This is a genomic window from Pseudomonas sp. AKS31 (assembly GCF_023634765.1).
Classification (GTDB): domain Bacteria; phylum Pseudomonadota; class Gammaproteobacteria; order Pseudomonadales; family Pseudomonadaceae; genus Aquipseudomonas.
Genome location: NZ_JAMLFX010000002.1, coordinates 593,072 through 695,852, shown reverse-complemented (window position 1 = coordinate 695,852; position 102,781 = coordinate 593,072). Strand labels below are relative to the sequence as shown.

Annotated in this window: 86 protein-coding genes and 1 pseudogene; 40 read left to right on the top strand and 47 right to left on the bottom strand. The window is 59.5% G+C overall.

Annotated features, from left to right (window positions below):
- The 5 genes from M9827_RS09145 to M9827_RS09125 form a co-directional block, all read left to right on the top strand.
- Positions 1–1,465, top strand: a 1,465-nt coding sequence (locus M9827_RS09145) for a M20/M25/M40 family metallo-hydrolase (protein ID WP_250605165.1), incomplete at its 5' end; no start/stop codon positions are given.
- Positions 1,466–1,573: 108 nt separating this feature from the next.
- Positions 1,574–4,279: a DEAD/DEAH box helicase gene (locus tag M9827_RS09140; RefSeq protein WP_250605164.1), complete on the top strand. Its 2,706-nt coding sequence runs from the start codon at positions 1,574–1,576 to the stop codon at positions 4,277–4,279.
- A gap of 139 nt (positions 4,280–4,418) precedes the next feature.
- Positions 4,419–4,985: a hypothetical protein gene (locus M9827_RS09135; protein ID WP_250605163.1), complete on the top strand. Its 567-nt coding sequence runs from the start codon at positions 4,419–4,421 to the stop codon at positions 4,983–4,985.
- A gap of 122 nt (positions 4,986–5,107) precedes the next feature.
- The gene (locus tag M9827_RS09130; RefSeq protein WP_250605162.1) at positions 5,108–5,767 is read left to right on the top strand and encodes a carbonic anhydrase; all 660 of its coding nucleotides are present in this window, start codon (positions 5,108–5,110) and stop codon (positions 5,765–5,767) included.
- 287 nt (positions 5,768–6,054) lie between these two features.
- Positions 6,055–6,300 carry a hypothetical protein gene (locus M9827_RS09125; RefSeq protein ID WP_095049097.1) on the top strand — a complete coding sequence of 82 codons (246 nt, stop codon included), beginning with the start codon at positions 6,055–6,057 and terminating at the stop codon, positions 6,298–6,300.
- A 64-nt stretch (positions 6,301–6,364) separates the two neighbouring features.
- Here M9827_RS09125 and M9827_RS09120 read toward each other — a convergent pair whose 3' ends face one another.
- The 3 genes from M9827_RS09120 to M9827_RS09110 all read right to left on the bottom strand — a co-directional run bounded on the left by M9827_RS09120 (position 6,365) and on the right by M9827_RS09110 (position 11,304).
- Positions 6,365–7,663, bottom strand: a complete 1,299-nt coding sequence (locus tag M9827_RS09120; RefSeq protein WP_250605161.1) for a carbohydrate porin — start codon at positions 7,661–7,663, stop codon at positions 6,365–6,367.
- Positions 7,664–7,747: 84 nt separating this feature from the next.
- On the bottom strand, positions 7,748–10,153 hold the full coding sequence (locus tag M9827_RS09115; protein ID WP_250605160.1) for a glucose/quinate/shikimate family membrane-bound PQQ-dependent dehydrogenase: 2,406 nt from the start codon (positions 10,151–10,153) through the stop codon (positions 7,748–7,750).
- 263 nt (positions 10,154–10,416) lie between these two features.
- A complete protein-coding gene (locus M9827_RS09110; RefSeq protein WP_250605159.1) occupies positions 10,417–11,304 on the bottom strand; it encodes a LysR family transcriptional regulator in 888 nt (295 codons plus the stop codon).
- Positions 11,305–11,396: 92 nt separating this feature from the next.
- On the opposite strand from M9827_RS09110, the gene M9827_RS09105 reads away from it, so the two are divergent.
- The gene (locus M9827_RS09105) at positions 11,397–12,365 is read left to right on the top strand and encodes an NAD-dependent epimerase/dehydratase family protein (RefSeq protein ID WP_250605158.1); all 969 of its coding nucleotides are present in this window, start codon (positions 11,397–11,399) and stop codon (positions 12,363–12,365) included.
- Positions 12,366–12,387: 22 nt separating this feature from the next.
- Here M9827_RS09105 and M9827_RS09100 read toward each other — a convergent pair whose 3' ends face one another.
- The 11 genes from M9827_RS09100 to M9827_RS09050 all read right to left on the bottom strand — a co-directional run bounded on the left by M9827_RS09100 (position 12,388) and on the right by M9827_RS09050 (position 22,990).
- The gene (locus M9827_RS09100; protein ID WP_250605157.1) at positions 12,388–12,693 is read right to left on the bottom strand and encodes a DUF6482 family protein; all 306 of its coding nucleotides are present in this window, start codon (positions 12,691–12,693) and stop codon (positions 12,388–12,390) included.
- 14 nt (positions 12,694–12,707) lie between these two features.
- A complete protein-coding gene (locus M9827_RS09095; RefSeq protein WP_250605156.1) occupies positions 12,708–13,418 on the bottom strand; it encodes an SDR family NAD(P)-dependent oxidoreductase in 711 nt (236 codons plus the stop codon).
- Complete coding sequence (locus M9827_RS09090) at positions 13,415–13,957, bottom strand: DUF3833 domain-containing protein (RefSeq protein WP_250605155.1); 543 nt, start codon at positions 13,955–13,957, stop codon at positions 13,415–13,417. The genes M9827_RS09095 and M9827_RS09090 overlap by 4 nt, the downstream gene beginning before the upstream one ends.
- A 78-nt stretch (positions 13,958–14,035) precedes the next feature.
- The gene (gene folE / locus M9827_RS09085) at positions 14,036–14,593 is read right to left on the bottom strand and encodes a GTP cyclohydrolase I FolE (protein ID WP_123468712.1); all 558 of its coding nucleotides are present in this window, start codon (positions 14,591–14,593) and stop codon (positions 14,036–14,038) included.
- A 307-nt stretch (positions 14,594–14,900) separates the two neighbouring features.
- Positions 14,901–15,803: a bestrophin family protein gene (locus M9827_RS09080; RefSeq protein ID WP_250605154.1), complete on the bottom strand. Its 903-nt coding sequence runs from the start codon at positions 15,801–15,803 to the stop codon at positions 14,901–14,903.
- Positions 15,804–15,905: 102 nt separating this feature from the next.
- Positions 15,906–16,718 carry a DUF1206 domain-containing protein gene (locus M9827_RS09075; RefSeq protein WP_250605153.1) on the bottom strand — a complete coding sequence of 271 codons (813 nt, stop codon included), beginning with the start codon at positions 16,716–16,718 and terminating at the stop codon, positions 15,906–15,908.
- A gap of 167 nt (positions 16,719–16,885) precedes the next feature.
- Positions 16,886–17,890, bottom strand: coding sequence for an XdhC family protein (locus M9827_RS09070; protein WP_250605152.1), 1,005 nt, complete (start codon positions 17,888–17,890; stop codon positions 16,886–16,888).
- Positions 17,891–17,902: 12 nt separating this feature from the next.
- Positions 17,903–19,255: a c-type cytochrome gene (locus M9827_RS09065; protein WP_250605151.1), complete on the bottom strand. Its 1,353-nt coding sequence runs from the start codon at positions 19,253–19,255 to the stop codon at positions 17,903–17,905.
- Between the two features lie 17 nt (positions 19,256–19,272).
- Entirely contained in the window at positions 19,273–21,525 is a 2,253-nt protein-coding gene (locus M9827_RS09060) for a xanthine dehydrogenase family protein molybdopterin-binding subunit (protein WP_250605150.1), read from the bottom strand.
- Positions 21,525–21,980, bottom strand: a complete 456-nt coding sequence (locus tag M9827_RS09055) for a (2Fe-2S)-binding protein (protein WP_250605149.1) — start codon at positions 21,978–21,980, stop codon at positions 21,525–21,527. Before M9827_RS09055 ends, M9827_RS09060 begins: the two co-directional genes overlap by 1 nt.
- 77 nt (positions 21,981–22,057) lie before the next feature.
- A complete protein-coding gene (locus M9827_RS09050; protein WP_250605148.1) occupies positions 22,058–22,990 on the bottom strand; it encodes an AraC family transcriptional regulator in 933 nt (310 codons plus the stop codon).
- Between the two features lie 229 nt (positions 22,991–23,219).
- Between M9827_RS09050 and M9827_RS09045 the strand changes: the two genes are divergently transcribed.
- Positions 23,220–24,494, top strand: coding sequence for an MFS transporter (locus M9827_RS09045; RefSeq protein WP_250605147.1), 1,275 nt, complete (start codon positions 23,220–23,222; stop codon positions 24,492–24,494).
- Here M9827_RS09045 and M9827_RS09040 read toward each other — a convergent pair.
- Positions 24,480–24,941, bottom strand: a complete 462-nt coding sequence (locus M9827_RS09040) for a hypothetical protein (protein WP_250605146.1) — start codon at positions 24,939–24,941, stop codon at positions 24,480–24,482. The two genes, M9827_RS09045 and M9827_RS09040, sit on opposite strands and share 15 nt — an antisense overlap.
- A 218-nt stretch (positions 24,942–25,159) precedes the next feature.
- Entirely contained in the window at positions 25,160–26,065 is a 906-nt protein-coding gene (locus tag M9827_RS09035; protein ID WP_250605145.1) for a LysR family transcriptional regulator, read from the bottom strand.
- Between the two features lie 94 nt (positions 26,066–26,159).
- Here M9827_RS09035 and M9827_RS09030 point away from each other — a divergent pair, with 94 nt between their 5' ends.
- Positions 26,160–27,326 (top strand): MFS transporter, encoded by a 1,167-nt coding sequence (locus M9827_RS09030; RefSeq protein WP_250605144.1) that lies wholly within the window; start codon positions 26,160–26,162, stop codon positions 27,324–27,326.
- Positions 27,327–27,429: 103 nt separating this feature from the next.
- Here the strand turns inward: M9827_RS09030 and M9827_RS09025 are convergent, their stop codons facing one another.
- On the bottom strand, positions 27,430–28,344 hold the full coding sequence (locus M9827_RS09025) for a LysR family transcriptional regulator (protein WP_250605143.1): 915 nt from the start codon (positions 28,342–28,344) through the stop codon (positions 27,430–27,432).
- A gap of 214 nt (positions 28,345–28,558) precedes the next feature.
- On the opposite strand from M9827_RS09025, the gene M9827_RS09020 reads away from it, so the two are divergent.
- Both M9827_RS09020 and M9827_RS09015 read left to right on the top strand, forming a co-directional pair.
- A complete protein-coding gene (locus tag M9827_RS09020; RefSeq protein ID WP_250605142.1) occupies positions 28,559–29,890 on the top strand; it encodes a nucleobase:cation symporter-2 family protein in 1,332 nt (443 codons plus the stop codon).
- Positions 29,891–29,921: 31 nt separating this feature from the next.
- A complete protein-coding gene (locus M9827_RS09015; protein WP_250605141.1) occupies positions 29,922–30,431 on the top strand; it encodes a nucleoside deaminase in 510 nt (169 codons plus the stop codon).
- 129 nt (positions 30,432–30,560) lie between these two features.
- Here the strand turns inward: M9827_RS09015 and M9827_RS09010 are convergent, their stop codons facing one another.
- Both M9827_RS09010 and M9827_RS09005 read right to left on the bottom strand, forming a co-directional pair.
- Positions 30,561–30,920, bottom strand: a complete 360-nt coding sequence (locus M9827_RS09010) for a response regulator (RefSeq protein ID WP_250605140.1) — start codon at positions 30,918–30,920, stop codon at positions 30,561–30,563.
- A 23-nt stretch (positions 30,921–30,943) separates the two neighbouring features.
- Positions 30,944–32,383, bottom strand: coding sequence for an ATPase domain-containing protein (locus tag M9827_RS09005; protein ID WP_250605139.1), 1,440 nt, complete (start codon positions 32,381–32,383; stop codon positions 30,944–30,946).
- A gap of 376 nt (positions 32,384–32,759) precedes the next feature.
- Between M9827_RS09005 and M9827_RS09000 the strand changes: the two genes are divergently transcribed.
- On the top strand, positions 32,760–34,214 hold the full coding sequence (locus M9827_RS09000; protein ID WP_250605468.1) for a TrkH family potassium uptake protein: 1,455 nt from the start codon (positions 32,760–32,762) through the stop codon (positions 34,212–34,214).
- Between the two features lie 101 nt (positions 34,215–34,315).
- Here the strand turns inward: M9827_RS09000 and M9827_RS08995 are convergent, their stop codons facing one another.
- From M9827_RS08995 to M9827_RS08955, 9 genes are all read right to left on the bottom strand, one after another.
- The gene (locus tag M9827_RS08995; RefSeq protein ID WP_095125982.1) at positions 34,316–35,560 is read right to left on the bottom strand and encodes a saccharopine dehydrogenase family protein; all 1,245 of its coding nucleotides are present in this window, start codon (positions 35,558–35,560) and stop codon (positions 34,316–34,318) included.
- A gap of 29 nt (positions 35,561–35,589) precedes the next feature.
- Entirely contained in the window at positions 35,590–36,687 is a 1,098-nt protein-coding gene (locus M9827_RS08990) for a carboxynorspermidine decarboxylase (protein ID WP_095125981.1), read from the bottom strand.
- 200 nt (positions 36,688–36,887) lie between these two features.
- Entirely contained in the window at positions 36,888–38,015 is a 1,128-nt protein-coding gene (locus M9827_RS08985; protein ID WP_250605138.1) for an aminotransferase class V-fold PLP-dependent enzyme, read from the bottom strand.
- An 88-nt stretch (positions 38,016–38,103) separates the two neighbouring features.
- A complete protein-coding gene (locus tag M9827_RS08980; RefSeq protein WP_250605137.1) occupies positions 38,104–39,402 on the bottom strand; it encodes an MFS transporter in 1,299 nt (432 codons plus the stop codon).
- A gap of 358 nt (positions 39,403–39,760) precedes the next feature.
- Positions 39,761–40,720: an EamA family transporter gene (locus M9827_RS08975; RefSeq protein ID WP_250605136.1), complete on the bottom strand. Its 960-nt coding sequence runs from the start codon at positions 40,718–40,720 to the stop codon at positions 39,761–39,763.
- A 257-nt stretch (positions 40,721–40,977) separates the two neighbouring features.
- Complete coding sequence (locus M9827_RS08970) at positions 40,978–42,090, bottom strand: alkene reductase (RefSeq protein ID WP_250605135.1); 1,113 nt, start codon at positions 42,088–42,090, stop codon at positions 40,978–40,980.
- Between the two features lie 170 nt (positions 42,091–42,260).
- Complete coding sequence (locus M9827_RS08965; protein ID WP_250605134.1) at positions 42,261–44,495, bottom strand: xanthine dehydrogenase family protein molybdopterin-binding subunit; 2,235 nt, start codon at positions 44,493–44,495, stop codon at positions 42,261–42,263.
- A complete protein-coding gene (locus M9827_RS08960) occupies positions 44,492–44,965 on the bottom strand; it encodes a (2Fe-2S)-binding protein (RefSeq protein WP_250605133.1) in 474 nt (157 codons plus the stop codon). The genes M9827_RS08965 and M9827_RS08960 overlap by 4 nt, the downstream gene beginning before the upstream one ends.
- Positions 44,962–46,242 (bottom strand): c-type cytochrome, encoded by a 1,281-nt coding sequence (locus M9827_RS08955; RefSeq protein ID WP_250605132.1) that lies wholly within the window; start codon positions 46,240–46,242, stop codon positions 44,962–44,964. The genes M9827_RS08960 and M9827_RS08955 overlap by 4 nt, the downstream gene beginning before the upstream one ends.
- Positions 46,243–46,536: 294 nt before the next feature.
- Here M9827_RS08955 and M9827_RS08950 point away from each other — a divergent pair, with 294 nt between their 5' ends.
- Positions 46,537–47,736 carry an MFS transporter gene (locus M9827_RS08950; RefSeq protein ID WP_250605131.1) on the top strand — a complete coding sequence of 400 codons (1,200 nt, stop codon included), beginning with the start codon at positions 46,537–46,539 and terminating at the stop codon, positions 47,734–47,736.
- A gap of 94 nt (positions 47,737–47,830) precedes the next feature.
- A complete protein-coding gene (locus M9827_RS08945; protein WP_250605130.1) occupies positions 47,831–48,754 on the top strand; it encodes a LysR family transcriptional regulator in 924 nt (307 codons plus the stop codon).
- A gap of 10 nt (positions 48,755–48,764) precedes the next feature.
- Here M9827_RS08945 and M9827_RS08940 read toward each other — a convergent pair whose 3' ends face one another.
- From M9827_RS08940 to xylA, 4 genes are all read right to left on the bottom strand, one after another.
- Positions 48,765–49,901, bottom strand: a complete 1,137-nt coding sequence (locus tag M9827_RS08940; protein ID WP_250605129.1) for a sugar ABC transporter permease — start codon at positions 49,899–49,901, stop codon at positions 48,765–48,767.
- Positions 49,902–51,458: a D-xylose ABC transporter ATP-binding protein gene (xylG, locus tag M9827_RS08935; protein ID WP_250605128.1), complete on the bottom strand. Its 1,557-nt coding sequence runs from the start codon at positions 51,456–51,458 to the stop codon at positions 49,902–49,904.
- 159 nt (positions 51,459–51,617) lie between these two features.
- Complete coding sequence (gene xylF / locus M9827_RS08930) at positions 51,618–52,619, bottom strand: D-xylose ABC transporter substrate-binding protein (RefSeq protein WP_250605127.1); 1,002 nt, start codon at positions 52,617–52,619, stop codon at positions 51,618–51,620.
- A gap of 147 nt (positions 52,620–52,766) precedes the next feature.
- Complete coding sequence (gene xylA, locus M9827_RS08925) at positions 52,767–54,083, bottom strand: xylose isomerase (protein ID WP_250605126.1); 1,317 nt, start codon at positions 54,081–54,083, stop codon at positions 52,767–52,769.
- Between the two features lie 175 nt (positions 54,084–54,258).
- On the opposite strand from xylA, the gene M9827_RS08920 reads away from it, so the two are divergent.
- Positions 54,259–55,440, top strand: coding sequence for a XylR family transcriptional regulator (locus M9827_RS08920; RefSeq protein ID WP_093431655.1), 1,182 nt, complete (start codon positions 54,259–54,261; stop codon positions 55,438–55,440).
- A 57-nt stretch (positions 55,441–55,497) separates the two neighbouring features.
- Positions 55,498–56,142, top strand: a complete 645-nt coding sequence (locus M9827_RS08915; RefSeq protein ID WP_250605125.1) for a dTMP kinase — start codon at positions 55,498–55,500, stop codon at positions 56,140–56,142.
- On the opposite strand, the gene M9827_RS08910 is transcribed toward M9827_RS08915, so the two are convergent.
- From M9827_RS08910 to M9827_RS08870, 9 genes are all read right to left on the bottom strand, one after another.
- A complete protein-coding gene (locus M9827_RS08910) occupies positions 56,139–57,044 on the bottom strand; it encodes an amino acid ABC transporter substrate-binding protein (protein ID WP_250605124.1) in 906 nt (301 codons plus the stop codon). The genes M9827_RS08915 and M9827_RS08910 overlap by 4 nt on opposite strands.
- 49 nt (positions 57,045–57,093) lie before the next feature.
- The gene (potE, locus tag M9827_RS08905; protein WP_250605123.1) at positions 57,094–58,434 is read right to left on the bottom strand and encodes a putrescine-ornithine antiporter; all 1,341 of its coding nucleotides are present in this window, start codon (positions 58,432–58,434) and stop codon (positions 57,094–57,096) included.
- A gap of 61 nt (positions 58,435–58,495) precedes the next feature.
- Positions 58,496–59,698 carry a cation:proton antiporter gene (locus M9827_RS08900; protein ID WP_250605122.1) on the bottom strand — a complete coding sequence of 401 codons (1,203 nt, stop codon included), beginning with the start codon at positions 59,696–59,698 and terminating at the stop codon, positions 58,496–58,498.
- Between the two features lie 147 nt (positions 59,699–59,845).
- On the bottom strand, positions 59,846–60,265 hold the full coding sequence (locus M9827_RS08895; RefSeq protein WP_250605467.1) for a DUF6691 family protein: 420 nt from the start codon (positions 60,263–60,265) through the stop codon (positions 59,846–59,848).
- Positions 60,266–60,267: 2 nt separating this feature from the next.
- Positions 60,268–60,702, bottom strand: a complete 435-nt coding sequence (locus M9827_RS08890) for a YeeE/YedE family protein (RefSeq protein ID WP_250605121.1) — start codon at positions 60,700–60,702, stop codon at positions 60,268–60,270.
- 82 nt (positions 60,703–60,784) lie between these two features.
- Positions 60,785–61,843, bottom strand: coding sequence for an ArsO family NAD(P)H-dependent flavin-containing monooxygenase (locus tag M9827_RS08885; RefSeq protein ID WP_250605120.1), 1,059 nt, complete (start codon positions 61,841–61,843; stop codon positions 60,785–60,787).
- A 227-nt stretch (positions 61,844–62,070) separates the two neighbouring features.
- A complete protein-coding gene (locus M9827_RS08880) occupies positions 62,071–62,586 on the bottom strand; it encodes a cupin domain-containing protein (RefSeq protein WP_250605119.1) in 516 nt (171 codons plus the stop codon).
- Positions 62,587–62,755: 169 nt separating this feature from the next.
- Positions 62,756–63,505: a hydroxypyruvate isomerase family protein gene (locus M9827_RS08875; RefSeq protein ID WP_250605118.1), complete on the bottom strand. Its 750-nt coding sequence runs from the start codon at positions 63,503–63,505 to the stop codon at positions 62,756–62,758.
- Positions 63,506–63,512: 7 nt separating this feature from the next.
- Entirely contained in the window at positions 63,513–64,199 is a 687-nt protein-coding gene (locus M9827_RS08870; protein WP_250605117.1) for an aspartate/glutamate racemase family protein, read from the bottom strand.
- Between the two features lie 154 nt (positions 64,200–64,353).
- Here M9827_RS08870 and M9827_RS08865 point away from each other — a divergent pair, with 154 nt between their 5' ends.
- From M9827_RS08865 to M9827_RS08850, 4 genes are all read left to right on the top strand, one after another.
- Positions 64,354–65,256 (top strand): GntR family transcriptional regulator, encoded by a 903-nt coding sequence (locus tag M9827_RS08865; RefSeq protein ID WP_250605116.1) that lies wholly within the window; start codon positions 64,354–64,356, stop codon positions 65,254–65,256.
- A 228-nt stretch (positions 65,257–65,484) separates the two neighbouring features.
- Entirely contained in the window at positions 65,485–67,941 is a 2,457-nt protein-coding gene (locus M9827_RS08860; protein ID WP_250605115.1) for a membrane-bound PQQ-dependent dehydrogenase, glucose/quinate/shikimate family, read from the top strand.
- Positions 67,942–68,558: 617 nt separating this feature from the next.
- Positions 68,559–69,290 (top strand): TSUP family transporter, encoded by a 732-nt coding sequence (locus tag M9827_RS08855; protein WP_250605114.1) that lies wholly within the window; start codon positions 68,559–68,561, stop codon positions 69,288–69,290.
- Positions 69,291–69,327: 37 nt separating this feature from the next.
- A complete protein-coding gene (locus tag M9827_RS08850) occupies positions 69,328–70,287 on the top strand; it encodes a TauD/TfdA family dioxygenase (protein ID WP_250605113.1) in 960 nt (319 codons plus the stop codon).
- Positions 70,288–70,433: 146 nt separating this feature from the next.
- Here the strand turns inward: M9827_RS08850 and M9827_RS08845 are convergent, their stop codons facing one another.
- A complete protein-coding gene (locus M9827_RS08845; protein ID WP_250605112.1) occupies positions 70,434–71,999 on the bottom strand; it encodes a carbohydrate porin in 1,566 nt (521 codons plus the stop codon).
- A gap of 168 nt (positions 72,000–72,167) precedes the next feature.
- Here M9827_RS08845 and M9827_RS08840 point away from each other — a divergent pair, with 168 nt between their 5' ends.
- The 6 genes from M9827_RS08840 (at position 72,168) to M9827_RS08815 (ending at position 79,005) form a co-directional block, all read left to right on the top strand.
- The gene (locus M9827_RS08840; protein WP_250605111.1) at positions 72,168–73,442 is read left to right on the top strand and encodes an ABC transporter substrate-binding protein; all 1,275 of its coding nucleotides are present in this window, start codon (positions 72,168–72,170) and stop codon (positions 73,440–73,442) included.
- A gap of 21 nt (positions 73,443–73,463) precedes the next feature.
- Positions 73,464–74,426, top strand: a complete 963-nt coding sequence (locus M9827_RS08835) for a carbohydrate ABC transporter permease (RefSeq protein ID WP_250605110.1) — start codon at positions 73,464–73,466, stop codon at positions 74,424–74,426.
- A complete protein-coding gene (locus M9827_RS08830) occupies positions 74,423–75,265 on the top strand; it encodes a carbohydrate ABC transporter permease (RefSeq protein ID WP_250605109.1) in 843 nt (280 codons plus the stop codon). Before M9827_RS08835 ends, M9827_RS08830 begins: the two co-directional genes overlap by 4 nt.
- A gap of 27 nt (positions 75,266–75,292) precedes the next feature.
- On the top strand, positions 75,293–76,438 hold the full coding sequence (locus M9827_RS08825; RefSeq protein WP_250605108.1) for an ABC transporter ATP-binding protein: 1,146 nt from the start codon (positions 75,293–75,295) through the stop codon (positions 76,436–76,438).
- Positions 76,435–77,937, top strand: a complete 1,503-nt coding sequence (locus tag M9827_RS08820) for a glycoside hydrolase family 32 protein (RefSeq protein ID WP_250605107.1) — start codon at positions 76,435–76,437, stop codon at positions 77,935–77,937. The genes M9827_RS08825 and M9827_RS08820 overlap by 4 nt, the downstream gene beginning before the upstream one ends.
- Positions 77,938–78,012: 75 nt before the next feature.
- The gene (locus M9827_RS08815; protein ID WP_250605106.1) at positions 78,013–79,005 is read left to right on the top strand and encodes a LacI family DNA-binding transcriptional regulator; all 993 of its coding nucleotides are present in this window, start codon (positions 78,013–78,015) and stop codon (positions 79,003–79,005) included.
- A 56-nt stretch (positions 79,006–79,061) separates the two neighbouring features.
- Here the strand turns inward: M9827_RS08815 and M9827_RS08810 are convergent, their stop codons facing one another.
- The 4 genes from M9827_RS08810 to M9827_RS08795 all read right to left on the bottom strand — a co-directional run bounded on the left by M9827_RS08810 (position 79,062) and on the right by M9827_RS08795 (position 83,989).
- Positions 79,062–81,461: a TonB-dependent receptor gene (locus tag M9827_RS08810; RefSeq protein WP_250605105.1), complete on the bottom strand. Its 2,400-nt coding sequence runs from the start codon at positions 81,459–81,461 to the stop codon at positions 79,062–79,064.
- 66 nt (positions 81,462–81,527) lie between these two features.
- Positions 81,528–82,490 (bottom strand): FecR domain-containing protein, encoded by a 963-nt coding sequence (locus tag M9827_RS08805; RefSeq protein ID WP_250605104.1) that lies wholly within the window; start codon positions 82,488–82,490, stop codon positions 81,528–81,530.
- Positions 82,481–82,999, bottom strand: coding sequence for a sigma-70 family RNA polymerase sigma factor (locus M9827_RS08800; RefSeq protein ID WP_250605103.1), 519 nt, complete (start codon positions 82,997–82,999; stop codon positions 82,481–82,483). The genes M9827_RS08805 and M9827_RS08800 overlap by 10 nt, the downstream gene beginning before the upstream one ends.
- A 93-nt stretch (positions 83,000–83,092) precedes the next feature.
- Positions 83,093–83,989, bottom strand: a complete 897-nt coding sequence (locus tag M9827_RS08795) for a helix-turn-helix domain-containing protein (protein WP_250605102.1) — start codon at positions 83,987–83,989, stop codon at positions 83,093–83,095.
- A 162-nt stretch (positions 83,990–84,151) separates the two neighbouring features.
- Here M9827_RS08795 and M9827_RS08790 point away from each other — a divergent pair, with 162 nt between their 5' ends.
- From M9827_RS08790 to M9827_RS08770, 5 genes are all read left to right on the top strand, one after another.
- Positions 84,152–85,510, top strand: coding sequence for a glutamine synthetase family protein (locus M9827_RS08790; RefSeq protein WP_250605101.1), 1,359 nt, complete (start codon positions 84,152–84,154; stop codon positions 85,508–85,510).
- 159 nt (positions 85,511–85,669) lie between these two features.
- Positions 85,670–86,758, top strand: coding sequence for a polyamine ABC transporter substrate-binding protein (locus M9827_RS08785; RefSeq protein WP_250605100.1), 1,089 nt, complete (start codon positions 85,670–85,672; stop codon positions 86,756–86,758).
- Complete coding sequence (locus M9827_RS08780) at positions 86,755–88,056, top strand: NAD(P)/FAD-dependent oxidoreductase (RefSeq protein ID WP_250605099.1); 1,302 nt, start codon at positions 86,755–86,757, stop codon at positions 88,054–88,056. The genes M9827_RS08785 and M9827_RS08780 overlap by 4 nt, the downstream gene beginning before the upstream one ends.
- Positions 88,057–88,272: 216 nt before the next feature.
- On the top strand, positions 88,273–89,928 hold the full coding sequence (locus M9827_RS08775) for a PqiB family protein (protein ID WP_250605098.1): 1,656 nt from the start codon (positions 88,273–88,275) through the stop codon (positions 89,926–89,928).
- Positions 89,929–89,944: 16 nt separating this feature from the next.
- Entirely contained in the window at positions 89,945–90,499 is a 555-nt protein-coding gene (locus tag M9827_RS08770; protein WP_250605097.1) for a PqiC family protein, read from the top strand.
- 6 nt (positions 90,500–90,505) lie between these two features.
- On the opposite strand, the gene M9827_RS08765 is transcribed toward M9827_RS08770, so the two are convergent.
- Positions 90,506–91,444: a site-specific integrase gene (locus M9827_RS08765; protein ID WP_502943420.1), complete on the bottom strand. Its 939-nt coding sequence runs from the start codon at positions 91,442–91,444 to the stop codon at positions 90,506–90,508.
- Between the two features lie 354 nt (positions 91,445–91,798).
- Between M9827_RS08765 and arnB the strand changes: the two genes are divergently transcribed.
- The 10 genes and pseudogenes from arnB (at position 91,799) to M9827_RS08715 (ending at position 102,755) form a co-directional block, all read left to right on the top strand.
- Complete coding sequence (gene arnB, locus M9827_RS08760; protein WP_250605096.1) at positions 91,799–92,947, top strand: UDP-4-amino-4-deoxy-L-arabinose aminotransferase; 1,149 nt, start codon at positions 91,799–91,801, stop codon at positions 92,945–92,947.
- A complete protein-coding gene (arnC, locus tag M9827_RS08755) occupies positions 92,944–93,969 on the top strand; it encodes an undecaprenyl-phosphate 4-deoxy-4-formamido-L-arabinose transferase (RefSeq protein WP_250605095.1) in 1,026 nt (341 codons plus the stop codon). The genes arnB and arnC overlap by 4 nt, the downstream gene beginning before the upstream one ends.
- Complete coding sequence (gene arnA / locus M9827_RS08750; protein WP_250605094.1) at positions 93,966–95,957, top strand: bifunctional UDP-4-amino-4-deoxy-L-arabinose formyltransferase/UDP-glucuronic acid oxidase ArnA; 1,992 nt, start codon at positions 93,966–93,968, stop codon at positions 95,955–95,957. Before arnC ends, arnA begins: the two co-directional genes overlap by 4 nt.
- The gene (arnD, locus tag M9827_RS08745; protein WP_250605093.1) at positions 95,957–96,841 is read left to right on the top strand and encodes a 4-deoxy-4-formamido-L-arabinose-phosphoundecaprenol deformylase; all 885 of its coding nucleotides are present in this window, start codon (positions 95,957–95,959) and stop codon (positions 96,839–96,841) included. The genes arnA and arnD overlap by 1 nt, the downstream gene beginning before the upstream one ends.
- Entirely contained in the window at positions 96,838–98,490 is a 1,653-nt protein-coding gene (gene arnT / locus M9827_RS08740) for a lipid IV(A) 4-amino-4-deoxy-L-arabinosyltransferase (RefSeq protein ID WP_250605092.1), read from the top strand. Before arnD ends, arnT begins: the two co-directional genes overlap by 4 nt.
- Positions 98,487–98,831: a 4-amino-4-deoxy-L-arabinose-phosphoundecaprenol flippase subunit ArnE gene (gene arnE, locus M9827_RS08735; protein WP_250605091.1), complete on the top strand. Its 345-nt coding sequence runs from the start codon at positions 98,487–98,489 to the stop codon at positions 98,829–98,831. The genes arnT and arnE overlap by 4 nt, the downstream gene beginning before the upstream one ends.
- Positions 98,828–99,232 carry a 4-amino-4-deoxy-L-arabinose-phosphoundecaprenol flippase subunit ArnF gene (arnF, locus tag M9827_RS08730; RefSeq protein WP_250605090.1) on the top strand — a complete coding sequence of 135 codons (405 nt, stop codon included), beginning with the start codon at positions 98,828–98,830 and terminating at the stop codon, positions 99,230–99,232. The genes arnE and arnF overlap by 4 nt, the downstream gene beginning before the upstream one ends.
- Positions 99,229–100,619: pseudogene (locus M9827_RS08725) on the top strand (UDP-glucose dehydrogenase family protein); the annotation flags it as partial. The gene arnF and the pseudogene M9827_RS08725, both read left to right, overlap by 4 nt.
- Positions 100,605–102,200: an ArnT family glycosyltransferase gene (locus M9827_RS08720; protein WP_250605088.1), complete on the top strand. Its 1,596-nt coding sequence runs from the start codon at positions 100,605–100,607 to the stop codon at positions 102,198–102,200. The pseudogene M9827_RS08725 and the gene M9827_RS08720, both read left to right, overlap by 15 nt.
- 36 nt (positions 102,201–102,236) lie before the next feature.
- Positions 102,237–102,755: a GNAT family N-acetyltransferase gene (locus M9827_RS08715; RefSeq protein ID WP_250605087.1), complete on the top strand. Its 519-nt coding sequence runs from the start codon at positions 102,237–102,239 to the stop codon at positions 102,753–102,755.
- The last annotated feature ends 26 nt before the right edge of the window (positions 102,756–102,781 follow it).

The window sequence follows — 102,781 nt, the reverse complement described above, 5'->3', positions numbered from 1 at the left end:
CGGCGCCCGTTTTGCCGGGCGCGGGGCAGGGGAACCCGGTGCGTGGCGAGCCTCCCTGTGGATTGCGCGAAAAGTACGGGCACTGGGGTTGACGCCCTGGCAGGGCCGCCGGCGCCTGTTCCAGTCCGTACCCCTCGGTTGCGCCACGGCGCGATCCGGCGCCGAAAGCTGCCGGACGATCATCCAGGGTGATACCCGCTACGACCTCGAACAGGACGATGAACTGCTGATTCGCTCACAGCAATCCAGGGTTTGGCTCGAGCACGCGCCTTTGGTCTTTGTCGGTTATGGCATTGTCGCAACACAGTTCGACTGGGACGATTACGCCGGACTGGACGTCGTTGGCAAAGTGGTCGTGGTGTTACCCAACGATCCCGGACGCAACAGCCCGGGAGGCGAACTGTTCCTCGGCCAGCGCATGAGTTACTACGGGCGCTGGGAATACAAGTACGAGGAAGCGGCCCGCCAGGGTGCGGCGGGCGTCATTATCGTCCACACCGATGAACTGTTCGGCAGCGCGTTTCACCTTGTGCAGGACGAAATGCGCCGGCCGTTTCGCTTTCTTCCGCATGCTGTGCGCAGTCGGCTGGATTTCGAAGGGTTCTGCAGCGAACGGTTTGCCCGACGATTGTTAGCCGACGGCGGTGTTGACCTTGATGCATTCATCGCTGCCCCCAGGCCAATGGCAGGACGCCCGTACGGCCTCGATGCACACCTGCAACTGCGGCTTGATTGCGACATTGTCATTCGGCATTGCCGGAATGTGCTGGCGATGAAAAAGGGCCGACTGTTTCCCCGCCAGTGTGTCCTGTTCTGCGCGCACCTGGATCACCTCGGAAAAACCGCCGACGGCGGAGGCTATTACCCCGGCGCTGTCGATAACGCGATCGGTGTGGCGGTCTTGCTTGAGCTGGCCAGGCGTCTGGCCGACACGCCGCCGCTGCGGCGCACGGTGCTCTTTGCCTGGACGTCTGCCGAGGAGGTCGGCATGCATGGTTCCGCACGGGTCGCACAGTTGATCCGCGAGACGGGGCTGGATGTGGTGGCGGCGCTCAATATCGATGGTTTCGTACCGATCGGCAAAACCCGTGACCTGTTTCTGGTGGACGGCGATCAGTCCGATTTGTCCGAGGTGCTTGTCAGCGCTGCCCACACCCTCGGGCGCAAAATCAGCCTCGATGAAGAGCCTTCGGCGGGATATTTTTTTCGCTCAGATCAGGCGAGTTTCGCCAAGATTGATATCCCCGCGGTGCAGGTGAGCACTGGCGACGATTTGCTCAAAGGAGGGGTCGAGGAAGGCATGAAGCGGCATGAGTTCTATGACTCGAACACCTACCACCGCACATCCGATACGTTCAACCGCTACTGGGATTTCGCCAGCCTCATCGCCGACGTCGACGTCCTTGACGAAGCCCTGCATCTGCTCGGCGACTCGTCACTGCGTCCGGCGCTGCGTGGGCGTTAACGGCCGGGCTATCGACCTTGTACGCAATGATGGCAATATGGCTCCTCTTGGAGAGGTAGCATTCGGCGCGAGGCGAAGCCGGATGTCATGCGTTTAGGGATGAGGAATATGGCTTCGATTCAAATGGATGGTGAGGACAAGACCACAAAGATCAGCGACTGGGCGATTCGCTGGAGCGACAAGGACGAATTTCTGGAGCTGACCTGTCACTACCCCTCCAAAAAAAAATACACCCGCCCGCTCAGTAATTGCCTGGTTTCGCCCACCCGCGAGTTGACCAATGTCTTGCTGCACACATGCGGCAGCACCAAGCCCATTGCCAGCGCTACGATTTACGGTGAGCGCTATGCCGTTGTGCGCTACCCGGGCAGCAAAAAGCCCTATGTCTACAAGATGGACGGCATCGGCTTTACCGCTCCGACACCGATGAAGGGCACGCCGGTCTTCAGCTATTTCACTACCGTGGCGAAAGCCCGACAGAATCACGCCAAGTCGCAAACTGATCGTGAAATTGCCGACAATGTGGTGCGTCAGCTCGAAACACTGCCCGCCATCGCTGGCACTGCCTTGCAAGCCTACTGTACGGGGCGCAACGGCACGCTGGCGCCGGGGCAGGGGCTCATCTATCCGTTCGGGCTCAACGAGAGTCAGCTTCAGGCCGTCGAGCGGGCGTTCAGCGCGCAAGTCAGCGTGATCGAAGGCCCGCCAGGGACCGGCAAGACCCAGACGATTCTCAACATCCTCGCCAATATTCTGTTACGTGGGCAGACCGTAGCGGTGTTGTCCAACAACAATGCTGCCGTGGAAAATGTCTACGAAAAGCTGGAGAAATACGGCCTGGGCCATGTGGTCGCCAAACTTGGCAACCAGGACAAACGCAAGGCCTTCTTCGCCGACCTGCCTGCGTGGCCTTCAAGCCCACCCGAGCCGGCGCCATCACTCGATGAGATCCAGGCGTTGCTGGCCCGCTTGAAGCAGCACCTGCAAGACCATAACAGGGCGGCGCAACTGCAAATCGAGCTGGACGAGCTGGTCATCGAGCGGCGCTACCTGCAGCAGTGGCAGGCAGAAAGCGCTGTGCAGGCCACCGGCTCGCTCGACAAGTATGGCCTGACACCGCGCAAGACTGCGGACCTCTTGGCCTACCTGGCTTACCTCGGCGAGCAGCGCATTCATCTCAGAGACCGTATCGAGCTACTGTTCAAATTCAGGATCTTTCGCACCACGCCATTCGCCGAAGGCGAGGCGCGCATGGCCGTTTTCCATGCGCTGCAAATGCATTATTACGACCAGTCGATACGGGACAAGGAAGCGCAGCTGCGGGCGTGCCGCGATTCGTTGGCACGCGCGAATTTCACGGCCCTGCTCAAAGAACTGACAACTGCATCGATGCAGCATCTCAAGCGCCATCTGCAACTTCAGGTACCGCCGTCGGACAGCTTTGATGTCAAAACTTACTGCCGGCATTTCGATGCCTTCCTGCAGCGCTTCCCGATCCTGGGCAGCGGCACGCACTCTATCGTCAATTCGATCGCGCCGGGAGCGGTTCTCGACTACGTAATCATCGACGAAGCCTCTTTGCAGGACATCGTGCCGGGCATCCTGCCACTGGGCTGCGCCAAGAACCTGATCGTCGTGGGTGACAACCGCCAGTTGCCGCATATCCCCGTGGTTCTGGGGCTTCAAGCGCCGGCCGAGGCCTACGATTGCGAGCGCTACAGCTTGCTGGACTCGTGCATTGCCGTGTTTCAGGACGTGCTGCCCCGAACCCTGCTCAAAGAGCATTACCGCTGCCATCCCAGGATCATCCAGTTCTGCAACCAGCAGTTCTACGACAACGCACTGGTGCCGATGACCGAGGATAACGGCGAAGCCCCTCTGCGTCTGGTGGTGACCGCCAAGGGCAACCACGCCAGGAAGAACACCAACCTTCGGGAACTGGACTCCCTGCTGAAAGTGCTTGAGGAGGAGGGGCAACCCGTCGGAGTGGACGGCGAAGGCCGCGGTTACATTGCCCCGTTCAGAGCACAAGTCAACCTGTCCGGCACGCACTTGCCGACGGATTTCGTCAAGGACACCGTGCACAAGTTTCAGGGGCGCGAATGCGACGAGATCGTGTTCTCCACCGTGCTGGACAAGAAGCGCTACAACCAGGCGCGGACACGCCTGGATTTCGTCGACGACCCACGCATGATCAACGTGGCCGTTTCGCGGGCTAAACACCGTTTCACCCTGGTGACCGGCGACGAGGTGTTCACGGACAACAATGGCCACATCGCCGCGCTGATCCGCTACATCAGCTATTACGCGCAGGACGAGCAGATCATACGCGCGCCAGTGGTGTCGGCATTCGACTTGCTCTACCGCGAGTTCGACCAGTCTCTGGCGCGTCTGGATGCCCGGCTGCGGCCCGAGGATTCACGCTACAAGTCCGAACAGATCGTGGCCCAGTTGCTGCGCGAAGCGCTGTCTGCCCCGGCGTGCCAGGCATTGAAGTACCACACGCAGATCCAGCTGGATAAGCTTGCATCACCGACCGGCCTCGACTGGACGGAGCCGCAGCGGGCGTTCATGCGGCGCGCCAGTTGCGATTTCGTGATCTATTTCAAAGTGGGCAAGCAACCGATAGGGGTGATCGAGGTCGATGGCGGGTACCACGACCGACCCGAGCAGGCCGCTCGGGACGCCATGAAAAATGAGATTCTGGCTAAAAGTGGCATTCCCATTCTGCGGCTGCGGACAGTTGAGAGTGACATTGAGCGCAAAATTGGCAACTTTATCGGGCAGTGGGCCAGTCCTGCGCAGGACGCTTAAGCACAGGGGCAGAGGCCGTCAGCCGCTGAGGCGCTGTCCTCATGTGTTCGTGAGGTGGTCTGTCCCTGAAATACGTCTCTCACTCCAATGAAGTTTTGAAAAAAATATTCAAGCTATTTACATGGCAGAGCATACATAGATGAAACTCGGCGCACCTGAGGAAAAACCAAAAACAATAGTTGTCAGGGTGATCGTGCTTTTGCTTTTTGGTGCGTGGATTACTTATGCATTTTGGACTGTTGGAATTTCAGCGCGAACAGTTTTAATGCCTGGAGTCCCCGAGTGGCAGACGTATCTGCTGATCAGCGCTATTGCCGGGCTTGTTGCGGCGGGTCGAAAATTTTTCGGACATCCTGACGGTAAGACTGCCAGAAAAGTGTTAAACGCTTTTGTTGGTTGGTTTTGCGTAGGGATTATTTTTTCCATAAATAGTTATGATGCCGCCGCCTACCTTCTGCCAGGCGAGATCATTGAATATGAATCCGTTTATGAAATAACTTATCCTGGGCCTTCCTCTTCAAGGTTTGGTCATTGCGAGGCAGGTCTATGGATCGTAGATTCACACACGCACCGCAAGATTGAGCTTTGCACGAATAAAGCAGACTTGAATGAAAAGCTAAAGCAAGGCACGAATGCCGTGTGGGTGAGGGCCCGAGCAAGCAGAATCGGTAGCTACATCGTCGGCTATACATTTTTCCACAAGTAAAATCACTATCGTTGATTGAGTGAAGCCGATGTGCGCGACGTCTGAGATAATGGCGGCCACAAAGGCATGATTGCAGTTCGATTGCTCGTGCCGGCATTCGACATTCGGTTCTGGAGGATTCCATGCGTGACATCATTGACGGCTTTCTGCGCTTTCAGCGCGAGGTTTATCCGCAACGCGTCGAGCTTTTCAAGCAGCTCGCGACGGAACAAAATCCCAAGGCGTTGTTCGTCACCTGCTCGGACAGTCGTGTGGTGCCCGAACTCCTTACGCAGCGCGAACCGGGCGAATTATTCGTGATTCGCAACGCCGGCAACATTGTGCCGTCGTATGGTCCGGAACCGGGCGGAGTCTCGGCCACCGTTGAATACGCGGTCGCAGTGCTCGGGGTCCAGGACATCGTGATTTGCGGCCACTCGGACTGCGGAGCGATGGGCGCGATTTCGCGTTGCACGTGTCTGGATCATCTTCCGGCGGTCGCTAACTGGTTACGTCATGCCGACGCGGCGAAAGCGATTAACGCTGCACACGAGTTCGATACGCCACGGGACAAGCTCGATGGCCTCGTGCGCGAGAACGTGATCGCACAACTGGCGAACCTGCGGACGCACCCATCGGTAGCCCTTGCACTCGAGCAGGGTCGCATGAATCTACACGGCTGGGTCTACGACATCGAGGCAGGTTGCATCGATGCGCTCGATGGCGCAACGCGACGCTTCGTTTCACTTGCTGATTCGCCGACCACCGTGGCGATCGCTGCGCGTAACGGCAGACAGATGTGAGGACGTCACTCGGTCTGGCGTATGCGCGGGGCAGTGTTGCCCCCGGTTGGACCGACATTGAGATCAACTGAGCGGGCCAGACGATGCGGTTCGCCGCGATTGTCCTTTTGTCATCCTGACCTTGGCTGTTCTTGACCATCAATAACAGCCACTCAACCATTCTTTGGCCTGTTTCGACGCCTGAAAATAATCTGAACGGCCTCGGAACCTGCTCGCCTAATGATTAGCTTGTGGTCAATCGCACAGGCGATGTGTCAATAACGGCACACTCCCGAGAGGTGGTCAACGTGGCTAAAGACGAAAAGAAAAGCAAAGACAAAGGTGACGCTTCGAAAGCCAGCAAGGATTTGAAAGACAAAAAGTCATCCCCTGAGAAGAAATCAGCGGCAGCCTCGGCGCTTTCCAAGTCTTCCGACAAGAAAGACAAGAAAAAAGACGCCGAGCCGAAGAAATCTGCGAAAAAAGCCGATAGCAAGCCTGAGAAGGCCAAGGATTCAAAGAAGGCTGATAAGCCGGCTAAAAAGAAAAAGTGAGCTTGAAGGCAATAAAAAACCCGGCAATTGGAGCCGGGTTTTTTATTGCCTGCCATTCGGGGGCTCAGAGCGCCGCTTTCACCTGCAAACCAAACACCAGCGCATTGTCGATGTCCTGCCCGGAAAACGCGCCCGGCTCGATGATGTACTGCACATTCGGGCGCAGGCTCAGCCAAGGCGTGGCCTGATAACCGTAGCCAAGTTCGATCAATTGCTCGGCGCTGTCCAGGTTCGGGAACGCTGTGCCGTTGTTCAATGCGGCGTCCTGCAAAACGTCACGGCTACGCGGGTTCGGCACGGCACGGCCATAACCCAGCGCGATGGTGTCACGCGGGCGACCTTCGAACGGTTTGTACAACACCACACCGGTGCCATACCACTTGCTGAATGGCGAAGCTGCTTCGCTGGCCGCGGAGTATTGGCCGAAGGCATGCAGGCTGCGGCCTTCGGACGTCGGCGAGCGCCACACGGCCTGGTCGACCAGCAGGTAATGACCGCCACGACCGGAGACTTCGTCGTCGCTGCCGATGCGTTTTACGTCAGAGCTGTCGTAGTAGTAGCCGAGCTTATATTCGCCGGGCAGCTCACCCGCGTGCTTGTACACCAGCTCGATCGGTACCACGGTGCCGGTGGTGTGTTTAGGGCCAAGGTGCCAGGCACGGCTGGAGTTGCCGTTGCTTTCCGGATCGACGTTGAACGCGGCCACGCGCAGTTGCCACGAGGACGACAGGTCGTATTTCACCCGTACACCCAAATGGGCGTTGGGGTAGTTGGTCCAGCCGCTGCCGCCGGACATGTTCAGCGGATGGCCACAGAACCCGGCGTTCATGAAGTTGCACAGAATACCGCTGTCGAGGCCGCCGAGGTCGTTGCCCATGGCCATGTAGCCGAGTTTCACATTGAGCGCCGGAGTGAACAGGCTGCGCTCGTAACTCAGTTCGGTCAGGCGCGTGTACAGGCCGCCGTAGTTTTCCTGGATCGGCAGACGGTTGCCGACAAGGTCTTGCGAAGCGCTGTTGCCGCGGCGGTCGTTGATGGTCAACTGGACTTTGCCGGCATTGTCGACGCCATACAGTTTGCTCAGGTCGAACTGCACGCCGAGCTTGATGTTCTGCGAGTAGCGCGCCGAACGATGCAAACCACCATCGGCGTTGTATGCCATTTCACCGCTGTAGTCGCCGGTGAATTTGATGCCTTGTTCATCCATCTGGTGACGCAAGCCACCCCAGTCACCGGTGAGGGTGCTGCGGGTCAACAGATCGGAATCGTTGTCGGCCAGCGCGGGGAGGGCGGTGGTGCAGGTCAGGCCCAGCAACAGGCCTTTGAACAGGTCGGAACGGGAAAAACGAACAGCCGATAGCATGTAAATCTTCCTGCTGAAAACTTGAGCAATAGGGGAAAGCAGCGCGGCACCCGAAGGTGCCGCGCTTTACGTGAACAGCGTGGTTTACGGCAGGGCGTAAGCCATCACGTAGTCGCCGCGATCGGTCGACTGACGCGCGCCACCGGCGGTGATGACGATGTATTGCTTGCCGGTTTTCGGCGAAACATAGGTCATCGGGCCGCCCTGACTGCCGACTGGCAGACGTGCTTTCCAGACTTCTTCACCGTTGCCGCTGTTGAAGGCGCGCAGGTAGAAGTCCTGGGTGCCGGCGATGAAGATCAAACCACCTTGGGTCGACAGCGTGCCGCCGAGGGTTGGCAGACCGATCTTGATCGGCAGGTGCATGCGGATGCCCAGCGGACCGGTGTCTTCAACGGTGCCGACCGGAACCTGCCAGGCGACTTTCTGCGTCTTCATGTCGATTGCGGTCAGCGTGCCGAACGGTGGCGCCTGGCACGGAATGCCGGCCACCGACAGGAAGCGGTTTTTGTTTACGGCGTACGGCGTGCCTTTCAGCGGCACGGCGCCCATGCCGGTGTTCAACGCTTCGCCACCGCCAGCAGCCTGGCCTTTGTTCTGCGACGGGATCATCTGAATCCACAGGCCCAGGCGCATGTCGTTGACGAAGATGAAGCCGTGTACCGGGTCAGTGGAGATGCTGCCCCAGTTCATGCCGCCCAGCGAACCCGGGAAACTCAGCGATTTATCGGTGCCCGGTGCGGTGTACAGACCGTCGTAGCGCATGCCTTTGAAGTCGATGCGGCAGAGGAGCTGATCGTACGGAGTCGCGCCCCACATGTCCGATTCAGTCAGGTGCTGCGCGCCGATTTGCGGCATGCCCAGCGACTTTGGCTGAGTTGGCGAGTACGGTTCGTTCGGGATATTCGCCGCTTTGACCGGAACTTCTTTAACGTCGGTCAGCGGTTTGCCGGTGGCACGGTCGAGCACGTAGATCTGCCCGGCCTTGGTGCCGATAACCACGGCCGGTACGGTTTTGCCGTCCTTGGTGAAGTCGATCAGGCTTGGCTGCATCGGCAGGTCGAAGTCCCACAGATCGTTGTGCACGGTCTGGAACACCCAACGCTCTTCACCGCTGGTGGCGTCCAGCGCGAGGATCGAAGCGCCGTAGGTGTGATCGAGTTTGCTGCGCTCGACACCATAGATGTCGGTGGACGAGCTGCCCATCGGCAGGAACACGGTGTTGGTCGCCGGGTCGTAGGACATCGGTGCCCAGCTGTTCGGCGTGCTGCGCACATAGGTGCTGCCGTCTGCCGGTGCCTTTTTGTCCTGCGGGTTGCCCGGGTCGAAGGCCCAACGCATGGCGCCGGTGATCACGTCGAAACCACGGATGACGCCGCCGGGCATGTCGGTCTGCACGTTGTCAGCCACACGACCGCCAACCACCACAGTGGTGCCGGCCATCAGCGGCGCCGAGGACAACTGATAGTAGCTGTCCGGGACATCACCCAGACCGGCCTTCAGATCTACCTGGCCATTGTTGCCGAAACCCTGGCAGAACTCGCCGGTGTCCGCATCGACCGCGATCAGGCGGGCATCAATGGTGTTGGTGAGCAAGCGACGTTGGCAATTGGCGGCCGGCGCCGGTTTGGCTTCGATGATTGTCGAATTGGCCGGCTGAGCAATGGCAGCGCTGGCGTCAAAGTAGGCCATGCCACGGCAACGCTGCCAGACTTTCGACTGGGCGTTGATTGCGTTCTTCCACAGTTCCTTGCCGGTGTCGGCATCCAGCGCGATCAGGTTGTTGTGCGGGGTGCAGATGAACACCTTGTTGCCGATTTGCAGCGGGGTGAGCTGGTCTTCGGCGCCGTTGCCATCGCTCTCGGCGACGTCGCCGGTGTGATAGGTCCACGCCACTTTCAATTTGTCGACGTTGGTGCGATTGATCTGGTCCAGCGCGGCGAAGCGGCTGCCACCTTCGGTATTACCGTAGTGCGCCCAGTCTTTTTGCGCCTTGTCCGGCTCGACCGGGGTAAGGCCCGGGCCAGTGCCGGTTGCCGCCACGGTTGGATGGGCGACAAACATATTGCCAGCCGCCACAACAACGCCGACCGCCAGCACAGCAGCCACAGCGTAAGCGCCGCGACCCGCAACGCCACCGTTGGCACGCTTGAGTAGCGGATAAACCAGCGCCACGACCAGGCCGATCACACTGAACATGAACAGGCGCGAGAACACCGGCCAGAACACCAGTCCGGCATCGCTCACGGCCCAGATGGCGGTGCCGACCAGAAACGCCGCAAACAGCCAGGCACCGGCAGTTTTGAATCGGGCGATCAGCAGACCGGAGAGGGCCATCACCAGACCACCCACCAGGAAGTACCAAGACCCTCCCAGGCTGACCAACTTCACGCCGCCAGCAGCGAGCGCCAAGCCGAGCAGGGCGATGATCACCCCGAGCCCGACCAGAATGAATTTTGATATGCCCGAGAGGCGTTGACTCTGCTTCACGTTGAATGTCCCGTTGAAATGAGGAGGGCATTATATAGTTAGGTAACTACCTAGTTAAATCACTAATTCAGTAATAAAGCGTTGTTGGCTCTTTGATAACGCGCCTGAGCCCTAACAGGCACTCTCATGGGGTTCAGCGGAGCTTTTGAATGGCTGCAAAAAACGAGTTTGTGTCAGAAAAAATGCCGGTTATGACAGCTCTTCCGTTGTGCCGTGTTCAGCCTGGCCTTAAAGATCAGCCGACACACGGCAGTAAAACCAGCTTAGCCCACATATTGCTCAAGCCCTGCGAGCAGGGCTTCGAAGGTCACTCTGCAGCGCGGGCTGCTGCGTAAATCTTCGTGCATGGTCAGCCAGGTGGTCAGTCCGGGTTTGAAGGCTTGGGCGAGTACGCGCACCAGTTCGGGGTTACGTTGCGCCACTCGCACCTGGCACACGCCGATGCCCACACCAGCGCGGATCATCGCCAGTTGGGCCAGATCGCTGTCAGTGCGCAAGGTGAAGTGTTCGCGGCGCCATTGCGGCAACCAGTACCTGGCGCTGCGCAGAAAGGGCGTTTCCTGGTCGAACCCGATCAGTGCGTGATCGGTGAGTGCTTCCAGTGTCTGCGGTGTGCCGCACGCATCGAGGTAGCGGCGGTGGGCATGCAGGCCCAGTTCGATGTCGCCGATCCGTCGGGCAATGAGCGAACCCTGTTCGGGGGCGACCATGCGCACGGCGATATCGGCCTCACGATGCAACAGGTCTTGCACGCGATTGGTCAGCACCAGCTCCACCCTCAGTTCCGGGTAGCGGCTTTGCAGTCCGGCAATCATCGGGGGCAGCACTTCCGCGCCGACCACCTCGCTGGTGCTGATGCGCACCGTTCCTCTGACCGCGCTCCCTTGCGCCTCGGCGGCGCGCAACAGTGCAGCGGCATTGGCGCGCATGGCTTCGGCGAAAGGCTTGAGTGCCAGCGCGGCTTCTGTCGCCAACAGGCCTTGTTGTGAGCGAGTAAACAGGCTCACGCCCAGTTGCTGCTCAAGCGTATCGATGTGGCGCCCGACCGTGGGCTGGGCAACACCCAGTGCCCGCGCGGCGGCCGACAATGATCCTTCCTGCAGCACGCTCAGGTAGGAGCGGTACAGTTCCCAGCTAATGTTATTGTCCATGCATAAATGTATAGCGGGTCGCCGAAATTAGGCAATTTCATTGAGTGACGAGCGCCTTCAGACTTCTCTCATTCCATCGAGAGGGCGGTAACATGATCACAAATCGGCGCGTTTTGGTTCTGGGTGCAACCGGTGGCATTGGCGGTGAGGTGGCGCGCCAGTTGCGCGAATCCGGTTGGGAAGTATGTGCATTGCGTCGCGGTGGCCGCCCGCAAAACCAAGGGGCGGAAGGCATCACTTGGTTCGACGGTGACGCGATGAATCGTCAGCAGGTCATGGCCGCTGCGCAGGGATGCTCGGCCATCGTCCATGCGGTCAATCCGCCGGGGTATCGTGGCTGGGACCAGCAGGTGTTGCCCATGCTCGACAACACCATCGCCGCCGCCATTGCGCAAGGCGCGACGATTGTCCTGCCGGGCACTGTTTACAACTACGGGCCGGATGCCTTTCCACTGCTGCACGAGGATTCGCCCCAACAACCGTTAACCCGCAAAGGCGCCTTGCGAGTGGAACTTGAGCGACGACTGGGCGACGCCAGCACTCAAGGCTGCCGCGTGATCATTGTGCGCGCCGGCAATTTTTTCGGGCCGGTACCGGGCAATAACTGGTTTTCCCAAGGCTTGATCAAACCGGGCAGGGCGGTGGCCCGCGTGCTCCTGCCAAGCGCCAAGGGCATCGGCAACCAGTGGGCCTATTTGCCCGATGTCGCCAACACCATGGTGCAACTGCTGGAGCGTCGCCAGACCCTTGATCCCTTTGCGACCTTTCATATGGCGGGTCATTGGGATGCGGACGGTCGGCAAATGGCCGAAGCCATCCGCCGCGTTGTCGCAAAACGCAGCGGCAAGGCACCGAAGATCAAAGCCTTCCCGTGGTGGTTGATCAACATGCTGTCACCCGTTGTCGAAACCTTTCGCGAAATGCAGGAGATGCGCTACCTGTGGAACGAGCCGGTGCGTTTGAGCGGCGCACGCTTGCAGGCGACATTGGGAGGTGAGCCGCACACGCCGCTGGATGAGGCTGTCGAAGTAACGCTGGCAGGTCTGGGTTGCCTGGATTGAATGAAGCCGGGCCTGGTCCGACTCATGCAGGCGTGGTGAGCGAAAACGGAATGCGCAGCTCTTCGACCGGGCCTGTGTCGCGGCCGCACATTTCATCGTGAACGCATTGCTGCACCAGCACGCACGGAAACGCCGGTACGGTCTGCAGCAAGTCACGCAGGTGGGTGATCGAGCGCAGGTGCATCGGCTTGGCCGCATCATCCAGCAGGGTGAACTGGCCGTGATCCAGGCGGATCCGCGCCAGATAAAAACCACCTTCGAGCGACAGCAGTTCGAGTTCGCGTATTTCGCTGTTGGCCGCACGTTCGGTAAGGGTTTGCAGGTTCATGCTTCACTCCTTGCCTACCAGGGTAGGCGTTCTCCATCGTAGGCAAAGAAATGGCCGCTGTCGGCCGGCGTCAACTGGTCAATCAAGGTCAGTAACTGGTCGGCGGCAACGTCTGCCGGACGGGCGCTGGAGGCGCCGCGAAAAGGTTGCGACAAGCCCGACACCACCGTGCCCGGGTGCAGACTGAGCAAGCGGCTCTGCGGGCGCGTGCGTGCCAGTTCGATGGCGGCGGTCTTGATCAGCATGTTCAGCGCAGCCTTGGAGGCGCGATAGGTGTACCAGCCACCCAAACGGTTGTCGCCGATGCTCCCGACCTTGGCCGACAGCATTGCCATCGCCCCCCGAGGGTCGAGCAGCGGCAGAAAATGACGCAACACCAATGCCGGCCCCAGCGTGTTCACTTGAAACACGGCTTGCAGCGCTTCCGGTTCGATCGCGTTGAAGCTTTTTTCCGGCTTGATCCCCTCACGATGGAGCAGCCCGGCCGCGTGGATGATCAGTTGATACGGCGCTTCGCTTGCCAGTTCGGCGGCGGCGCTGGCTATGGTTTCTGGCCGCTCAAGATCCAGCGCGGGGAGGGTACGGCGCCCCAGCGCGCGCACCCCGGCACAGCGCGGATCCTGTTTCAACAGTTCGCAAAAGGCTGTGCCGAGGGCGCCACTGGCGCCGATCACCAGCGCGCGATAACCGTCGCCGAGCGAGGCCAGGGTCAATGCGCGGTTCATTCGTTGACTCCGGCAGCCTGGCGACGGAAGAACAACGTCACCTGGCCAACCTCTACCCCGAATTTGGACATGCTGGTGCGGTTGATCAGCGTGTCCTCGTCCATCAAGTACATCCAGTCGTCCATGCTCATTTCGTAGGTCGAGTCGTCGACCGGCAGGTTCAGGCGATAACGCCAGTGCAATGCGTTGCCAGCGACCTGACCCTCGGCGACACCCACCACGTCAGCCGCGCGACCGCTCCAGCGGCCTTGGCCTTCGGGCGTGAGGGTCCAGACGCGGCGCTGGCGGGTGCCATCGCTGTACAGGAAGCGCTCGTCGAGAATCAGATTGTTGCCCTCACGCCGGCTGACGATGTCGACCTCGAAACGCTTGACCACCTCACCGCTGCGCTTCTGAAACATCCCCCAGGCTTTGACGGGCTGGCTGAAAAAGCGCTGCAGGTCGAGGGCCGGTTGCTGATCGGCATAACGAGCGACATCGACACTGCCGCAGCTTGCGATGCTGAGTACCAGTGCCAGTAACAGCAGAAATCGGGTCATGGCCTTACTCCCTGAAGCACACAGGTGATGTGAAATGTCCAGTTATTGGCTTGTACAGTGAATAGGTGCTGTATAGCTTTATCGGCGTCCGATCAGTTGCAGAAACTCTTGCCGCGTCGTCGAGCTGTCACGGAAGGCGCCCAGCATCACGGAGGAGGTCATGACCGAATTCTGCTTCTCTACGCCGCGCATCATCATGCACATGTGCCTGGCTTCAATGACCACCGCCACTCCGGCGGCATCGGTGATCTGCTGGATGGCCTCGGCAATCTGCCGGGTGAGGTTTTCCTGGATCTGCAGGCGACGGGCGAACATGTCCACCACCCGCGCGACCTTCGACAGCCCCAGCACCCTGCCGGTGGGGATGTACGCCACATGCGCCTTGCCGATAAAGGGCAGCATGTGGTGCTCGCAGAGGGAATACAGCTCAATGTCGCTGACGATCACCATTTCATCGCTCTGCGATTCGAACAGGGCACCGTTGGTGACGTCTTCCAGGCTCATCGTGTAGCCATTGCACAGATACTGCATCGCTTTGGCGGCGCGCTTGGGCGTGTCCAACAGACCCTCGCGCTCGGGGTTTTCACCGACGCCGACGAGAATTTCACGGTAATGACTGGCTAATAATGGGTTCATTCAAGGTGCTCGCGGTGGTGCTGTGCGTGAAGCCAATCCATAGCGAAAGAGTTGTACGCAATGAAGTGCTTTGTATAGGTATTATTGAAGATAGGCTGAAAAAAATCACCTGACAATGAGTCGGCAATCTTTTTTATGCAGATGCGAAAACCTCACATCGCAAAAATGTGAGGTTGCGCAAATGGCGGAGGACAGAGAGGGGACCGCGAGCGCTCCGGGACAAGCGCAAGCGCGGTGGGAAACTACGACGATGGTGGGCAAGCGTCCTGATCGATTCCGGAGCCGTCAGATTGCCGATTCCGGCATCTCAAGCGTTCTCTTCAAGCCTGCGCACGTCACCCAAGGAATCACGCTGCATCGACTGCAGGTTCTTCTCGATGGTTTCGCACAGCGCTTCCATTTGAATCTGGTGTTCGCTGTGGCGAAACGGACTTTGCAGATCCGTGCCGATGCGTTCGATGGCCAGCAGCATAAAACCGACGACGGTCGAGGCCAGCGGCGTGAACCAGCCCAAGGACTCCACCAGACCGACCGGCACAATCAGGCAGAACAGCGAAATAAACAGCCGCGGAAAATACACATAAGGGTAAGGCAGCGGCGTATTTGCAATCCGCTCCATGCCGCCCTGGCTGTTGGACAGGTCCACCAGAGTCGATTCCAGCCGCGCCAGGCGAATGCTGTCCAGGCGCCCGGCCTTGTATTCCCGTGCGAGCAACGTCGCCGAGCCGGTGAGGATATCGTTGGCAAAGTTATTGGTGGTGCCACTGCGGGCGAACTCATCGGCGGGAATAAACGCTCGCACTTCCTCGGGACAAGGCTGGCCTTGCAGATGGGCCGCCAGACAGTTCACATAGGCGACGTGACGACGCAGAAGGGTCGACTTGACCGGATTGACCTCGCTGCCGGTGTCATCCAGCAGCGTCAGCACCTGCCGGGCGAAGCTGCGTGAGTTGTTGATCATCGAACCCCACAGCGTCCGCGCTTCCCACCAGCGGTTGTAAGCGCTGCTGTTGCGGAAACTGATCAGCACGATCAATGCCGAACCCAATAACGTCAGGGGCATCAATGGCAGATTCAGCTTAGCGTTGAGGAACAGCATGAAGTCGACGGTGACGGCGATGTCCCAGAGCAGCAGCCAGAACAACGCCCAGCCGACATAGCCCAGAGTCTTGATGATCAAACGGTATTTTCTGACGATGGCAGCTTTCAAACGGAAAACCTCGAGGTGAGCGGTAAGCGTTAACGCGTTAGCTCGGACGGTGTTTTCGGGGGAAAGGTTCGGGCCGTGGTACTTGACCACCTCATTTACACCCTACGTTCTCGCCACTCCCGGCACATCCATGTTGATCTTGCGCCAGAACGCTTCCGACAAACTGTAGGCCGAGAAGGCAATCAGTCCCAACGCCATCACCATCAAAATCAGCCAGCCGGCTGGCAGATTCTGCAGCGCATCGAGTGCTTCCTTCATACCCGGTGGATCCATGGCCTGATAGGTGGAACCGCTGATTGCCAGCAGCAATGCAATCTCGATAAACACCACGCCACGCGCGATCAGGCCAAACCGCGAGACCGGGCGGACGTAGCGCATGACCTCTTCGTCAGCCTCGAAATACTTCTCGAACGAGGCTTTCCAGCCCTTGATGATGTGTGCAATGCCCACGCCAAGTGGAACGAGGGCGATCAGGTACACCAGCCAGTTCGAGTGTTCCCAGGACAAAAGATGCGCCAGCCAGTCTTTGGTTTGTCCTGCGGAATTGCCCGAGCTTTTAATCCCGCTGATGAGCAGGCCCAATGCAAAGAACGCCAGAGCACCGTTGACCAGACCTCCCACAAACAACCCTGTGCGGATCACCAGACCTTTGAGTTTTGTGCCGTGATGATCGACATCACGCGTTGCCTGCAGGACACGCCAAGCGGCAAATGCGAGCAGTCCCGCCACGACAAGTCCAACCAGAAAATAGCCGAATGGCTGGCCTAACAAGGCTTCCAGACTCTTGTGGCTGTCCTTCGGTTTAGTCGAATCCTGGGCTGCCAGCAACGCAAAGATACCGATGATCAGATACAGCATTCCTCGGGCGGCATAGCCTCCCCGAGCGAGGAGGACGAGGTTGCGTTGCGCGGACATGGGGGTATTCCTGAGAGGTTATAAGAGAGCAGACCCTTCTTGCCGGGAGGGGTTCTATGACCTGTCGAAGAACGCCGTGTCTTCTCCAGGACATCGGCGCCGAGGCTGTTCAACACCACGTCGCTTCGTTGCCGGCCGATAACGCCGACGCAGAGTAGAAGCACAGCTCATTCCGCGAGCGCTTTGGCCCTCGCAATTGAAAACGCTTGCGGCAGGCTTGCGCCATTTTTGGCGGCAAGAATCTCGGCCATCACGCTAACGGCGATTTCCGCAGGCGTCTTGCTGCCAATGTACAGGCCGATCGGCCCGTGCAGGCGCTCAAGCGACGCCTCGGTCTCACCAAAATGCTCGATCAGGCGTTCGCGGCGCAACTGGCTGTTGCGTCGCGAGCCGATGGCGCCAATATAGAACGCCGGGCTGTGCAGCGCTTCGAGCAAGGCCAGATCGTCAAGTTTGGGGTCATGGCTCAAAGCGACGATGCAGGTGCGCAGATCCACCGCGAAGTCGCGGACCACGTCGTCCGGCATGCCGACGATGCGCTCCACGCCATTCACCGCCCAAGTCTCGATGTACTCGGGACGCGGATCGCACACCGCCACCCTGAAACCGTTGAACAAGGCCATGGTCGCCAGATACTCGGCCAGCGCACCGGCACCGATCATCAGCATTCGATAGCCCGGCCCCAAGGTGTTGAGCATCTGCGCGCCGTCGAAGTTGAACTGTTCCGGCGTCGCGGTCGGTTCAAGCATGACCCGACCGGACTCCAGCGTCAGGCGACGACGAACCAGTTGCCCGGCGTCCAGTTGCGTCAGCAGTTCATCAAGTGACTGCCACGCCGGGTTGAACTCAAGGATCAGCTCAAGCGTGCCACCGCACGGCAAGCCGAAGCGATGCGCCTCATCGGCGCTGACGCCATAGCGCACCACTTGCGGTGCGCCGTCGCTAAAAGCGGGGCCGCCATGGGCCGTGGTGTAGCGATGGATCAGATCGTCTTCGATGCAGCCGCCGGACACGCTGCCCACTCCGCGACCGTCGTCACGCAAAGCCATCATCGAACCCGTCGGCCGTGGTGAAGAACCCCAGGTGCGCGCCACCGTGGCGAGCAACACACGCTCGCCAGCGGCAAGCCAGTCCCGCGCCGTGCGCAGGACCAGCAAGTCGATGCTTTCCATCAAAATATCCTCTTAGCGCATCTGCAAAATGATCGGGCTGCTGCTGGCCGGATCAGTGTGTTCACGCAACTTGCCCACCGTCTGCGCATCCACCGCACCGCCCTGATTGCCCCAAGTGCTGCGCATGAAGGTCAGCACGTCGGCGATCTGCTGATCCGACAACTGCTCACGGAAGGCCGGCATGCGATAGGCATCCGGCACACCGGCCGCCACCACACGTTGCGAACCGTTGAGGGTGATGTTGATCGCCGAGGCGCTTTCCTTGGCCAATGCCGAGGTCGCGCCGGCCAGCGGCGGCATCCATTCGGACTGGCCCTTGCCGTCCAGACCGTGGCACGAAGCACAGCGCGTGACGTAAGTATGAGCACCGGGCGAGTCCAGACGTTCCGCTGCGGATACCGCTTGATACTGCCAAGGCGCGCCATCCCGTTCGCGATCCCCGGGAAGCGACTTCAGGTAGTGGGCAATCGCGGCCAGATCCTCATCGGTCATGAACTGCGTGGAGTTGTTGAACGCCTCGGTCATCGAGCCGTAGACCACCGCGTGTTGATTGCGCCCGGTCTTGAGGAACTGCACGATTTCCGGTTCGCTCCAGCGGCCCAGCCCGGTGTTGTGATCATCACGCAGGCTCGGTGCATACCAGCCATCGAGCAAGGCGCCGGCGAGGTACGGCTTACCGGCCTCATCCAGTGCCTTCTCGTTGAACGCCAGCCCGCGCGGCGTGTGGCAACTGCCGCAGTGCCCGGCGCCTTGAACGAGGTAAGCGCCACGGTTCCACTGTTCATCCTGCGAAGGTTTGGCCGCATAAGGCTCGGCGTCGACAAACACGCCGTTCCACAGCGCAATCGGCCAGCGCAGGTTCAGCGGAAACGGAATCGAACCCGGAATATTCGCCTGTTTGACCGGCGCCACGCCTTTCATGAAGAACGCATACAGCGCCCGCACATCGTCATCACTGAGCTTGGCGTAGGACGGGTAGGGCATCGCCGGATACAGACGGCGACTGTCCGGCGCCACGCCGTGGCGCACCGCTCGGTCGAAGTCCGCGAGGCTGTAGTGGCCGATGCCGGTTTCCGTGTCCGGGGTGATATTGGTCGCGTGGATCGCGCCCAGCGGCGTGGCCATTTCCAGGCCGCCGGCGAACGGCGCGCCGCCCGGCACACTGTGGCAGGCGACGCAATCGCTGAGCCGGGCGACGTATTCGCCACGGGTGACCAGCGCCGGGTTGATGTCGGCCACGGCGATCTGATGGTTTTCCAGGCGCGAGACGGGCTCGCGGGTGACATACCAGGCCAGCAGGCCTGCCGCGACCAGGCACGGCACTGCCAGCCAGCCAGCGGTTCTTGCGAATCGGCGGTTATTCATGGACGCTCCGGCGCTGATCAAGTGAAGGTGTGTCGGCTCATGGGCAGGCTGCGCACCCGCTGACCGGTTAGCGTCGCCACCGCGTTAGCGATGGCGGGCGCGACCGCAGGCAATGGCGGTTCACCGATGCCACCCATTTTTTCCCCGCTCTCGACCACACGCACATGCACCCGTGCCATCCGCGCAGGCGGCAGGATCGGGTACAAGTCGTAGTTGCGCGCCCGGGGTTTGCCATCCACCCACACGGCTTCTTCGACCAAGGTTTGCGACAGTCCCAGCGCCACGGCGCCGTTGACCTGCGCTTCGACAATCGCCGGGTTGACGATGCTGCCCGGGTCAATCGCTTGCCAGATGTCGTGCACCTTGACCTGACCGTTCTCGATGGACACTTCGGCGATCACCGCTGTCTCCGTACCGAACGGCGAAGCCATGGCCACGCCGCGCGCACGTTTGCTGCCGTCCTCGGCGGTAAACGGGCCGCGCTTCCAGCCACCCGACAGTTCACCTACCGCTTGCAGCAATGTCGTCAGCCGTTTGTTGTCACGCAGCAAATGCAGACGCAGGTCGAACGGGTCTTTGCCGCCCTTGTCGGCCAGCTCATCAAGGAACGATTCATAGAAGAAGTCGTTGAGCGAGTTGCCCACCGAACGCCAGTAACCGAGCATCGCCGGGCCTTTGACGTAGATCTGCGCGATGCGTTTGTTGGCGATTGCGTAGGACTTGCCCGACAACCCTTCAAGCGCCGTCGGATCGAGCTTCTCACCCTGCTTGCCGGCGAGGGCTTCGGTCGGGCCTTCGGTGGCACTGATCGCCTCGATTGCCAGCGGCCAGCCGTCGCTGTCCAGCGCAGCGCGGAAATTCACCGCAGCAACCGGACGGAGCACGTCACGCAGGAACTCTTCTTCGCGACTCCAGATCAGCTTGACCGGACGGCCCACCGCTTTCGCCAGCGCGATCGCCTGCGGATAGGGACTGGCCGAGTCGTAGAGAAAATGCCGGCCGAAGAAGCCACCCAGCAGCGGCGAATGCAAGGTGATGCGCGACGGATCCAGCCCAGTGCGCTTGGCGATGTCGGCGCGGAACATGTCCGGTGCCTGATTCGGCAGCCAGACTTCCAGCGAACCGTCCGGATTGAATCGGGCCAATGCTGACGGCGGCTCCAGTTGGCCGTGGTTCAGGTATTGGTTGTGGTAAGTGGCGTCGATCCGGGTCTTGGAATCCTTGAGGATCGAAGCCACATCACCTTCATGTTCATCATCCTTGGCCGGGCCTTTATCTTCAGCGAGGCGTTTGAACCAGGCATCGCTGGAAAAATCGGCGGGCATCGGCCGCACTTTGCTCTCGGCCGTGGGTTCTTGCCAGTCGACCTGGATCGCCTCGACCGCACGTTTGGCGTGCCACCAGCGCTCGGCGACCACCGCCACGGCGCCCGGCAGACGATGCACGGAGTGCACGCCTTTCATGGCCTTGACCTGGTCTTCGTTGCGCAGGTTGCCCACCGTCATGCCCAGGCGCGGCGCATGTTGCACGGCGGCATGGAGCATGTCGTCGACCTTCAGATCAATGCTGTACAGCGCTTTACCCGTGGACTTGTCGTAGGCATCGAGGCGTTTCACCGGTTTGCCGATCCAGCGGAACTGGCTCGGATCACGCAGCTTCACGGAGGCCGGATCGGGAACCGGCAGATCCATCGCACGCTCGGCCAGTTCACCGTAGGCCAGCGAGCGGCCCGACTTGGCATGCACGACTTTGCCAGGCTCAGTGCTCAACTCGCTCACCGGCACGCCAAGTTGCTGCGCGCCCGCCTGCAACAGCATGGCGCGGGCAAGGGCGCCGAGGCGGCGCATGACCGGGTAACTCAGGCGCACCGACATGCTGCCGCCGGTGATGCGCATGCCGTTTTCCAACACCACATAGGCTTCGCCGGGCGGGGCGGCCTCGACCAGAAAGGTCGACGGATCAGCATCTAGCTCTTCGCCGACAATCTGCGCCATCGCCGTAAACGTACCTTGTCCGCCCTCCATGAACGGGCAGAGCAGACGCACGCGGTTGTCCGGACGGATTTCGAGAAACGCCGGCACCTGTGTGCCGCGTTCGGCGGTCGCCGCTGCAACGGCAGCTTGCACGCGTGTCGCCCCCAGCGGCAGGCCGAAGCCGAGGACCAGTGCGCCGACGGCAGTGCCGGTCAGAAAACGTCTGCGCGAAACATTGATCGGTTCGTGCAGATCCAGTGCTGAGGCTTGCAGTGAAGGGTCGATACGAACGTTCATCACGCGTCTCCCTTGCCGGCCAGTTCATGCACGGCGGCATGAATGGCGTTGTAAGTCCCGCAGCGGCACAGGTTGACCATCGCCGCCTCGATTTGCGCATCACTCGGCCTGGGGTTCTGTTTGAGCAGCGCGGTGGCGGCCATCACTTGCCCGGACTGGCAGTAGCCACACTGAGCGACCTGCAGATCGACCCAGGTCGCGACCACCTGTTTGCCCACGTCATCGTTTTCGATGGCCTCAATCGTGGTCACCTCGCGGCCGACCACACCGGCCACCGGCGTGACGCACGAGCGCACGACATTGCCGTCCACCAGCACCGAACAGGCGCCGCATTGCGCCAGTCCGCAGCCGTACTTGGTCCCGGTCATGCCCAGATCATCGCGGATCACCCACAACAAGGGTGTATCGGCGTCGGCATCGACCTGATAGGTCTTCTGGTTGATTCGTAGTTCCATGATTCACCCGCTGATCATCGGTTGACGTGCATTGTTATCAGCGGTGACGCGCGGCGAGGCGCATCACCGGGTTTCGTTTAGTTCGCGACTGTGCCGAGCGCTTCTGCCTCGTATGGCTGCCCGCGCAGGAGGGCGATGTCACGACTCGGCGCAGTGCCGAACAGCCGGCCGTATTCGCGGCTGAACTGCGAAGGGCTTTCATAGCCGACCGCAAACGCCGCCCGCGAAACGTCCAGGCGTTCTACCAGCATCAGTCGGCGTGCCTCGTTGAGCCGCAGCCATTTCTGGTACTGCAGCGGGCTCATGCCAGTGAGTTGGCGGAAATGATGGTGAAAGGTTGGCGCGCTCATCTGTACCCGGGCGGCCAGATCGTCGATGCGCAGGGCATCGCTGTAGTTGACCTTGAGCCAGTCAATGGCCTTGGCGATGCGATAACCCTGACCATCGACGGCCGTGATCTGTCGCAGCCGTGCGCCTTGGTCGGTATGCAGCAACCGATAGTGGATTTCGCGCAAAATCAGCGGCGCCAGCACCGGGATTGCCTCGGGTTCATCGAGCAATGCCAGCAGGCGATCGAGCGCGCCCTCCAGCGCAGACGACAGGCTGCCAATCGCGGCGCCCGTGCCCGTTGCTGGCTGGCGCTTGGCCGGCAGGCCGCTCTTGGTGATGACTTCGGCGAGCATGCTCACATCCAGTTTCAGCACCAGCCCGACACAGGGCTGTTCGGGGCTGGCGAGCATCACTTCGGAGTTGGCGGGCAAGTCCAGCGACGTCACCAGAAACCGTGACGGGTCGTAGCTGTAGCCTTCACCACCGACCCACAAGCGCTTTTCGCCGCGGCCCACGAGAATCAGGCTCGGTTCGATCATGCACACCACGGGCGGCGCTGGTTGGTCGCGACGAAACAGCGACAAGCCGGGTATGGCCGTGGCGAAGTCGCCCGGTGCGCTCACGCGCGGGTCGATGTTCAACGCCAAAGGCGATGCCTGGGGCAGGGGGGTAGGGATCATGTCGGGTCACTCCTGTTGACCGAACTCTAATCCGCGCACGAGACGTTTCCTATCCATCACCCTGCATCGCCAGAGGATCAGGCAAGCATTCAAGAGGAATGCACTAGGGAAGGGCCGGATTGACCGGGAGAATGTGTCTATCTGTTACAGGGGCAGCGCCCGAATGGGCTTCAAGCTGCGTGCCCCTGCGCATCACATCCACAGGTTTTTCGCACCACAGGTAGTTCCCATGACGTTTCCTTCTACAGATCCTTCTACAAGAACAGGTGGCTGGAGCGCCGTGCTGGCGATGTCGCTGGCCGCATTCGCCCTGGTCGCTTCAGAATTCATGCCCGTCAGTCTGCTGACGCCGATTGCGGCCGACCTGCACATCACCGAAGGCCAGGCAGGCCAGGGGATTTCCGTGTCCGGTGCCTTTGCCTTGATCACCAGCCTGCTGATTGCCTCGGTCGCCGCGCGCATCGAACGCAAGACATTGCTACTGGGGCTGACCTTGCTGATGATCGTCTCCGGTACGGTTGTCGCGGTCGCGCCGGGTTATCCGTCGTTCATGTTTGGACGTGCCTTGATCGGAATTGCAATCGGCGGTTTCTGGTCACTCTCGGCGGCGACTGCGATGCGCATGGTCAAGCCGGAACAGGTTTCGCGAGCACTGGCCATCGTCAATGGTGGTAACGCTTTGGCGACGGTCATCGCTGCTCCGGCGGGAAGCTTTCTCGGCTCGCTGATCGGCTGGCGCGGCGCATTCTTCTGTGTGGTTCCGGTTGCGGTGCTTGCCGCTGTGTGGCTGCTGATCAGCCTGCCGTCGTTTAAGGCCGAGCGCCAGGCCGGTAGCGGCAACGTGCTGCGGCTGATGAAGCAATTGCCAGTGGCCTTGGGCATGGTCGCTGTCAGCGTGTTTTTCATGGGCCAGTTCATGCTGTTCACTTACCTGCGTCCCTTTCTTGAGGGCGTGACCGGCGTCAGCGTCTCAACGTTGTCCTTGATGCTGCTGGGGCTGGGACTGGCCGGTTTTATCGGCACCTTTCTGATCGAACGGTTTATGGGGCGCGGTCTCTATCGAACCTTGACCGTCATCCCGCTGATCATGGCGGCCATCGCGCTGGCGTTGGTCAGCTTCGGCCATTCACCGGTGCTGACCGCCGTGTTGCTCGGCCTCTGGGGACTGGTGGCCACCGCTGCGCCGGTCGGCTGGTGGACATGGCTGGCGCAAACGCTGCCGGATGATGCGGAAGCCGGAGGCGGCTTGCTCGTGGCCATTGTCCAACTGGCGATCGCCGGCGGCGCAATCGTTGGCGGTCTGGCTTTTGATCTGAGCGGTTACAAAGCTACGTTTGAGCTTAGTGCCGCAGTGTTGGTTGTCGCGTCAGTGCTGGCCTGGTTGGCGGGGCGCAACGCCACGGAGGTTCATCTTGTCGAACCTGCAGCTCATTCGAGCGCTGTTTCCGGCGAAGCTGGGTCCCAATTGTCTGATCAAGCAGGAAGCTGCTCAGTGCGCCAATGACGGTTGGCTCGCGACCGAGACAGTGAAGATCACAACAAACAGCACGACGACTGCCCAGAACATCACCATGACTGTCCGCATGACGACCTTGAGGCCTTGATAAAGCCTGCGCAGCCAATGGCCTTCGGGTTGTGCTTCAGAGCGGGTTCTGAGTAGGCCTTTCAAATAAAAACCCAGGAGCGCAAGCAGTGCGCCACCTATCGCCAGCGCTGGCAGGCCGGCTACGGGGAAAATGCTTTCCCAGCGATAGAAAGAAGACCGGCTCAGGAAGACCACATAACAAGTCAGGCTGCCGTAGGGCAGCGCTCTCCACCATTTGCCGGCCAGCGCTCCGACCATCAGGCACATGATCACCATGAACGGGCTGAGGAGAATATAGAGCATCCATTCCAGTACGTTGGGCAGGTAGTCCGGGGAATGGATGCTGCGCCAGAGGTGTTCCAACATTGATCGGGTTCCTGCCTTCTAGGGAGTCATGCTGCTGCGGTGCTTCCGTGCTGCTGGACGGTATCGGCGTGTTTTTGGGTTACATGAGGGCTGTTGTGTGAATCAGGGGCTTTATGGGGGGGGCTACGCCGGAGCATGTCCGGGCGGTGGAGGGATTCGGTAAAACGTCCAAAAAAGCCATGGCCACTTCAACATCACCAGTATCCGCAAATATCAGCTTACGTCTCAGCTGACATCCGATGATTCTCCACCAAGAAGTCGACGAACAACCGCACCCGCGCCGGCATTGCCGCGCCGCCGACGAACACCGCATGAATCGGTTCCTGGTCACCGGGGTTCCAGTCTTGCAAAAGCGCAATCAGATCGCCGCGCTGCAGATCCTCGCTCACGCTGAATTCGCCGATGCGTGCAATCCCGGCACCCACTCGCGCGAGTTGTGCCAGCGCTTCACCGCTGCTGCATTCGATGTTGCCGCTGACCTTCAGGGAAAACGCTTTGCCATCGCGAATGAATGGCCAGTTGGGTTCGGCACGCTTGAAATTGAAGCGCAGGCAGTTGTGTTGTAGCAGGTCTTCCGGTTCCTGCGGGATGCCGTGGCGCTGCAGAAACTCGGGCGATGCCACCACGACCTGGCCGGTGGTGCCGATCCTGCGTGCGGTCAGCGGGCTGTCGGGAAGATGGCCGAAGCGCACCGCGACGTCGGCTTGCCCGCCAAGAATGTCGACCACTTCGTCGCCGAGGGTGAGGTCGACGACGATGTTCGGGTAACGGGCGCTGAAGGCTGCGACCAACGGAACGATGGCCAGGCGTCCATGGACAAGGGCGGCACTGACCCGTAATCGCCCCTTGGGCACGCCTTGATCGGCGATGGCTTCTTCGACCTCGTCCATGTCGGCGAGGATCCGCCGGGCACCGCGCAAAAACGCTTCGCCCTCGGCTGTGAAGGTGATCGCTCGGGTGGTGCGCAACAGCAGGCGGGTGCCCAGCCGTTGCTCGGTGCGCGCGATGATCCGACTGACCGCCGAGGGCGTCAGGCCCAGTGCACGCGCGGCGGCCGACAGGCTGCCTTCCTGCGCCACGGTGGTGAACACGCTCATTTCACCTGACCTGCCGTTGAAATCCACTTGTGCCTCCTGCGCAAAGGTGATTGCCGAAAATGCTATCTACCGCCTGAAAAGACGGGATCGTAGCATTGGCGGCATAGATAAGGAGCTTTCCATGCGTATCAATCCACCACTTGTCGCACTCGCCATTGGTGCCTTCGGCATCGGCGTTACAGAATTTGCCCCCATGGGCATGTTGCCGGGTATCGCCGCGGATCTGGGCGTATCCATTCCCGCTGCCGGTTTGCTGGTCAGCGCTTATGCGCTGGGCGTTTTGCTCGGCGCACCGCTGATGACCCTGACCACGGGCAAGATTCCCCGGCGCTCTCTGCTGATCGGGCTCATGGCGATTTTTACCCTGGGTAATCTGATGTCAGCCTTGGCCACCGATTACTACAGCCTCATGGTCGCCAGGGTGGTGACCTCACTGAACCACGGTGCCTTTTTTGGCGTTGGCTCGATCGTCGCCGCCACCCTGGTCGCCCCGGAGAAACGTGCCGGGGCGGTTGCGGCAATGTTCATGGGCCTGACCCTGGCGACCATTGGCGGTGTGCCGCTGGCCGCCTGGTTTGGCGAACTGTTCGGCTGGCGCACGGCTTTCTGGGGGATTACCGGCCTGGGCGTGGTGACGATGGCCGCGTTGTGGTTCGCCTTGCCCAACGTGCGAGCGCCGCAAAGCGTCGGTGTCATGGCGGAAATCCGCGTATTGGGCCGCGGCCCGGTGCTAGCCGCGCTGGCCCTGACTGTCGTCGGCTCAAGCGCCATGTTTACCGTGTTCACCTACATCGCACCGATCCTCAGCAGCGAGACCCATGCGTCCACCGCTTACATCACCGCCATGCTGATGCTTTACGGTGTCGGGTTGACGCTGGGCAACATGTGGGGCGGCAAGGCTGCTGACCGCTCGATCGATCGCACCCTGATCGTCTCGCTGAGCGTACTGATTGTCGTCCTGTTGGCGTTCACCGTACTGATGCGCTGGCCGCTGCCGGCCGCCGTGGCCATCCTGATTTGGGGCATCGCCAGTTTTGCCTTGGTGCCGCCGCTACAGATGCGTGTGATGGAAGCGGCCAAGGACGCGCCCAATCTGGCCTCGGCGGTGAACATCGGCGCCTTCAACTTCGGCAACGCGATTGGCGCAGCGCTGGGCGGTGCGGTGATCAGCAGCGGGTTGGGTTATCCGGCGATTTCCCTGGCCGGCGCGGCAATGGCGGGTCTGGGACTGCTGATGGTGTTGGCGTTTGCGTGGCGTTCCAGAACGGTTGAAGCGGCGGTGGTGTGACAAGCTCCGGTCAGCCTGAAACAGCCGAGCTGGCGTAGTTACAAAAGCCCTTGATCGAGGCCCGTTTTGGCGGGCCTCTTTTTCACCGCCGTGAACAGCCTAATCAAAGCGTCGTGATCTGCCCATTGCGATCCAGCTCATACACCTTGTAGCCCTGCAATTTCTCCTTCAGCCAACGCTCCGCCTTGCCCAACGGCCGCTGCCGCGCCCAGAGCAAATCGACACCAATCTGCCAGTCGGTATGCGGATACGCCGAGAGCTGCAGTTCCACCAGCTCACCTTTGGCCAGTTCTCGCTGAACCAGTTGCCGGGGCAGGGTGGCCCAGCCAAGCCCGGCGCGGACCATTTCCAATAACGCCAGATAACTTTCCGCTTGCCACAACTGGGTCGAGCGCAGGTATTCGCTGCTCGGCAGTTTGCTCGCGTGAGCGCTGAAGGCCAGGCGCCGATGAACGTGCAGGTCGTCGAAGGTGACGTTGTCGAGTTGCGCCAATGGATGCTCGGGGTGGCAGACGTGCAGCATGATCAGTTTGCCCAGTTGCTGGAACGCCAGTTCCTTGGGGTAACCGGGCTGCGAGAACGCCACGCCGAGTACCGCTTCGCCGCTGCTGACCAGTTCGCTGACGTCGCCGTACACCGGATGGCGGATGATCAGGTCGACGAAAGGGAATGCGGCTTCGAAGGCTTTGAGCACGGGCATGATCGGGCCGTACGGCGTTTCAATGGCGAGCGTCAGGCTGGTTTCGACGTTGTCCGAAAGGCAATCGGCGTGGGCTTCGAAGGTCATGCAGCGTTCGAGCACGGCTTCGGCCTGCACCAACAATTTTTGGCCACTGGCGGTGAGGGCAGGGCTGCGGTTACTGCGGTCGAACAGGTCGACGCCCAGGTCGGTTTCGAGGTTGGCAATCGCCGCGCTGATGGTCGATTGGGTCTTGCCCAGTTTGCGCCCGGCGGCAGAAAACGATCCGCTTTTGACCACTTGGACAAACATCAACAGTTGATCGAGTGAGAAGCGCAAAAGGTGGACTCCCGGGTCGAGGATAAGAATTGGAAGCAGATCACGAATGCCTGATTTTGCCATCGAAAAAAGCGATGGTTGCTAATTTGTTTCATCGTAATAAACGTTCAAATATGACCCCGCGTCAAACGATCTCCGGGGCGGATCTGACTTTCAAGCGCCCCTGAGCATGCCCGCGATCTCAACAGATGCCGCACCTTCAGGAGCGTGTGAAATGACTACACAACGCATTCATCCGGTGGACGAGGTTTTGCCACTGCGACAGTTGTTCACGTTTGGCTTGCAGCATGTTCTGGTGATGTACGCGGGGGCGGTGGCGGTACCGCTGATTCTTGGCAGTGCGATGGGGCTGACCTCGGCGCAGGTGGTGTTGCTGATCAACGCCAACCTGTTGACCTCGGGTGTGGCGACGTTGATTCAAACCCTCGGTTTCTGGAAATTCGGCGCACGGCTGCCGCTGATTCAGGGCTGCTCATTCATTGCCCTGGCGCCGATGATCATGATCGGCAAGGAATTCGGTCTCAGTCAGATTTTCGGCGCGGTGATCGCCGCAGGCTTTATCACCATTGCCCTGGCGCCGGTGTTCAGCCGCTTGCTGCGGTTTTTTCCGCCTGTGGTGATTGGCAGCCTGATCACCATTATCGGCATCTCGCTGATGCCGGCAGCGGCGATCTGGCTGGGCGGTGGCAATCCCGACTCGGCGGATTTTGGCAATCCCGCGAACCTGTTACTCGGTTTGGCCACCGTCAGCGTGACACTGGTGATCTACGCCAAATGCAAGGGCTTCCTCGGCAACCTCAGCGTACTGATCGGCCTGTTCGTCGGCAGCCTGATCGCAGCGGCCTGCGGCATGACTCACTTCAATCGGGTCAGCGAAGCGGCGTGGTTCGAACTAAGCGCACCGATGGCATTCGGCGCCCCTGAATTCGCGCCGGTGCCGATTCTGATCATGACCCTGGCGATGCTGGTGATCATGGCCGAGACCACCGGCAACTGCCTGGCGATCGGCAAATTGACCGGCAAACCGACCACGCAACAAACCCTCGGCAACGCGTTTCGCGCCGACGGCTTGTCGACCATGCTCGGGGGCTTGTTCAACAGCTTTCCTTACAACGCCTTCACCCAAAATACCGGTTTGATTGCGCTTTCGAACGTGAAAAGCCGCTTCGTCGTGGCCGCTGCCGGGGCAATCATGGTGCTGATGGGCCTGTTCCCGAAACTCGGCGCGTTGATCGCCGCAGTGCCAACGCCGGTGCTCGGTGGCTGCGCGATCGTGATGTTCGGCATGACCACCGTGGCGGGGATTCAGGAACTGTCACGGGTGCAATTCGAGGGGACGCGCAACGGCATCATCGTCGCCGTGTCGGTGAGTGTCGGCGTGCTGCCGATGTCGTTTCCGGCATTGTTCGAACACGTCGGCCCAACCCTGAAACTGGTGCTCGACAGCGGGATTTTCCTCGGAGCGATCACCGCCATCGTCCTCAACATCCTGCTCAACAACGACAAAAAACCCACTGAAACCATCGGCGCTGAACTGGCCGACTGACTGTTTGTTTTCCACTGCCCAGGAGTCACCCATGAATCAATTCACTCAGCTCATCCCGGCCGGCGTCAGCGAACTTGATCTGACGTTGCTGCGCCAGACCATCGCCCTGTCCGAGGCATCGAAGCAACGCGGTCGCCATCCGTTCGCGGCATTGGTGGCCGACCGCAACGGCAAGGTGATTGTCGAAGCGGGGAACAATTCGATGCCACCGGAAGGCGATCCGACTCAGCACGCCGAGTTGGTGGCGGCCGCAGCAGCGGCAAAACTGCTGTCACCGCAAGAGCTGGAACAGTGCACGTTGTACACCAGCGCCGAACCTTGCTGCATGTGCGCCGGCGCGGTGTATTGGACCGGGATCGGGCGGGTGGTTTATGCCTTGTCAGAACATGCCTTGCTGGGCTTGACGGGTGACCATCCGGAGAACCCGACGTTCTCGCTGCCATGCCGCGAAGTATTCGCCAAAGGGCAGCGCAAGGTCAGTGTGTTGGGGCCGATGCTGGAGGGGGAGGCGGCTGAGCCGCACAAGGGTTTTTGGTCGTAACAGGTTAGAAACCACGCTCGATTGGCGTGGTGCTGCCCCTCTAGAGACGCAGGAAGGGGCATTGAACCCGCCAATTCACAAATGAGAGCGGGCAATGCCAATGCCGAAATTGCCTTTGTCGTTGAGTATCTATGAGGCCAACAGCTTCTTTACTTCAGCCACAATCACCGCAATGTCGAACGGCTTGGGCAGCACCACGTCAAACAGATCCGAACGCTGCATGCCGATGTGCGCCTGCGCTCCACTCATGAGAATGATCGGCAAGTGTTTGACGGAAGGCTGAGCACGCACGGCTTCGGCGAATTCGAGGCCGTCCATGACCGGCATCATGAAATCAGTGATGATCAGTGCTGGCCGTTCTCTCTCCAGCACTTCGAGGGCTTTCTTGCCATTGCTGGCCGTCACCGTCATGAAACCCTCATCCTCCAGCGCAAAGCCAAGAATGTCAGCAATCAGATACTCGTCGTCGACTACCAGGATGGTGGTCATGTTATTTCAACCCGCTCGAAGACTTACGATATTGAACCAGGCAATGACTCAGATGAGACGGAAGGTTCATTTCTCAAAGCCTTTTCCAGGAACACATCTTGATCACGGATAACCACCTCGAACCGCGAAGGGTTATAAGAGCTATCACGTATCTTGAGAATGGAAAGCGTCCTGCGAAGTTCAGCGTGATTTTCAAAGAAACGCATGAGAATCAGGTTGTCGACAATACTCGACAGGTCGGAGTTCGGTGCGCTGACCTCGGAGCCGAACAGATCGCGCATTTCCCAGGAGGCGAAGACCGTAACGCCTCGCGACCGCAGCTCGTTCATCAGCGCACTGAAAAAGTCGGTGATGCGTCCCGGTGTGGTTGAAACCCGAGTCATGCCGCTGAGGCTGTCGATGAACAGGCGCTTGATACCTTTTTCATCGACCAGGCTCAGCAGGCGCGCACCGAGGCCGTCCAGCAAGCCCTCGGTGGTAGGCTGCCAGGCAATGCTCAGCGCACCGCTGTGTTCCATTTGTTCAATGTCGATGCCCAGCGAACGGCCTTTGAGTCGCAGCCGTTGCGGGCTCTCATAGAAACCGAAATGCAGGCCCGGCGCCTCGGCCGTCGACTGCGCGAGAAACTTCAGACCCAGCGTGGTTTTGCCGATCCCGGAAGGCCCCATGACGAGCGTGACGCTGGAGCTGTGCAAGCCGCCACCGAGGATGTCATCCAGCGAAACGATGCCGCTGGGAATCCGTGTCATGTCTGCGCTGTCGGGGGCGGAAGGGCGTTTGTACAGACTTTCCAGGCGCGGATAGACCACCAGGCCGTGATCGGTGATCTCGCATTCGTGAACACCGGTCAACGCGCCGCTGCCACGGGTCTTGCGCAGGTGAATGCGTCGCACCGATCGCGTGCCGAACAGCTCTTCGCCCATTTCGATGACGCCGTCGACCATTGTGTGTTCCGGGCTGCCGTCGTCCAGGCGCGAGCTGGTGAGAAACAGCACGGTGCAACCGGCGAATGCCGCGTGGCCTTGCAGTTCGGAGATGAATTTTTTGGTGTCGATCGGTGAGTCGGCCTTGGAGCGCGCGTTGAGCAAACCGTCGACGACCATGACCGTCGCTTTCTGCCGGCTGATTTCGCGCCGCAGCAGTTTCACTACTTCATCGAGGCCTTCGTTTTCCAGCGTATCGAAAGCGCTGACAAACTGTATTTCGGCGCCCACTCGCGAGGCGTCGAAAAAACTCATGGTCGACAGAAACTGAAACAGCCGGTCGTGGGACTCGGCCAGCAACGTGGCAACCAGGACGCGACCGCCATTGCGGGCATGATGGAAGCCGAGCTGATTGGCGAGGATGGTCTTGCCGGAACCGGGGCGGCCTTGAATGATGTACGAAGCACCCGCGACCAGGCCTCCCTGCAGCAGCGCGTCGAGCCCTTCGATTCCGCTTTGAAGGCGTTTTAGCTTTTCCACTATGCGACCCTGATCTGAAAAAACAGGCTTGTTAAGCCGGATGGATGAAATGCTAACGCCATTTCCTTTTTTGGGCCATGGCGGTGGAGGCAAAGTAGCGTTGGAAAGTGATGCTTGGCGAGTGACGGCATGCAATCCGGGAATAAGGACAACCTGCGCGCAAGAAGATTCGATTGCCAAATCCCGTGAACGAAAAAGCCGGCATAGTCAGGGCTTTGCCGGACCTGAGATAACGCAGGCGATGGGATTCGAACTCATGACTACCCTTTGACTCACGCAGCCTGACTGATTGCAGGTACAAATTTTACGAAGAATTTACGGAGTCTTCAGGATGGGCATCCGATACTGCGCGGTGCTAATTTGGAACGCTATTGTGATGTCCCACGCAGCAATTCGGCTTATAGGCTTCATCCTGGGTATATTTTTGATTACCCTGGCGGTAAGCATGGCTATCCCCATGATTACGCTGGTGTTTTATGAGCGTAGCGACGATCTGTCGGCCTTCCTCGGGTCGAGCCTGATTACCTTCATCTGTGGTCTGCTGTTGATCGTGCGAGGGCGTCCGGACACGGGCAATCTCCGCCCGAGGGACATGTACTTGCTGACTACCGCGAGCTGGGTCGTTGTGTGTGCCTTCGCAGCTTTACCCATGGTTTTCATCAGCGATATCAGCTACACCGATGCATTCTTCGAAACGATGTCGGGCATCACAACCACTGGCTCGACTGTACTCACCGGTTTGGATAGTTCATCTCCTGGTTTGCTGATATGGCGTTCCATGCTCCATTGGTTGGGCGGCATCGGTTTTATCGGCATGGCGGTGGCAATTCTTCCACTCTTGCGAGTCGGTGGCATGCGTCTTTTCCAGACAGAGTCCTCGGATTGGTCGGAGAAAGTGACACCGCGCTCTCATATGGCAGCCAAGTACATTCTTTTGCTCTATCTGGGCCTGACGGGTATCGGCACTTTGTTGCTCTGGCTCGCAGGAATGACGCCATTTGAAGCGGTCAACCACGCAATGTCGTTGATCTCAACCGGCGGGTTCTCAACTTCGGACTCCTCTCTTGGGCATTGGAAACAACCAGCAATTCACTGGGTGGCGGTAGTCATCATGATTCTGGGCAGCCTGCCATTCACCTTGTACGTTGCAACATGTCGGGGTAATCGGCGTGCGCTGATCAAGGATCACCAGGTCCGCGGGTTTATTGGATTCCTGCTCGTCACATCGTTGGCTGTAGGTACCTGGCTGTATTTTCACAGCGACTACGGATGGTGGGAGGCGTTTCGTATCGTGGCGGTTAATGTGACCTCGGTCGTCACGACCACTGGTATTGCGGTTGGCGATTACACCTTGTGGGGCAGCTTCGCTGTTTTGCTGTTTTTCTATCTGACCTTCGTCGGTGGCTGTTCCGGATCAACGGCAGGCGGGCTCAAAATCTTCCGTTTTCAGGTGGCTGCCGCGCTTCTGGTCAGCAGTTTGAAGCAGTTGATCCATCCTCGAGCCGTGATTCAGAAAAAATACAACGGCCATCCCATCGATGAGGAGATCTTACGCTCGCTGTTGACCTTCTCGTTTTTTTTCACCATCACGATTGCCGCCATCGCTTTGGGCCTGGCTTTGATTGGGCTTGATTGGATAACCGCATTAAGCGGTGCCGCTACGGCGGTGTGTAACGTCGGACCCGGCTTGGGCACAATCATTGGGCCGGCAGGTAATTTCTCATCACTGCCGGATGCGGCGAAATGGCTACTCACCGTCGGCATGCTGCTGGGAAGGTTGGAAATTCTGACTGTGTTGGTGCTCGTAACCCCGGTTTTCTGGAGATATTGACCCAGCGAGTCGTGCCCTGAATTTCAGTACATACAAAAACGCCGCTCAATGAGCGGCGTTTTTTGTAGCGGGCAGTGACGCGTCGCAGGTTATTGCGAGCCTCAGGCTACGCCGTTCCAGGGACGATCTCCGTTTTCGTCCTTGATGCGGGTCGGCAGACCCATTACGTCCAGCGCTTTGAGGAACGGCTCAGCCGGCAGTTCCTCGACGTTGGCCATGCGCTGCACATCCCACTCGCCGCGGGCGACCAGCAGGGCAGCGGCAACAGGCGGTACGCCGGCGGTGTAGGAAATGCCCTGGCTGTCGGTTTCGGCAAAGGCTTCCTCGTGGTCGGCCACGTTGTAGATGAACACTTCGCGCGACTGGCCATCCTTGGTGCCCTTGACCAGATCACCGATGCAGGTCTTGCCGGTGTAGCCGGGCGCCAGCGAGCTCGGATCAGGCAGCACGGCCTTGACCACTTTCAGTGGCACGACTTCCAGGCCTTCGGCGGTCTTGACCGGTTGTTCGGACAGCAGGCCGAGGTTCCTGAGGACCGTGAACACGTTGATGTAGTGCTCGCCGAAACTCATCCAGAAACGTACGTTGGGCACGTCCAGATTCTTCGACAGCGAGTGCACTTCATCGTGGCCGGTCAGGTACAGGTTCTGCGAGCCCACGACCGGCAGGTCGTCGGTGCGTTTGACTTCGAACATGGTGTTGCTGGTCCACTGACTGTTCTGCCAGCTCCACACCTGTCCGGTGAATTCACGGAAATTGATTTCCGGGTCGAAATTGGTGGCGAAATATTTGCCGTGGGAACCGGCATTGACGTCGAGAATGTCGATCGAATCAATGCGGTCGAAATACTGTTGTTGCGCCAGTGCTGCATAGGCGTTGACCACACCCGGGTCGAAGCCCACGCCGAGAATGGCGGTGATGTTCTTCTCTTGGCACTCTGCGAGGTGCTTCCACTCATAGTTGCCATACCACGGCGGGGTTTCGCAGATCTTGCCCGGTTCTTCGTGAATGGCGGTGTCGAGATAAGCGACGCCGGTATCGATGCAGGCACGCAGCACCGACATGTTGAGGAACGCGGAGCCGACGTTGATGACGATCTCGGATCCGGTTTCGCGGATCAGCGCTTTGGTCGCTTCGACATCCAGCGCATTGAGCGAGAAGGCTTTGATATCGGCGGGTTGTTTGAGGCTACCCTTGGCCTTGACGCTGTCGATGATGGCCTGGCATTTGGAGATGTTGCGCGACGCGATAGCGATACGACCGAGTTCATCGTTATGCTGCGCGCACTTGTGGGCCACCACCTTAGCGACACCTCCTGCACCAATGATAAGAACGTTCTTTTTCAATTGCTTTTTCTCTCCTTTATCTGTCCGTTTCAAGAAAGGCTGGACAGGTAGTCTTCGTAACCGAATTGGCGAACCACTTCGACGGTACCATCGAGTTGTTTCACTACGATGGATGGCATTTTCAGGCCGTTGAACCAGTTCTTCTTGACCATGGTGTAGCCGGCGGTATCGATGAAGGACAGTCGATCACCGATGGCCAGCGGACGGTCAAACTGGTACTCGCCGAAGATGTCTCCGGCCAGGCACGATTTGCCGCACACCATGTAGGTATGCTCACCCTCGCTCGGCGCCAGCTTGGCGTTCAGGCGATAGATCAACAGGTCGAGCAAGTGGGCTTCAATGGAGCTGTCCACGACGGCCAGGTGCTTGCCGTTGTAGAGGGTGTCGAGCACGGTGACTTCCAGCGAGGCACTGTTAGTGATCGCCGCTTCGCCAGGCTCCAGATAGACCTGCACGCCGTACTTTTGCGAGAACGCCTTGAGACGAGCGCAGAACGCATCCAGCGCATAGCCTTCACCGGTGAAGTGAATGCCGCCGCCGAGGCTGACCCAGCTCACTTTGTGCAGCAGCTCACCGAAGCGTTCTTCGATGGTGCAGAGCATTTGGTCGAACAGGCCGAAGTCGCCGTTCTCACAGTTATTGTGGAACATGAAGCCGGAGATCTGGCTGATAACGCCTTCGATCTTCACCGGGTCCCATTCGCCAAGACGACTGAACGGACGCGCCGGGTCGGCCAGCAGATAATCGGAACTGCTGACTTGCGGGTTGACGCGCAGGCCACGGACTTTGCCCTCAGAGCGCTCGGCAAAGCGTTGCAGCTGGCTGATGGAGTTGAAGATGATCTTGTCGCAATTGGCGAGCATCTCTTCGATCTCGTCGTCGGCCCAGGCCACGCTGTAGGCATGGGTTTCGCCTTCGAATTTCTGGCGGCCGAGCTTGAGTTCATACAGCGACGACGACGTGGTGCCATCCATGTATTGCTGCATCAAGTCGAACACCGACCAGGTCGCGAAGCACTTGAGCGCGAGCAGGGCTTTGGCCCCGGACTGTTCGCGCACATAGGCGATCTTCTGCATGTTGGTCAGCAGTTTCTGTTTGTCGATGAGGTAGTACGGTGTCTTGATCATTTCGAGGCCTCCGGCAAGGCCAGCCAAAAAAGGATGCGCATTGTGCCCGGACTGACCACATATCGAAAGAGCAGAGCGTACGACTGGTTCAGCAAATACCCCAAAAGGTTGAACGCTCGGGACGTCGGGACGTGCAACACCGCGACATCAACCACCAGTTGACGGTTATGTCGTGAAGCCTGTGCCCGACGGCCGGGTAGCTAAATAACCTCATCCAGTGCCTGTTCCAGCATGCTCACCGTGCGCTCGATATTCTGCAGTTTCTCGAGTCCGAACAGCCCGAGGCGGAAGGTCTGGAAGTCGGCCGGTTCGTCGCATTGCAACGGCACGCCGGCGGCGATCTGCAGGCCGTGCTCGGCAAATTTCCTGCCGTTCTTGATGTCGGCATCATCGGTGTAGCTCACCACAACGCCAGGGGCCTGAAAGCCGACTGCGGCCACGCTCTTGATGCCTTTGCCGGTCAACAGGGCGCGCACCCGATCACCCAGTGCCTGTTGTTGGTCGCGGATCTTGTCGAAGCCGTAAGCCTGGGTCTCTTTCATCACGTCGTTGAAGCGCGCGAGGGAATCGCTGGGCATGGTCGCGTGGTAGGCATGTCCGCCCTGTTCGTAGGCCTGCATGATCTGCAGCCACTTTTTCAGGTCGCAGGCGAAGCTGCTGCTTTGCGTCTGTTCGATGCGCTCGAGCGCCGCAGCACTGAACATCACCAGGGCGCAGCAAGGGGAGGCGCTCCAGCCTTTCTGCGGTGCGCTGATCAGCAGGTCGACTGCGCATCTGTGCATATCTACCCAAATCGTGCCGGAGGCGATGCAGTCCAGCACAAACAAGCCACCCACCGCATGCACGGCGTCGCCGACCGCCCGCAGGTAGTCGTCGGGCAGGATGATTCCGGATGACGTTTCAACGTGGGGTGCGAAGACCACCTGCGGCTTGTGCGTGGCAATGGCTGCCAGCACTTCGTCCAGCGGCGGCGGGGCGTAGGCTGCCTGGCGACCCGGCTCGACCGGCCGGGCCTTGAGCACCGTGGTCGCCGCCGGGATATTGCCCATCTCAAGAATCTGGCTCCAGCGATAACTGAACCAGCCATTGCGGATCACCAGGCATTGCTGGCCGGTGGCGAACTGCCGCGCCACCGCTTCCATGCCGAATGTGCCGCTGCCCGGAACCACCGCAACCGCCTCGGCGTTGTAGACCTGTTTGAGGGTCTTGGAAATGTTCTTCATCACGCCTTGGAAGGACTGCGACATGTGGTTGAGCGAGCGGTCGGTGTAGACAACCGAGTACTCGATCAGCCCCTCGGGATCGACACTGGGATAGAGCTTGGACATGGGTGACTCCTTCGGCAGAGAGGAAACATCATTGGCAAGCAAGTGTAGGCAAAGGGCAGGGATGAGCTGATTGAATTGTGCAAGTGAATCAGCGTGATTCACATTGCGTCGCAGGCTCGCCGCTCAGCGCATCCACCATCGGCGGATGCTCCTGCACCGCCTGACGCAAATCTTCGGTCACCCGCAGCTCAGCACCCGTCGGCGAGAACGTTGCTGCCGCCGCAAAAGGTGCGGGATTGGCCGGAACCGGGCGTTTGCCCCGGCGCCACAGGAAGAAGCTGACCATGCACAGATTGACCAGCGCAAAGACCCAGAACAGACCATTGGCGCCGAACGAATTCATCACCGGCGAGATCATCATCGGACTGAGCGCCGAGCCCAGTGAGTTGATCAGCAGCAAGCCCTGAATCATCGGCACCAAGGCTTCGGCAGGGGCGCGGTCGGCGGCGTGGCTGACGGCAACCGGGTAAAGCGCGAACACACCGCCGCCGAGCAGAAACAACATCACTGCGAGCAGCGTCGAGGACAACGGCAGCAGGACGATCACCAGCGACAACACCGTGCACGCCACCGTCAGAATCGTCAGCACCTGCAAGCGATCCTTGCGGTCGGACCAGCGTCCGACCGGGTACTGCAGGAGCATGGCGCCGAGGATCGTCCAGGCCATCATGCTGCCGACTTCTCCGACATTCAGACCGCTGCGCTGCAGATACAGCGGCAGCAAGGTGTAAATCGCCGCGATGCTGACACCCGAGCCGAAACAGCCGACCAGCCCGGTCGGCGTCACGCCCAACAATTGCCGTGGCTTGAGCGGTTCAACCTGATCGAGCAGCGGCGACACGCGCGGCAGGATCACGATCGGCAACACCGACAACGAGGCGAGCATGCCGGCCACCATGAACGGTGCGCTGTCGCTCAACCCGGTGATTTTCCCCAGCGTTGCCTGGCCCAGCACACCGGCGCCGTACAAGACGATCATGTACAGCGCGAGCAAGCGCCCGCGAATCTTCGCGTCGCCCGCCAGCAGCAGCCAGCTTTCGATCACCAGAAACACGCCGACCGTGGCCCAGCCGTTGATCAGGCGCAGGGCGAACCAGCCCCACGTGTCATAGAACAGACCCTGCAGCAGAATGGTCACGGCAATCAGCGAGGCAAAGCTGCCGTAGGCGCGGATATGGCCGATGCGCAGAATCAAACGGTCATTGAACACCGCCCCCAAAGTCAGGCCGATGAAGTAGGCGGATGAAACGATGCCGATCATCGTGGTCGAGGCACCGGCAGCGTCGAGGCGAAGGGTGGTCAGGGACGACAGGAAACCGTTGCCCAGCGCAACAATGAACAGCCCGAGCAGGGGCGCCAGCGCCATGGCCAGCAAACGCGGAGACATAAAAACCTCTGAAGATCGAACAGCGCAACGTGCGCCTCTGCGCAGGCGATTGCCAAGCCGAAAAAGTGTGTGGTGCGAGTGCCCGCCGAGCGGGCAGGGCTGTAGGGTCGGACACCCATCAGCGAGGTGTGACTAGTCCGTCAGTTACGCCGCGGTCGCCGTCTCTGGCGACAGCAAGAGCGCGCGGGATTCTAAGGCTTGTGCAGGATTTGCCAATGGTTGTTTGCTGCGACGCTTGGACGCAGGCATAAAAAGGCTGAGACCTAACGACAAGCTTTCAGCTGGGACGAGTGGCGCGATCTGCAGTTTCATTGAGAGGCTCGATACTGCCTTGGGTTGATTACCCGCCTTTCACCCTTCACGCACCGGCTTTGACCTCTGCCTTGACGACTGCTTTACGGTAGGTCAGCAAAACGATGCCCGTGACCACAATCACCCCACCGACAATCTGTCCATTACTGAGCATCTGGTCCAGCACAATCCAGCCCATCAGCAGCGTTGCCAATGGCTCGATGTTCATCACCGGGGCATTGCGCGGCATGTCCAGCCGAGGGACTGAAATGAACAGGACAATAAAACCCGTGCCGTACAGCACCATCAGGGTGGCAAGGGCCAGCCATCCGGTCGAGGTGGCGGGCAGGTTCAATCCGCCGGGAAGGGCGCCCGTCAGCCCTGCCAGGTTGACGCTGCTGAACACGATGAAAATGGTCAGCAGACTGCGTACCGAGCCACGTACCTGAGACAGTTTGTGGTCGGTGATCCACAGCGCGCAGGCGAACACGCTGGCAGCGCAGAACGCGAGTGCGACGCCCGTCAGCCATTGCGTACTGACCTGTGTCGTGGCTGAGAGACGCCCGGGGACATCCAGTACAAACACCAGCCCCATTAGAATCAAACCCATCAAGGTCGCGGTGCGTGCGCTCGGTCGCTGGCCACCCAGCAACCAGGTGAGCAATGCCAGCAGAATAGGGAACACGTTCGCCACCAGCAGGGCCAGCGCCACCGGAACCCGCGCGACAGCGGAGTACAGACACAGACTTTGCGCAGCAATCAGCAGGCCCAGCAATAGTTGCCAGCGCCAGGCACCCGCCGACAAGCGCAGGCTTTGTCTTTGCCACAGCACCAGAATGCCGAGCACCAGCAAGGTCCCGCCGGAACGCATCAGAATCGCCAGCAACACTCCCGCACCATCATCAAATGCGACTCGCGCCGCCACATGATTGCCGGCAAACGCACAGCCCATGCACAACAGAATGATCACAGCCAGATAACGGGGGTAGGGCGGCGGGATGGTTTGCGTAGCGGTAGGGCGAGGCATGGCAGATCTCAGGATTGTTAGCCGTTCGAACGACTTGGTTTTTATTGTGTTGTCGTACAACTAGCCCGTTTTATCGCATTCGCCGACGTCGGGCAATAGACCTGAAAGCGCACAACCACGCATATGTTTGGCTTTATGCTGGATTTTTCACGCCTTTGATTGAGTGAAGAGATCGTATGACTTGATAAGGCAGGGGCCCATCGGCCCCTGCTTCCAGGGATTTACACATTCATGAGAGGCGGGTCGCCTGCTTCTGCTCAGGCATGAAACGGATAATCAACGTACCCACGCTGATCCCCGCCGAAAAAGCTGCTCGGGTCCGGCGTGTTGAGCGCCAGGCCATCGTGCAGTCGACGCGGCAAGTCAGGGTTGGCCAGGAACGGGCGGCCAAACGCAATGACGTCGGCCCGATCAGCGATCAGCGCCTGTTCGGCGGATTGCGCATCGTAGCCGCCCGCCAGGATCAGCACGCCGTTCCAGGTCTTGCGCAACTGGGCAATGATCGCGTCCCAGCGCGGGTCGAAGTTCTCATCTTTGACGGTGCCGACCATCGCTGGCTCGACCAGATGCAGGTAGGCCAGATTCCATTGGTTGAGCGCTTCGACGAGGTGGCCGAAGGTGGCCTCCGGGGTGTCATCGCCCATGCCCATGAAGCGCCCCATCGGCGTCAGGCGTACGCCGACCCGTTCGGCACCGACTTCTTCAGCCACGGCCGCGACCACCTCCAGCAGAAACCGCGCGCGATTCTCCACGCTGCCACCATAGGCATCGTCACGCTGATTGCTGTTGCTGTTAAGAAACTGGTCGAGCAGGTAACCGTTGCCGGCATGAATCTCTACACCGTCCATGCCCGCCAGCAATGCGTTGCGCGCGGCCACGCGGTAGTCCTCGACGATCCCGGCGATTTCCGCCGTTTCCAGCGCTCGCGGCACCGGCACATCACTCCAGACGCCGTTACCGTTGTCGTCGACGATAAACGTTTTGCCAGGCACCGGCAGCGCGCTGGGCGCAACCGGCAGGCCAGCATCGGGTTGAAAACTGGGGTGGGACACCCGGCCGACGTGCCACAGTTGCATGAAGATCAGGCCACCGGCCTCGTGCACCGCTGCGCTGACATCACGCCATGCGCGGACCTGCTCAGGGCTGTAGATGCCCGGCGTCCAGGCGTAACCCTGAGCCTGCCGGGAGATTTGCGTGGCCTCGGTGATGATCAGCGCAGCGCTGGCCCGTTGGCGGTAGTACTCGGCGTTCATTGGCGTCGGCACATCGCCCGGTTGGCCGGCGCGTGAGCGCGTCAACGGCGCCATCGCCACGCGATGGGCGAGGGTATAAGGACCAAGTGCGAGGGGTTGGAACAGGCGACGGGTCATGGGTAGCTCCAGAGATCAATAGAAGGCAATCAAGCGCGGCAGCGGGGCCGCGAACCAGTGCCGCTAACTTAACCGGGTGTAGCGGGGGTGATAATCGGTGACCGGCGCTACGCTGTTTTGCGCAGCGCGCAACGGCGCCCGTGCTCATCAGCGATGAACACGGGTGTGGCTCAGACGGGTTGGTTTGAGCGCGTCAGCGGCAGGTTCAGCCAGCGCCGACCGGTGGCGTTGGCGACGGCGTTGCCAAGGGCGGCAGCCATCGGCCCCTGAACGATTTCAGCGGCACCGAGGAAGGGTTCTCCCGGCTGGTCGAGCAAATGCACATCGACTTTTTTCGGCAGTTGCGTGAAACGCAGAATCGGATAACCGCTCCAGTCGTAACTGCGGATGCCGCCCGCGTCGTAGGCGACTTTTTCGTAGAGGGTCCAGCTCGCGGACTGCACGATGCCACCCTCGACCTGATTGCGCAGGCCGTCGGGGCTGACGATCTGGCCGACGTCCACCGCCGTCACCACGTGATCGATGCGAATCTCGCCGGTCTGCGGATGCACCCGCAGTTTCACCGCGATGGCGCAGTAACCCATGATGTTTTTGTAGCGGGCAAAGGCGAAACCGATACCGGCGCCGGGCTCGCTGTTTTTTTGCGGCCAGCCGATCTCATCACGCACACGTTCCACGACCGCGCGAGCACGCGGATCGCTGAGATGGGCCAGACGCAACGCGACCGCGTCGATGCCGGCCTTGATCGCCAGTTCGTCGATACTCGCCTCGATGGCGAAGATGTTGATGTGCGCCCCCAGCGAACGCATGGCCGAGGTGCGAAAGGGCATCTGGGTGACGAAGGTCATGTTGATGCGCGTCGAGTTGACGTCATACAGCGGCACCGCGTTGCGATCACCATCGCCTTCGGGCTGGGCGATCGGCACGGATGGCGCCGAGGCGAAGGGCCGCGCGAGCAAGCGTGCCGGCAACAGGCGCCCGGCGTTGACGATGCGTTCGTTGTGCGGCGTGGTCCAGAGTTCGTAGGCCCAGTCCTGCAGGCGGCCCTGAGTGAGACCGGCGTCGACCTCGGTGACCATCGCCGAGCTGTACGGCTCCCAAAGATTTTCCTGCTCGCGCATCCACTGCACACGCACCGGCGTACCGGGCACACGCACAGCAATCAATGCTGCATCGGCGGCGGCATCATCGGCGCCGTTGTGGCCGTAACACCCTGAGCCTTCGGTATGAATACAGCGCACCCGCTCAGGTGGCAGACCGAGCATTTCGGCAATGCCGGCGCGCAGCGGGTAAACACCTTGGGTGTGGGTCCAGACGGTAAGCGTGCCGTCCTTGAACCAGGCCACCGCGCAAGACGGACCGATCGAGCCGTGCATCAGATATTGCTTGGTGACCCGCGCCTGAAAACGCGTGTCGGCCGCGCCGCTCGGCGTGCCGTTGTTGCTGATCGGATAGCGCCGGGAGGGCAGGCGTTTGAGCAAGCCATGAATCTCGGCCGCCTCGGGAATCGCCTCGCCGCCGCGCCATTGCGTCACCTCGCTGGCACGGCGCATGGCTTTTATCGCTTGCCACTCATCACGGGCGACCACGGCGAGATAGTTGCCGTCGCGGATCACCTTGACCACGCCAGCCAGCGCTTCGATGGATGCCGCATCGAATGCTTGCAACGTGCAGCCCGGACGGGGCGGGCGGATCACCCGCGCATGCAACATGCCCGGCAGGCGCATGTCCTGGACGAATGCTGCACCACCGCTGACTTTCGCCGGGATGTCGAGGCGCGGCAACGAATGCCCGATGAGTTTGAAATCAGCGGCGGCCATCGCCGGTGACTGAGCCTTGGCATATTGATGCACATCGACATGTCTGACCGCATCGGCGTAACTCATCCGCTGAGCGGCCGGGCCTTCGATCACGCCGTTGTGAGTGCTGAGCAGCGCCGCATCAACCTGCCAATGGCGCGCGGCGGCATCGACGAGCATTTCGCGCACCTGCGCGGCGGCGTTATACAACGCGGTACCGCTGTCGAAAATGCTGTGGCTGCCGGCGGTGTAGCCTTCGTTGGGCGTCAGCGCGGTGTCGGCGGTGAGTAGGTTGATCGCGGTTGCCGGCACCTGCAAACGCTCGGCGGCGATCTGCAGCAGCGCAGTTTTCACCCCGGTGCCCAATTCGACTTTGCCGGTGTAGACGGTGATGCCGTCGGCGCCGATGCGGATCCAGGCATCGAGAAACGGGTTGGTGCGCAGGCTTCCGGGGAGGTCGGGCGCGAGGACCACGGTGCCGAGCGTATCGACTTCCGTATCTGCCAACACACGTCGCGTCACCGGCAGCAGGGTGAATGCCATCAGCAACGCACCACCGCGCAGGAAGGCGCGTCGACTCGGGTTCAATTCATTCGACTCACTCATGTCAGGCTCCCGTTGTGCCCGGCCACCTGTTTGATCGCCTCAATGATCCGCAAGTGCGTACCGCAGCGGCACAGGTTGCCGGCCATGTGCTCGCGAATGGTCGCCTCATCCGGGTGTCGATTACGCTCAAGCAACGCCTGCGCGCGCATCAGCATGCCGGCAATGCAATAGCCGCATTGCGCGGCCTGTTTTTCGATGAATGCTGCTTGCAGAGGGCCCGGCTCTTGCGCGCTGCCGAGGCTTTCCACGGTGCGGATTTTTTTGCCTTCGAGGCCGGCGCAGGGCGTCAGGCAGGCGAACACCGGTTGATCGTCGACGATCACCGTGCAGGCGCCGCACTGACCGAGACCGCAGCCGTATTTGGCGCCGTTGAGGTTCAAGTGATTGCGCAGCGCATACAGCAGCGGCATGTCCGGCTCCAGCTCAAGCGGTTGTGCGGCTCCGTTGACGTTGAGGGTGATCTGGCTCATTTCGTCTCCTGACGTAACGCTTCAATAGTGGAAGAGAGGTCGGCCCACGGTTGATCGGGGCTGGCTTGCTGACGCAGATACGCGGCCAGTGCGCCGAGTTGCGCGTTGTCCAGGCTGGCGGCGAACGCAGGCATCACCGGGCCGGGCGATCCGGGTGTGGCGGGCAGGCCTTCAAGCACGGTTTTGAGGAAGTTGCGCGAACTGGCCGCTTGCAGCGCCGAGGTGTTTTGCAGCCCCGGGCGACCATCGATGGCGCGCATCGGCGCTGCCGGGCCATGGCAACCGGCGCAGGCGCTGCTGAAGAGCAGGGCGCCGCTCGAGTGGTCTGCCGGTTCACTGGCCGGCGTCTTCGGCGTTGTCTCTGTCACCGAAGGCGGGTTTTCCAGGCTGAGCAAATACTCGGCAATCGCCTCGGCTTCACTGGCGGGCAAGCGGGCCAGACTCAAGCTGACCGGACGCATCGGCCCGGCGGGTGTGCCGTGGCCATCGACGATCCCGGCGCGCAGATAGCCCACCAGTTGCTCGCGACTCCACGGGTTGCTGCGTTGACCCATACCGACCAGCGCCGGCGCGAGCCAGCCGTCAACGCTGCCGCCCTGTAGATATTCCGAGGATTTTTCCGCGCCGATCAGGTTCAGCGGCGAATGGCAGCCGGCGCAATGGCCCGGGCCGTCGACCAGATAACGCCCGCGATTCCACGCTTCGCTGCGCTGTGCCAGCGGCGTCAGTGGTTCACCGTGCAGGAACAGCAGGTTCCAGAACGACACCAACGGGCGAATGTTCATCGGGAAATTCATCTGATTCTGCGCGGCCGGCGCGTGCACGGCGGGGCCGCTCATCAAGTAGGCATAGGCGTCGGCAATGTCGGCTGCGCTCATGCGCCGGTAGTGCACGTAGGGGAACGCCGGATAGAGGAAGTGACCGTCGCGAGCGATGCCCTGACGCATCGCCCGCTCGAAGGCCGGCAGTGACCATTGGCCGATACCGGTCTCTGCGTCCGGGGTGATGTTGGTGCTGTACAGCGTGCCGAACGGTGTCACCAACGGCAGTCCACCGGCCAGGTATTCACCGCCGGGACGGGTGTGGCAGACCGCACAATCGCCGGCCTCGACCACCCGCGCCCCGCGTTGCAACTGTGCAGTATCGAAGGTGGTCGGGCGTTCGATCGGTGCAATTGCCGGGCGCCACATCAGCGAAACGGCGCCGATCAGGCCGAGCACGGCGACGACTGCCACGCTGATCCAAAGCGTTCTGGACTTCAGAAAGTGGCGGTTCATGGGACAGAGAACAACGTGGCAGGCAATGGCAGAACGGATGGGATACGGGTCATGACAACGCTCCTTGTGACAGCCGGGGAAGGGCGCCGCGGGGGACGACAGCGCCAGGGCCAAAGCGTAGAGAAACCGCAAGCGCGGGAGAATCACCGGGGCACGCAACAGCGCGTTGCGCGACAAGCAACGCCTGCGCCGTTGCGCCGGACGCATCACTGCGTTGCCCGCCGCGTGGATTCTGCGCGTCGCCACAGAGCCGTAGCCTTGGCAGCACTTTCCTGAACTCAATGAGGTGTCATCATGCTCACAGGCAATCCGGCCGTTGCGGCGAATGCCGAACAGCCAACTTCACTGTCCGGCCTGATGGTCGCGTTCCTGGCATTTTGCTGTGGCGCGGTCGTGGCCAATCTTTATTACGCGCAGCCGATCGTCGAACTGATTGCACCGCAGGTCGGACTGTCCAGCGCCAATGCCAGCCTGATCGTTTCGCTGACGCAGTTTGGCTACGCCCTGGGCCTGTTGCTGCTGGTGCCGCTCGCCGACCTGATGGAAAACCGCCGGCTGGTGGTCGGCTTCACTCTTGCGGCGAGCGTTACGCTGTTGTGCGCCGGACTGACCCATTCACCGTCGATGTTCCTCGTGTTGTCCTTGCTGATCGGCCTGACCTCGGTGGCGGTGCAGATCCTTGTGCCGCTGGCGGCGCACCTGGCGCCCGAGGCCAGCCGTGGCCGCGTTGTCGGCAATATCATGAGCGGTCTGCTGCTGGGCATTCTGTTGTCACGACCACTGTCGAGTCTGTTGGTTGAAGTGTTTGGTTGGCGCGGAGTGTTTTACAGCGCGGCGGCCCTGATGGCCGTCATCGCGCTGATCACTGCGGTGGCACTGCCGCGTCGGCTGCCGACGCATAAAGCCACGTATGCCGCGCTGATCGGTTCGGTGTTTGCCTTGGCCCGGCGCTATTCAGTGTTGCGACAGCGCTCGCTGTATCAAGGGCTGCTGTTTGCCAGTTTCAGCCTGTTCTGGACCCTCGCACCGATTGAACTGATGCGTCACCACGGCTTCACTCAAGCACAGGTGGCGATCTTCGCCCTGGTCGGTGCGGTGGGTGCCATTGCAGCGCCGATTGCCGGGCGTCTGGCCGATGCCGGGTATGCTCGGCGCGGCACACTGGTCGCGTTGTTGCTGGCGCCGGTTTCGCTGTTGATCGCCGCGCTACCCGGCAGCGGCTATGTCTGGCTGGTGGTGTGCGCGGTGCTGCTGGATTTCGCCGTGCAATTGAACATGGTGCTCGGCCAGCGTGAGGTTTACGCTCTCGATCCGCACAGCCGTGCGCGCCTTAACGCCGTGTACATGACCAGTATTTTCGTCGGCGGCGCGCTGGGGTCGCTGGTCGCGAGTCCGCTGTACGAGCATTTCGGCTGGAACCTGTCCGCCGTCGCGGTGGCGCTGTTGCCAGCGCTTGCGCTCGGCTTGTTCCTGAGTCGCCAGGCCGATGTCTGAACAACCGGCGAGCGTGTTCAAGCACGGCGGTACAAGACGACGCGGGAACAGTGATGCACAATCATCCGCGTTCCCTATCGACCGGACCCCGCTTATGGACAAGTTGCTGGCACTGAAGATGTTTGTGGAAACCGTGCGCTGCGGGGGCTACTCCTCGGCAGCGCGCAAACTCGGGATATCAACGTCGTCAGTGACACGGCAAGTCGCGGGGCTGGAACACGAGCTGGGCGCGAGCCTGCTCAATCGCACTACGCGCAACACCAGCGTGACCGTTGCCGGCCAGACCTATTTCGAAAAAGCCGTGGCGATTCTCGACGCAATCGACGAAGCCGATGCTGTTGTCGCCGATCGTGGCGCCGAAGCGCAGGGCCGTCTGCGTGTCAGCGTACCGGTGGAGTTCGGGCGGCGCCTGATCGCGCCGCACCTGAGCCGCTTGCTCGAGCGGCATCCGGGGCTGGAGATCAGTCTGTCGCTGAGCGATCAGGTCAGCGACCTGCTCAGCGAGCAGATCGATGTTTCGGTGCGGCTGGGGTCGTCGGTGGTCAGTGAAGACATCGTCAGCAAACGGGTGGGGCATTTCGAGCGCTGGGTGGTGGCCAGTCCGGCGTATCTGGCGCGTAGCGCGGCGCTCTGTCACCCACGGGATTTGCTGGAGCACCAATGCCTGCGTTTCGATTACGGCGGCACCCACCAGCACTGGACCTTTCAGAATGAAGACGCGCCCATTCAGCTCAACGTCCATGGGCGCCTGCAAAGCAATAACGCCGACATCCTGCGCGAAGCCGCCATCGGCGGCGGCGGGGTGACGCTGTTGGCTGACTGGCTGGTACGCGACGACGTCGCAGCCGGCCGGCTGACCCGCTTGCTTGAGCAGTACGAGGTCAATCCCGGCAGTGCCAGCACGTGCATCAACGCGTTGTATTTACCCAATCACCGTGGCTCCAGCCGGATCAATGTGTTTATCGATTTCCTGATGGAAATTCTCGGCCCGGCGCCCGCGACCACGCCCGCCGCGTGATCCCTGGGGCTCAACGGCGCCCGGTTCGCGTACTGACATCAACCCAGACAGCCAACACCAGAATGCTGCCCTTGACGATCATCTGCCAATAGCTGTCGACGTCGAGCATCGACATGCCGTTGTCGAGGCTGGTGATGACCAGCGCGCCGAGGAGGGCGCCGTACACCGTACCGGAACCGCCGCGCATGGAGGTGCCGCCGATAAAGCACGCGGCGATGGCATCGAGTTCGCCCATGCTCCCGGCCGAAGGCGAACCGGCGGCCAGGCGCGCGGTGTTGACCACGCCGGCGAGGGCGCACATCACGCCCATGATCCCGAAAATCCACAACTTCACGGCCTGCACATTGATGCCGGACAAGCGCGTCGCTTCCATGTTGCTGCCCACGGCGTACACGCGTCGGCCGAACACGGTCTGACTGGTCACGTAGCTGAACACACCCAGCAGAATCAGCAGCAACAGGACCGGCACCGGAATGCCATCGTAACTGTTGAGCGTCTGGACGAAACCGGCGAGTACGGCGCCGATCACCAACACGCGGATGACGTCACGCATTAACGAATGCGCCGCGAGGCCGTGAAGGGCGCGATTGCGCCGTTGTTTCCAGGTGAGGAAAACGGTCAGCGCGAACAACAGAATGCCCAGGCCGGTGCCGATTGCGTGGGGCAAGTAACCCTGGCCGATGTAAACCAGTTCCGGCGATACCGGCGCGATGGTCGTGCCACCGGTAATCCCCAGCAGAATCCCGCGAAACGCCAGCATGCCGCCCAGACCCACGATGAACGAGGGTATGCGCAGGTAAGCCGCCATGTAGCCATTGGCGAGACCGATCATCAGCCCGCAGAGGGCGACCAGGCTCAGGTTGGCCAGCAGGGGAATGTGGTAGACCACATCGAGAATCGCCGCGAGGCCACCGAGCAGACCGAGCAATGAGCCGACCGATAAATCGATCTCGCCGCTGATGATCACCAGCACCATGCCGCAGGCGAGAATCCCGGTAATCGACATTTGCCGCAGCAGATTGGACAGGTTGCGCGGAGTGAGGAATCCGCCCTCGGTCTGCCAGCTGAAGAACAGCCAGATCAGCACCACGGCAAACACCAGCGCGAGCATTTTGTAGCGGGTGAACAGTTGTTTGACCTGATTCATTTACGCGGTTTTCCGATCATTATTGTTATGGCTGCCAGGCTGGCTGAGGGCGGCGGCGAGCACCTGTTCCTGGGTGAGTTCATGGTTGACGAAGTCTCCACGCAACTGGCCCTCGCCGATCACCAGCACGCGGTCGGATACGCCGAGCACTTCGGCCAGCTCCGACGACACCATGATGATCGACACGCCTGCGGCGGCCAGCGCGGCCATCAATTTGTAGATCTCGTATTTGGCGCCGACGTCCACGCCTCGGGTCGGCTCGTCGAGAATCAGCACCCGGGGTTTAGCCAGCAGCATCTTCGCCAGCACGGCTTTTTGTTGATTGCCACCCGACAGGCTGGTGATCGGCAGGAATGGGCTGGCGGTCTTGAGGTGCAGGCGCGAGATTTCCTGATCGATGCAGCCCAGTTCGGCTTCGGCATCGATACGGGTCAGTTTCGAGTAGTTGTCCAGCACGGCGAGGGTGATGTTCTGGCCGACGCCCAAGTCCGGAATGATGCCTTGGCGCTTGCGGTCTTCCGGCACCAGACACAGGCCGGCGCGGATTGATTTGAGCGGCGTGCGGGTGTCGATGGGTTGGCCATCGAGCCAGACTTCGCCCTCGTTGCGGCCGGGATAGGCGCCGAACAGCGCGGTCACCAGTTCGGTACGGCCGGCACCGACCAGACCGGCGATGCCAAGGATCTCGCCGCGTTTGAGGACGAAGGAAATATCGTCGACCCGTTTGCGCTTGGGGTTATCGACGTCGTAGCAAGTGATGTGACGAGCCTCGAAAATCACTTCGCCAATGTCGTGTGGTTCGCTGGGGTAGAGGTTGCTCATTTCCCGCCCGACCATCTGGGTGATGATCTGTGCAATGTCCATGTCGGCCATGGCGGTGGTGGCGATGTGTTTGCCGTCGCGGATCACCGAAATGGTGTCGCACACGGCGGCCACTTCATCGAGTTTGTGCGAGATGTAGACGCAGGCAACGCCTTTGGCTTTGAGGTCGCGGATGATGTCCAGCAACACCTCGATTTCCGAACGGCTCAAGGCCGAGGAGGGCTCGTCGAGGATCAGCAAGCGGGCCTTTTTGTTCAGGGCCTTGGCGATTTCCACCAGTTGCTGATAGCCGCCGCCGTACTGCGAAACCGGCAGCGACACGTTCATGTCGGGGACTTTCAATTCGCGCATCAGGGCTTCGGCGCGGTGGATCATCGCCGGGTAGTTCATGCGCCCGCCGGGCAGGGTCAATTCATGGCCCATGAAAATGTTTTCGGCCACCGACAGGTCGGGCACCAGCGTCAGTTCCTGGTGAATGATGACGATGCCGGCAGCTTCCGTTTCACTGATCGATTGCGCCCGGAGCGGTTGCCCGTCCCAGAGGATTTCACCGTCCCAGGTGCCGTGCGGGTAGACCGCCGAAAGGATCTTCATCAGCGTCGACTTGCCGGCGCCATTCTCGCCGCACAGGCCAACGCATTCACCAGGCCTGACCTTGATGTCGATGCCGTTGAGCGCTTTGACACCGCCGAAAGTTTTGACGATGCCGTTCATTTGCAGCAGATAGTCGGACATGGAGAGGGCTCGTATAACAAGGACTCAGACATCACCCAACCTGTGTGGGAGCGAGCCTGCTCGCGAAAGCGGTGGTTCAGCCAGCATCGATTCCGAATGTGCTGCCGTCTTCGCGAGCAGGCTCGCTCCCACAGGGTTGACCAGAGATTTACGATCCGGTCACTTCCCGGCAATTTGCGCCTTGGTGTAGAAGCCGTCCTGTTCGAGCAGGTCGATGTTGTCCTTGGTCAACGGGGTTGGCGTGAGCAGGATGGTGTCGACTTTTTTGCTGCCGTTGTCGTACTGCGAGCTGAATGCAGGTTTTTCGTTGCGCGCCAGTTGCACCGAGAGCTTGGCTGCTTCGGAGGCGATGAGTTTCAACGGCTTGTACACGGTCATGGTTTGTGTGCCGGCGATCACGCGCTTGACCGCTGCGAGGTCAGCGTCCTGCCCGGAAATCGGCACTTTGCCGGCCAGTTGCTGCGCCGCCAAAGCCTGAATGGCGCCACCGGCCGTGGCGTCGTTGGAAGCGACGATGCCGTCGATTTTGTTGTCGTTGCGGGTCAGGGCGTTTTCAACAATGCTCAGCGCCTCGGTCGGGTTCCATTCCTTCACCCACTGCTGGCCGACGATCTTGATATCACCCTTGTCGATGGCCGGTTGCAGAACTTTCATCTGACCTTCACGGAGGATCTTGGCGTTGTTGTCGGTGGGCGCACCACCGAGCAAAAAGTAATTGCCCTTGGGCGCCGCTTTCAGCACGCCGCTGGCCTGCATCTCGCCGACTTTTTCGTTATCGAAGGAAATATAGGCGTCGACATCGGCATTGAGAATGAGCCGGTCATAGGACACGACCTTGATCCCGGCCTTCTTCGCTTCGGCCACCGCGTTGGTCAGCACCGTGGCGTTGAACGGCACGATGACGATGACGTCGACGCCTCGGGAAATCAGGTTCTCGATCTGGGAAATCTGCTTCTGCTCGTTGGCATCCGCCGACTGCACGAAGACCTTGGCGTCCATTTTTTCTGCCGCCGCAACGAAGTAGTCACGGTCACGCGACCAGCGTTCCAGGCGCAAGTCGTCAATGGAAAAACCGATTTTCGGGTGGGCTGCGTCAGCCATCACCGGCAGAGACAGCACGGCCAGAGCAGTGGCCAATAGCGTACGTTTTACGTTCTTCATGTGGGGCGTCCTTTTATTGTTGTTGGAAAGACACGGCCTGACGATGAGTATCGGGCTGGTAAACTGTAGAGAATCCGCCGGCGCCGCAGGCACAGAATTGTCGTGCAATTGTCACAGCGTCGTTGCGCCGGCAGATTCTCGTAGCGATCAGCGATAGAGGTAGCGGTTGACGATGTTCTCGAGCATTTCCTGGCGGCCGCTGACAGCTTGCGGGTTCAACTCGTTGGTGAATGCGTGCTCGGCCAACGACTCAAGGTTGAAGTCACCGGCCATCACCGCCTGCCCGAAGGGCTGCTGCCAACCGACATAGCGTTGATCCTTGAGCCGTTGCAGTTCGTCGTTCTGCACCATGGCCGCTGCGCGTTCCAGAGACAGGGCGAGAACATCCATGGCACCGACGTGGCCATGGAACAGATCAATCTGATCAAGGCTCTGCCGGCGAACCTTGGAATCGAAGTTGAAACCGCCGTTCTTGAACCCGCCAGCCTTGAGGATTTCATAGGTGGCCAGGGTCATTTCTTCAACGCTGTTGGGGAATTGGTCGGTGTCCCAGCCGTTTTGCGGATCGCCACGGTTGGCGTCGATGCTGCCGAAAATCCCCAGCGATACGGCTGTCGCAATCTCGTGATGGAAGCTATGCCCGGCCAGGGTCGCGTGGTTGGCCTCGATGTTGACCTTGATTTCGTGCTCCAGCCCGTACTGCTGAAGAAAGCCGAACACGGTGGCGCTGTCGTAATCGTATTGGTGCTTGGTCGGCTCCTGCGGCTTCGGTTCGATCAGCAGGTCGCCGGTGAAACCGATCTTGTGCTTGTGCTCGACCACCATGCGCATAAAGCGGCCCAGTTGTTCGCGTTCCCGTTTCAAGTCTGTGTTGAGCAGGGTTTCGTAGCCTTCGCGACCGCCCCACAACACGTAGTTGGCGCCTTTCAGGCGATGGGTCGCGTTCATGGCGCTGAACACTTGGGCAGCGGCGCAGGCGAACACTTCGGGATCCGGATTGCTCGCGGCGCCGGCAGCGAAACGCGGGTTGCTGAAGCAATTGGCGGTGCCCCACAACAGCTTGATTCCGCTTTGTTCCTGATGTCGCTCGAGGTGATCGACCATTTGCGCGAAGTGGTTGCGGTACTCCTTCAGTGACTGGCCTTCCGGGGCGACATCCGTGTCATGGAAGCAGTAATAGTCGATACCCAGTTTGGAGAAGAATTCGAAGGCCGCAGCGGCTTTGCCTATGGCCAGCTCCATCGGGTCGCCGGCGTGTTGCCATGGGCGCTTGAACGTCCCCGCGCCGAATACATCGGAACCCGGCCAGACGAACGTGTGCCAGTAACAGGCGGCCATGCGCAGGTGTTCGCGCATGGGTTTGCCGAGGATCAGTTTGTCGGCGTCGTAGTGACGAAAGGAGAGGGGGGAATCGCTATCCGGACCTTCGAAGCGAATCGGCTCGACATCAGGGAAATACTGCATGGACCTTGTCCTTGTTGTTCTTGGCGGTGTCTCGATACTAGCAACGGCCCCGTGCCTGCTGATTATGAAAAACACCAACACCGGGTGCGATTTTGCGTATTGAGCTTCTTCGGCCAGGCGCCTAGTCTGTGCCAATCGCCTCTGTGACAAGGGGCTCGGGACAAGCCTGAAAACAATGAAAACCGTACCGCCTGTTCACCGCATCGCCCTGTTGTTCAACGGCAGCAAGATCTATGACCGTGGGATCATCAGCGGCATCGGCAACTACCTCAGCAGCACCCGTGCTTCCTGGGACCTGTTTCTGGAAGAGGATTTTCTCTGTCGTTTGAAAGGCATCGAGCGCTGGCAGGGTGACGGGATCATCGCCGACTTCGACGATCCGCTGATTGGCGAGGCGCTGGCCGACATTCAGTTGCCAGTGGTAGCGGTAGGGGGCTCGTACGAAGATAAGCGCGCCTATCCAAAGGCGATTCCGTATGTCGCCACCGATAACAATGCGCTGATCACCTTGGCTTACACGCATTTGATCGAGGCAGGACTGCAGCGTTTTGCCTGCTTCAGCTTGCCTGAAGCGCAAGCCAATCGTTGGGCGCAAGAGCGGGAAAAAGCCTTTCGCAAACTGATGAAGCGCGATGGCCTGCACGGCGAAATCTACCGTGGTATGGGCACCAGCGCACCGCTGTGGGACAGCGCCGTTGAACAACTGATCGCCTGGCTGCAAAGCCTGCCTAAACCCATCGGCATCATCGCCGTCAGCGACGCCCGCGCGCGTCAGTTGCTGCAAGCCTGCCTGACCGCCGGCATTGCCGTGCCGGAGCAAGTGGCCTTGATCGGCATCGACAACGACCCGCTGACCCGCAGCCTGACCCGAGTCCCCCTGAGTTCTGTTATTCAGGGCACCGAAACCATGGGCCGTACCGCCGCGCAATTGCTCCATCAGATGCTCCACGGCATGCCATCCACCGGCACGCAAATCCTGATTCCGCCCGATGCAGTCAACGTGCAGGTATCGAGCTTGCACCAGCCGTTGGGCAATCCCTACGTCATGCAAGCCCTGCTGTTCATTCGCCAATACGCTTGCCAGGGCATCAAAACGGCGCAGGTGGCGGCGTATGTTGGCGTATCGCGCTCGTCACTCGAAGCGCATTTCCGCGCCGAGCGAGGCTGCAGCGTGCACGACGAGATCCTGCGTTTCAAACTGGCAGCGGCCACCAGCGGCCTGAAAAATACCGACTCAGTGATTGCCGACGTGGCGCGCAGTTGTGGCTTCAAATCTGCGCAGTATCTGCACACGGTGTTTCGGCGGGAGTTTGGCTGTACGCCGCGCGAGTATCAGCAAGGGGCAGGGATGCGCTGATGGAGTACCGGAAATGAGGTTAGAGTGGCCATCAATGTCTTGATTGTTGCGTGAACAATGAATCGTCCGCTGTTCGTTTCTCTGGATGGGCCCAAGGGCACCGGCAAAACCACACTGTTGGAAGCTGTTACGCAGGTGCTGAGGGCAGGCAACCAGAAAGTCATCCGGCTTTGCGAGAGGAAAAGCGATCCTTTCAGGGGGGAAACCATGGCCCTGGTGAACACGCTGGCCAGAAATCCTTCTGTGGATCTGGAGTGGGCTGTGTGTCAGCGCTTGGCGGACAGCCGTCGCTGGATTTCCCAGAACGTTCTGACGAAGCAGCCGCTGGACAGCATTATCCTGATCGACCGCTGGTATCCCTCGGACGCCGCGTTCCGCCAAACCATCCCGTTTGCCGAGATTCTTCAGTTGAATATGGAGCGAGAAGTCCAGGTGCCAGATCTGCATGTTGGCGTCGTCACCGATCCGGATATTTCGTGGGCGAGGGCGGTGACACGCTCGCGGGGACTGGGCGGCACTGTGATTCAGAAGTACGCCGCGCATGTGGCGTGTACCGAGATGTTCGAGCAGGCGGTCAAGGATCACGGCTGGATGTTGTGCCGCAATGAAGGAACGGTTGAGGAGGCGACGATGCTGGTGGTTTCTCAGATCTATGAGGTGCTTGGGTTGAACGTCGAAGTGGATGCCAGGCTTGGCGCTTAGGGTATCGCGTAGACCTTGAACAGTTTTTTCGCCGTGTCGCTGGCACCCTCCAGGTATTTGTCGAATGCCTGTTCTATCTCGCCGGAGCGATACATTTCACTCAGCGCAGTGTCGACCAGCAGGCGGAAATCTTCATCCTCTCGATCCACTGCCATTGCAGTCGGTGCGTACTCAAAAATCCGCTCCAGCAGCAACAGGTTTTCTGTGGGGTAATTTTTGCTCAGGAGATGTTTGAGCATCATGCGTTCAGCGAAGAACGCGTCGGCTTTACCTTCGGCAACCAACTTGAGACCAGCATCTGCGTTCTCTACGGTGACCAGCGTCGCCACAACACCGAGCAATCGCATTTGCTGGAGTATCCACGTCTCGGTGACACCGCCAGCGGTGACGGCATACGTCTGATTGGACAGACCGCGATTCACGGTGGCTCGCCATGTCGGCCCGGTATGAGCCACCTTGCCGTCCAGCACATTGAGCAACGCTTGGGATGCATCCCGGCGCACCACTGCCGACAGCCCGGCGGTGTAGACCGGTACCGAGTAGCTGACCTGCTTGCGCCGTGCCAGCGTGGGTGGGGTTGGGGTACAGAGAATGTCGACTTTGCCCGTACTGACGGCACTCATCGGGTCGCCAACAGAGACAGGCTGGTAGTGAATGTTCAACTCGGGCAGGCCCAGGTCGGCCTTGACCTTTTCGGCTATTTTCAGACAAAGATCGATGGCATAACCGCTGGCTTTATCGGCTGCCTTATCACTGAAGGGCGCGAAGTCAGGCAAATAGCCGAGAGTGAAAGCATGACTCGCGCGTATGCGCTCAAGCGTATTGCCATGGGCCATTAGCGGGAGCAGCGCAAGCATGCAGACGAGCAGCAGGTGGTTGGCTTTGGTCAGTTTCATGTTCATGCGCGAGCGTCCTCGAATTCAGATCTCTGTGCTGTTCTGAAGCCTGCGATCAAGGGCTGTCGGGCTTGGGATGAGCGGTCGCAGAGACGGCGACAAAACGTTTAGCGAGGAAACCGTAAAGCAGGTAGCCGAACACCAGAACAAGGATGCCGCCGAACACGGCGTCTTTGCCGCAGGCATACAGCGCGTACAGGGAGTAGGCCACGGCCACCACTAACAACAGGGTGTTGCGCGTGTATACGCCTGCGCTGACTTTGGCCTTGTACATCATGACCAGCAGCCCGGTAGCGGCCGTCACATAGGGGATCAGGTTGGTCACTGCTGCAAGGCTGACGAGTTTCCCGAACTGCTCACTCGCATTCGGCGAAATGGTCGACAGTGCCATCAAGGTCTGCAGTACTCCACAGACCAGCATCCCGACGATGGGGGCATTGCTCGCGCTGACCTTGCTGAACAGTTTCGGGAACATGCCCTGATCAGCAGTCATTTTCGCGGTTTGCGCCAAAGTGAACTGCCAGCCCAGCAGCGAGCCGACACAGGCCATCACCGCGAGCGCCATGATGATGTTACCGACGGCAGGGTTGAACATATGCGCATAAACGAGCGCGAAGGGCGCTGATGAGTTGGCCAGTTCGGCATTGGGAATGATGCCCTGAATGACCGTCGTCGATAGCACATAGACTGCTGCCGCCCCCAATGTACCGAACAGGCAGGCCAGCGGCACGGTCCGCTTGGGGTCTTCCACCGCATCAGAGGCTTGGGCTGCCGACTCCATGCCGAGAAACGCCCAGAGGGTCAGGGGAATCGCTTTGCTGATCGCTTCGGATATTGGCAGGTCGTTCGGGTTCCAGGCGGCGATTATCAGATCGGGTTTGAACCAGAACCAGCCGATGATGCTCAAGCCCGCGACCGGAATGATCACCCCCCAGACAGTCACTGCACCAATCCTGCCCGTGATGCCAGGGCCGCCAAAATTAGCCGCGGTGGTCAACCAGAGCAAGCCGACCGTTCCGATGAACAATGGAATGGCGCCGCTTCCCAGCCATGGCAGGAACGAAGTCATGTAGCCCACAGCGGAGATGGCCACCGCCACGTTGGCGATCGCCAGCGAGAGAAAATACAAATACGAGCACAGGAAAAAACCGGATTTTGCGTGCGCCTCTTCGGTGTAGGCGGATAACCCGCCTGAGCGCAGGCAGTAGATGCCACACTGGGAAAAACAATACGCAATGGCCATGGAGCCGACAGCCGTGACGATCCATGACAATAATGAAACAGCTCCGAGTTGGGCCATGCTCGTCGGCAACATGATGATGCCTGAGCCCATCATGTTCACCGTCACCAGCGTGGTGAGCCCCATGAGGCTCATTTTCTTGCTTGAGTCGGCCATCGGAATCCCCTTGATCTGCGAAACGCATCGCCGCTCAGCCATCGGGCGCAGTGCCCTGTGTTCATGGTCGGTTTTCGCTGACGGTTGATGCCAGCCGTGCGACCCATGGATTGGCACTCAAACCATGTAGCAGCACGCTGAGCAAAACGGTACAGGCCGCTACAGCCACCAACGTACGGCCGGCTTGCAGAGGGTAGTTCAATATCATGACGGCGAAGACTATGCTCGCCAGCCCCCGCGGCCCGAACCAGCCAATGAACAGGCGAGTTTCGAAATCAAACCCGGTTCCTGTCAGGCTAATGAGTACCGGCAGCATGCGAATCACGGTCAGGCTGAGGACTGCATACAGCCAGATATTCAGAGTGAAACTGCCCCAGGCCCAAGGGATCACCAGCGCGCCGAATACAATCCAGGTTATGACGGATAGCAAGCTGGCGAACTCTTCGCTGGCCTTGAGCAGATCGTGCTTTTGTTCAGTAAACAGGTAGCTGGCGAGCAGCCCGCCAACGAACGCGGCGATAAACCCACTACCGCCTAGTGTTTGCGCGGTAGCAAAGCAAAGCACCGCTAACCCTGGCAGCGTCAACTGCGACCACGTGGGTGTTTGCCAATGATGTTTTGCAGAGTAGCGCTGCAGCAGCCAGGCAATGAACGTAAGGGCGCCGCCGATGAGTGCGCCGATACCAAGCTCCTCGAACACCAGTTCCAGCGCCAGCGAGACGGGAGACTGCGTTTGCTCTTCGATCAACAGGGCGAGGAACATCAACAGCACCGGCACGCAGATGCCGTCATTGAGTCCGCTCTCCACGTTCAATCCTTCACGTACGGAAGCCGCAACCTTTGGATTGCTAACCACCGCCTTACCCAGTGCTGCGTCGGTGGGGGCCAGAAGGGTTGCAAGTATTGCCAACTCTATCGAGGGTATCTGCGGGAACAGCCACATACCGGCCAGCCAGCCACTCAGCATGGTCAGCGGCAGCCCGATCAGCAACAAGCGCAACGGCAATCCTTCGTGCACTTTGAGAACCTTGAGGTCGGCCCTGGCTGCATCGCTGAAAAGAACAATCGCCAATGTCAGTTCTGCAAGAATCTTGAGTCCATCACGGTCAATCCGCAGTTGCAGAAAATTCAGAAACGCAGGGCCGAGAATCAGCCCGGCGAGCATGAACATCAGAGGCCCATTCAGCAGGCGTGACTCGAAACGCCCCGCAAACAGGCTGTAGGTCAGAAGGAAAGCGGCAAGCAGCGCCAAGTTCTGATACATCGAAGACCTGCCTGTCCGGATTGATGCGCTGATAAAGGCGCAATTAAAGGAAAAGGGACCAGGCAGGTTTAATTCATTGCGCGTTGAGTCTTCTGATTTAAGTCAATTGAGGACCAGATTGGATGACGCCTGGGTCTCGGCGAGTAATCAGGTCGTGCGTAGACGTTCAAGTAAAGAGAACAAGTACATACCGGCCAACATCGCCAATACGAATATGATGATCCGCCCGTGCCCCGTAAGCAGAATAGCGACGGCGGGGCCAGGGCAGATCCCCGCGATGCCCCAACCGATACCGAACACCAGGCTGCCGCCAATCAAGCGGGCATCCAACTCCCTTTTCATTGGTAACTGCATGGGGGCACCTAGCAAGGACTGCTTGTTCTTGCGCGCCCAATTCAGGGGGACAACCGCCACTGCGATGGCTCCTCCCATCACCAGTGCGAGTGACGGATCCCAGGCCCCGGCCACATCAAGAAAAGCCAATACTTTGGCGGGGTTCGTCATGCCTGCCAAGAGAAGACCCAGACCGAAGATCAGGCCCGAAAAAAATGCGGCCAACTTGATCAATTTCATGCTCCCACCACATGACGAATGACGTACACCGTTGCGAAACCGGCGAACATAAAGCACATCGTTGCCGTGATGGATCGGGCTGACAGTCGAGATATCCCACAAACACCATGACCGCTGGTACAGCCGGAGCCGTAACGGGTTCCCACGCCGACGAGCAGCCCCGCAGTAATCAGGGCGGGCCACTCTGACCTGATCTCGATGTGCGGCAACACGTTAAATGCCCCCCATAACAATGGCGCAAGCGACAGACCAAGAAGAAATAGCGCCTTCTCGCTCCAACCTTCACTGCCAAATTGCATCACGCTACCAATCAAACCACTGATACCTGCGATGCGACCATTTGCCAGAACGAACATGCTAGCCGCCAGGCCAATCAAGGCTCCTCCGCCCAGGGATGTCCAAGGCGTAAAGTTGACCCAATCAATGCTCATTTTGCGTCTCCTGAACAGAAGTGCTGATAAAGGACGTCGATTTTGATGTCAATCAGCGTTGACTGAGCTGAGGTGCGCCGACTCACTGCTCCTTCAAAAATCGCTCAATTTCCTCGACGGTACTGCGCGCCGTTCGGGTCACGCCGATCAGTGTCGCGGAAGCGGCGCCTGTCCAGTCGCCATAACCCACTAACCACAAACGCGGTTCCTGAATCGAATGCGTACCTTTGACGGCCACACGCCCGTCGGCGGTACACACGCCCAGTGATTCCAGATAGCCGAGGGCAGGGCGGAAGCCGGTGCACCAGATCACCGCGTCGACCGGCGTTTGCGAGCCATCAGCCCACGTCACGCCGGTCTCGGTGAAGCGCAGGAAGGGCCGAACCGCGTGCAGCACGCCGCGCTCCCGAGCCTCGACGACTGGCGGCACCATCACGATATCGCCCAAGCCGCCAACCGGTCTCTCAATGTCGATGCCGGCCAGCTGCGCTTTCCAGCGCTCGGTGGCGCGTTCGAAGAGCACGCGTCCATCAACGTCATCGGCAAGAAACTCTGGCAGCTGCGCAGTGACCCAGGTGGCATCGGCCACTTGCGAGACTTCAGCGAGGATCTGTGCACCGGAGTTGCCACCGCCGACCACCAGGACTTTTTTTCCGGCAAACGGCTTGGCATTAACGTAGTGGGCCGAATGCAATTGCTGACCGGTAAAGATTTCGCTGCCGGGGTAATGCGGCAGGTAGGGATGGCGCCAGGTGCCGGTCGCGCTGACCACGGTGCGGGCCAGCCAACTGCGGCCCTGGGCTTTTACGTTGAGGTGATTGCCCCGACGTTCGATAGCGTTGACCCAGTAGGGCCGTTCGACAGGAAATTGGTAGCGTTGCTCATACTGGCGCAGGTAATCGAGTACGTTGTCGCGAGTTGGGTAGCCGTCAGTGACCGGAGGCATCATCCAACCGGCGATGGAGCTCCAGGTCGACGGTGAAAACAGTCGCAGGGAATCCCAGCCATGCCGCCACGCGCCACCCGGTGCAGCTTCGGCATCGATAATCACAAAGGAGCGCCCGGTACGGCGCAGGAAGTAAGCCACGGCGAGTGCGGACTGGCCACCGCCAATAATCGCGACATCCACTTCGGCAGGCATGGGGAATCCTTGGGTCAGCGAAAGTCAGGTCAAGTTAATCCATTTGAAGTGGAGGTTTGTTGATGTTGCTCAAGCGGCTGCGTTGCAACTGACATCATTTAACATAATATACATTACACGTAACAAGATGTTTCGAGGTTAGCCTCGTTGCCCACGAGATTTCATTCTCCTGCGAAGCCTCAAAACGGCTTTCCCTTCAATCTGATAATCCTTTTAATCTGCATCGCTCAATCCTCATCCCGTGTCAGCTTTTCAATCAGCACTCGATGCTGTGGAAAAACCGCCGTGAGTTTCTCGCGACTCCCCATCTCCATGTCGGCGAAATCGAATCCTGGTGAAACCGCTTCACTGATCAAACCAAATCCGTTTGAGCCATCCAGCAACCGCGATGCTTTCCAGATGCCACCCGGTACGTGCAATTGCAGGTGCTGTCCTGCGAGAACATCGTTGCCCATGACGAATGTCTGCAATGATCCGTCAGGATGGATCAGGCTGTATTCGAGCGCGTCGCCCAGATGGAAATAATGCAGTATGTCGGACTGGTTGAAATGAAACTGGCCCACGGGTGATTGCTCGGTCAGCAGATAGTAGATCGACGTCATCAGGTAGCGCGGTCCTGCAGCGGTTTCGAGCCAGTCGCGATGGTCTGACTGATAGGTTCTGCGAAAATAACCGCCTTCGAGATGAGGCTCGAGATTCAACCCATTGATCACGTCTTGTGCGCTTGCTTTACGTTGAATCATCGCCTGCTCCATTGATTAAATGATGGCTTTTTGATAGCTCAACTAAACGACCATTTAGTGTAGTTAACTGTAGATGGGCGACGATCGAAGATCTTAGCGATCATCGCCCTCCTTTTACATTCCATCACAGAATCACAAACCTACCGTCGCAATGTCTTGAGTCTAAAACCTAAGCACTCAACTGCTTGAACCACTCAAGGCTCGCAACGGTAGAGCCAGAAGGACGGTATTCACATCCGATCCATCCTGCATAGCCGCGCTGCTCCAGCGCCGCGAACAACGCAGCAAAGTCGATATTCCCTGTTCCCGGCTCGTGACGACCCGGGCAATCAGCAATTTGCACATGGACGGTTCTGGCATAAAACCGCGCCAGCACATCGGCTGCGTCTCCGGTCAAAAGCTGGGCATGGTAAAGATCAAGAATCAGCCCGACACTCGGGAAGGTTTCCAGAATCTGTTGCGCCTTGCTGAAGTCAGACATGTAATAGCCCGGCATCGCCTCCGCGCTGATCACTTCGATAAGCGGCCGCAGCCCCTGGTCTTCGAAGTACTTGACGGCATATTCCAGGTTGCCCGCGTAGATACGCTCAGCGTCATTCTGCGTTGTAACGCCCGACATGATGTGGACATCCGAACACGCCAACGCCTTTGCGTAGCTGACGGCCTGGCGCAACCCGTCGCGAAACTCCACTTCCATGCCCGGTAACGCGGCGATGCCTTTGGTCACGCCAGCCGGGGCGGCGAACTGAATCAACGGCAAACTGTATTGGGCTAGATGGTCGGCAAGCAGACTTGCGTCGAATTCATACGGCGACGGGAACTCCACCGCCCGGAAACCGGCGGCTGCGGCGGCTTCGATGCGTTGCAGAAAAGGCAATTCATTGAATTGGAAGCCGAGATGAGCATTGAACTTGAGCATTGGGTAATCATCCATCCTGGGAAGAAACGAAATCATTAGCCTGGAGCATCCTTCGCAACTCCAGCACTGCACTGTCGGGCGTGGTCAATACGGGCAGACCAGATCGAGCCTGTGCCAGCCCGGCGGCGCTCGTCATCGAAAACTGGGCGAAACAGATCAGATCGCAGGCCTCGACCCGACCGGCCATTTCTGCGATGGCGGTATCGTGACCTTGTTTGTCGCCTTCACTCAGCCTCTGCATCGCACCGGAAACAAAATACGGCACCACCTCCAGCACGCGACCACGACGCTCAGCCACTTGCTTGAACTCGGCGACTATCGAAGGGATGGTCGGCTCGAACGTCGCCAGCACAGCAATACGCGATGCTTGCGTGATTGCCTGGTTGATCATGGCTTCGTTCGGCTTGAGTACCGGAATGGCAATCTCAGGCTTGCACAGGTCTATGGCATCGCCAAAAGCCGAGCAAGTGAAGAGAATGGCGTCCGCGGCGCTTTGTACTGCGTAATGTGACAGTGCCAGAAAGCGCGCCTTCATACTCGAGGTTAGTGCCCCCTCCTCCACTCGATCTCGGGATAACGAGTCTTCAAGCAGATTGACGATCTGTGCCTGCGGCCATTGACTGGCAAAAGCTACCGTGACGGGATCGATCGCCAATGCGGTCGCGTGGATCAGAAAAATGCGCGGAGCCTTCATGCTCATATGCCTCGACAAGGTTGTTCGACAAGTCCGCCAGCGCTCTTTGTGCAGATACCCTCGTCCTCCTCGTGTGGTATTTTCCCACTCCAGTCCGATGGGGGCCTCTGCCCCAACGGGAACGGACTGAAGTTAACCATTCGAGAGAGAGCCTGTGATCAAGAAAGACCTCGCCCTGCAGTTGGCTCCACGCGTCATCGACATGGTGCGAGCCAGGTCGATGAAAGCCGGTGAGCCGTTGCGCGAGCAGACGTTTGCGCAAGCGCTTGGGGTGTCCCGTTCGCCTGTCCGGCGCGCTTTTGCCTTGCTCGCTGAATGGGACCTTGCCATCCAGGAACCCAATCGTGGCTACTTCCTGAAAAAAGATGCAGGGCAGATTCAGGAGGCAGCATTCCCTCTCGCCAGCGATCCCTTCGAAGAGTTTTACCTTCGTGTGGTCGACGACATTCTTGGCGGAGAAATACCTGCCGACTTTTTTGAAGCGCAACTGCTGCGCCGTTACGAAGTACCCCGAGGACAGTTGCTCAAGGTACTGAACAGGCTGGCCAGCGAAGCCATGGTAGAGCGCAAGCCGGGGCAAGGATGGAGTCTCAAAGACTTCGTGCATAACGCCCAGGCACACATCCAAAGCTACCGTTTTCGGATGGCCATCGAACCGGCCGCCCTGCTTGAGCCCGGTTATCAGATCAATCACGCCGCATTTGCCCAAGCCCGGCAACAGCAACTGGCCATGCTCGACGGGGATATCCATACCTTGTCCCGGGCCCAACTGTTCGAGGTGGGCGCCCAGTTTCACGAACTGATCGTGCAGTGCTCCGGCAATGTCTTTTTCATTGATGCCATACGCCAGCAAAATCAGCTCAGACGCTTCATGAGCTACAAGGCCAACGTCGATCGCACTCGTCTTATGGCGCAATGCCAGGAACACATCCATTTGCTCGACCTCATCGAGTCTGACCGGCGTGAAGAAGCTGCGCAATTTCTCTGGAGACACCTGGACGACGTAGGCCGACTCAAGACCCGGCAGGACGTCATGCCAAAAGATGAAGGGCTATAGAGCGCGTCACCCACTCCCTGGTACTGATCAAAGCTTCATCTGAGTGCTCTACAGCCATTCGCGAAGCAGCTTATCAGATTGTCTATCCTAGGCACAAAATACAAAAAAACCATCTAATCCGTACGGAATAGTTAATTTTTTCGTCGGATATTGTATTTCGTTACAATAATGAGCAATCATGCGCGCCGCTCGGAAGGAGCCATATCGAATCACACAGGGATGATCGCAATGAACGAAGGGACGTTGGGTAGAGGAGCGGGAGTCTCGAACCTTCTGTTCGGGGCGTACAACATATTGGTTGCCCTGCTTGGAGCGACGCTGGCCTACAAAGGCGGTGTCCTGGTGGCGGCGGGCGGATCGCCCTATTACGCCATGATGGGGACCACCCTGCTGCTCTCGGCCATCCTCATCGGCCTGAAACATTCCCTCGGCCTCTACCTTTATGGCGCAGCCTCTCTGGCCACCTACGCCTGGGCGATCTGGGAGTCTGGATACGACGGCTGGGCTTTCATTCCACGCCTGGCCTGGCTGGCCGTTCTGAGCATTCCGTTTCTGGCATTCTGGCCTTTGGTGCGTCGTGACTTTGCCAATGCCAAACGAAGTCATTACTTCATCATTATGGGTGGGCTGCCGCTGCTCATGGGGGGCACAATCCTGGTCCCCCTGTTCTTCCCGACAACCGTTCACCTCGCCGACTCGACGCTCGCCACAACACGCACTGGACAACCCTTCAGCCGCAGTACGGTGACTTCCCCGGACGGCAATATTGCCGCGTCACACAACGAGACCAACTGGACTGCCTATGCAGGTTCCAACTTGGGCAATCACTATTCCGCCGCATCACAAATCACGCCTTCGAATGTGCCGGGCCTGGTGAAAGTCTGGGAATACCACCACGGCGACGTGAAGCAAGCCGGTGAAAAAACCAAGTACTTGAACGAGGCCACGCCGATCAAGGTCGGTAACTCGCTTTATACCTGCACGCCAAAGCAAATCATCATTTCCTTGAATGCCACCACCGGAAAGGAGAACTGGCGGTTCGACTCCAAAGTTGACCCGGACTACTTCGCCAATGGCGGCGCCTACTGCCGTGGCGTCTCCTATTTCGAAGTACCCAATGCCAGTGGCCTATGCGCCTCGCGCATCATCTGGGGCACCAACGATATTCGCCTGGGCGCGGTAGACGCCCTGACTGGCCAAGCGTGCCCCGGCTTCGGCAACGCAGGTTTTGCGGATTTGAAAGACGGGTTAGGCACCTTCAGAAAAGGCTCGACGGGTATCACTTCTGCCCCCATCGTCATTCGCGGGGTCGTCATCACCGGAGGCCGAGTCCTTGACTCAGATGTGCGCCCGGCCCCTTCGGGGGTGGTTCGTGCCTACGATGCAGTGACCGGCAAACAGAAATGGGCCTGGGACCTGGGCCGCCCAGACACCAATACCCCCGCTCGCCACGACGAAACCTACACGCTTAGCACGCCCAACTCCTGGGCACCGCTTTCCGCCGACGATGAGCTCGGGTTGGTGTATGTCACCACCGGCAACGCAGCTGGCGACTTCTACGGCGGTACCCGCACGGAACAGGAGGACAAGTTCAGCTCTTCCCTGGTTGCACTCGATGCAGCGACAGGTAAGGTCAAATGGCATTTCCAGACCGTTCACCATGATCTATGGGACTACGACCTGAGCCCACAACCCAGCCTGATTGATTTCCCAACCGCCACAGGGTCACGCCCGGCCGTTATCCAAGCCACCAAGTCCGGCCAGTTGTTCGTGCTTGACCGCGCCACCGGCGAACCACTGGTGGATGTCGTGCAATCGCCTGTGCCACAGGGGACCGCCCCCGGAGACTACACCGCTGCCACCCAGCCACTTTCGCCGGATATGCCGAGCACCATGGGGCGCCCATCGAAGACCCCGGAAGTACTCACCGAGGCCAAGGCCTGGGGCCTGACCCCTTTCGATCAGATGCAATGTCGCCTCGAATTTCGCCAGGCACGCTATGAAGGGATCTTCACCCCGCCGGTCGTCGGCCAACAAAGCCTGATTTTCCCCGGTCATCACGGCGGCTTGAACTGGGGAGGTGTGATGGTCGATCTAAAGCGCGGACTGCTGATCATCAATAACCAGCGACTCCCTTATATGCAGGGACTGGTTCCTCGCGAACAACTCGATGCAATCAATGCCAAGTCGTTCCAGGAATCGCCGGGCAACAGCCAAGGCTTCCGCGTCCAGGCCGGGCTGCCTTATGGCGCCATCAAGGATCCGTGGATGTCCTCCCTTGACCAGCCTTGCATTGCGCCACCCTGGGGTTTCATTGCTGGCATCGACCTGCGCACACGCGACGTCGTCTGGAGCCGACCATTCGGTACCGGATATGACAGCGGGCCTTGGGGAATCGCCTCCCGGATGCGCTTCGAAATCGGTACACCGAGTGACGCAACGGGCGTGACGACCGCCGGCGGCGTGACGTTCATCGGTGCCACCCTCGATCGTTTCATGCGCGCTTACAACAGCGAAAGTGGCGAACTGCTGTGGGAAGAACGCCTCCCTGCAGGTAATCAGGCCTCACCCTTGACCTACATGAGCCAAGGCCGACAGTACGTCGTGGCCGTAGTTGGCGGTCATGATCGAATTCCAACCAAGCTGGGTGACAGCATCATTGCTTGGGCCCTACCCGAGAAGTAAGTCGCGTTTTGTCTGAGAAGGCTTGCCATGACAGTGTCGGACGGTAGAAACATATAATTGTTTCTACCCTCGCGACCGACGAAGAAAGTGAGTCATGGCAGTCTCTCGGTTTATTTAAATGGCGATAACTACCCGTACAGACTAATGAGTCTTATCGACACTATGACCCGCCTTTAATCGCCGGGACGTGACGGGGTGGACGATTGAATATATTCAGGAGGGAGATGTTCATCGGGCCGAAAACTAGTCAGCGCAACGATGCAGCCATTTGGATAATGCACTGACTTTCCGCCATAAAGAGTAAAGGGGTTACGAACTACCGTAACCCTTACTCACGCATCAACCAGACTTTATTTATTAGCCTCGACGCCCCCTTCAACAGGAGCGGAAACCTTATCGTGTTGAAAAAGATATACGCCTGACAACCAAGCGACATCCACCGATGTAAAAACTCGACATGGCCAAGTGCCTAAAGCAGGCAATGACTTAACCCAGCCTGCAACACCTGATTGTCTCGGAACACTTATAGGTGCTTGTGCAAGGACAAGTTGCTTCGCAAAAAAAACCACCGCATCTAGATGCACGCTTAACCTTTAAAAATTGGACAGGAATTGATAATGCTCGGAATCTCTGATGGCTTGTATATGTTGGTGGGCGTCAGTTTTATCACGTCATTCATGACTGCCGCCATTGGTGTTGGTGGTGGTATTGGATTGCTTGCAGTGATGCCTCAATTCATCCCCATATCTGCGGTAGTGCCGGTTCACGGTTTGATTCAAATGGTCAGCAATGGCAGCAGATTTGCCTTTGATTACAAGAGCGCAAAAATAGAAATCCTGCCTAGATATGTCATTGGCTGCCTTGTCGGTGCCTTCATAGGTTATTTTTTTATCGGGAAATTCCCCGAGCAATATCTATCACTGATCCTTGGCCTTTTTATTCTGGCCATTACCTGGACGAAGATCGTCTCGCGCTTGGGGTTTGTATTTAAGAACTTTGCAATCGTGGGCTTCTTTCAAACGTTCCTTTCACTCTTCGTGGCAGTGACCGGTCTGATATCACAGCCGATCCTGATGAAGATGAACATCAATAAGAATGAAGTGATCGTCACCCACGCCATGCAAATGAGTGTGCTCCACGGCTTGAAAGTGGCGGCCTTCGTTATTGCCGGTTTTGCGTTCATGGATTACGCAAATCTCATCATCATCATGATTACCGCATCCACGCTTGGATCGTATTTGGGGGGTTTTCTCAGAGACCGTATATCGCAGCGTGTAGGCGCCATGCTTTTAAAAGCAGGGGTGACGTTTTTTGGTTTGAAAATGGTCTTCGATCATTTTTTTCAGTGACATGTAAAAGCTTTCCCATCAAGACAAGGAGTGTGAAATGACTGCAAGCAAAAAGTTTGATTTTTTTGACACCAAAGGAATCGCCCTTTTTCTTAAAGAAAATGGATATTGCGTGATCAAGCCTCAAGACCACTCTGTGGAAGCCTTTAGAGAGATGGCGGGTAAGTTTGGACTGATTCAGTTCCATACGAAATCGGATGAACATGGTGTGGTCGGCGGTGGCGAGCCGATAAACAAAGACTGGCAAACTTTCAAGGACGATTACCACGGTGAGCTGTCGAGCGATTTCTTCCCGCATACCGACGGATCTTTTCTGAACGGGATGGTTTATGTTGATGGCCGGGCAACAAAAGTCACCCCACCCAAATTCGTCATCCTCCAGTGCATTTCCAAGCCTGAGTTTGGCGGAGATAACTTCCTGGTGGATGGGCAGAAAATTTACAATGACCTGCTTGCCAATCAGGCTGACACACTGAAGATATTGATGGCCCGCGGCAGTGTTGCCTACTGCCGGGACGATTTACTGTCCATAGATTGCGCAGTATTCGAACAGGTGACTACCGACACATTAAGAATCCGCTATAGATATGACAGCACCGCCTTCATTCCTGAATGGGCCAATGCTGCCTTTAACTACATCCAGAACCACTACTCCACCAACGAGAACTACATCACCAATATCAGCCTTGAACCGGGGGACATTCTGGTCATGGACAACCTGCGAGTCCTGCATGCCCGCCATAAATTCGTGGATGGCACCATGAAAAGAAAAGTAAGACGCCTTTGGATTGCCGACGACTCAAATACCACCTTCAAGAACATATTGGATCAGTCACCCGTGCGCAGAGCCATGTTGCCTTTTCAGAAATACAACATTGCCCAGCATGAAAATACCGATCATTCATTTATCGAATACACGTGCGGCATTCATTACCAATCGAACAAGAGCGTATTAACGAGCCATAAAAATCCCGAGATGATGGCCGAGCAACACTAATCTGCAGGAAACAAGCCGATGTCCACGTCAATGACGATCGACAACGCTAACCGCTAAAACGCGTAACAACCGCGACAGCTTTTCAGCTGTCGCGGTTCTATAGCAAACCTTCCATGTCAACGATAGAACATGAACACGTTCAACGATTAAAACCAGGTTTCCATCTGTATACCGTATTGCCACACCCCTCCCGCCTGGAAGTCGGACATGCCAAAGGCGTCTTTAGTGCTGAACCTGTCCAGATCCGAAGACCAGTTCATGTAACTGGCGAACACTCGCAATTCCGGACGCGTTAGTAGATCGCCAACGTCCAGTTTGAATGTGGGGGCGACAGTGAATTTCCAGAAGTTACCATCGACCGCATTACGTTGTAGATAGCCCTTGGGGTCGAGGTTCATGGTTTGCCAGCTCATTTCGTAGGCCATTTCGAAGTTGCTGTTGATTGTGTTGGCCAGGCGCACGTTCAAGGTCAGCCAGCGGTAGTCGTCACCTTTGACGTATCGATCCTTGCTCTGTTCGGCCAGCAAGCTGGGGCCGATGCGCCAGTCAGAGGTCAGCGGGGTCTCACCGTAAAGCGCCAGACGCAGCGCGCGGGCCTCGTCGATCAGTTCACCATCCGAGCCAACGTTCTTGACCTCTGCCCCCAGGCCTTGCCCATAGAGCAGCGCCGTTTTAAAGAACCCTTCCCTGCCGAAAAAGGTTTTCTGGTGATTGGCCAGCATGCTGTGCAAACCGCTATCCGCAGGCGTCAAACCGGCTTTATTGGTGCGGGTGCCGACATCGTTTTTCTTGGCGCCGATGGCGTTGTACATCCACTGCCACTGGCCATCCTCGAAGAACTGGTTGGAGGTCAGGATGTAGCTTTCCACATCGGCATTAATACCGCCCTGACTGAAATCCCCGTAGCTACGCCCAATCAACGAGTAATTCGAACGCCAGTGCTGGTTCATCTGCACATCGTAAATTCCACCGCCGGTGCCGGCCAGGTAGACGACGTCCGAGTCCAGCCAGTGGATGTCGAAATTATCTCTATCGAACCGCTTGCCTGCCCACAGCGTAGCGTTCTCGAAGACTGAATTGCCTTTGAACGCAGCGACATGATCGAGCGTGGCGAACACTTGGCGTACGTTGAGGTTGCTTTCGTCGGCCGTCCAGTCATTGGAGCTTTCCACACCGTCAGCGATGGAAACCGTGAATTTGGAACGGGTGCCGTTTTGCGCATAGATCTCTTTCGACAGGTCGATACGCATGTAGGTGTCGTCTTCATTACCGAGTCGCCCGACTGCACCACCCACCGCGCCGGCCGGCGTTGTATACGGGCCGCCACGGCCGCCACCCAGCCCCTCGTCGACCAGCAATCCGGAACGCGCATAGCCGTTGAAGCTGAACCCATCGGTGAGGTTCCCGGTACTGCCCTCCTTCTCCAGGCTTTGCTGACGGGCTTCGAGTTTTGCCAGTCGGGTGTCCAGAGCAGGCGCTGAAATGGCTGTTGCGTTAGACGCAACGGGCTGCAAGGGCGGCGTCGCGAGTTTGATCTGCTGCAATTCCCGGGCAAGTACTTGGGTCTGCTGTTCGGCCGTGGCTGCACGTTTTTCCGCTGCGCTGGCACGGGCTTCAAGTGCGGCCATGCGCTCCTCCAGTGTTGCGGCCTGAGCGGTCGCCGCGGATGTGCCGAGCACACCTGCCAGTAGCCAGCCTGTTGCTTTGTGCATATGAAATCCCTGTTTTGTTTTTATTGTTGGTTGACGCAAACCGCCGTTTTTTCCGTGCGTTGCGAGTTGTCGCAATCGACGAAAAAAAGGGTGCCTCATCGCAAATACGCTGCTACATTTGCCGATGTTAACGTTAACTTTTCTAAAAACAAAAATAAAGGACGCTCGATGAAACACCTGAAATCGCTCCTGCCCGTAGCATTGATCACCCTGTCTGCCGCACTGCCATCCGTCTCGAGCGCAACCGATCTGACGATCTCGTGCGGTGCGGTGGGGGCGGAATTGCAACTGTGCAAGGAGGCCGTCGAGACATGGTCGAAACAGACTGGCAACAACGTCGAGGTGGTCTCCACGCCTAACTCGGCAACCGAGAGGTTGTCGTTCTACCAGCAGATCCTCAGTGCGCAGTCCACCGACATCGACATCATTCAAATCGACATGGTCTGGCCGGGGATGCTGGCCAAACACCTGATGGATCTGCGTGAGGTGCTTCCCGCCAACGCGACCCAAGGCTACTTTCAGGCCCAGGTCGATAACGCCACGGTCAACGGACGGCTGGTGACGATGCCGTGGTTCACCGACTCGGGTCTGCTGTATTACCGCAAAGACTTGCTTGAGCAATACAACAAGCAGGTTCCCCAGACGTGGGAGGAAATGACCGCTACCGCCAAGGATGTGCAACAGGCTGAACGCAACGCCGGGAACGCCAATCTCTGGGGTTACATCTTTCAGGGACGTGCCTACGAGGGGTTGACGTGTAATGCGCTGGAGTGGATCAGCAGCCAACCGCAAGGCGGACTGATCAATCAACGCGGCGACATCGTGGTCAACAGTCAGGCCTCAAGAGCGGCGTTGACCCTGGCGAAAAGCTGGGTCGGAGACATCTCTCCGCGTGGCGTGCTCAATTACACCGAGGAAGAAGGACGTGGCGTATTCCAGTCCGGCAATGCGCTGTTCATGCGCAACTGGCCTTATGTCTGGGCCTTGGTGCAAGGCCAGGACAGTGCCGTAAAGGACAAGGTTGGCGTCGCTCCCCTGCCCCGCGGCGGCGAGACCGGCGAGCATGCCTCCACACTCGGTGGCTGGGGCCTGGCGGTCTCGCGTTACAGCGCGCATCCCAAGCTTGCCGCCGAGCTGGTGAGCTACCTGAGCAGTGCCCAAGAGCAAAAACGTCGAGCGCTGAAAGGCGGCTATAACCCGGTGATCGAGTCGCTGTATCAAGATCCCCAGTTGCTCGCGGCCATGCCTTATTACGCTCAGCTGCACAGCATTCTCAACGCTGGGGTCATGCGCCCCGCCGCCATCACCGCCGACCGTTATCCACGGGTCTCCAATGCCTTCTTCGATCGGGTGCATGGCGTGCTGGCGGGCGAGTTGCCCGTCGATCAGGCGCTGGCCGAACTGGAAAGCGAACTCACGCGCATCAAACGCCGGAACTGGTAAGCCACAAGGAAGGAAATCACCATGTCTGTCTCTACTGCCCATGCCCCGTTTGAAGAGCTTCTGCTCACGAGGGAAACGCCTGTACAACGTCGCCGGGTGCGCGCTGCCTGGCTGTTTTTGACGCCGATGCTGGTCTGCCTGGCCCTGGTGGCAGCCTGGCCGCTGCTGCGCACATTCTGGTTCAGCCTGACCGACGCCAGCCTGGCGGACACCGGTGGCGCAACCTTCATCGGCTTGAGCAATTATCTATTGCGCAGCGGTTCCGGCTGGTCGGGCATCCTCGTCGATCCACAGTGGTGGAATGCGGTGCGCAACACGCTGTATTTCACGGTGGTCTCGGTGGGGCTGGAAGTCGTCCTGGGGCTGTTGGTGGCGTTGCTGCTGAACATCAAGTTCACCGGCCGTTCTCTGGTGCGAGCGTTGATTCTGATTCCGTGGGCGATTCCGACGATTGTCTCGGCGAAGATCTGGTCATGGATGCTCAACGACCAGTTCGGCATCATCAATCACCTGATGCTCAGCCTCGGCCTGATTGACGCACCTTTGGCCTGGACGGCAGATGCGGACCTGTCGATGTGGGCGGTGATCATCGTTGACGTCTGGAAGACCGTGCCCTTCGTCACGCTGCTGATGCTGGCGGCCTTGCAGATGTTACCGAGCGATTGCTACGAAGCGGCCAGGGTCGATGGCATTCATCCACTGAAAGTGTTCTGGCGTGTCACGCTGCCACTGTTGATGCCTGCACTGCTGGTGGCGGCGATCTTCCGCATCCTCGATTCGCTGCGGGTATTCGACGTCATCTATGTGCTGACCTCGAACTCGTCGAGCACCATGAGCATGTCGGTGTATGCCCGCCAGCACCTGGTGGAGTTCCAGGACGTCGGGTACGGCAGCGCGGCGTCGACGTTGTTGTTTCTGGTGGTCGCGGTGATCGCCATGCTTTATCTCTACCTCGGACGCCGTCAATTGGAGGTCCGCGCATGAGCCCGCGCCTGCTGAAAAAAACACTGTTGCGACTCGGGTTCTGGTGCCTGATCGGGGTTTTGCTGCTGTACGCGATTTTCCCGTTCTACTACGCCATCGTGACCTCGCTGAAGCCCTCCAGCGCCTTGTTCGAGGTGAGCTACTGGATCGAAAATCCCGACTTCTCCAATTACGCGGCGGTACTCCACCAGGCCTCATTCCTGCGAGCGATTGGCAATTCGCTGGTGGTTGCGCTGTGCGTGGTCACACTGGCGCTGTTCCTCAGCCTGACCGCTGCCTATGCCTTGGGCCGGGTGAAATTCCGTGGGCGTGGCACGGTGTTGATGATGGTGCTTGGCGTGTCGATGTTTCCCCAGGTTGCGGTGCTGTCAGGGCTGTTCGAAGTGATCCGCGCCTTGGGTCTTTACAACACGTCCTGGGCGTTGATCCTCAGCTACACGATTTTCACCCTGCCCTTCACCGTCTGGGTGCTGACCACCTTCATGGGACAACTGCCCCATGAACTGGAGGAAGCGGCAATCATGGATGGTGCGTCACCCTGGGTGACGCTGACCCGCGTGCTGTTGCCGCTGCTCTGGCCTGCACTGGTCACCACCGGTTTGTTGGCTTTCATCGCGGCGTGGAACGAGTTCCTGTTTGCCCTGACGTTCACCCTCACCGACAGCCAACGCACCGTGCCGGTTGCCATCGCCTTGATTTCCGGCGGCAGCCCCCATGAGTTGCCTTGGGGCTTGTTGATGGCTGCCTCGGTGCTGGTCACCGTCCCACTGGTGATTCTGGTGCTGATCTTCCAGCGCCGAATCGTTTCCGGTCTCACTGCCGGCGCATTAAAGGGTTGATGCCCAATAAAGACAAGGAACAGCATCGTGATCAAATTGAAACTGGACAACGTCAACAAACAACTGGGCGGCACGCGGATTCTTCGCGACATCAACCTGGAAATCGCAGCGGGTGAATTCGTGGTGTTCGTCGGCCCTTCGGGCTGCGGAAAGTCAACCCTGCTGCGCCTGATCGCCGGGCTGGATTCGATCTGCGCCGGTGATCTGCTGATCGACGGGCGGCGGGTCAACGACCTGGAACCACGCGAACGTGGCGTCGGTATGGTGTTTCAGTCCTATGCGCTATACCCGCACATGAGCGTCTACGACAACATCAGTTTCGGTCTCAAACTGGCCAAGACTGAAAAGAGCAGCCTGCGCGAGCGAGTGCTGAAAACTGCGCAAATCCTGCAATTGGACAAACTGCTGCAACGCAAGCCAAAGGAACTGTCTGGGGGGCAGCGTCAGCGCGTGGCCATGGGCAGGGCCATGGCGCGGGAACCGGACATTTTGTTGTTCGATGAGCCGCTTTCCAATCTGGATGCGTCCTTGCGGGTACAGATGCGCAACGAAATCGCCCGGCTGCATGCCCGACTGCGCTCAACCATGATTTACGTCACCCACGATCAGGTGGAAGCGATGACCCTGGCTGACAAAATTGTTGTGCTCAATGGCGGTCACGTCGAGCAGGTCGGCTCACCGCGCGAACTCTATGAAAGCCCGGCGAGCCGTTTTGTCGCCGGTTTTCTCGGTTCGCCGAGAATGAATTTCCTGCCGGCCCGCTTGCATGCGCCGGGCGAAACCAGCCTGGTTGAGGCTGCCGTTTTGGGGATGACCGCCCTGCCCTTCGACAGCTCGAACCTGGCGGCAGACGCCTCGCTGAGCCTGGGCGTCCGCCCGGAACACCTGTCGCTCAAAGCGGCGCCAGGAACCGCTGGCGTCGTCGTGACCGGGGTCGAATACCTGGGCAGTGAAACCTATGTTCACCTGGATACAGGTCAAGACGAGCCATTGATCTGTCGTTGTGAAGTCAACGCTGGATGGCAGACAGGCGATCGGGTCGAACTGCAACTGGACATCGACAAGATCCACCTGTTCGACACTGACGGCACGGCATTGAAGCGCCAACCACAAGCCATTGAATCCGTGGCGGATGACCTCTCTCCGCGCTCAATCCGAGCACATGCCCTATGACCGTGTCTTTGAATACCCCGAGCGATCCCATGCCTTCGACCCTTGACCTTGCGCAGCGCGCACTGGCTGACAGCCAGTCTCGCGTCATCGAGGATTATCGACCCGGTTATCATATTGCCCCTCCGGCAGGCTGGATGAACGACCCTAACGGGGTGGTGTACTTTCGTGGCGAGTACCACGTGTTCTATCAGCATCACCCCTTCGACGCGAAATGGGGCCCGATGTATTGGGGCCACGCCAAGAGTGCCGATCTGGTGCATTGGCAGCACCTGCCCATTGCGCTGGCACCCGGCGATGACTGCGACCGGGACGGCTGTTTTTCCGGTAGCGCGGTGGTGTGTGGCGATACCCTGGCCCTGATCTACACCGGGCACACCTGGCTGGGGGAAGTGGGTGACGAGCGCTTCATCCGTCAAGTGCAGTGCCTGGCGACCAGTACCGATGGCATCCACTTCGTCAAACACGGCGCGGTGATCGACAGCGCGCCGCAAGACACCATCATGCACTTCCGTGACCCCAAGGTCTGGCAGGCGGATGACTATTGGTACCTGATTGCCGGCGCACGTCTGGGCGATCTGCCGCTGCTGCCGCTGTACCGTTCCACGGATCTGCACGCCTGGGAGTTTCTGAACTATGTGTCTGGCGGCAGGGAGGGCGATGGTTATATGTGGGAGTGCCCGGATCTGTTCCGACTGAACGGACGCGATGTGCTGCTGTACTCCCCTCAAGGCATGCCATCCCAAGGTTACGAACGGCTCAACAAGTACCAGACCGGTTACCGCGTGGGTCGACTGGACAACGAATGGAATTTCACTGGCGGGCCTTTTATCGAGCTGGATAACGGCCACGATTTCTATGCCGCGCAGACGCTATTGGCCGCCGATGGTCGACGCCTCCTATGGGCATGGCTGGACATGTGGGAAAGCCCGATGCCGAGCCAGGCCCATCACTGGTGCGGCATGCTCGGACTGCCCCGCGAACTTGAGCTGTGCGCCGATCGCCTTTGCGTGTATCCGGCACGGGAGCTCAGCGCGCTGCGAATGACGCTATTACCGGGTACGCCGTGGTGGGGCGAGTCGGGAGCCCGCTGGGTGCCGCAAGTAAACGGCGACATGCTCGAAATCCATGTGCATCTGGATCTGCTCGGCTGCACTGACGGCCAGTTGGGCGTCGCCTTGCGGTGCAGCGACGATGGCCGTGAAGAAACCCTGCTCTACTATGATCCGTCACTGCAGCGCCTGGTGCTCGACCGCAGCCGCGCGGGTACACAAGTCACAGGCCAGCGCAGTGTTGCGATAGATCCGACACAAGAGCGACTGGAACTGCGCGTGTTTCTCGACCGCTCATCCATCGAGGTGTTCGACGAAAACGGTCGCTTCAGCCTCAGCAGTCGTCTCTATCCGCGATCCGACAGTCTGGGCGTGAAGCTGGTGGCAAGCGGGAGTGGCGGGCGTGTCTCGATTCCCCGGGCATGGCCGCTCGGTTCTGGATGGTCATGAGCGGCGTCATTCGGGTCGCGAGAAGCCCGGGCCCTGTGTCATGATTCTGCGTCAACCTGACCGGCCGCACTTCGCATGACTTCAGTGAAAGACGTTGCACAGCTGGCCGGCGTGTCCCTGATGACGGTGTCTCGAGCGCTCAATAGTCCGGAAAAACTGAGCCCCGAAACCCTCCTACGGGTGCGTCGCGCCATTGATGAACTGCAATTCGTACCCAGCCTGTCTGCGCGCAAGATGCGCGGTGACAACCTGCAGTCGCGAACCATCGGTGTGTTCGCGCTGGACACCGCGACCACACCCTTCGCGGTCGAGCTGCTGCTGTCCATTGAGCAGACCGCGCAGCAAGCCGGCTGGAACGTCTTTATCCTCAACCTGCTGAGCAACCCGCCCACCGACCAGAACATCGACCTGATGCTGTCGCACCGTCCGGACGGCTTGATCTTCAGCGCCATGGGATTTCGCCAGGTAAGCATTCCCGAGCGCTTGAAGAGCAAGCCTCTGGTGCTCGCCAATTGTCTGGCAGATGACAGCGACCTCGTCAGCTACGTGCCCGACGACGAAATGGGTCAGTACCGCGCCGTACACCACGCGTTGAGCCTCGGCTACAAACGTCCTCTGTGTATCAATCTACCGAAACAGAGTCTGGCATGGGGGCTGCGACAAAAAGGCCTGCAGCGTGCCTGTCAGGCATTCGGACTGGCGCCTGAAACGCTTCTGCAGTACGACCTTTCCGATCATGATGCCTACAGTGAAACAGCCGCCATCCTCGACCGGCATGTCGTTGATGGTCGTCCCCAATTTGATATTTTGATCTGCGGCAACGACCGCATTGCCTTTTGTGCCTATCAGTTGTTGTTGGGGCGCGGCCTGAAAATTCCCGCCGATGTCGCCGTCCTCGGCTACGACAACATGATCGGCATCGCCGAGTTGTTCATCCCGCCGCTGACCACCGTGCAACTGCCGTACTACGAGATTGGTCGTAAGGCTGCCCTGCATCTGATCGAGACCCTTGAGCTATCGGGAACTCAGCGAGTTGACTGTCCACTGGTGGTCAGGACATCACTATGAGAGTGATCTCAGTTCGCGGATAACACTCCCGATTGCCTTTGATTTGCCGAGTGGAATCAGAAATCCACCGTCGCTGAAAGCAGATAAGTCCTCGGTGTCGACAACGTCAGCCCCGGCTCACTGTCATCCGAAGCGCCTGCCGAACTCCAGTAGCGTTTATCCAGCACGTTCTCGACATTGGCGCGCAGGGTGATGGTTTTCTTATCGACCTTGAAGGCGTATCGCGTCCCTACGTCAAAGCGCTCCCAGGAATCGATTTCCTTGTCGTTGGACTGATCCAGATACTGCGAACTGGAATAAATGCCCCGCCCGGTCAACGTCAGCCCCTGCACCGTCGGCACATCCCACTCGGCACCCAGATTGACGTTGTATTTCGGCGTCGCCGGCGCGCGATTGCCGTCGAACGTGCCGTTGGTGGTGTGGGTCAGCTCGCTGTCGATGTACATCACGCCACCGAGCAAGCGGACGCCTTTGAGCGGTTCACCAAACACACTCAGCTCCACGCCATTGTTCTGTCGTTTGCCGTTCGGGCCGAAAACTCGAGTTGTGGCATTGGTTTCATAAGCGGGCTGTTTGATGCGGAACACCGCTGCCGTCACGGCATACGCACCAGCGTCGTATTTGGCACCAACCTCAACCTGGCGGCTAATAAACGGCGGGAAGATTTCGTCTTCGTTCACTGACGTTGATGGCGCGATCTTGCCTTGGCTCAGGCCTTCCATGTAGTTGGCGTACAGCGACAGCTTGTCTGTCGCCTTGAACAGAATCCCGCCCGATGGCGAGACCTTTTCCTCGTCGTAGGCGGTGTCGCCTTTGACGTCATCGCTCCAGTCATCGACTTTTACCCGTTGCCAGCGAGCGCCGAGGGTCAGCAGCAATCGATCATCAAACAAGCCCAGGGTGTCGGACAACGCCACGCCGCTGAAGCGGTTTTCCGTGTAGACCTTGGCGTCATAGCGCGTCGGCGTGCCGGGTTTGGCGATTTCTATCGGGTCGTACAGATTGCTGCGACCGGCCGCATAACGCGCGCCGCCATTCTCGAAATCCATATAAAAGTAGCTGGCCGCCAGGTTGACCTCATGGCTCACCGGCCCGGTATGGAACCAGTTGCGCACACCGGCGGTGGCCGTGCGCACGTTTTCGTCGCGGGTGAAATCCCGCGGTTGCACGCTGAAATCACCGGCATCGTTGGTCACGGAAACCGCATGGCGGAGGAAGTCGTGATTGCTCTTGCGAGCGCCAACACCGCCGTAGACCATCACCGAATCACTGACATCAAACTCGGCGTTGACTGTACCGAACGTATCTTTGGTCCGCGCCTGGCTCCACGGTTGCGCGTAGTTATCGCGGACATCGTTGGCGTTCGGCACCTTGGCATTGGCGGCGACTTGCACGCGCTCTTGCGGTGCGTCGGTATCGCGCTCTGTGTGGCCAATATCGGTGGAAAGCCGCAGCCGCTCACCGCGAAAATCCAGACCCAGCACGGCCATGTCGCGGTCGACGCTCTGGTGATCCCATTCGGTGTCGCCGGACTGTTTGACGCCGTTGAAACGCAGGCCGAACTGGTTGTCCTCACCGAAACGGCGGCCAACATCCACCGCGCCACCGATCTGATTATTCGACGCGTAATTGGCCGTCAGCGAGGTGATCGGTTTGTCGCTGGCACGCTTGGGTACGACGTTGATGCCTCCGCCCACACTGCCCCGTGGCGAGATGCCGTTGATGAGTTGGCTCGGGCCTTTGAGAATGTCGACGCGATCGGCCATTTCCATGTCGATCGTGTAAGTCGGCAAAACCCCATAGAGGCCGTTATAGGCCACGTCACTGTTGAACAGACTGAAACCACGGATGGTGAACTGCTCGAAACGGCCACCGGCCGGGTTGGTCGCGCGCACCGACGGGTCGCTGGCGATCAGATCGCCCAGCGTGCGTGCCTGTTGGTTTTTCGCGGTTTCGCTGGTGTAGGTGGTCATGCTGAACGGGGTTTCCATGAAGTCTTTCGACCCCAGCAACCCCTGCGAGCCGCGCCGCGCCACCTGCCCTCCGGCAAAGACATCGGCGCCGGTCGAGTCGCTCGCGCCCAGAATCGAAGTCGGCGCCAGTTGCAGGCTGCCGGCCTCCGCTGCTGGCACCAAGGTGTAAGCGTGCTCACCCAGCGGTTGCAGTTGCAAACCAGAGCCGAGCAGCAACCGGGCGAACCCCTCCTCCACGCCAAACTCGCCGGACAACCCATTACTGTTGCGCCCGCTGACCAGCGCCGGATCCACCGACAGATTGACCCCGGCCAACCCGGCAAACCGCGTCAGCGCGGCACTCAGGCTGCCGGCCGGCACCTGATAACTGCGCCGCGCGTCTTCGGCCCAGCTCGACTGGATCAATACGGGACTGGCACTCAGGCTCAGCAGCAGGCTCAACTGCAACAACGGACGCAAACGACTTGGGAATACGGCGGGCATTGGAAGACGCTCTCGATTTGTTCACTTGCCTGGAATGACCAGCGAGGCGAAAAAAAGGGACAGGCTTCAGCCGGTTTTTTCTGCAGGGGGAATGTTTCGCGGCGTGAGCGACACCCAGAACCGCGTACGGGTATGGACGTCGATCGGCAGGCTGGCCGCGAGCAATGTGAGGATTTGATCGGTGTTGTCGAGGCGGAAACTACCGGTGATGCGCAGCGCTTCCAAGGCCGGATCCCAGCGCAGCAGCCCGGAACGATAGCGACTTAACTCGCGCAAGAAATCCCCCAACGGCTGGTTCTGCGCCATCAACACACCATCGCGCCAGCCCGGCATCAACGTATCGAAAGCGCTAACGGAACCCGCGCCAGACGCTTGCAGGCTGACCTGCTGCCCTTGATTCACCATCAGCGTCGGCCCGTGCAACGGCTGCAACTGCACCGTGCCGCTGACGACCGAAACTTTGCAGTCACGCGCATTGAGACGCACGCAGACCTCGCTGCGACTGACGAGGATTCGGCCGTAAGGCGCGTTGATCGTCAGCGCCGAACTGCCCGGCACGTTGAGCGCTATCTCACCACGCACCAGCGTCAACTGCCGCGCCGGCAGATCGACATTTACCGCAGTGGCGGTGTTGAGTTGTAACGAACTGCCGTCACCCAACGACAAACGTTGGCGCTCTCCAGTGCTGGTGTGCAGATCCGCACGCCATGCATCCATCGGCAATTGTCGACTGATCAGCCACGCTGCTGGCACCAACGCGGCCAAACCGAGCGCCCGTTTCAGCGCGGCACGTCGTGCCAGATCCGGACGATCCAGCGTGGCCATGGCCAACGCCGCCGGCAACGCGGAAAAGCGTTGGCGCAACAGTTGAATCTTCTGCCAGGCGTTCTCGTGACGGCTGTCACTGTTGCGCCAGTGCAGCAGCCGCGCATGATCATCATCAGTGGCCTCGCCCGATTCGAGCAGCGCCAGCCATTGCGCGGCGGCGCGTGCCACCTCCCGCAGCTCTGCATCGGGTGCTACGCGCATACTAGATCCAACATCAAGCAATGCTCGTAAGCCTGCGCCATATAACGTTTTATTGTGCGTTCTGAGACCTGCAAGCGCTCGGCAATTTCGCGGTAACCGAGGCCTTCGAGCTGACTCCACAAAAACGCCCGACGCACCGGTTGCGGCAAGCCATCAAGCAGTTCATCCAGCGCTTGCAGGGTTTCCAGCAACAGCCAGCGCTGTTCGGGCGACGGCACGCACTCCTCAGGCAATTGCGCGAGGGCTTCGAGGTAGGCTTTTTCCAGGCTGCGGCGGGTGTAGAAGTTGCTCAGCAAGCGTTTGCCCACGGTCAGCAAGTACGCCCGAGGCTCACGCATGTCGGCAATTGGTTGCGCGCTGCACAGCACGCGCAAGAAGGTGTCCTGGCTCAGGTCCGCCGCATCCCAGGCATTGCCCATGCGCCGCCGCAGCCAGGTTTCCAGCCAGCCTCGGTGATCGCGATACAGTTCGTGCAGGTGCTGCGGCGATGGCGTCGCTGCTTCAGTCATCTCAAGAGTCCTGCGCGAAGTCAGTTTCAAATGAGAGTGATTCTATTTAACTTGCGCACTGACACAAAGCCTTTTTATCCACGACGGCATTCATCAGCGCTTCAAGGTCTCGCTCGGCAACTCCTTGAACAACGCCCGGTAACTGCTGGAAAACCTTCCCAAATGCCAGAACGACCAGCGCATGGCCACCTCGGCCACGGTGGTTTCCGTCGGCCGGCGCTTGAGCAATTCACGGTGTGCGCTGTTCAAGCGGCGCAGGCGCAGCCAGTGACTCGGGGTCATCCCGGTGTAGGCCTTGAACGCCTGCTGCAATTGGCGCAACGGCACCCCAGCCACGTGCGACAGTTCGAGCAGATTAACGGTGTCTTCCGGCGAATCCGCCGCCCACTCTCCCACCCTTTTCATGATCATCCGTTCTTCGGTGCGCCGTTGTAAGCTACCGCGATCGAGGCTGGTGTGCGCGTTGTCGAGAATGAACAGGCAATCTTCAAGTAGCTGCTGTGTCAGCGCATCTTTATCAAGCGGATCAATGGCTTGCGACAACTTCGTGAGAGTCGAGCTTAACCAGCGACTGAACAAGGCATTCTGTCCGCAGTTGAGTTGAGTCATGAACAACCCTTCGAGCTTCGCCACATTCAGACCGTGCTGGCGGACAAATTCCGGACCGAACACCACGGCGATTTCCTGGTAGTTCTCCGGGGTGATCCAGATGTTGCGGCTCTCTTCATTGAGCAGGTACAGCGCGTTGTCGCTGCGATCGAAACAGAACGCCAAAGCCCCCGACGGCGCGCTGAAATTCTGCTCGACCCGGGTGTTCATCTGCTCTTCATAGACCTCGACACCCTGCAGATCCAGATAGCGGATCTGCCCGGCGAAATGGCCCGGCGACATCTGTTGGTAATGCTGGACCCAGCCCGGTGTGGCGCGGACTTGCTCGGCCACATCGGCGGTGTTGAACGCTTGAACCTGGAGCGAATTGCACGTTGTCATGGGGTGACCTTGCGCACTCTTTTGGTGCGCTTTGGTGCTGCTTAAAGTGGATAGATGGAACGTCAAGGCTCGCCCAAGATAGTCGTCAACGCGCCACAGGGGAAGGGGCGGAAGATGAAACCCGCCCTCCCCGGCGTCTATAAAACCAATAACGAGGTCTTTATGAATGCCCCTTTCGATCAGCTGTTCACGTGGCTGAAAGATCACAAGATTACCGAAGTCGAATGTGTGGTCAGCGACCTGACCGGCATTGCCCGCGGCAAGATCGCACCGACCAACAAGTTCCTGCATGAGCGAGGCATGCGCCTGCCGGAAAGTGTGCTGCTGCAAACGGTAACCGGGGATTTTGTCGACGATGACATCTACTACGACCTGCTCGATCCTGCCGACATCGACATGGTCTGCAAGCCCGTGGCTGACGCGGTCTACGTGATTCCATGGGCGATCGAACCGACCGCCATCGTCATCCACGACACCTTCGACAAGTTCGGCAACCCGATCGAACTGTCGCCGCGCAACGTGCTGAAGAAAGTCTTGCAGCTGTACACCGACAAAGGCTGGAAACCGATTGTGGCACCGGAAATGGAGTTCTACCTGACCCAACGCTGCGAAGACCCGGACCTGCCGCTCAAGGCTCCGCTGGGCCGCTCGGGCCGTGCCGAAAGTGGTCGTCAGTCGTTCTCCATCGATGCCGCCAACGAATTCGATCCGTTGTTCGAAGACGTTTACGACTGGTGTGAATTGCAAGGTCTGGACCTCGACACGCTGATCCACGAAGACGGCCCGGCGCAGATGGAAATCAACTTCCGTCACGGTGACGCCCTCGATCTGGCCGACCAGATCACCGTGTTCAAGCGCACCATGCGTGAGGCTGCACTCAAGCACAACGTTGCCGCGACCTTCATGGCCAAGCCGATCGGCGACGAGCCGGGCAGCGCCATGCACATTCACCAGAGCGTGGTGGACATCGCCACCGGCAAACCGATCTTCGCCAACGCCGACGGGCAGATGAGCGAACTGTTCCTGCATTACATCGGCGGTTTGCAGAAGTACATCCCGAAAGTGCTGCCGATGTTCGCGCCGAACGTCAACTCGTTCCGCCGCTTTCTGCCGGACACCTCGGCACCGGTCAACGTCGAATGGGGCGAAGAAAACCGCACCGTCGGCCTGCGTGTGCCGACCTCCAGCCCGGAAGCCATGCGCGTGGAAAACCGTCTGCCGGGCGCCGACGCCAACCCGTACCTGGCAATCGCCGCGAGCCTGCTCTGCGGTTACATCGGCATGGTCGAAGGCATCGCGCCGAGCGCTGCGGTACAAGGCCGCGCCTACGAACGCCGCAACCTGCGTCTGCCGATCACCATCGAAGACGCGCTGACACAAATGGAAGAGTGCGAAGCCGTTGCGCAATACCTCGGCGACAAGTTTGTCCGTGGCTACGTCGCGGTGAAACGTGCCGAGCATGAAAACTTCAAGCGCGTGATCAGCTCGTGGGAGCGTGAGTTCCTGATGCTCAGCGTCTAACCCGAATCTGCACAAATCCCTGTGGGAGCGAGCCTGCTCGCGAAAGCGGTGGGTCAGGCAACATCAATGGTGACTGTGCCGACGCCTTCGCGAGCAGGCTCGCTCCCACAAGGGATTAGCGAACCACCTGAAAAATCCAATAATTTAAGAGGTGTCGAAATGCGTCTATTGAAAACCATGGTTCCCGCCGCTCTGGCCCTGATGTGCAGCGTCGTAGCCCAAGCCCAATCCCAGGTCAGCGTCTACAACTGGACCGACTACATCGGCGAAACCACCCTCGCCGACTTCCAGAGCACAACCGGGATCAAGGTGATCTACGACGTTTTCGACTCCAACGAAACCCTGGAAGGCAAGCTCCTCGCCGGTCGCACCGGCTATGACGTGGTGGTGCCGTCCAACCACTTCCTCGCGCGTCAGGTGAAGGCCGGTGCCTTCCTCAAACTGGATCGCTCGCAACTGCCGAACTTCAAAAACCTCGATCCGAAACTGCTCGAGCTGCTGGAGAAAAACGATCCAGGCAACCAGCACTCGGTGCCGTACCTGTGGGGTACCAATGGCATTGGCTACAACGTCGACAAGGTCAAACAAGTGCTGGGCATCGACCACATCGATTCCTGGGCCGTGCTGTTCGAACCTGAAAACCTGAAGAAACTCACCCAGTGCGGCGTGTCGATGATGGACTCCGCCGACGAAGTCTTCCCTGCTGTGCTCAATTACATGGGCATGGACCCGCGCAGCGAAAACCCGGAAGACTATAAAAAGGCTGAAGCGAAACTGCTCAGCATCCGTCCGTACATCACCTATTTCCATTCCTCGAAGTACGTCTCGGATCTGGCCAACGGCGACATCTGTGTGGCCTTCGGTTATTCCGGCGACGTGTTTCAGGCCGCCAACCGCGCCAAGGAAGCCAAGAACGGCGTCAACATCGCTTACGCCATTCCGAAGGAAGGCGCCAACCTCTGGTTCGACCTGCTGGCCATCCCGGCCGACGCCAGTAACACCAAAGAAGCCCACGCCTTCATCAATTACCTGCTCGATCCACAAGTGATCGCCAAGGTCAGTGCATCGGTCGGTTACGCCAACCCGAACCCTGCCGCCAAGCAATACATGGATCAGGAGCTGGTCAACAACCCTGAGGTTTACCCATCCCAGGCCGTGCTCGACAAGCTCTACATCTCCTCTACCCCGCCCCAGGCGATCATGCGTCTGATGACCCGGTCCTGGAGCAAAGTGAAGTCGAACAAATGAATCAGTACACCGAGGAACACGCTCGCTCCTACTACGCCGCTTCGGCCCGGGCGAGCACACCCTATCCGCTGCTGGAAGGAGACTTGACCGCCGATGTCTGCGTGATCGGCGGCGGATTCACCGGGGTCAACACCGCCATCGAGCTGGCTCAGCGCGGACTGTCGGTGGTGTTGATCGAAGCCCGGCGCATCGGCTGGGGCGCCAGTGGGCGCAATGGCGGTCAGTTGATTCGCGGGATCGGTCATGAGGTTGCCGGCTTCGCCAAGTATGTCGGTCAGGAAGGCGTGCGTTACTTGCAGCGCGCCGGCATCGATTCGGTCGAGCTGGTGCGGCAGCGCATCGGCGCCAACGGCATCGAGTGTGACCTGCGCTGGGGCTTCTGCGATCTGGCCAATACCCCCGCGCAGTTCGCTGCCTTCAAGGATGAATTGGTCGACCTCGCCGAACTCGGTTATGCCCACGAAACCCGACTGATCGGCCCGGAGCAGGTGCGCCAGCAGGTGGTGAATTCCGACATTTATGCCGGTGGGCTGGTGGACATGGGGTCCGGTCACCTGCATCCGCTCGATCTGGTGCAAGGCGAAGCGCGGTTGGCGGCCGCGCTGGGCGTACGGATCTTCGAGCACAGTGAAGTGCTGGAAATCATCCACGGCCCGACCGTACAAGTGCGCTGCGCCCACGGTACGGTGCGCGCCGGCAGTCTGGTGCTAGGTTGCAATGCGCATCTGGACGACCTCGAACCACAACTCAGTGGCAAGGTGCTGCCGGCCGGCAGTTACATCATCGCCACCGAACCGTTGTCCGAGGCCCGCGCCGCGCAATTGATTCCGTACAATCTGGCGGTGTGCGACCAGAAAGTCGGCCTCGATTACTACCGACTTTCGGCGGACCGGCGCCTGCTGTTCGGCGGGGCCTGCCACTATTCCGGACGCGATCCGGCGGACATTGCCGCTTATATGCGACCGAAGATGCTCAAGGTCTTCCCGCAACTGGCGGGCGTGCGCATCGATTACCAATGGGGCGGCAAGATCGGCATCACCGCCAACCGCTTTCCGCAGGTCGGTCGGCTCAAGCAGCACCCCAACGTGTTCTACGCCCAGGGCTATTCCGGCCATGGCCTGAACGTCACGCACTGGTGCGCGAAACTGCTCGGCGAGGCGATCAATGCCGGCCACAGTCAGGGCATGGACGTGTTCAGCGGCGTGCCGCACATGACCTTCCCCGGCGGCCCGGCCTTGCGTTCGCCACTGCTGGCACTGGGCATGTTCTGGTATCGCCTGCGGGAAATGCTCGGATAACCCCCAATCCCTGTAGGAGCTGCCGAAGGCTGCGATCTTTTGATCTTAAAAAAGCAAGATCAAAAGATCGCAGCCTCGTTTCACTCGACAGCTCCTACATGGAAACTGCCAACGATGCGGGCTATACACATTTGCTCTATCGCCAAGCACTTCTATATTGATGAGGTGCTTTGGCGTTCCTGACGCTCAGTGCCCATTCAATCGAGGAGGACATGGATGAAGTCGTCAGCCACCGACGAGCCGCGAGCGCCAGGCCAAGCCCCCGTCAAAACCCGCCGGTTCGGCATTTCGCTGGTGTGGATCGTGCCGATTGTTGCGGTGCTGGTGGGTATCTCGCTGGTGGTGCACAACATCATGCAGGAAGGCCCCAGCATCACCGTCAACTTCAAGACCGGCAGCGGACTGGTGGCAAACAAGACTGAAGTGAAGTACCGCAACGTGGTGATCGGTCAGGTCACCGATGTCGAGTTGAGCGATGACCAGAAGAGCGTCAACGCGACCATCAAACTGGCCAAGCAGGCCGAAAGCTTTACCCGTGAAGATTCGCAGTTCTGGGTGGTGCGCCCGCGCATCGGGGCTGGTGGCGTGTCGGGCATCGACACTCTGCTTTCCGGCGACTACATCGGCGCCGACATCGGTCAGGCCAATAACCGCGCCAAGCAATTCAAGGGGCTGGAGAACCCTCCGCCCATTACCTACGGCGAACCGGGCAAGCGCTTCATGTTGCACGCGCCGGACCTCGGTTCGCTGGACATCGGTTCACCTGTGTATTACCGCAAGATTCCTGTCGGCCAGGTCGTCACCTACGAACTGGCACCTGATGGCAAAGGCGTGAACATCGAAGTATTCATCCATGCACCGAACGACGCTTTTGTCACCGAAAACACCCGTTTCTGGAACGCCAGTGGTATCGACGTCAACGTCGGCGCCAACGGCTTCCAGGTCAAAACCGAATCGTTGTCGTCCATGCTGGTAGGCGGTATCGCCTTCCGCGCTCCGGACTACAGCCCCAACGATGTGGCCGCCGCCGATGACAAGGACTTCGAACTGTTCGAAGACCAACAGACGGCCCTCGCTCCACCCAACGGCAAGGCGCAATACTTGAGTCTGCGGTTCGACCAGTCCCTGCGCGGCCTCAAGGTCGGCGCACCGGTGGAATTCCTCGGCATGGAAATTGGCCGTGTCGTGGCGATCAATCTGGATTTCGACGCGCAGAAACGCGCCTTCCCACTTAACGTCGGCATCGTCATTTACCCGCAGCGACTGGGAATGGCGTACGGCAAAATGCTCACCGCGTTCAAACATGACCCCAACGACGAAGCCGCCGGCATTCGCTTGATGGGCACCTTCATCGACAATGGCCTGCGCGCCCAGGCCCGCAGCGGCAATCTGCTCACTGGGCAGTTGTACATCGCGCTGGACTTCTTCCCGAAAGCCGAGAAAGTCGCGTTTGACCCGACACTGCGTCCGGTGGTCATCCCGACCGTTCCGGGCAGCCTCGAACAGTTGCAGGAAAAACTCGAAGCGGTGGTCGACAAGCTCAACAAGCTGCCGGTCGATCGCATCGCCAGCAACCTCGACAGCAATCTGGTCGAACTGCGCAAAGGCCTGGCCCAGTTCAATGCCAAGACCCTGCCGGGCGTGCAGAGCACCCTCGCCGACGTCAGCAAGACCTTGCAGTCCGCCAGCTCGACCCTGGCCGAAGATTCGCCACAACGCGAGAAACTCACGGAAACCCTCGACGAACTCGGGCGGATGTCGCGCTCGCTGCGTGAGCTGTCGGATTACCTCGGCCGGCATCCGGAATCGCTGATTCGCGGTCGTCCCGATAACGCCGCGCCTATCGATCTCAAAGGCCCGCCACGCAACTGAGCACAGGAGCTGAACCATGGCTGTACCGCTGAAAATCACCATGCTCGCTGCGTTCATGCTGCTGGGCGCCTGTCGCAGCGACCCGATCAGTTTTCACACGCTGACGCCGGTGCAGATCGCCAACACACGGACCGGCGCGCAGATTCCGATTGAAGCGCTGAGCGTGCCGCCGCAGGTCGACCGTGCGCAAATCGTTATCCGCCAGGGCAACAGCGGTCTGGCGATTCTGGAAACTGATTGGTGGGGCGCGACACTGGCGGATGAGTTGCGCGGTGCGTTGGCCGATCAATTGAGCAATACCAGTGGGCAAGGCAACGTTTCGGTGCGCATCGAAGTGCAACGCTTCGACTCGATCCCCGGTCAGTACGGCCTGATCGACGCCAAATGGCGCTTGCGCCCCGTCGGCGCCACTGACAATGGCTTGCTGACCTGCCGTTCGACCCTGCAAACACCGTCCGGCCCGACCATCGATGATCTGGTGGGCGCCCAGCAGCACAACGTCAAACGTCTGGCCGACCAGATCAGTCGGGCGGCAACCAGCAACGCGCGCACCTGCCCTTCCCCGTCCTGACCGGACCTACAGATCGAAACGATCCACCGCACGCCGCCGCTCGTTGTCATCCCGCACATCGTAGTTGGCGGTGGTCTGGATGTTGCTGTGGTGCGCAAGCTTCTGCGCAATCGACAGATCATGTTCCTCGATCACCCGCGTGATAAACGAACGGCGGAAATCGTGGGGCATGATCTTCACCCCGACCTGCGTGCCACGCTGGCGGGCGATGTAATAGATCGCGTGTTTGGTGATGCGCTCGCGGGTGATATGGCTGCCACGACGGATGCGGTTGAACAGAAAGGCATCGTCGCTCTCGCCTTCCTTGAGTTGTGAGCGGCGCAGTTCCAGCCATGCATCGAGTTTGGCGAACGCCCAGGCCGGCGCGTACTTGATCAGCTGTTTGTTGCCTTTGCCGGTAACGGTCAGGCTGCGCTCAGTGAAGTCGACCTGATTCAAGTCCAGGTCCACCGACTCCGATTTACGCATGCCGGTGCCATACAACAACGCAATCACCGCCGCGTCGCGTAATCCTTGCGGACGCGGATCGGCGGCGCAGACTTCCATCAATTCGTGGATCAAGGTGCGCTTCAAGTTGCGCCCTTGGGACAAGCGCGTGCCGGCAATACCCTTTACCGAGCGAATTTTCAACAAATGATCCTGAGAGATCAGACTCATGCGCCAGGCTTCATTCATCACACCGCGCACGGCATTCACGTACAACGACGAGGTGTTCGGCGCATAGCCGTCGGCGCGCAATGCGGCGACCAACGCCACGACATCTTCCGGTTGCAGCCCGTGCCAGGGGATTTCCTCGATGTCCACGTCTTCGAAACCGAGACGGTCGGCGGCGTCCTGCAAGACATACCGCATGGTCAATTGGCTGGAAGGCGCCAGTCGCGCCAGATAAAGCGTCAGCGGATTAGTGTTGGACGGGGTGGATTCAGTACTCGACAAGTCAATCAAACGAAACGGCCTTGAATAGAAAACAGTTCAACAAAACAACTTAAAAGTGCAACGAAACTTATATAAAGAGCGACTCTTCCGTAGGACTTTTCGATTAAAAGAGCCGATGAACGGAAGAAGTCTGAACGGTGGCTGTATGGCTTACAGATAGACGAATCGCCGACCGTTTTTTCATGTTCCTTTCACAAAAACGCGCATAACCTTAGTTACAACAGGTTGCCCCGAAAGGCCTGCAACCCTGCCGTCCGTGGACTTAAAAGTCAATCAGGCATTCCCCGGCCGGTATCTCAACCCGTTGAAATCCCGTGTTTTTCAGACAATCGGCTGAAGGATGGCTGTCGCCCCGAGGTTCTTATGAGTCAAGCGTTCCTGCCGTTTTCCCGTCCAAGTATCGGCGATGAAGAAATAGCCGCCGTCGAACAAGTATTACGTTCCGGCTGGATTACTACCGGCCCTAAAAACCAGGCACTCGAAGAACAATTCGCGCAATACGTTGGTTGCAAGCACGCGGTCGCACTTTCCTCCGCCACCGGCGGCATGCACATCACCTTGTTGGCCCTGGGCATTGGCCCGGGCGACGAAGTCATCACCCCGTCGCAGACCTGGGTCTCGACCGCCAACATGATTTCCCTGCTCGGCGCCACGCCGGTGTTCGTCGATGTTGATCGCGACACTCTGATGACCGACGCCGCGCGCATTGAAGCGGCGATCACCCCACGCACCAAAGCCATCATTCCGGTGCATTACGCCGGCGCCGCATTTGATCTTGATCCGCTGTACGCGCTGGCCGACAAACACGGCATCGCGGTCATCGAAGACGCCGCCCACGCCGCTGGCACCCGTTACAAGGGCCGCCACGTCGGCTCGCAAGGCACGGCGATTTTCTCCTTCCACGCGATCAAGAACATGACCTGTGCCGAAGGCGCGATGTTCGTCACTGACGACGAAGCCTTGGCGAGCCGCGTGCGCATGCTCAAGTTTCACGGTCTGGGTGTCGACGCCTACGATCGCCTGACCGGTGGCCGCAAGCCGCAGGCGCAAGTGATGGAACCGGGTTTCAAATACAACCTCGCCGACATCAACGCGGCGATTGCCCTGGTGCAACTGCAGCGTCTGGACGCGATCAACGCCCGCCGCACGGAACTGGCCGACGCCTACCGGCAAAAACTCGAAGGCCTGCCGGTGCAACCGCTTGCCCTGCCTGCCTACGCACAAACCCACGCCTGGCACCTGTTCATCCTGCGCATCGACAGCGAGCGCTGGGGCATCGACCGCGAAGCCTTCATGAAAGGCTTGCAGGACCAGGGCATCGGCACCGGTATCCATTTCATCGCCACCCACCTGCACACCTGGTATCGCCAGCGTGCCCCTGACCTGTACCTGCCCGACACCGAATGGAACTCGGCGCGGCTGTGCTCGATTCCGTTGTTCCCCGACATGAGCGATCAAGACCTTGATCGCGTGGTCGGTGCCATCGCCACTCTTATGGACAAACGCCCGTGAAACCTTATCCGATCCGCTGTGTGTCGATCGTCATCCCGGTCTACAACGAAGAGGACAGCCTGCCGGAACTGCTGCGCCGCACTGAAGCGGCCTGCCGCATGCTGCGTCACGACTATGAAATCGTCCTCGTCGACGACGGCAGCCGTGACGACTCCGCCAACCTTCTGGAAGAAGCCGCGACCCGTGAAGACAGCCCGTTCGTGGCGGTCATCCTCAACCGTAACTACGGCCAGCACGCGGCAATCATGGCCGGTTTCGAACAATGCAAAGGCGATGTCGTCATCACCCTCGACGCCGACCTGCAGAACCCCCCGGAAGAAATTCCGCGCCTGGTCGCCGAAGCGGAAAAGGGTTACGACGTGGTCGGCACCGTGCGCGGCAATCGTCAGGATTCGGCCCTGCGCCGCTATCCGTCGAAGCTGATCAACCTCGCCGTGCAGCGCTCCACCGGCGTCGCCATGAGCGACTACGGCTGCATGCTCCGCGCTTACCGCCGGACGATCATCGACGCGATGCTCGCCTGTCGTGAACGCAGCACTTTTATTCCGATTCTGGCCAACAGCTTCGCCCGCCACACCACCGAAATCGTCGTGGCCCATGCCGAACGTGAGCACGGCGATTCGAAGTACAGCCCGATGCGCCTGATCAACCTGATGTTCGACCTGATCACCTGCATGACCACCACGCCGCTGCGCCTGCTGAGCATCGTCGGTTTCACCATGGCCGGGCTTGGATTGCTGTTTGCCTTTGCGTTGATCGTCATGCGTCTGGCTTTCGGTGCCGGTTGGGCCGGTGACGGCATGTTCGTGCTGTTCGCGGTGCTGTTTGTGTTCACCGGTGGCCAGTTCATCGGCATGGGCCTGCTCGGCGAATACCTGGGGCGCATGTACAGCGACGTGCGCGCCCGCCCGCGTTTCTTCATTGAAAAAGTCTTGCGCAGCCACGCCGCCAACCCGGCGCCTGCGGTCACCGTTGATGGTCTCTCCACCACTACTTCTACTACCGGTCAGGTTCTCTCATGAGTGCAAAAACTGTTGTCTTCGCTTATCACGATATTGGCTGCGCCGGCATTCAGGCCCTGCTCGACAGCGGCTACGCCATCGCGGCGGTGTTCACTCACGCCGATGATCCGAAAGAGAACGCGTTCTACGGATCGGTTGCGCAACTGTGTGCCAGCAAAGGCATCCCGGTGCACGCGCCGGAAGACGTCAACCACCCGCTGTGGATCGAACGGATTGCCAAGCTCGCACCTGAGTACATGTTCTCGTTCTACTACCGCAACCTGCTGAGCGAATCGCTGCTGGCCGTGGCCAAACAAGGCGCGTTCAACCTGCACGGTTCGCTGTTGCCCAGCTACCGTGGCCGCGCGCCAGCGAACTGGGTGCTGGTCAACGGCGAAAGCGAAACCGGCGTGACCCTGCACCGCATGGTCAAACGTGCCGATGCCGGCGCCATCGTTGCCCAGCAACGTGTCGCCATCGAACGCAACGACACCGCGTTGAGCCTGCACGGCAAGCTGCGCATCGCCGCGACCGATCTGCTGCGCGACACTTTGCCGGCGATGCTGCAAGGCAAGACCAGCGAAACCCCGCAGGACGAATCGAAAGCCACTGTTTTCGGGCGTCGCACCGCAGCGGACGGCAAACTGGTCTGGGCGAAACCTGCCGAGCAACTGTTCAACCTGGTGCGTGCGGTGACCCAACCGTATCCGGGCGCGTTCTGCGCGGTCGGCGAGCACAAACTCATCGTCTGGAGCGCCGAAGTCGTCAAAGGCAACGACGGTCAGGCGCCGGGCCGGGTGATCAGCGTCGATCCGCTGCGCATTGCCTGCGGTGAAGATTCGCTGGTGATCCTCTCCGGCCAGCGCAACGATAACGGCTTGTTCCTCAGCGGTCAGCAACTGGCCAGTGAACTCGGTCTGGTTGACGGCTCGCTGCTGCGCGGTGCCGAGTCCGGGCGTGCACCGCGTCGCACTCGCGTGCTGATCCTCGGCGTCAACGGCTTTATCGGCAATCACTTGTCCGAGCGCCTGCTGCGTGACGACCGCTACGAAGTCTATGGCCTGGACATCGGTTCCGACGCCATCGACCGCCTGCGCAGTCATCCGCACTTCCACTACGTCGAAGGCGACATCAGCATTCACTCCGAGTGGATCGAGTACCACATCAAGAAGTGCGACGTGGTCCTGCCGCTGGTGGCCATCGCCACGCCGATCGAGTACACGCGCAACCCGCTGCGCGTGTTCGAACTCGACTTCGAAGAAAACCTCAAACTGGTGCGCTACTGCGTCAAGTACAACAAGCGCGTGATCTTCCCGTCGACCTCGGAAGTCTATGGCATGTGCCAGGACAAACACTTCGATGAAGACACTTCCAACCTGGTGGTCGGCCCGATCAACAAGCAGCGCTGGATCTACTCCGTGTCCAAGCAACTGCTGGACCGGGTGATCTGGGCCTACGGCGCCAAGGGCTTGAATTTCACCCTGTTCCGCCCGTTCAACTGGATGGGCCCGCGTCTCGATCGCCTGGACTCGGCACGCATCGGCAGCTCCCGCGCCATCACCCAGTTGATTCTCAACCTGGTTGAAGGCACGCCGATTCGCCTGTTCGACGGCGGCGAGCAGAAACGCTGCTTCACCGACATCGCTGACGGCGTCGAAGCACTGGCGCGGATCATCGATAACGACAACGACGTCTGCAACGGCCAGATCATCAACATCGGCAACCCGGACAACGAAGCCAGCATCCGTCAATTGGGTGAAGAGCTGCTGCGTCAGTTCGAAGCGCATCCGCTGCGCCATAACTTCCCGCCGTTCGCCGGTTTCCGCGATGTGGAAAGCAAGGCGTTTTATGGCGCTGGTTATCAGGACGTCGAACACCGTAAACCCAGCATCGCCAACGCCAAGCGTCTGCTCGACTGGACGCCAACCGTGGAAATGCGCGAGACCATCGGCAACACGCTGGATTTCTTCTTGCGCGAGGCCATGCTCGAAATCGCGGACAAGCAGTAATGCAGGCCGGTCTCCGCATCGACGTCGACACCTACCGCGGCACCCGTGAAGGTGTGCCGCGCCTGCTGGAAATGCTCGACGAGGCGCAGATCAAGGCAACGTTCTTCTTCAGTGTCGGCCCGGACAACATGGGCCGGCATCTGTGGCGCCTGATCCGCCCGCAGTTCCTCTGGAAAATGCTTCGCTCCAATGCCGCCGGCCTGTACGGCTGGGACATTCTGCTGGCTGGCACCGCGTGGCCGGGCAAGCCGATTGGTCGCGATCTCGGCCACCTGATGCGTCAGGCCCGCGACGCCGGTCATGAAGTCGGTCTGCATGCGTGGGATCACCACGGCTGGCAGGCCAATGCCGGACGCTGGAGCAATGCGCAACTGATCGAGCAGATCCGTCAGGGCGTCGACACCTTGAGCGACATCCTCGGCGAAAAAATCCAGTGTTCGGCCGCCGCCGGTTGGCGTGCCGACGAGCGCGTGATCGAGGCCAAGCAAGCCTTCGGCTTTCGCTATAACAGCGATTGTCGTGGCACGCGGCTGTTTCGCCCGTTGCTGGCCGACGGCACGCCGGGCACGCCGCAGATTCCGGTGGACCTGCCGACCTTCGACGAAGTCGTCGGCCCCATCGTCGCGGCGCGGGATTTCAACGGTTTCATCCTTGATCACTTTCGCCCGCAACAGCTCAACGTCTACACCATTCACGCCGAAGTAGAAGGGATTCTGATGGCTGAGGATTTTCGTCAATTGCTGGCCGAGGCCCGCCAGCGCAACATCGATTTCAAACCGCTGGGCGATTTGTTGCCCGAGTTTTTCAATACCTTGTCCGTAGGTCGCGTGCAGCGCGGCGCCCTCGACGGCCGTGAAGGCTGGCTGGGAGTGCAAGGCGCATGATCAAACGCTGGACGCTGCCACTGCTGTTGCTGGGTATTTGCCTGCTGGCCTATCTGCTGCCGCTAGGCACGCACGGTTTGTGGATTCCTGATGAGACCCGTTACGCACAGATCAGCCAGGACATGCTGCTCAGTGGTAACTGGGTGTCGCCGCACTTCATGAGCCTGCGCTACTTCGAGAAGCCGATTGCCGGTTACTGGATGATCGCGATGGCTCAGCAAGTGTTCGGGCAGAACCTGTTCGGCGTGCGCTTTGCCTCGGCGCTGAGCACCGGGTTGAGCGTGCTGCTGTGCTATCTGCTCGCCCGGCGTTTGTGGAACGAGCCGCGCAAAAGCTTCGTCTGCGCCCTGCTCTACATGAGTTTCACCATCGTCGCCGGTCAGGCCGGCTACGCCAACCTCGATCCGCAATTCACCTTTTGGGTCAACCTGAGTCTGGTGGCGCTGTGGTTTGCCGTCGACAGCCACACAAACGGCAAGCGCATGGCGGCCTGGTTCGTATTGGGCCTGGCGTGTGGCATGGGTTTCATGACCAAGGGATTTCTCGCCTGGTTACTGCCGGTGTTGATCGCCCTGCCGTGGATGCTCTGGCAAAAACGCTGGCGTGAATTGCTGATGTTCGGCCCGGTGGCGATTGCCATCGCGATCATCATCAGCCTGCCGTGGGTGCTCGCGGTGCATGGGCAGGAGCCGGACTACTGGCGGTTCTTCTTCTGGCACGAGCACATCCGCCGCTTTGCCGGTGACGATGCGCAACACGATGCGCCGTGGTGGTTCTACCTGCCGCTGCTGGTGGCGTTCAGTCTGCCGTGGGCGGGGTTGCTGCCGACCGCGTTCAAGCAAGCGTGGCAAAGCCGCGCTCAGCCGAAAATGGTCTTTATGCTGCTCTGGCTGGCGATGCCACTGGCGTTTTTCAGCCTGAGCAACGGCAAGCTGCCGACCTACATCCTGCCCTGCCTGCTGCCGATGGCGTTGCTGTTGGGCAATGCGCTCGCCGACCGTTTGCGCCTGGAGCACGGTCGCGCGCTGAGCATCAATGGTCTGCTCAATCTGTTGCTGGGCGTCGTCACACTGATCGCGCTGGTCTATCTGCAACTGACCAAACCGGTCTACGACCACGAACTGCACAGCATGGTGCTGGTGTTTATCGCGCTGATCGGCTGGATCATCGCCAACCTGCTGCAAGCCTTTCTGCCGCTGCAATGCTGGGCAACACCGGCGCTCGGCAGCCTGCTGCTGATCGCGGTGCTCCCGGCGGCACTGCCCAAATCGGTGGTCGCCAACAAGATGCCGGATCAGTTCGTCAAGCATCACGTCACGGAACTGGCGCAGACCACCCACCTGCTGAGTAACGATCTCGGTGCCGCGTCCGCACTGGCCTGGCGCCTGAAAACGCCGCAAGTGGCGTTGTACAACACGATAGGCGAATTGAAATATGGCCTTGCCTATCCTGACGGCATTCAACAGCGGGTCGATCCCGAACACGTACAACAGTGGATGCGCGAGGCGCGCCGCAGCGGTTCAGTCGGCGTGGTGATGCGCGTCAAGGGGCAGGACGAACTGGACGAAATCGACAGATTGCCAAAGGACGGCCTCCGTTACGAACAGGGCAACCTGGTGATCATGATCCTGCCCAAGGAGGCGTCATGAGCCTGTTGCTGCTGTTGGCCGCGTGCCTGCTGACCTGCCTCGGGCAGATCGCGCAGAAGTACGCCGTGGAGAGCTGGCGCGGCGTCGAGTCGGGCTGGGCCGAAAAGCTGCGTACGCCGTGGTTGTGGCTGGCCCTGCTCGCCCTCGGCTCAGGTCTGTTGGTCTGGCTGTTGGTGTTGCAGCGGCTGGAAGTCGGCATCGCCTACCCGATGCTCAGCCTCAACTTCGTGCTGATCACCCTGATCGCGCGCTTCGTCTTCCGTGAACCCATCGACCGCCAGCATTGGCTTGGCGTGGCATTGGTCATCGGCGGCGTGGTTTTGCTGGGGCAACCGTCATGAATCAACGTCGCGGCATCACATTCGCGCTGGGCAGCGTATTTCTCGTCAGCGCTGCGCAACTGGGCATGCGCTGGAGCATGACCCGCCTGCCCGAACCACAACAATGGCTGCACCTCGACAGCCTCGATTGGCGGGCGCTGGCCGTGGTCATTGCGGCGATTTTTGCCTACGCCCTGTCGATGCTCTGCTGGCTCGCCGCCCTGCGCGATCTGCCGCTGGGCCGGGCGTATTCGCTGCTGAGCATCAGCTATGCGCTGGTTTATCTGCTGGCGGCCAGCCTGCCGCTGTTCAACGAATCCTTCAGTTTCACTAAATCACTGGGCGTGGCGCTGGTCATGCTCGGGGTCATCACCATCAACACTCGTCCGGCTCGTGCGCCCGAATTCAGGAGTGCTCCATGAAAATCACAGTATTTGGCAGCGGTTACGTCGGTCTGGTGCAAGCGGCTGTGTTGGCCGAGGTCGGCCATGATGTCGTGTGCATGGACGTCGACCAGAAGAAGGTCGACCTGTTGCGCCAGGGTCATGTCAGCATTTTCGAACCGGGGCTGGCCAGCCTGGTGCGCGAAGGTCTGGATTCAAAACGCCTGCAATTCACCACCGATGAAAAACTCGCCGTGCAACACGGTCGGGTCGCTTTTATTGCCGTGGGTACGCCATCGCGTGAAGACGGTTCGGCAGATCTGCGCTACGTGCTTTCGGTCGGCGATGCGATTGCCCGCCATCGTGAGCAGGCGTTGATCATCGTGGAGAAATCCACGGTGCCGGTGGGCACTGGCGACACCCTGCGCACGCACATCGAAAAAGCCCTGATCAAGGTCGGCCGCCTGCTGCAGTTCGATATCGTCTCCAACCCGGAATTCCTCAAGGAAGGCTCGGCGGTAGCCGACTGTCGCCGTCCGGACCGTATCGTCATCGGCTGCGAAGGCGATGAAGTGCGCGACGTGATGCGCGATCTGTACTCGCCATTCAACCGTAACCATGACCGCATCATGTTCATGGACCTGCGCAGCGCCGAGCTGACCAAGTACGCCGCCAACTGCATGCTGGCGACCAAGATCAGCTTCATCAACCAGATTGCCGAGCTGGCCGAGCACCTGGGCGCCGATATCGAATCGGTACGCCAGGGCATCGGCGCCGACACGCGCATCGGTTACCACTTCATCTACCCCGGCTGCGGTTATGGCGGCTCGTGCTTCCCGAAAGACATGCGCGCCTTGATCCACAGCGCCGAACAAGCGCAGTGCTCCAGCGATTTGCTGCAAGCGGTCGAGGCGATCAACCAACGCCAGAAGCACAAGTTGTTCGAGCGCATCAACGCGTTCTACAAGGGTGACCTGCGCGGCAAGACCTTCGCTCTGTGGGGGCTGGCGTTCAAACCCAACACCGATGACATGCGTGATGCACCGAGCCGTGTCCTGCTCGAGGAACTATGGGCCGCCGGCGCCAGCGTGCGAGCCTTCGACCCGGAAGCCATGCAGGAAACCCAGAACCTTTACCCGGAGGAATCGAAACTGATGCTGATGGGTACGCCGGAATCGGTACTACCCGGCGCTGACGCCTTGATCATCTGCACCGAGTGGCAGCAGTTCAAGGCGCCGGATTTTGACCTGATCAAACAGCGCCTCAACACCCCGGTGATCTTCGACGGCCGTAACCTTTACGACGCCGAACGTCTGGCACGCAACGGCTTCCAGTACTTCCCGATGGGCCGTGGCGAATCGCGCAAGTTGCCGATCCCGCTGCAACAGTGGCCGAACGCGTCCGACGTCGCTTGATCAGGTTATCGCCTGAAATTCGCCGGCAGTCCCTGATCGCAGGGCTGCTGGCGTTTGTATTGTTCATGGCCGGGGTCCACGGGCAGGCCCCGATTGGTTTCGATTCGCGGTTCGTGTTGTTCGCGCAAGAAATGCTGCGCCATGGGCCGACGGTGTTTCCGACGACTTACGGTCAACCGTATGCGGATTATTCAGCGGTTTCGACGCTGTTCATCTGGCTGCTGTCGCTGCCGTTTGGCGCGGTAAATGCGTTGACCGCGTGGGCGCCGAGTGCCGTCGCCGGTGCGCTGATTGTGACGCTGATGTATCGACTGCTGGCGCCGTACTCACGGCGCTGGGCGTTGATCAGTATTGCGTTGCTGATGCTCACCGGCGGTTTCGTCACCGAAGTGCGCGCGGTGTCGCAGGACTTGATGCTCGCAGCGGTGGCCTTCGCGGTGTTCTATCTGGGTTATGCCCATGAGCATTTTGCCGGCAGGCGTCACTGGCCGCTGATCTTCGCGTTGCTGTTGCTCGGTTTCGGCATTCGCGGGCCGATGGGGCTGGTGGTGCCGACCGGCATGCTGTGCAGCTATTACCTGCTCAACCGTGAGTGGTCGCGACTGCTGGTGTTCGGCGTACTTGCTTCGCTGCTGCTCGCAGCCTGTGTCGGCCTGCTGTTGTGGCTGGCACAGGCCAGCGGTGGTCCGGCCTTTGTACAGGACGTGATCCGCATGCAGTTCATGGGGCGCATGGACGGCAGCGAAGGTGTCAGCGGTTCGCTGTATTACTTCACCAGTTCGTTCGGCAACTATGCGCTGGCCTATCCGCTGGCGTTGTTGGTGCTGGCGGCGGCCTGGCTGAGCAAACCGCAGCAACGTGGCCCGGCGCTGCGCCTGGTGCAGTACTGCGCGGCGGCAGGGCTGATTGTGATGGTCGGTTTGTCGATTCCCCAGGCGAAGAAGGCCCGGTATCTGCTGCCGATGTTGCCGATGGCGGCGATCATTGCGGCGTATCCGTTTCAGGTCGTGCATGGGCGGGTGTTTCGTTGGTTGCGCGGGTTGATGCTGGGCTTGTGGCTGGTCACGCCGGGCTTGTTGCTGGTGGTGTTGCTGGTCGCGCAACGGCGCTTTGCCGAGCCGTTGAGTGACGTGTCTTGGGTGTTGATCGCGCTGGGCGTGCTGCAACTCTTGGCATTGTCGCGATTGTTGCTCCCACGTTGGCGTGTCGAGGTATTGGCGTTGTCTGCGGTGTTGGCGCTGTGGACGGTGTACGCGGCGGTATTCGAGCCGGTGGAGCGGCGTTTGTACGACACCCAGGGATTCAGTCGCGCGGTATTCGCCCAGGTTCAACAAAACCCGGCGCCGCTGGTGCTGCACGGCATGGGCAAGGATGCGAAGGCGATCAAGTTCATGGTCAATATCGAGCAAGATCTGCAACCGCTGTTCAGCGACTCGATCCAGCAACTGGAGGCGCTCAAAGGGCCGGCGTGGTTGATGATGGATCGCAGTGATCTGCCATCTCTCAAGGGCATGCCGCTGGAAAGCGCGCAGCCGGTGTTGAACGGGCGTTTTGATAAAAACGACTATGTATTGCTGTGGCTGAAACCGTAACCTGTCGAGCTCTTGACCGACAGGACACGCCTCAACATGACCTTCGACGTACGCCGCGCCAGCCCTGCTGACGCGGTTGCCCTCCCCGCGATCGAGCGTTCGGCCGCGCAATTGTTTCGTCTTGAACCGCCGTTGGCGTGGCTGGCTAATGCCGAGGTGCCCGATGCTGGCCAACATCTGCAGGCCATCAAACAGGCGTACGTGTGGGTTGCTGAAAATAGCGATGGGCAACTGACTGGATTTGTTCGTGCTGTAGACATTGATCAGCACATACACATTGAGGAGTTATCCGTCAGTCAGGCTTTTCAAGGACAAGGCATGGGTCGCGCACTGGTTGCGGCAGTCATTGAACAAGCGCGCGTGATGCAGTTGAACTCAGTGACGCTGACCACCTTTCGCGATCTGCCGTGGAATGCGCCGTTTTATCAGAGGATGGGGTTTGTCGAGTTGACGCATGCGCAAGCTGATCGCCATTTACGCGATGCGCTGCAAACCGAAGTCCTCTTCGGCTTTCCCGCAGAGCGCCGCTGCGCCATGCGCCTGCCCCTGATTTGAAAGCAATGAAGGTCCTTGTGGGAGCG

What these genes read in the sequence shown, in the direction of transcription:
- M9827_RS09140 (WP_250605164.1), top strand. Translation starts at nt 1,574, where the DNA reads ATGGCTTCGATTCAAATGGATGGTGAGGACAAGACCACAAAGATCAGC.
- M9827_RS09135 (WP_250605163.1), top strand. Translation starts at nt 4,419, where the DNA reads ATGAAACTCGGCGCACCTGAGGAAAAACCAAAAACAATAGTTGTCAGG.
- M9827_RS09130 (WP_250605162.1), top strand. Translation starts at nt 5,108, where the DNA reads ATGCGTGACATCATTGACGGCTTTCTGCGCTTTCAGCGCGAGGTTTAT.
- M9827_RS09120 (WP_250605161.1), bottom strand. Translation starts at nt 7,663, where the DNA reads ATGCTATCGGCTGTTCGTTTTTCCCGTTCCGACCTGTTCAAAGGCCTG.
- M9827_RS09110 (WP_250605159.1), bottom strand. Translation starts at nt 11,304, where the DNA reads ATGGACAATAACATTAGCTGGGAACTGTACCGCTCCTACCTGAGCGTG.
- M9827_RS09105 (WP_250605158.1), top strand. Translation starts at nt 11,397, where the DNA reads ATGATCACAAATCGGCGCGTTTTGGTTCTGGGTGCAACCGGTGGCATT.
- M9827_RS09100 (WP_250605157.1), bottom strand. Translation starts at nt 12,693, where the DNA reads ATGAACCTGCAAACCCTTACCGAACGTGCGGCCAACAGCGAAATACGC.
- M9827_RS09095 (WP_250605156.1), bottom strand. Translation starts at nt 13,418, where the DNA reads ATGAACCGCGCATTGACCCTGGCCTCGCTCGGCGACGGTTATCGCGCG.
- M9827_RS09090 (WP_250605155.1), bottom strand. Translation starts at nt 13,957, where the DNA reads ATGACCCGATTTCTGCTGTTACTGGCACTGGTACTCAGCATCGCAAGC.
- folE (WP_123468712.1), bottom strand. Translation starts at nt 14,593, where the DNA reads ATGAACCCATTATTAGCCAGTCATTACCGTGAAATTCTCGTCGGCGTC.
- M9827_RS09075 (WP_250605153.1), bottom strand. Translation starts at nt 16,718, where the DNA reads ATGTCCGCGCAACGCAACCTCGTCCTCCTCGCTCGGGGAGGCTATGCC.
- M9827_RS09070 (WP_250605152.1), bottom strand. Translation starts at nt 17,890, where the DNA reads ATGGAAAGCATCGACTTGCTGGTCCTGCGCACGGCGCGGGACTGGCTT.
- M9827_RS09065 (WP_250605151.1), bottom strand. Translation starts at nt 19,255, where the DNA reads ATGAATAACCGCCGATTCGCAAGAACCGCTGGCTGGCTGGCAGTGCCG.
- M9827_RS09060 (WP_250605150.1), bottom strand. Translation starts at nt 21,525, where the DNA reads ATGAACGTTCGTATCGACCCTTCACTGCAAGCCTCAGCACTGGATCTG.
- M9827_RS09055 (WP_250605149.1), bottom strand. Translation starts at nt 21,980, where the DNA reads ATGGAACTACGAATCAACCAGAAGACCTATCAGGTCGATGCCGACGCC.
- M9827_RS09050 (WP_250605148.1), bottom strand. Translation starts at nt 22,990, where the DNA reads ATGATCCCTACCCCCCTGCCCCAGGCATCGCCTTTGGCGTTGAACATC.
- M9827_RS09045 (WP_250605147.1), top strand. Translation starts at nt 23,220, where the DNA reads ATGACGTTTCCTTCTACAGATCCTTCTACAAGAACAGGTGGCTGGAGC.
- M9827_RS09040 (WP_250605146.1), bottom strand. Translation starts at nt 24,941, where the DNA reads ATGTTGGAACACCTCTGGCGCAGCATCCATTCCCCGGACTACCTGCCC.
- M9827_RS09030 (WP_250605144.1), top strand. Translation starts at nt 26,160, where the DNA reads ATGCGTATCAATCCACCACTTGTCGCACTCGCCATTGGTGCCTTCGGC.
- M9827_RS09020 (WP_250605142.1), top strand. Translation starts at nt 28,559, where the DNA reads ATGACTACACAACGCATTCATCCGGTGGACGAGGTTTTGCCACTGCGA.
- M9827_RS09015 (WP_250605141.1), top strand. Translation starts at nt 29,922, where the DNA reads ATGAATCAATTCACTCAGCTCATCCCGGCCGGCGTCAGCGAACTTGAT.
- M9827_RS09010 (WP_250605140.1), bottom strand. Translation starts at nt 30,920, where the DNA reads ATGACCACCATCCTGGTAGTCGACGACGAGTATCTGATTGCTGACATT.
- M9827_RS09000 (WP_250605468.1), top strand. Translation starts at nt 32,760, where the DNA reads ATGTCCCACGCAGCAATTCGGCTTATAGGCTTCATCCTGGGTATATTT.
- M9827_RS08990 (WP_095125981.1), bottom strand. Translation starts at nt 36,687, where the DNA reads ATGATCAAGACACCGTACTACCTCATCGACAAACAGAAACTGCTGACC.
- M9827_RS08985 (WP_250605138.1), bottom strand. Translation starts at nt 38,015, where the DNA reads ATGTCCAAGCTCTATCCCAGTGTCGATCCCGAGGGGCTGATCGAGTAC.
- M9827_RS08980 (WP_250605137.1), bottom strand. Translation starts at nt 39,402, where the DNA reads ATGTCTCCGCGTTTGCTGGCCATGGCGCTGGCGCCCCTGCTCGGGCTG.
- M9827_RS08975 (WP_250605136.1), bottom strand. Translation starts at nt 40,720, where the DNA reads ATGCCTCGCCCTACCGCTACGCAAACCATCCCGCCGCCCTACCCCCGT.
- M9827_RS08970 (WP_250605135.1), bottom strand. Translation starts at nt 42,090, where the DNA reads ATGACCCGTCGCCTGTTCCAACCCCTCGCACTTGGTCCTTATACCCTC.
- M9827_RS08965 (WP_250605134.1), bottom strand. Translation starts at nt 44,495, where the DNA reads ATGAGTGAGTCGAATGAATTGAACCCGAGTCGACGCGCCTTCCTGCGC.
- M9827_RS08960 (WP_250605133.1), bottom strand. Translation starts at nt 44,965, where the DNA reads ATGAGCCAGATCACCCTCAACGTCAACGGAGCCGCACAACCGCTTGAG.
- M9827_RS08955 (WP_250605132.1), bottom strand. Translation starts at nt 46,242, where the DNA reads ATGAACCGCCACTTTCTGAAGTCCAGAACGCTTTGGATCAGCGTGGCA.
- M9827_RS08950 (WP_250605131.1), top strand. Translation starts at nt 46,537, where the DNA reads ATGCTCACAGGCAATCCGGCCGTTGCGGCGAATGCCGAACAGCCAACT.
- M9827_RS08945 (WP_250605130.1), top strand. Translation starts at nt 47,831, where the DNA reads ATGGACAAGTTGCTGGCACTGAAGATGTTTGTGGAAACCGTGCGCTGC.
- M9827_RS08940 (WP_250605129.1), bottom strand. Translation starts at nt 49,901, where the DNA reads ATGAATCAGGTCAAACAACTGTTCACCCGCTACAAAATGCTCGCGCTG.
- xylG (WP_250605128.1), bottom strand. Translation starts at nt 51,458, where the DNA reads ATGTCCGACTATCTGCTGCAAATGAACGGCATCGTCAAAACTTTCGGC.
- xylF (WP_250605127.1), bottom strand. Translation starts at nt 52,619, where the DNA reads ATGAAGAACGTAAAACGTACGCTATTGGCCACTGCTCTGGCCGTGCTG.
- xylA (WP_250605126.1), bottom strand. Translation starts at nt 54,083, where the DNA reads ATGCAGTATTTCCCTGATGTCGAGCCGATTCGCTTCGAAGGTCCGGAT.
- M9827_RS08920 (WP_093431655.1), top strand. Translation starts at nt 54,259, where the DNA reads ATGAAAACCGTACCGCCTGTTCACCGCATCGCCCTGTTGTTCAACGGC.
- M9827_RS08915 (WP_250605125.1), top strand. Translation starts at nt 55,498, where the DNA reads ATGAATCGTCCGCTGTTCGTTTCTCTGGATGGGCCCAAGGGCACCGGC.
- M9827_RS08910 (WP_250605124.1), bottom strand. Translation starts at nt 57,044, where the DNA reads ATGAACATGAAACTGACCAAAGCCAACCACCTGCTGCTCGTCTGCATG.
- potE (WP_250605123.1), bottom strand. Translation starts at nt 58,434, where the DNA reads ATGGCCGACTCAAGCAAGAAAATGAGCCTCATGGGGCTCACCACGCTG.
- M9827_RS08900 (WP_250605122.1), bottom strand. Translation starts at nt 59,698, where the DNA reads ATGTATCAGAACTTGGCGCTGCTTGCCGCTTTCCTTCTGACCTACAGC.
- M9827_RS08890 (WP_250605121.1), bottom strand. Translation starts at nt 60,702, where the DNA reads ATGAGCATTGATTGGGTCAACTTTACGCCTTGGACATCCCTGGGCGGA.
- M9827_RS08885 (WP_250605120.1), bottom strand. Translation starts at nt 61,843, where the DNA reads ATGCCTGCCGAAGTGGATGTCGCGATTATTGGCGGTGGCCAGTCCGCA.
- M9827_RS08880 (WP_250605119.1), bottom strand. Translation starts at nt 62,586, where the DNA reads ATGATTCAACGTAAAGCAAGCGCACAAGACGTGATCAATGGGTTGAAT.
- M9827_RS08875 (WP_250605118.1), bottom strand. Translation starts at nt 63,505, where the DNA reads ATGCTCAAGTTCAATGCTCATCTCGGCTTCCAATTCAATGAATTGCCT.
- M9827_RS08870 (WP_250605117.1), bottom strand. Translation starts at nt 64,199, where the DNA reads ATGAAGGCTCCGCGCATTTTTCTGATCCACGCGACCGCATTGGCGATC.
- M9827_RS08860 (WP_250605115.1), top strand. Translation starts at nt 65,485, where the DNA reads ATGAACGAAGGGACGTTGGGTAGAGGAGCGGGAGTCTCGAACCTTCTG.
- M9827_RS08855 (WP_250605114.1), top strand. Translation starts at nt 68,559, where the DNA reads ATGCTCGGAATCTCTGATGGCTTGTATATGTTGGTGGGCGTCAGTTTT.
- M9827_RS08850 (WP_250605113.1), top strand. Translation starts at nt 69,328, where the DNA reads ATGACTGCAAGCAAAAAGTTTGATTTTTTTGACACCAAAGGAATCGCC.
- M9827_RS08845 (WP_250605112.1), bottom strand. Translation starts at nt 71,999, where the DNA reads ATGCACAAAGCAACAGGCTGGCTACTGGCAGGTGTGCTCGGCACATCC.
- M9827_RS08840 (WP_250605111.1), top strand. Translation starts at nt 72,168, where the DNA reads ATGAAACACCTGAAATCGCTCCTGCCCGTAGCATTGATCACCCTGTCT.
- M9827_RS08835 (WP_250605110.1), top strand. Translation starts at nt 73,464, where the DNA reads ATGTCTGTCTCTACTGCCCATGCCCCGTTTGAAGAGCTTCTGCTCACG.
- M9827_RS08830 (WP_250605109.1), top strand. Translation starts at nt 74,423, where the DNA reads ATGAGCCCGCGCCTGCTGAAAAAAACACTGTTGCGACTCGGGTTCTGG.
- M9827_RS08820 (WP_250605107.1), top strand. Translation starts at nt 76,435, where the DNA reads ATGACCGTGTCTTTGAATACCCCGAGCGATCCCATGCCTTCGACCCTT.
- M9827_RS08815 (WP_250605106.1), top strand. Translation starts at nt 78,013, where the DNA reads ATGACTTCAGTGAAAGACGTTGCACAGCTGGCCGGCGTGTCCCTGATG.
- M9827_RS08810 (WP_250605105.1), bottom strand. Translation starts at nt 81,461, where the DNA reads ATGCCCGCCGTATTCCCAAGTCGTTTGCGTCCGTTGTTGCAGTTGAGC.
- M9827_RS08805 (WP_250605104.1), bottom strand. Translation starts at nt 82,490, where the DNA reads ATGCGCGTAGCACCCGATGCAGAGCTGCGGGAGGTGGCACGCGCCGCC.
- M9827_RS08800 (WP_250605103.1), bottom strand. Translation starts at nt 82,999, where the DNA reads ATGACTGAAGCAGCGACGCCATCGCCGCAGCACCTGCACGAACTGTAT.
- M9827_RS08795 (WP_250605102.1), bottom strand. Translation starts at nt 83,989, where the DNA reads ATGACAACGTGCAATTCGCTCCAGGTTCAAGCGTTCAACACCGCCGAT.
- M9827_RS08790 (WP_250605101.1), top strand. Translation starts at nt 84,152, where the DNA reads ATGAATGCCCCTTTCGATCAGCTGTTCACGTGGCTGAAAGATCACAAG.
- M9827_RS08785 (WP_250605100.1), top strand. Translation starts at nt 85,670, where the DNA reads ATGCGTCTATTGAAAACCATGGTTCCCGCCGCTCTGGCCCTGATGTGC.
- M9827_RS08780 (WP_250605099.1), top strand. Translation starts at nt 86,755, where the DNA reads ATGAATCAGTACACCGAGGAACACGCTCGCTCCTACTACGCCGCTTCG.
- M9827_RS08775 (WP_250605098.1), top strand. Translation starts at nt 88,273, where the DNA reads ATGAAGTCGTCAGCCACCGACGAGCCGCGAGCGCCAGGCCAAGCCCCC.
- M9827_RS08770 (WP_250605097.1), top strand. Translation starts at nt 89,945, where the DNA reads ATGGCTGTACCGCTGAAAATCACCATGCTCGCTGCGTTCATGCTGCTG.
- arnB (WP_250605096.1), top strand. Translation starts at nt 91,799, where the DNA reads ATGAGTCAAGCGTTCCTGCCGTTTTCCCGTCCAAGTATCGGCGATGAA.
- arnA (WP_250605094.1), top strand. Translation starts at nt 93,966, where the DNA reads ATGAGTGCAAAAACTGTTGTCTTCGCTTATCACGATATTGGCTGCGCC.
- arnD (WP_250605093.1), top strand. Translation starts at nt 95,957, where the DNA reads ATGCAGGCCGGTCTCCGCATCGACGTCGACACCTACCGCGGCACCCGT.
- arnT (WP_250605092.1), top strand. Translation starts at nt 96,838, where the DNA reads ATGATCAAACGCTGGACGCTGCCACTGCTGTTGCTGGGTATTTGCCTG.
- arnE (WP_250605091.1), top strand. Translation starts at nt 98,487, where the DNA reads ATGAGCCTGTTGCTGCTGTTGGCCGCGTGCCTGCTGACCTGCCTCGGG.
- arnF (WP_250605090.1), top strand. Translation starts at nt 98,828, where the DNA reads ATGAATCAACGTCGCGGCATCACATTCGCGCTGGGCAGCGTATTTCTC.
- M9827_RS08715 (WP_250605087.1), top strand. Translation starts at nt 102,237, where the DNA reads ATGACCTTCGACGTACGCCGCGCCAGCCCTGCTGACGCGGTTGCCCTC.